The sequence below is a fragment of the Ruegeria sp. BB6 genome (assembly GCF_056539385.1).
Genome location: NZ_JBQFUW010000008.1, coordinates 55766 through 165996 on the forward strand (window position 1 = coordinate 55766; position 110231 = coordinate 165996).

114 protein-coding genes, 1 other RNA gene and 1 riboswitch (2 of these 116 running past the window's edge) are annotated in these 110231 nt (G+C 59.1%); of the genes, 64 read left to right on the top strand and 51 right to left on the bottom strand.

Features of this window, described 5'->3' with window-relative positions; all coding sequences use genetic code 11:
• Positions 1–70, bottom strand: partial view of a cupin domain-containing protein gene (locus ACR0B7_RS17015; protein ID WP_170388823.1) — the beginning only. 266 nt of this gene lie to the left of the window's left edge; 70 of the gene's 336 nt are visible here — the first part of the coding sequence; the start codon lies at positions 68–70; its stop codon lies beyond the left edge, outside the window.
• Between the two features lie 97 nt (positions 71–167).
• Between ACR0B7_RS17015 and ACR0B7_RS17020 the strand changes: the two genes are divergently transcribed.
• Positions 168–512, top strand: coding sequence for a hypothetical protein (locus ACR0B7_RS17020; RefSeq protein WP_058272663.1), 345 nt, complete (start codon positions 168–170; stop codon positions 510–512).
• On the opposite strand, the gene ACR0B7_RS17025 is transcribed toward ACR0B7_RS17020, so the two are convergent.
• Positions 509–1567, bottom strand: coding sequence for a transporter substrate-binding domain-containing protein (locus ACR0B7_RS17025; protein WP_170485809.1), 1059 nt, complete (start codon positions 1565–1567; stop codon positions 509–511). The genes ACR0B7_RS17020 and ACR0B7_RS17025 overlap by 4 nt on opposite strands.
• 208 nt (positions 1568–1775) lie before the next feature.
• Between ACR0B7_RS17025 and dapE the strand changes: the two genes are divergently transcribed.
• The 4 genes from dapE to ACR0B7_RS17045 all read left to right on the top strand — a co-directional run bounded on the left by dapE (position 1776) and on the right by ACR0B7_RS17045 (position 7297).
• Positions 1776–2915, top strand: a complete 1140-nt coding sequence (gene dapE / locus ACR0B7_RS17030) for a succinyl-diaminopimelate desuccinylase (protein WP_170485808.1) — start codon at positions 1776–1778, stop codon at positions 2913–2915.
• Position 2916: 1 nt separating this feature from the next.
• Entirely contained in the window at positions 2917–3492 is a 576-nt protein-coding gene (locus tag ACR0B7_RS17035) for a TIGR04282 family arsenosugar biosynthesis glycosyltransferase (protein WP_170485807.1), read from the top strand.
• A gap of 50 nt (positions 3493–3542) precedes the next feature.
• On the top strand, positions 3543–5801 hold the full coding sequence (gene rnr / locus ACR0B7_RS17040) for a ribonuclease R (protein WP_170576920.1): 2259 nt from the start codon (positions 3543–3545) through the stop codon (positions 5799–5801).
• 197 nt (positions 5802–5998) lie between these two features.
• The gene (locus ACR0B7_RS17045; protein WP_170485805.1) at positions 5999–7297 is read left to right on the top strand and encodes a lytic murein transglycosylase; all 1299 of its coding nucleotides are present in this window, start codon (positions 5999–6001) and stop codon (positions 7295–7297) included.
• 57 nt (positions 7298–7354) lie between these two features.
• On the opposite strand, the gene ACR0B7_RS17050 is transcribed toward ACR0B7_RS17045, so the two are convergent.
• Positions 7355–8752: an aspartate aminotransferase family protein gene (locus ACR0B7_RS17050; RefSeq protein WP_170485804.1), complete on the bottom strand. Its 1398-nt coding sequence runs from the start codon at positions 8750–8752 to the stop codon at positions 7355–7357.
• Between the two features lie 75 nt (positions 8753–8827).
• A complete protein-coding gene (locus tag ACR0B7_RS17055; RefSeq protein WP_170576919.1) occupies positions 8828–9511 on the bottom strand; it encodes a GntR family transcriptional regulator in 684 nt (227 codons plus the stop codon).
• Positions 9512–9651: 140 nt separating this feature from the next.
• Between ACR0B7_RS17055 and ACR0B7_RS17060 the strand changes: the two genes are divergently transcribed.
• Genes ACR0B7_RS17060 through ACR0B7_RS17080 form a run of 5 tightly spaced genes read left to right on the top strand, consistent with a single transcriptional unit; the run spans position 9652 to position 14937 of the window.
• Entirely contained in the window at positions 9652–10737 is a 1086-nt protein-coding gene (locus ACR0B7_RS17060) for a polyamine ABC transporter substrate-binding protein (RefSeq protein WP_170415760.1), read from the top strand.
• 24 nt (positions 10738–10761) lie between these two features.
• Positions 10762–11934, top strand: a complete 1173-nt coding sequence (locus ACR0B7_RS17065; RefSeq protein ID WP_480682066.1) for an ABC transporter ATP-binding protein — start codon at positions 10762–10764, stop codon at positions 11932–11934.
• Positions 11934–12824, top strand: coding sequence for an ABC transporter permease subunit (locus ACR0B7_RS17070; RefSeq protein WP_170485857.1), 891 nt, complete (start codon positions 11934–11936; stop codon positions 12822–12824). Before ACR0B7_RS17065 ends, ACR0B7_RS17070 begins: the two co-directional genes overlap by 1 nt.
• A complete protein-coding gene (locus tag ACR0B7_RS17075; RefSeq protein ID WP_170576918.1) occupies positions 12821–13639 on the top strand; it encodes an ABC transporter permease in 819 nt (272 codons plus the stop codon). Before ACR0B7_RS17070 ends, ACR0B7_RS17075 begins: the two co-directional genes overlap by 4 nt.
• Entirely contained in the window at positions 13636–14937 is a 1302-nt protein-coding gene (locus tag ACR0B7_RS17080) for an NAD(P)/FAD-dependent oxidoreductase (protein ID WP_170485801.1), read from the top strand. Before ACR0B7_RS17075 ends, ACR0B7_RS17080 begins: the two co-directional genes overlap by 4 nt.
• A gap of 2 nt (positions 14938–14939) precedes the next feature.
• Here ACR0B7_RS17080 and ACR0B7_RS17085 read toward each other — a convergent pair whose 3' ends face one another.
• The 3 genes from ACR0B7_RS17085 to ACR0B7_RS17095 are packed head-to-tail and all read right to left on the bottom strand — an operon-like array spanning position 14940 to position 17726.
• A complete protein-coding gene (locus ACR0B7_RS17085) occupies positions 14940–15809 on the bottom strand; it encodes a phosphotransferase family protein (RefSeq protein ID WP_480682069.1) in 870 nt (289 codons plus the stop codon).
• A 53-nt stretch (positions 15810–15862) separates the two neighbouring features.
• Positions 15863–16525: a flagellar hook capping FlgD N-terminal domain-containing protein gene (locus ACR0B7_RS17090; RefSeq protein ID WP_170576917.1), complete on the bottom strand. Its 663-nt coding sequence runs from the start codon at positions 16523–16525 to the stop codon at positions 15863–15865.
• 1 nt (position 16526) lies between these two features.
• Positions 16527–17726, bottom strand: coding sequence for a flagellar hook-length control protein FliK (locus tag ACR0B7_RS17095; RefSeq protein WP_170576916.1), 1200 nt, complete (start codon positions 17724–17726; stop codon positions 16527–16529).
• 111 nt (positions 17727–17837) lie between these two features.
• Between ACR0B7_RS17095 and ACR0B7_RS17100 the strand changes: the two genes are divergently transcribed.
• The 6 genes from ACR0B7_RS17100 (at position 17838) to ACR0B7_RS17125 (ending at position 21525) form a co-directional block, all read left to right on the top strand.
• Positions 17838–18119: a rod-binding protein gene (locus ACR0B7_RS17100; protein ID WP_170415750.1), complete on the top strand. Its 282-nt coding sequence runs from the start codon at positions 17838–17840 to the stop codon at positions 18117–18119.
• Complete coding sequence (locus tag ACR0B7_RS17105; protein ID WP_170485798.1) at positions 18103–18462, top strand: flagellar biosynthesis protein FlgN; 360 nt, start codon at positions 18103–18105, stop codon at positions 18460–18462. The genes ACR0B7_RS17100 and ACR0B7_RS17105 overlap by 17 nt, the downstream gene beginning before the upstream one ends.
• Positions 18463–18672: 210 nt before the next feature.
• Positions 18673–19812, top strand: coding sequence for a flagellin N-terminal helical domain-containing protein (locus ACR0B7_RS17110; protein ID WP_480682072.1), 1140 nt, complete (start codon positions 18673–18675; stop codon positions 19810–19812).
• A gap of 149 nt (positions 19813–19961) precedes the next feature.
• On the top strand, positions 19962–20336 hold the full coding sequence (gene flaF, locus ACR0B7_RS17115) for a flagellar biosynthesis regulator FlaF (protein ID WP_170485797.1): 375 nt from the start codon (positions 19962–19964) through the stop codon (positions 20334–20336).
• Positions 20336–20737, top strand: a complete 402-nt coding sequence (gene flbT, locus ACR0B7_RS17120; RefSeq protein ID WP_170415745.1) for a flagellar biosynthesis repressor FlbT — start codon at positions 20336–20338, stop codon at positions 20735–20737. Before flaF ends, flbT begins: the two co-directional genes overlap by 1 nt.
• Positions 20734–21525, top strand: a complete 792-nt coding sequence (locus ACR0B7_RS17125; RefSeq protein ID WP_170485796.1) for a DUF1217 domain-containing protein — start codon at positions 20734–20736, stop codon at positions 21523–21525. The genes flbT and ACR0B7_RS17125 overlap by 4 nt, the downstream gene beginning before the upstream one ends.
• A 45-nt stretch (positions 21526–21570) precedes the next feature.
• Here ACR0B7_RS17125 and ACR0B7_RS17130 read toward each other — a convergent pair whose 3' ends face one another.
• The 3 genes from ACR0B7_RS17130 to ACR0B7_RS17140 form a co-directional block, all read right to left on the bottom strand.
• Positions 21571–23142, bottom strand: a complete 1572-nt coding sequence (locus ACR0B7_RS17130) for a DUF427 domain-containing protein (protein ID WP_170485795.1) — start codon at positions 23140–23142, stop codon at positions 21571–21573.
• 106 nt (positions 23143–23248) lie between these two features.
• A complete protein-coding gene (locus ACR0B7_RS17135) occupies positions 23249–23950 on the bottom strand; it encodes a helix-turn-helix domain-containing protein (RefSeq protein ID WP_170415739.1) in 702 nt (233 codons plus the stop codon).
• On the bottom strand, positions 23922–24209 hold the full coding sequence (locus tag ACR0B7_RS17140) for a hypothetical protein (RefSeq protein WP_170485794.1): 288 nt from the start codon (positions 24207–24209) through the stop codon (positions 23922–23924). The genes ACR0B7_RS17135 and ACR0B7_RS17140 overlap by 29 nt, the downstream gene beginning before the upstream one ends.
• A 177-nt stretch (positions 24210–24386) precedes the next feature.
• Between ACR0B7_RS17140 and ACR0B7_RS17145 the strand changes: the two genes are divergently transcribed.
• The 4 genes from ACR0B7_RS17145 to ACR0B7_RS17160 all read left to right on the top strand — a co-directional run bounded on the left by ACR0B7_RS17145 (position 24387) and on the right by ACR0B7_RS17160 (position 28320).
• Entirely contained in the window at positions 24387–24854 is a 468-nt protein-coding gene (locus ACR0B7_RS17145) for a hypothetical protein (RefSeq protein WP_170485793.1), read from the top strand.
• 109 nt (positions 24855–24963) lie between these two features.
• Positions 24964–25581 (top strand): ribonuclease HII, encoded by a 618-nt coding sequence (locus tag ACR0B7_RS17150; protein WP_170485792.1) that lies wholly within the window; start codon positions 24964–24966, stop codon positions 25579–25581.
• A 107-nt stretch (positions 25582–25688) separates the two neighbouring features.
• Positions 25689–26792: a site-specific DNA-methyltransferase gene (locus ACR0B7_RS17155; protein ID WP_170485791.1), complete on the top strand. Its 1104-nt coding sequence runs from the start codon at positions 25689–25691 to the stop codon at positions 26790–26792.
• Between the two features lie 145 nt (positions 26793–26937).
• Positions 26938–28320, top strand: coding sequence for an adenylate/guanylate cyclase domain-containing protein (locus tag ACR0B7_RS17160; protein WP_170485790.1), 1383 nt, complete (start codon positions 26938–26940; stop codon positions 28318–28320).
• An 82-nt stretch (positions 28321–28402) separates the two neighbouring features.
• On the opposite strand, the gene ACR0B7_RS17165 is transcribed toward ACR0B7_RS17160, so the two are convergent.
• Positions 28403–29539 carry an alkane 1-monooxygenase gene (locus tag ACR0B7_RS17165; protein ID WP_480682076.1) on the bottom strand — a complete coding sequence of 379 codons (1137 nt, stop codon included), beginning with the start codon at positions 29537–29539 and terminating at the stop codon, positions 28403–28405.
• A 59-nt stretch (positions 29540–29598) separates the two neighbouring features.
• A complete protein-coding gene (gene mutY / locus ACR0B7_RS17170; protein WP_170485788.1) occupies positions 29599–30654 on the bottom strand; it encodes an A/G-specific adenine glycosylase in 1056 nt (351 codons plus the stop codon).
• An 81-nt stretch (positions 30655–30735) separates the two neighbouring features.
• On the opposite strand from mutY, the gene ACR0B7_RS17175 reads away from it, so the two are divergent.
• Together ACR0B7_RS17175 and ACR0B7_RS17180 are read left to right on the top strand one after the other, a co-directional pair.
• Positions 30736–31242, top strand: a complete 507-nt coding sequence (locus tag ACR0B7_RS17175) for a DciA family protein (RefSeq protein WP_170388792.1) — start codon at positions 30736–30738, stop codon at positions 31240–31242.
• A gap of 14 nt (positions 31243–31256) precedes the next feature.
• A complete protein-coding gene (locus ACR0B7_RS17180; protein WP_170485787.1) occupies positions 31257–31919 on the top strand; it encodes a DsbA family protein in 663 nt (220 codons plus the stop codon).
• Between the two features lie 36 nt (positions 31920–31955).
• On the opposite strand, the gene lpxK is transcribed toward ACR0B7_RS17180, so the two are convergent.
• From lpxK to ACR0B7_RS17205, 5 genes are all read right to left on the bottom strand, one after another.
• Positions 31956–32954, bottom strand: coding sequence for a tetraacyldisaccharide 4'-kinase (gene lpxK / locus ACR0B7_RS17185; protein WP_170485786.1), 999 nt, complete (start codon positions 32952–32954; stop codon positions 31956–31958).
• A 4-nt stretch (positions 32955–32958) separates the two neighbouring features.
• The gene (locus ACR0B7_RS17190) at positions 32959–34176 is read right to left on the bottom strand and encodes a glycosyltransferase N-terminal domain-containing protein (RefSeq protein ID WP_170559984.1); all 1218 of its coding nucleotides are present in this window, start codon (positions 34174–34176) and stop codon (positions 32959–32961) included.
• Positions 34173–34973 (bottom strand): 3'(2'),5'-bisphosphate nucleotidase CysQ, encoded by an 801-nt coding sequence (locus tag ACR0B7_RS17195; protein WP_170485784.1) that lies wholly within the window; start codon positions 34971–34973, stop codon positions 34173–34175. The genes ACR0B7_RS17190 and ACR0B7_RS17195 overlap by 4 nt, the downstream gene beginning before the upstream one ends.
• Positions 34960–36306 (bottom strand): TldD/PmbA family protein, encoded by a 1347-nt coding sequence (locus ACR0B7_RS17200; protein WP_170485783.1) that lies wholly within the window; start codon positions 36304–36306, stop codon positions 34960–34962. The genes ACR0B7_RS17195 and ACR0B7_RS17200 overlap by 14 nt, the downstream gene beginning before the upstream one ends.
• 270 nt (positions 36307–36576) lie before the next feature.
• Entirely contained in the window at positions 36577–38100 is a 1524-nt protein-coding gene (locus tag ACR0B7_RS17205; RefSeq protein WP_170570916.1) for a DUF2125 domain-containing protein, read from the bottom strand.
• A gap of 139 nt (positions 38101–38239) precedes the next feature.
• Here ACR0B7_RS17205 and ACR0B7_RS17210 point away from each other — a divergent pair, with 139 nt between their 5' ends.
• Genes ACR0B7_RS17210 through ACR0B7_RS17220 form a run of 3 tightly spaced genes read left to right on the top strand, consistent with a single transcriptional unit; the run spans position 38240 to position 40322 of the window.
• Complete coding sequence (locus ACR0B7_RS17210; protein WP_480682080.1) at positions 38240–38983, top strand: SDR family oxidoreductase; 744 nt, start codon at positions 38240–38242, stop codon at positions 38981–38983.
• Positions 38980–39588 carry an enoyl-CoA hydratase/isomerase family protein gene (locus tag ACR0B7_RS17215; RefSeq protein ID WP_170415715.1) on the top strand — a complete coding sequence of 203 codons (609 nt, stop codon included), beginning with the start codon at positions 38980–38982 and terminating at the stop codon, positions 39586–39588. Before ACR0B7_RS17210 ends, ACR0B7_RS17215 begins: the two co-directional genes overlap by 4 nt.
• Positions 39585–40322 (top strand): VOC family protein, encoded by a 738-nt coding sequence (locus ACR0B7_RS17220; RefSeq protein WP_170485780.1) that lies wholly within the window; start codon positions 39585–39587, stop codon positions 40320–40322. The genes ACR0B7_RS17215 and ACR0B7_RS17220 overlap by 4 nt, the downstream gene beginning before the upstream one ends.
• Here the strand turns inward: ACR0B7_RS17220 and ACR0B7_RS17225 are convergent, their stop codons facing one another.
• Complete coding sequence (locus ACR0B7_RS17225; RefSeq protein ID WP_170485779.1) at positions 40323–40619, bottom strand: HNH endonuclease; 297 nt, start codon at positions 40617–40619, stop codon at positions 40323–40325. It abuts the gene before it with no gap.
• 48 nt (positions 40620–40667) lie between these two features.
• Between ACR0B7_RS17225 and ACR0B7_RS17230 the strand changes: the two genes are divergently transcribed.
• Positions 40668–41852, top strand: a complete 1185-nt coding sequence (locus ACR0B7_RS17230) for a TIGR03862 family flavoprotein (RefSeq protein WP_170485778.1) — start codon at positions 40668–40670, stop codon at positions 41850–41852.
• On the opposite strand, the gene holA is transcribed toward ACR0B7_RS17230, so the two are convergent.
• The 4 genes from holA to ACR0B7_RS17250 form a co-directional block, all read right to left on the bottom strand.
• Positions 41849–42877: a DNA polymerase III subunit delta gene (holA, locus tag ACR0B7_RS17235; protein WP_170485777.1), complete on the bottom strand. Its 1029-nt coding sequence runs from the start codon at positions 42875–42877 to the stop codon at positions 41849–41851. The two genes, ACR0B7_RS17230 and holA, sit on opposite strands and share 4 nt — an antisense overlap.
• Positions 42874–43365, bottom strand: coding sequence for an LPS assembly lipoprotein LptE (lptE, locus tag ACR0B7_RS17240; protein ID WP_170576915.1), 492 nt, complete (start codon positions 43363–43365; stop codon positions 42874–42876). The genes holA and lptE overlap by 4 nt, the downstream gene beginning before the upstream one ends.
• Complete coding sequence (gene leuS, locus ACR0B7_RS17245) at positions 43352–45886, bottom strand: leucine--tRNA ligase (protein WP_480682084.1); 2535 nt, start codon at positions 45884–45886, stop codon at positions 43352–43354. Before leuS ends, lptE begins: the two co-directional genes overlap by 14 nt.
• Before the next feature lie 72 nt (positions 45887–45958).
• On the bottom strand, positions 45959–46447 hold the full coding sequence (locus tag ACR0B7_RS17250) for a DUF3576 domain-containing protein (RefSeq protein WP_170485774.1): 489 nt from the start codon (positions 46445–46447) through the stop codon (positions 45959–45961).
• Between the two features lie 282 nt (positions 46448–46729).
• Between ACR0B7_RS17250 and ACR0B7_RS17255 the strand changes: the two genes are divergently transcribed.
• Together ACR0B7_RS17255 and ACR0B7_RS17260 are read left to right on the top strand one after the other, a co-directional pair.
• Positions 46730–47791, top strand: coding sequence for a porin (locus ACR0B7_RS17255; protein ID WP_170485773.1), 1062 nt, complete (start codon positions 46730–46732; stop codon positions 47789–47791).
• A gap of 100 nt (positions 47792–47891) precedes the next feature.
• The gene (locus tag ACR0B7_RS17260; RefSeq protein WP_170485772.1) at positions 47892–48551 is read left to right on the top strand and encodes a YggS family pyridoxal phosphate-dependent enzyme; all 660 of its coding nucleotides are present in this window, start codon (positions 47892–47894) and stop codon (positions 48549–48551) included.
• Here ACR0B7_RS17260 and ACR0B7_RS17265 read toward each other — a convergent pair.
• Positions 48535–49035, bottom strand: a complete 501-nt coding sequence (locus ACR0B7_RS17265; protein WP_170485771.1) for a L,D-transpeptidase family protein — start codon at positions 49033–49035, stop codon at positions 48535–48537. The two genes, ACR0B7_RS17260 and ACR0B7_RS17265, sit on opposite strands and share 17 nt — an antisense overlap.
• Positions 49032–50126 carry a GTP cyclohydrolase II gene (gene ribA / locus ACR0B7_RS17270; RefSeq protein ID WP_170485770.1) on the bottom strand — a complete coding sequence of 365 codons (1095 nt, stop codon included), beginning with the start codon at positions 50124–50126 and terminating at the stop codon, positions 49032–49034. Before ribA ends, ACR0B7_RS17265 begins: the two co-directional genes overlap by 4 nt.
• A gap of 161 nt (positions 50127–50287) precedes the next feature.
• On the opposite strand from ribA, the gene ACR0B7_RS17275 reads away from it, so the two are divergent.
• The 7 genes from ACR0B7_RS17275 (at position 50288) to ACR0B7_RS17305 (ending at position 54962) form a co-directional block, all read left to right on the top strand.
• Positions 50288–50974 carry a response regulator transcription factor gene (locus tag ACR0B7_RS17275; protein WP_170415695.1) on the top strand — a complete coding sequence of 229 codons (687 nt, stop codon included), beginning with the start codon at positions 50288–50290 and terminating at the stop codon, positions 50972–50974.
• A gap of 359 nt (positions 50975–51333) precedes the next feature.
• The gene (locus ACR0B7_RS17280; RefSeq protein WP_170485769.1) at positions 51334–51669 is read left to right on the top strand and encodes a hypothetical protein; all 336 of its coding nucleotides are present in this window, start codon (positions 51334–51336) and stop codon (positions 51667–51669) included.
• A complete protein-coding gene (locus ACR0B7_RS17285; protein ID WP_170485768.1) occupies positions 51669–52130 on the top strand; it encodes a hypothetical protein in 462 nt (153 codons plus the stop codon). Before ACR0B7_RS17280 ends, ACR0B7_RS17285 begins: the two co-directional genes overlap by 1 nt.
• 198 nt (positions 52131–52328) lie before the next feature.
• Positions 52329–53117 (top strand): exodeoxyribonuclease III, encoded by a 789-nt coding sequence (locus tag ACR0B7_RS17290; protein WP_170485767.1) that lies wholly within the window; start codon positions 52329–52331, stop codon positions 53115–53117.
• Between the two features lie 76 nt (positions 53118–53193).
• Complete coding sequence (locus ACR0B7_RS17295) at positions 53194–54111, top strand: thioredoxin family protein (protein WP_170485766.1); 918 nt, start codon at positions 53194–53196, stop codon at positions 54109–54111.
• 27 nt (positions 54112–54138) lie between these two features.
• Positions 54139–54780 carry an LON peptidase substrate-binding domain-containing protein gene (locus ACR0B7_RS17300; protein ID WP_170388769.1) on the top strand — a complete coding sequence of 214 codons (642 nt, stop codon included), beginning with the start codon at positions 54139–54141 and terminating at the stop codon, positions 54778–54780.
• Positions 54777–54962: a Trm112 family protein gene (locus ACR0B7_RS17305; protein ID WP_170388768.1), complete on the top strand. Its 186-nt coding sequence runs from the start codon at positions 54777–54779 to the stop codon at positions 54960–54962. Before ACR0B7_RS17300 ends, ACR0B7_RS17305 begins: the two co-directional genes overlap by 4 nt.
• Here ACR0B7_RS17305 and ACR0B7_RS17310 read toward each other — a convergent pair.
• Positions 54959–56221, bottom strand: coding sequence for an FAD-dependent monooxygenase (locus ACR0B7_RS17310; RefSeq protein ID WP_480682089.1), 1263 nt, complete (start codon positions 56219–56221; stop codon positions 54959–54961). The two genes, ACR0B7_RS17305 and ACR0B7_RS17310, sit on opposite strands and share 4 nt — an antisense overlap.
• A gap of 53 nt (positions 56222–56274) precedes the next feature.
• On the opposite strand from ACR0B7_RS17310, the gene ACR0B7_RS17315 reads away from it, so the two are divergent.
• The 4 genes from ACR0B7_RS17315 (at position 56275) to ACR0B7_RS17330 (ending at position 62538) form a co-directional block, all read left to right on the top strand.
• Positions 56275–57603: an amidase family protein gene (locus ACR0B7_RS17315; RefSeq protein ID WP_170485765.1), complete on the top strand. Its 1329-nt coding sequence runs from the start codon at positions 56275–56277 to the stop codon at positions 57601–57603.
• Between the two features lie 108 nt (positions 57604–57711).
• Positions 57712–58893 carry an aminotransferase class I/II-fold pyridoxal phosphate-dependent enzyme gene (locus ACR0B7_RS17320; RefSeq protein ID WP_170485764.1) on the top strand — a complete coding sequence of 394 codons (1182 nt, stop codon included), beginning with the start codon at positions 57712–57714 and terminating at the stop codon, positions 58891–58893.
• Positions 58894–58907: 14 nt separating this feature from the next.
• Entirely contained in the window at positions 58908–61802 is a 2895-nt protein-coding gene (locus ACR0B7_RS17325; protein ID WP_170485763.1) for a DNA translocase FtsK, read from the top strand.
• A gap of 139 nt (positions 61803–61941) precedes the next feature.
• Positions 61942–62538 (top strand): outer membrane lipoprotein carrier protein LolA, encoded by a 597-nt coding sequence (locus ACR0B7_RS17330; RefSeq protein ID WP_170485762.1) that lies wholly within the window; start codon positions 61942–61944, stop codon positions 62536–62538.
• A gap of 12 nt (positions 62539–62550) precedes the next feature.
• Here ACR0B7_RS17330 and ACR0B7_RS17335 read toward each other — a convergent pair whose 3' ends face one another.
• Entirely contained in the window at positions 62551–63132 is a 582-nt protein-coding gene (locus ACR0B7_RS17335) for a transglycosylase SLT domain-containing protein (protein WP_170388763.1), read from the bottom strand.
• 60 nt (positions 63133–63192) lie between these two features.
• Entirely contained in the window at positions 63193–64074 is an 882-nt protein-coding gene (locus tag ACR0B7_RS17340; RefSeq protein ID WP_170388762.1) for an AEC family transporter, read from the bottom strand.
• 80 nt (positions 64075–64154) lie between these two features.
• On the opposite strand from ACR0B7_RS17340, the gene hspQ reads away from it, so the two are divergent.
• A complete protein-coding gene (gene hspQ, locus ACR0B7_RS17345) occupies positions 64155–64481 on the top strand; it encodes a heat shock protein HspQ (protein WP_170388761.1) in 327 nt (108 codons plus the stop codon).
• A 24-nt stretch (positions 64482–64505) separates the two neighbouring features.
• On the opposite strand, the gene ggt is transcribed toward hspQ, so the two are convergent.
• From ggt to ACR0B7_RS17360, 3 genes are all read right to left on the bottom strand, one after another.
• Positions 64506–66083, bottom strand: coding sequence for a gamma-glutamyltransferase (gene ggt / locus ACR0B7_RS17350; RefSeq protein ID WP_170485760.1), 1578 nt, complete (start codon positions 66081–66083; stop codon positions 64506–64508).
• A gap of 198 nt (positions 66084–66281) precedes the next feature.
• Positions 66282–66722 (bottom strand): ATP-binding protein, encoded by a 441-nt coding sequence (locus tag ACR0B7_RS17355; protein WP_170485759.1) that lies wholly within the window; start codon positions 66720–66722, stop codon positions 66282–66284.
• Between the two features lie 30 nt (positions 66723–66752).
• On the bottom strand, positions 66753–67091 hold the full coding sequence (locus tag ACR0B7_RS17360; RefSeq protein WP_170388758.1) for an STAS domain-containing protein: 339 nt from the start codon (positions 67089–67091) through the stop codon (positions 66753–66755).
• Positions 67092–67193: 102 nt separating this feature from the next.
• Here ACR0B7_RS17360 and ACR0B7_RS17365 point away from each other — a divergent pair, with 102 nt between their 5' ends.
• Together ACR0B7_RS17365 and ACR0B7_RS17370 are read left to right on the top strand one after the other, a co-directional pair.
• A complete protein-coding gene (locus tag ACR0B7_RS17365; RefSeq protein WP_170485758.1) occupies positions 67194–68366 on the top strand; it encodes an acetyl-CoA C-acyltransferase in 1173 nt (390 codons plus the stop codon).
• A gap of 59 nt (positions 68367–68425) precedes the next feature.
• Positions 68426–68878 carry a GAF domain-containing protein gene (locus tag ACR0B7_RS17370; RefSeq protein WP_170571011.1) on the top strand — a complete coding sequence of 151 codons (453 nt, stop codon included), beginning with the start codon at positions 68426–68428 and terminating at the stop codon, positions 68876–68878.
• Positions 68879–68913: 35 nt separating this feature from the next.
• Here the strand turns inward: ACR0B7_RS17370 and ACR0B7_RS17375 are convergent, their stop codons facing one another.
• The gene (locus tag ACR0B7_RS17375; RefSeq protein WP_170485757.1) at positions 68914–69303 is read right to left on the bottom strand and encodes an SHOCT domain-containing protein; all 390 of its coding nucleotides are present in this window, start codon (positions 69301–69303) and stop codon (positions 68914–68916) included.
• A 117-nt stretch (positions 69304–69420) separates the two neighbouring features.
• Entirely contained in the window at positions 69421–69693 is a 273-nt protein-coding gene (locus ACR0B7_RS17380) for a DUF1294 domain-containing protein (RefSeq protein WP_170485756.1), read from the bottom strand.
• 116 nt (positions 69694–69809) lie between these two features.
• Between ACR0B7_RS17380 and ACR0B7_RS17385 the strand changes: the two genes are divergently transcribed.
• The 9 genes from ACR0B7_RS17385 to rarD all read left to right on the top strand — a co-directional run bounded on the left by ACR0B7_RS17385 (position 69810) and on the right by rarD (position 80489).
• Entirely contained in the window at positions 69810–70379 is a 570-nt protein-coding gene (locus ACR0B7_RS17385; protein WP_170388754.1) for an XRE family transcriptional regulator, read from the top strand.
• Positions 70380–71003: a LysE family transporter gene (locus tag ACR0B7_RS17390; protein ID WP_170485755.1), complete on the top strand. Its 624-nt coding sequence runs from the start codon at positions 70380–70382 to the stop codon at positions 71001–71003.
• A gap of 4 nt (positions 71004–71007) precedes the next feature.
• Positions 71008–71388 (top strand): GFA family protein, encoded by a 381-nt coding sequence (locus ACR0B7_RS17395; RefSeq protein WP_170485754.1) that lies wholly within the window; start codon positions 71008–71010, stop codon positions 71386–71388.
• Positions 71389–71403: 15 nt separating this feature from the next.
• Positions 71404–73857: a GcvT family protein gene (locus tag ACR0B7_RS17400; protein WP_170485753.1), complete on the top strand. Its 2454-nt coding sequence runs from the start codon at positions 71404–71406 to the stop codon at positions 73855–73857.
• Positions 73858–73860: 3 nt separating this feature from the next.
• A complete protein-coding gene (locus ACR0B7_RS17405) occupies positions 73861–74913 on the top strand; it encodes a zinc-binding dehydrogenase (protein ID WP_170485752.1) in 1053 nt (350 codons plus the stop codon).
• A 14-nt stretch (positions 74914–74927) separates the two neighbouring features.
• On the top strand, positions 74928–75821 hold the full coding sequence (locus tag ACR0B7_RS17410; protein ID WP_170485751.1) for a homocysteine S-methyltransferase family protein: 894 nt from the start codon (positions 74928–74930) through the stop codon (positions 75819–75821).
• A gap of 4 nt (positions 75822–75825) precedes the next feature.
• Positions 75826–76773, top strand: coding sequence for a helix-turn-helix domain-containing protein (locus ACR0B7_RS17415; RefSeq protein ID WP_170485750.1), 948 nt, complete (start codon positions 75826–75828; stop codon positions 76771–76773).
• Positions 76774–76862: 89 nt separating this feature from the next.
• Positions 76863–79316, top strand: coding sequence for a GcvT family protein (locus tag ACR0B7_RS17420; protein ID WP_170485749.1), 2454 nt, complete (start codon positions 76863–76865; stop codon positions 79314–79316).
• 267 nt (positions 79317–79583) lie between these two features.
• Positions 79584–80489 (top strand): EamA family transporter RarD, encoded by a 906-nt coding sequence (gene rarD, locus ACR0B7_RS17425; protein WP_170485748.1) that lies wholly within the window; start codon positions 79584–79586, stop codon positions 80487–80489.
• Here the strand turns inward: rarD and ACR0B7_RS17430 are convergent.
• Both ACR0B7_RS17430 and ACR0B7_RS17435 read right to left on the bottom strand, forming a co-directional pair.
• The gene (locus tag ACR0B7_RS17430; RefSeq protein WP_170485747.1) at positions 80480–81184 is read right to left on the bottom strand and encodes an SGNH/GDSL hydrolase family protein; all 705 of its coding nucleotides are present in this window, start codon (positions 81182–81184) and stop codon (positions 80480–80482) included. The two genes, rarD and ACR0B7_RS17430, sit on opposite strands and share 10 nt — an antisense overlap.
• Positions 81185–81186: 2 nt before the next feature.
• Entirely contained in the window at positions 81187–81597 is a 411-nt protein-coding gene (locus ACR0B7_RS17435) for a nuclear transport factor 2 family protein (RefSeq protein WP_170485746.1), read from the bottom strand.
• 96 nt (positions 81598–81693) lie between these two features.
• Between ACR0B7_RS17435 and ACR0B7_RS17440 the strand changes: the two genes are divergently transcribed.
• The 4 genes from ACR0B7_RS17440 (at position 81694) to ACR0B7_RS17455 (ending at position 84722) form a co-directional block, all read left to right on the top strand.
• Positions 81694–82341, top strand: coding sequence for an RluA family pseudouridine synthase (locus ACR0B7_RS17440; RefSeq protein ID WP_170485745.1), 648 nt, complete (start codon positions 81694–81696; stop codon positions 82339–82341).
• A gap of 197 nt (positions 82342–82538) precedes the next feature.
• A complete protein-coding gene (locus ACR0B7_RS17445) occupies positions 82539–83210 on the top strand; it encodes a YiaD family glycine zipper/OmpA-like lipoprotein (protein WP_170567174.1) in 672 nt (223 codons plus the stop codon).
• A 119-nt stretch (positions 83211–83329) separates the two neighbouring features.
• The gene (locus tag ACR0B7_RS17450; protein WP_170576914.1) at positions 83330–83872 is read left to right on the top strand and encodes an NAD(P)H-dependent oxidoreductase; all 543 of its coding nucleotides are present in this window, start codon (positions 83330–83332) and stop codon (positions 83870–83872) included.
• Positions 83873–83921: 49 nt separating this feature from the next.
• Positions 83922–84722, top strand: a complete 801-nt coding sequence (locus ACR0B7_RS17455; RefSeq protein ID WP_170485742.1) for an FAS1-like dehydratase domain-containing protein — start codon at positions 83922–83924, stop codon at positions 84720–84722.
• Here ACR0B7_RS17455 and ACR0B7_RS17460 read toward each other — a convergent pair.
• On the bottom strand, positions 84714–85748 hold the full coding sequence (locus ACR0B7_RS17460) for an NAD(P)/FAD-dependent oxidoreductase (protein ID WP_170576913.1): 1035 nt from the start codon (positions 85746–85748) through the stop codon (positions 84714–84716). The two genes, ACR0B7_RS17455 and ACR0B7_RS17460, sit on opposite strands and share 9 nt — an antisense overlap.
• A 55-nt stretch (positions 85749–85803) precedes the next feature.
• On the opposite strand from ACR0B7_RS17460, the gene mnmC2 reads away from it, so the two are divergent.
• On the top strand, positions 85804–86469 hold the full coding sequence (gene mnmC2, locus ACR0B7_RS17465; protein ID WP_170485740.1) for a tRNA (5-methylaminomethyl-2-thiouridine)(34)-methyltransferase MnmC2: 666 nt from the start codon (positions 85804–85806) through the stop codon (positions 86467–86469).
• Positions 86466–87335: a DMT family transporter gene (locus ACR0B7_RS17470; RefSeq protein WP_170485739.1), complete on the top strand. Its 870-nt coding sequence runs from the start codon at positions 86466–86468 to the stop codon at positions 87333–87335. The genes mnmC2 and ACR0B7_RS17470 overlap by 4 nt, the downstream gene beginning before the upstream one ends.
• Here the strand turns inward: ACR0B7_RS17470 and ACR0B7_RS17475 are convergent.
• Positions 87309–89273, bottom strand: a complete 1965-nt coding sequence (locus ACR0B7_RS17475) for a lytic transglycosylase domain-containing protein (protein ID WP_170485738.1) — start codon at positions 89271–89273, stop codon at positions 87309–87311. The genes ACR0B7_RS17470 and ACR0B7_RS17475 overlap by 27 nt on opposite strands.
• A 132-nt stretch (positions 89274–89405) precedes the next feature.
• Here ACR0B7_RS17475 and dapA point away from each other — a divergent pair, with 132 nt between their 5' ends.
• Positions 89406–90278, top strand: a complete 873-nt coding sequence (gene dapA / locus ACR0B7_RS17480) for a 4-hydroxy-tetrahydrodipicolinate synthase (RefSeq protein WP_170485737.1) — start codon at positions 89406–89408, stop codon at positions 90276–90278.
• A 98-nt stretch (positions 90279–90376) separates the two neighbouring features.
• Here dapA and ACR0B7_RS17485 read toward each other — a convergent pair whose 3' ends face one another.
• The 6 genes from ACR0B7_RS17485 to pdxR all read right to left on the bottom strand — a co-directional run bounded on the left by ACR0B7_RS17485 (position 90377) and on the right by pdxR (position 99374).
• Complete coding sequence (locus ACR0B7_RS17485; RefSeq protein WP_170485736.1) at positions 90377–91249, bottom strand: DmsC/YnfH family molybdoenzyme membrane anchor subunit; 873 nt, start codon at positions 91247–91249, stop codon at positions 90377–90379.
• Positions 91249–91998, bottom strand: coding sequence for a 4Fe-4S dicluster domain-containing protein (locus ACR0B7_RS17490; RefSeq protein ID WP_170485735.1), 750 nt, complete (start codon positions 91996–91998; stop codon positions 91249–91251). Before ACR0B7_RS17490 ends, ACR0B7_RS17485 begins: the two co-directional genes overlap by 1 nt.
• 91 nt (positions 91999–92089) lie before the next feature.
• Entirely contained in the window at positions 92090–94903 is a 2814-nt protein-coding gene (locus ACR0B7_RS17495; RefSeq protein ID WP_170485734.1) for a molybdopterin oxidoreductase family protein, read from the bottom strand.
• A gap of 87 nt (positions 94904–94990) precedes the next feature.
• Positions 94991–96004 (bottom strand): phosphate acetyltransferase, encoded by a 1014-nt coding sequence (gene pta / locus ACR0B7_RS17500; protein WP_170485733.1) that lies wholly within the window; start codon positions 96002–96004, stop codon positions 94991–94993.
• Positions 96005–96009: 5 nt separating this feature from the next.
• Positions 96010–97788 (bottom strand): sulfoacetaldehyde acetyltransferase, encoded by a 1779-nt coding sequence (gene xsc / locus ACR0B7_RS17505; protein WP_170485732.1) that lies wholly within the window; start codon positions 97786–97788, stop codon positions 96010–96012.
• A gap of 125 nt (positions 97789–97913) precedes the next feature.
• Entirely contained in the window at positions 97914–99374 is a 1461-nt protein-coding gene (gene pdxR / locus ACR0B7_RS17510; RefSeq protein ID WP_170485731.1) for a MocR-like pyridoxine biosynthesis transcription factor PdxR, read from the bottom strand.
• Positions 99375–99498: 124 nt separating this feature from the next.
• On the opposite strand from pdxR, the gene ACR0B7_RS17515 reads away from it, so the two are divergent.
• Both ACR0B7_RS17515 and ACR0B7_RS17520 read left to right on the top strand, forming a co-directional pair.
• Positions 99499–99807 carry a metalloregulator ArsR/SmtB family transcription factor gene (locus ACR0B7_RS17515; protein WP_170485730.1) on the top strand — a complete coding sequence of 103 codons (309 nt, stop codon included), beginning with the start codon at positions 99499–99501 and terminating at the stop codon, positions 99805–99807.
• Positions 99800–100831 (top strand): permease, encoded by a 1032-nt coding sequence (locus tag ACR0B7_RS17520; protein WP_170485729.1) that lies wholly within the window; start codon positions 99800–99802, stop codon positions 100829–100831. Before ACR0B7_RS17515 ends, ACR0B7_RS17520 begins: the two co-directional genes overlap by 8 nt.
• Positions 100832–100911: 80 nt before the next feature.
• Here the strand turns inward: ACR0B7_RS17520 and ACR0B7_RS17525 are convergent, their stop codons facing one another.
• Together ACR0B7_RS17525 and ACR0B7_RS17530 are read right to left on the bottom strand one after the other, a co-directional pair.
• Positions 100912–101301, bottom strand: a complete 390-nt coding sequence (locus ACR0B7_RS17525; protein WP_170485728.1) for a hypothetical protein — start codon at positions 101299–101301, stop codon at positions 100912–100914.
• A gap of 52 nt (positions 101302–101353) precedes the next feature.
• Positions 101354–102115: a DUF1013 domain-containing protein gene (locus ACR0B7_RS17530; protein ID WP_170485727.1), complete on the bottom strand. Its 762-nt coding sequence runs from the start codon at positions 102113–102115 to the stop codon at positions 101354–101356.
• Between the two features lie 130 nt (positions 102116–102245).
• Here ACR0B7_RS17530 and ACR0B7_RS17535 point away from each other — a divergent pair, with 130 nt between their 5' ends.
• Positions 102246–102887, top strand: coding sequence for a ribonuclease T2 (locus ACR0B7_RS17535; RefSeq protein WP_170485726.1), 642 nt, complete (start codon positions 102246–102248; stop codon positions 102885–102887).
• On the opposite strand, the gene ACR0B7_RS17540 is transcribed toward ACR0B7_RS17535, so the two are convergent.
• A complete protein-coding gene (locus ACR0B7_RS17540) occupies positions 102884–103372 on the bottom strand; it encodes a hypothetical protein (RefSeq protein ID WP_170485725.1) in 489 nt (162 codons plus the stop codon). The two genes, ACR0B7_RS17535 and ACR0B7_RS17540, sit on opposite strands and share 4 nt — an antisense overlap.
• A gap of 436 nt (positions 103373–103808) precedes the next feature.
• Here ACR0B7_RS17540 and ACR0B7_RS17545 point away from each other — a divergent pair, with 436 nt between their 5' ends.
• Positions 103809–104237, top strand: a complete 429-nt coding sequence (locus ACR0B7_RS17545) for a hypothetical protein (protein WP_480682105.1) — start codon at positions 103809–103811, stop codon at positions 104235–104237.
• Positions 104238–104258: 21 nt separating this feature from the next.
• On the opposite strand, the gene recR is transcribed toward ACR0B7_RS17545, so the two are convergent.
• The 3 genes from recR to ACR0B7_RS17560 all read right to left on the bottom strand — a co-directional run bounded on the left by recR (position 104259) and on the right by ACR0B7_RS17560 (position 107257).
• A complete protein-coding gene (gene recR, locus ACR0B7_RS17550) occupies positions 104259–104852 on the bottom strand; it encodes a recombination mediator RecR (protein ID WP_170485723.1) in 594 nt (197 codons plus the stop codon).
• A 64-nt stretch (positions 104853–104916) separates the two neighbouring features.
• Complete coding sequence (locus ACR0B7_RS17555; RefSeq protein WP_170386032.1) at positions 104917–105261, bottom strand: YbaB/EbfC family nucleoid-associated protein; 345 nt, start codon at positions 105259–105261, stop codon at positions 104917–104919.
• Positions 105262–105496: 235 nt separating this feature from the next.
• On the bottom strand, positions 105497–107257 hold the full coding sequence (locus tag ACR0B7_RS17560) for a DNA polymerase III subunit gamma/tau (RefSeq protein WP_170485722.1): 1761 nt from the start codon (positions 107255–107257) through the stop codon (positions 105497–105499).
• Between the two features lie 161 nt (positions 107258–107418).
• On the opposite strand from ACR0B7_RS17560, the gene ACR0B7_RS17565 reads away from it, so the two are divergent.
• Positions 107419–107925, top strand: coding sequence for a protein-tyrosine phosphatase family protein (locus ACR0B7_RS17565; RefSeq protein WP_480682107.1), 507 nt, complete (start codon positions 107419–107421; stop codon positions 107923–107925).
• A 2-nt stretch (positions 107926–107927) separates the two neighbouring features.
• Here the strand turns inward: ACR0B7_RS17565 and ACR0B7_RS17570 are convergent, their stop codons facing one another.
• Positions 107928–108335 (bottom strand): hypothetical protein, encoded by a 408-nt coding sequence (locus tag ACR0B7_RS17570; RefSeq protein WP_170485721.1) that lies wholly within the window; start codon positions 108333–108335, stop codon positions 107928–107930.
• Between the two features lie 82 nt (positions 108336–108417).
• A riboswitch (cobalamin riboswitch) is annotated at positions 108418–108640 on the bottom strand.
• A 136-nt stretch (positions 108641–108776) separates the two neighbouring features.
• On the opposite strand from ACR0B7_RS17570, the gene ACR0B7_RS17575 reads away from it, so the two are divergent.
• Positions 108777–109634, top strand: a complete 858-nt coding sequence (locus ACR0B7_RS17575; protein WP_170386022.1) for an alpha/beta fold hydrolase — start codon at positions 108777–108779, stop codon at positions 109632–109634.
• A gap of 26 nt (positions 109635–109660) precedes the next feature.
• Here ACR0B7_RS17575 and ffs read toward each other — a convergent pair.
• Both ffs and ACR0B7_RS17585 read right to left on the bottom strand, forming a co-directional pair.
• Positions 109661–109759: signal recognition particle sRNA small type (gene ffs / locus ACR0B7_RS17580), an RNA gene on the bottom strand.
• 39 nt (positions 109760–109798) lie between these two features.
• Positions 109799–110231, bottom strand: the 3' portion of a protein-coding gene (locus ACR0B7_RS17585; RefSeq protein ID WP_480682110.1) for a bifunctional 2',3'-cyclic-nucleotide 2'-phosphodiesterase/3'-nucleotidase. Its footprint extends 1433 nt past the window's final position; only the last 433 of its 1866 coding nucleotides appear in the window; the start codon falls outside the window, past its right edge; the stop codon is at positions 109799–109801.

Consider the following 110231-nt stretch of genomic DNA (forward strand, 5'->3'; position numbering starts at 1 on the left):
TCTGCACGACATCCTCGGGGAAGGGGACATCGAGGCTGGGAAAATCGGTGATGAAATCTGGATAGGTCATGAAGCACCTTTTTGGCTGACGGCAGGGCCACTATGACGAGGCGCCTACGCTAGCGCAATCGCTTGACCGGGACAGTGCACGGGGCTATGGCCCCCGCATGGAAAAGCAAAAGAAACCCTCTCGTCAGCAAGTTTACACTCTGCTTGTGCAGATCGGCCGCAAGGAAGGTGACGGTTTGCCCGAAGGCGCTACCGGTGCGGCGTTGATGTGCTTTGCCAGCGGCGTGGATGAGGCAGAGGCGGTGCGCGAGACTGTGGCGATCCTGAAACAGGCGGATACGGCGCCTCTGGATGTGACCGGCTATGGCACTCTGGCCGAGCGTGAGGCGCAGGGCCACGACATTGATCCCGATGAACGCGCCCTGATGCAGCGCGCGCTGGACGAGAACGCTGTTATCGTCGCGCAGATGACACCGTTTTTCGGGGATGAGGAACCGGCTTAGTTCCGAACCCCGAACCACTTGCGGTAAATCTCGTCATAGGTGCCGTCTTCACGCAAGGACAGCAATGCTTGGTTGACCTCCTCGACCAGTGGAGAACCCGTCGGGAAGGCAATTCCATAGTTTTCGCGCAGAAAAACACCACCTGTTACTGACGCGATCCGCCGCCCTTCGTGCGAGGCATAATAGGACAGGATCGGGGCATCAAACACAACGGCGTCCAAGTCTTCGTTTCTGAACGCCTCCAGCATTGGTTCCAGACCCTCATAGCCAACAAACTCGATCTCGCGCCGGTTCAGGAAATTGGCCGCGGTCGAACCGGTGATCGTGCCAACCTGCTTTCCGTAAAGGTCGTTGACCGAGTTCACGTTGCCGCTGATGGCGTCTACGGTCATCACAGACGTAATCCGCGCTGTGAAGACGGATACGATAAACAGCGAAGAGACGACCAGAACAACGCCCAATAGCCGACCAAATGGGGTGCGCGGCATCCGTTCCTCGAACCCGCCATTGACTACCAGGTTCAGCGCCCACCAGAACGAAGGGAACCACGCTTCGTCCAGCTTGCGGTCGAAATAAGGCTGCGAGCGGCGTTCAAACACCCACATAAGCATCCCGCCGCCCAGAAGGATGGCAAAAGCAAGCCCGATGGCGATGAACAGCTCGGGTGACAACAGCGCCTGCAACAGCGAGGGGCGGCGCACCGCGTCGGAAGGGACCATGATCTGCAAACCCGCCTCGAATATCGGCTGGCTGAAGTCCATCTGCGTTTCACGCAAGGCCGTGATCGAAATATTGGCGATCGCCAGATCCGCAGACCCGTCCTGAACCGATCCCAGCATGTCACTAAAGGCTTCGGTTCGGCTGATCTCGTAGTCCCAGTTCAGGGATTCAGACAGCGCTGCGAGCAAGTCCATTGAAAAACCGGTCTGCGCCCCATCCTCGACAAAGGAAAACGGGGTGCGGGTCACGGTGGCGACCGACAGAGTCTGGGCCTGGCTTTGCTGTGCAAGAACGGCGAAAGTCAGGCAGATCAAAGCGAAAAGGGCACGTTTCATCGTCAATTTACCTGTTTCGCCGCCCTGTAACGCAGTTTTGAACGGTGCGGCAAGATGGTCTTTGGGTAAACAGTCATGATTTATTGGAACGCCAATCTGGTGGATTGGCAAAAAAGCCTCTGAAATCGTGTCTGCAGGGGTTGGCAATTTGCTCAATTCGTTGAATCTGTGCGCGATCCCGCGAAAATACAGTCAGAAAGAGACGAAAATGACAGATCCGGTACAATTGACAGCGGACCTGATCCGTTGCCCTTCGGTCACACCAGAAGAAGGTGGCGCCCTTGTACTGCTTGAGAAAATCCTGTCCGACGCTGGATTTGACTGCACTCGGGTAGACCGTGGCGGCATTAGCAACCTATTTGCCCGATGGGGCGCAAAAGGGCATTCGCGCAGCTTTGGGTTCAATGGTCACACGGATGTTGTTCCGGTCGGGGATGAGGCCGCATGGACCATGCCGCCCTTTGGGGCCGAGATCAAAGATGGGGTCATGTACGGTCGCGGAACGACGGACATGAAGTCCGGTGTTGCGGCCTTTGCTGCGGCTGCGGTTGATTTCGTGCGCGAAACGCCTCCGGACGGGGCGGTGATCCTGACCATTACGGGCGACGAAGAAGGTGATGCCGTGGACGGGACGACCGCGTTGCTGGACTATATGGACAGCGCGGATGAGAAGATGTCGGTCTGTCTGGTGGGGGAGCCGACCTGCCCCAATACGATGGGCGAGATGATGAAGATCGGCCGCCGCGGTTCGATGAATATCTGGTTCACCGTGACCGGGGTGCAGGGGCACGCAGCCTACCCGCATCGGGCCAAGAATCCGATGCCTGCAATGGCGCGGTTGATGGATCGACTGGCCAGCCACGAGCTGGATCAGGGCACGGACCATTTTGATGCTTCGACACTGGCTGTGGTGACAATCGACACCGGAAACCCGGCGACCAACGTGATCCCTGCGCAATGTACCGGCGCGGTGAATATCCGCTTCAACGATCTGCATTCCGGGGCCAGCCTCAGCGATTGGCTTCGGGCCGAGGCCGCTGCGGTGGCGGACGCGTTCGGGGTTGAGATCGACGTGCGGATCAAGATTTCGGGCGAAAGTTTCCTCACGCCCCCCGGTCCTTTGTCTGATCTGGTTGCCAAGTCGGTTGAGGCGGAAACGGGCATGAGACCAGAGATGTCGACCACGGGTGGCACCTCGGACGCGCGGTTTGTCAAAAATCACTGCCCGGTGGTGGAATTCGGTCTGGTCGGGCGCACGATGCACCAGGTGGATGAATGCGTCGAGGTGACCCAGATCGAGCAGCTCAAGGCGATCTATTCACGCATTTTGCGGGACTATTTCGCCTGACATGCAGCGCACCCTTGTGATCATGGTGAAAGAACCGAGGCCGGGGCGGGTGAAGACCCGATTAGGCCGCGATATCAGCATGGTCGGGGCTGCATGGTGGTTCCGGCACCAGACTCGTTCGCTGATCCGGCGCTTGCGCGATCCACGCTGGCAGATCGTGCTGGCGGTCTCGCCAGATCGCGAGGGGCTGACCAGCCGCGTCTGGCCTGCGGACCTGCCGCGCTCCGCGCAGGGGCGTGGTGATCTGGGTGACCGGATGGGGCGGATGCTGCGTGGGATGCCACTTGGCCCCGTCTGCCTGATCGGTGCGGATATTCCGGGGATCACCCGCGCTCATATTGCGCGGGCGTTCAGGGCGCTGGGGTCTTCTCAGATGGCCTTTGGGCCTGCGCCGGACGGCGGCTATTGGCTGGTAGGCGCTCAGCGATTTGGTGCGCTGCCGAGTGGTCTGTTCAAAGATGTGCGCTGGTCCACCGAACATGCGCTGGCGGACACGCTGACCTCAGTCCCCGGCGCGCGTGTTGCTCTGCTGGATCAACTAAGCGATGTGGACACGGTGGCTGATCTGAAACGCTGATCCGCTTTTTTAGTCATGACGCCGTCGCACGCCCGTGTTACGCCGAATGTATGAGTCGCATACCCACCAAGCAGGAGGTCCTTGATTGGATCTCGGCGAACCCCACCCTGACCTCGAAACGCGATATCGCCAAAGCCTTTGGGATCAAGGGCGCGGCGCGGATCGATCTGAAACGCATCCTGCGCGAGCTTGAGGCCGAGGGCCATCTGGAAAAGCGCAAGCGCAGCTATGGTGACCCGGATCGTCTGCCGCCGGTCAGCGTGTTGCAAGTAAAGGCGCCGAACGCGGATGGCGACCTGTTCGCGCGACCGTTGGAATGGCACGGTGAGGGGGTCGAACCCATCGTCTTGCTGATCACCCGCGCCAGCGACCCGGCATTGGGCGAGGGCGACCGGATTCTGGCCCGCCTGACCGTGGTGCATGAGGAAGACCACAATTACGAGGCCCGCCTGATCCGCCGCATTGGAACAAACCCGCGCAAGATCGTGGGTATCTTCCGCAAAGGGGCCGAGGGCGGGCGGATCGTGCCCATCGACAAGGCCGGCCAAAACGAGTGGCTGGTGCCCGATGGCGCGGTACATGGGGCCAAGGATGGCGAACTGGTCGAAGCGGAACAGGCCGGCCCCAAGAACCGCATGGGCCTGCCCCGCGCGCGCATTGTGGAACGGCTGGGCGATCCCACCGCGCCCAAGGCGGTATCGCTGATTGCGATCCACCAGCATGGCATCCCGGATGACTTCCCCGACAAAGTGATTGATGAGGCTGACAAGGCCAAACCGGTCGGCCTGAAAGGGCGCGAAGACCTGCGGGATATGCCGCTTTTGACCATCGACCCTTCGGATGCGCGGGATCATGATGATGCGTGCTATGCCCACGTGGATGATGACCCCAAGAACCCCGGCGGTCACGTGATCTGGGTCGCCATCGCCGATGTTGCCGCCTATGTGCAGCCCGGCACCGCGCTGGACCGTGAGGCGCGAAAGCGGGGCAATTCCAGCTATTTCCCCGACCGCGTGGTGCCGATGCTGCCGGACCGTCTGTCGGGCGATTTGTGTTCGCTGCACGAAGGCGTCCCGCGCGCCTGTATCGCCGCGCGGATGCAGATCGACGCCGAGGGCAATAAGATCGGCCACCGGTTCGTGCGCGGCCTGATGCGCTCGGCCGCGTCGCTGCACTATGCCGAAGTGCAGGAGGCCATCGACGGCAATCCGAACGATCGCACCGGGCCGCTGCTGGAGGCGGTCTTGAAACCGCTCTATGCTGCCTATGCCGCGCTGAAAACCGCGCGCGGGGTGCGACAACCGCTGGAGCTGGACCTACCCGAACGCAAGATTGTCCTCAGCGACACCGGTGAAGTGACCAGCGTGGCGTTCCGTGACCGGCTGGACGCGCATAAGCTGATCGAAGAGTTCATGATCCTCGCCAATGTCGCGGCGGCTGAAACGCTGATTGCCAAGCGCCGACCGCTTCTGTTCCGGGTCCATGAAGAACCCGCGCCGGAAAAGCTGGAGAGCCTGCGGGAAACCGCGCAGGCCGCCGGGCTGAATCTGGCCAAGGGCCAAGTGCTGCAGACCCGTCACCTGAATGCGTTGCTGAATGCGGCTGCGGGGACCGAGGATGCCGAGCTGATCAATCTGACGACCCTGCGGTCTATGGCGCAGGCATACTATAACCCTGAGAATTTCGGCCATTTCGGACTGGCGCTGCGGAACTATGCCCATTTCACCTCGCCCATTCGTCGCTATGCCGACCTGATCGTGCATCGTGCGCTGATCGCGGCGCATGGCTGGGGGCAGGACGGGCTGACCGAGGATGAAATCGCGCGGCTTAATGAGACCGCCACCCATATCTCGGATACCGAGCGGCGATCCATGATGGCTGAACGCGACACCACCGACCGCTATCTGGCGGCCTATCTGAGCGAGCGTGTGGGCAATGAGTTCACCGGCCGTATCAGCGGCATTGCCCGGTTTGGCGCTTTCGTAAAGATGGACGAAACCGGCGCGGATGGGCTGGTGCCGGTGCGGTCTCTGGGGCGCGAATTTTTTCATTTCGACCGCGAGGCCGGGACGTTGATGGGGTCGGATACCGGCCTGATCATCGCCATCGGCCAACGCGTTACCGTGCGATTGACCGAGGCGACCCCGGTGACAGGCGGGTTGGAATTGGAATTGTTGTCCATCGACGATCAGGCTTTGCCCCGGGGCCGTGGCCCTGCCAAACGCGGCGCACGGCGCAAGGTTGTCAGCAGCAAACGCAAGAAAGACAAAATCAAGCGAAAGATCGAACGCAAGCGCCGTCAGAGATGATAGGTCTCGACCTTGTGTTTTTAAGCCAACGGTGACGGGTTCCTCCGATCTGAACGGCAAGGTCGTGCGGCTCGGTCCAGTTAACGTCTGGCCGGATTGGGGCTGAAGGCGAAAGATTGCGACGTGTTTACATGATCGCTTTGTCGAAATGCGGTTTTGCGCTATCCTGAGGCTGAGCAGTAATCAGGAAAATCGGAATGCGTAAATGCATAGGCGGCGTCATGACCGCTGCATTATGGGCATCCATAGTGCAGGCGGAATCGCAGGACAATACAGATAATTTGCAGGTCTTGCAGTTGGCTTCGGCCGATGTAACGGTCTCAATCCGACCGGTCATTCGACCTACAGCCAAGGAGTATCGGGTGTCTACCGAAGGAAACGCGCGGTTTCAGGCGTGGCTGGGTGCCTTTCGTGAGCGCGCCCTTGAGCAGGGGATTTCCGGTCTGACCCTGGACCGTTCGCTGGAAGGCCTGACATATGACAAGGATGTCATCAAACGGGATCGCAATCAGGCCGAGTTTTCAAAACCAATTTGGGAATATCTGGATACCGCTGTCTCGGACCGACGTATTGCCGATGGCCGCGCAGGATTGCAGCGCCACGGCGACACACTGATCCGGATCGAGGCGCAGTACGGCGTTGAAAAAGAGGTTGTGGCCGCGATCTGGGGGTTAGAGACATCCTTCGGGTCCTTTCGGGGAAGCGACCACACCATTCGATCTCTGGCGACGCTTGCGTTTGATGCGCGTCGGGCGCGGTTCTTTGAAACTCAGTTGATTGCCGCGTTGCAGATCATTGAGGCCGGGGACGTCCGCCCTGACGACATGGTTGGAAGCTGGGCTGGGGCGATGGGGCATACGCAGTTCATGCCGACCTCATACCTGGATCACGCCGTGGATTTTGACAGAGATGGCCGCCGCGATATCTGGTCGGATGACCCGACCGACGCGTTGGCCTCTGCCGCGTCTTATCTGGCGCGCCATGGTTGGACGAAGGGGCAGCCGTGGGGCGTTGAAGTGCGTCTGCCGGACGCGTTCGATTTTTCCACCGCCAAGCGAGACTACACGTTGTTGCCATCTGAATGGGCCGCGCGGGGTGTGACTGCAATGGATGGCAGCCCGGTGGCAGATCATGGACAGGCTGCGATTCTGTTGCCTGCGGGCGGGCAGGGCGTTGCGCTTATGATTTTTGATAATTTCAGCGTGATAGAGGCCTATAACGGCGCAGATGCTTACGTGATTGGTATCGGCCATCTTTCAGATCGCCTGTCCGGTCGCGCCCCGTTTCAGGCCGGTTGGCCGCGCGGGGATCGCGTGCTGAGTTTCACCGAGAAAAAGGAACTGCAGACGCGGCTGACCCAAGCTGGTTTCGACACGCAGGGCATTGACGGGCGGACTGGTCCCAACACGGTCAATGCCGTTCGCGCGTATCAACTGGCGCAGGGGCTTTTACCCGATGGGTATCCCAGCCTGAAACTGCTGGAACGTATGCGCTAAAAAAGGGCGGCCCCAAAGAGCCGCCCGTTTCAGTTTCCAAACAAGGTCAAATGCCGCTTATGACGCGGCTTTCATCAACCCCTGTTCGATGATGTCAGCCTGCGCTTCGTCCAGCGATTTGTGGATACGCACAAACATTTCGTCGATATCTGACGGGGTCAGGACCAGCGGTGGCGAAATGATCATCCGGTCACCGACGTGGCGCATGATCAGGTTGTTGGCAAAACAACGGTCGCGGCAAACATAGCCCACAGTGCCGGGGGCCGAGGCGAACTTGGCGCGGCTGGCCTTGTCCGGGGTCAGCGCGATCGAGGCCATCATGCCGACGATTTTCGCCTCACCCACCAGCGGGTGATCAACCAGCGCCTCCCACTTTTCCTTGAGGTAAGGCGCGGCGACGTCGCGGACATGTTCGACGATCTTTTCTTCTTCGAGGATGCGTAGGTTCTCTAGCGCGACTGCGGCCGCGACCGGGTGGCCGGAATAGGTGTAGCCGTGGTTGAACTCGGTCCCGCCGATGACTTCGGCAATCTCGTCATTGACGATTGACCCGCCAATGGGCGCATAGCCCGAGCTGAGGCCCTTGGCGACCGTCATGATATGGGGGCGGATGCCCACGGTTTGAGAGCCGAACCAGTTGCCGGTGCGACCGAAGCCGCAGATCACCTCATCCGCGATCAGCAGAATATCGTATTTGTCGCAGATGCGCTGGATTTCGGGCCAGTACGTGTCAGGTGCCACGATCACGCCACCAGCGCCCTGCACGGGCTCCGCGATGAAGGCCGCGACGCGGTTTTCACCCAGTTCCAGGATCGCTTCTTCCAGCTCGCGCGCGCGGGCCAGACCGAAGTCCTCGGGCGACATGTCACCGCCTTCGGCCCACCAGTTCGGCTGGTTGATGTGATGGATGTTCGGGATCGGAATGCCGCCTTGTGCGTGCATCCCAGCCATGCCGCCCAACGAGGCCGAACCGACGGACGAACCGTGATAGGCGTTGTGGCGGCTGATGATGATGTTCTTGTCGGGCTGGCCTTTTTCGGCCCAGTAGGTGCGCACCAGACGGATATTGGTGTCGTTGGCCTCGGACCCGCCAGCGGCAAAGAAGACATGGTTCAGATCGCCGGGCGCAAGTTCGGCCAGTTTCTTGGCCAGCGCGATGGCGGGCACGTGGGTCGTTTTGAAGAAGGTGTTATAATAGGGCAGCTCGCGCATTTGACGCGCAGCGGCCTCGGCCAGTTCGTCGCGACCATAGCCGATGTTGACGCACCACAGGCCCGCCATGGCGTCCAGAATTTCTTCGCCGTCACTATCGGTCAGATAGACGCCCTTGGCGCGGGTGATGACGCGTGCGCCCTCTTTCCCAAGCGCGCCGTTGGCTGAAAACGGGTGCATGTGATGAGCGGCGTCCAGCGCCTGCAACTCGGCGGTCGGCATGTGATTGGTGATGGTCGACATCAGTGAATCTCCTGCAAGAGCGGTTGGGCATCACAATATGATCAAATTTTTTCCTGTCAATCGAATCACGATAATCTAGGAGTTCGCCAGCGCATCTGCCATCAGTTCCATGCCCTGTTCGATGTCTTGTGCGGTTGCTTTCATAACAAGATCAGCGTCCTGATTGCGAAGGGCTGCGATGATGTCCTTGTGACGGTCTGGCAGGCTCTGAGTTCCGAATCGACCGCATACGACCCGCAGCGACGGCCCGAATCTGAGCCATAGACGTTCTGCCAGATCGTTGAGAATCGGTGCATCGGCATGAGCGTACAGGGTTTCGTGAAACTGGTGGTTCAGTCGCAGATACCCGCTGACATCGCCGTCGGCGATTGTCTGGTCCAACTGCTGGTCAAGATGTTCCAGATAGTCGACATCGGCAGGTAAAATGTTTGTGGTCGCTCGTCTGGAAAGCTCTGATTCTATTGATATTCTTGCATAAATCATCTGTTCCACGTCGCGCTGTGTCAGCAGCGGCACGCTGACCCTGCGGTTGCCTTGAAACACCAATGCGCCGTCCGATATCAGCCGTCGGATCGCCTCTCGCACGGGGGTCATGCCAACGGCGAGCGAATCAGTCAGCCCTTGAATTGTGACGGGCTGTCCGGGGACCAGTTCGCCATACATGATCTGGGATCTGAGTATCTGGTAGACCTGTTCATGAGCGGGTCGTTTCTGATCGGATGCGGACGACCCGAGCGCCTTATTTTTGATCAAATCCAAGTGGTTTGCCCTGTTTCCAATGATGTTGACTTGCCAGGTGCCTGACCTCGTGAAACCATACTTGGGATCGGGGGAAAACGCAAAACTTGATCAAATCCAAAAAAACGGGAAAATACCCGTACACTTGCAGGGAGAAAAAAATGTCAATCAAAACGCTGACCATGACAGCGGTCCTCGCGCTGGGGACTTCGGCAGCCTTCGCCGAAGAGGTGCGAGTTTACAACTGGTCCGACTACATCGACGAAGACCTTCTATCGAAGTTCGAGGAAGAAACCGGTCTGACCCTCATCTACGACGTCTTCGACAGCAACGAGGTTCTAGAGACCAAGATGCTGGCGGGTGGCTCGGGCTACGATGTTGTCGTGCCGTCGGGCACGTTCCTTCAGCGTCAGATCCAGGCCGGAGCGTTTCAGGAACTGGATGCCGCACAACTGTCCAATTCGGGCAATTTGTGGGACGTGATTCAGGAACGCACTGCGGGATACGATCCGAACAACGCATACTCGATCAACTACATGTGGGGCACCACCGGGATCGGCTTGAACGTTGGCAAGGTAAAGGAAGTGCTTGGCGAGGATGTTTCCCTGAACAGCATGGACTTGGTGCTGAAGCCTGAGAACATGGAAAAGCTGGCGACATGCGGCGTACATTTCCTGGACGCTCCGTCCGAGATCATTCCAATGGTTCTGCAATATATCGGCGAGGACCCGGACAGCCATGACACGGACGTGATTGGTAAGACCGAAGAAATTCTGACCAGCGTGCGCCCGCATATTCAGAAGTTCCACAGCTCGGAATACATTAACGCGCTGGCGAATGGCGATATCTGCGTGGCCGTGGGTTGGTCGGGAGACATCCTTCAAGCCCGCGACCGTGCGGCCGAGGCCGATAACGGGGTCGAGATTGAATACCACCCGTTCGCCGAAGGCTCGCTGATGTGGTTCGACCAGATGGCGATTCCGGCAGATGCGCCGAACCCCGAAGGTGCGCATAAGTTCCTGAACTTCATTCTGGACGCCAACAACATGGCGGCAGCGTCGAACTACGTCTATTACGCCAACGGTAACAAGGCCTCGCAAGAGTTCCTTGAGGAAGACGTGATCGGTGATCCGGCGATCTACCCGGATGATGCGACGATGCAGAACCTCTACATCACCACGCCCTACCCGGCGAAAACGCAGCGGGTCGTGACTCGTCTGTGGACCAAGATCAAATCGGGCACCTGATCCGATTTTCCAAGGCAGGGCGGCATGTCCGCCTTGCCCCATTTTCCAGATTGTCGAACGGGGGCCGTTTTGAACTCTGAAGTCTTTGCGCCGTGGGAGGACCCGCAGGCGAAACCCTTGATCCAGTTCCAGAATGTCACCAAGCGGTTTGGTGAGTTCACGGCGATCGACAATCTGTCTCTGGATATTTTCGAGAAAGAATTCTTCGCTCTGCTGGGCCCGTCGGGCTGCGGTAAGACCACGATGATGCGGATGCTGGCAGGGTTTGAGACGCCCACCGAAGGCCACATCATGCTGGGTGGTCAGGACATCGACCCGATCCCGCCGAACAAGCGGGCGGTGAACATGATGTTCCAGTCCTACGCGCTGTTTCCACATCTGAGTATCTGGGAAAACATCGCCTTTGGATTGCGCCGGGACAACATGCCCAAGCATGACCTCGAGGAACGGGTCGAGGAAATGCTGCGCCTGACTCGGCTGGAACAATTCGCCCGGCGCAAACCGCACCAGATTTCGGGCGGGCAACGCCAACGGGTTGCGCTGGCCCGGTCGCTGGCCAAGGCTCCTAAGCTGTTGTTGTTGGACGAGCCTTTGGGCGCGCTGGACAAGAAACTGCGGCAGGACACGCAGTTTGAGTTGATGGACATTCAGGAAAAGACCGGCACGACGTTTGTCATCGTGACTCATGATCAAGAGGAAGCGATGACCGTCGCCAGCCGTGTGGCGGTCATGGACCAGGGCAAGCTGATGCAGGTGGCAACACCTGACAAGATCTATGAAAACCCGAACTCGGTCTACGTGGCGGATTTCATCGGCGATGTGAATATCATCGAAGGGCGTGCAACGCCGAACGGCGAAGACACCTATCAGATCGACTGGGCCGAGGGGCAGGCCCCGCTGACAGCGACTTCGGCCAATGGTCTGGCGCAAGGACAAGCCTGTCATTTGGCGATCCGGCCCGAAAAAGTTACGATTTCCGCCGACCGTCCGGCGGATGCGATCAACGCGGTGCAAGGCAAGGTCCATGACATCGCCTATCTGGGCAATCTCTCCACCTATTATGTCGAGCTGCCGAACGGCACGATCATTAAGGCGCAGACGGCCAATACCCGCCGCATCTCGCGCCGTTCATTCACTTGGGAAGACCCGGTTTGGCTGTCCTGGACAGCGACGGCCGCGGTTCTGCTGGCCGACTGATGCGCCGCGCGTTCCTGATCGCCATTCCCTATGTCTGGCTGCTGGCGCTGTTTCTGGTGCCGTTCTTCATCGTCCTGAAAATCTCGCTGTCCGACATTGCGCTGGCGATCCCGCCCTACACGCCGACGCTGGATTTTTCGCAGGGCTGGGCGGGCATCAAAGAGTTCTTTAGCCAGCTTGACCTGGAAAATTATGTCTGGCTGACCGAGGATGACCTCTACTGGAAGGCTTACCTGTCCAGCGTCAAGATAGCACTGATTTCGACGTTTCTGACCCTGCTGGTGGGCTATCCGATCGCCTATGGCATGGCCCGCGCGCCTGCCGAATGGCGACCGACGCTGATGATGCTGGTAATCCTGCCGTTCTGGACCTCGTTCCTGATCCGGGTCTATGCGTGGATGGGTATCCTCTCGAACGAGGGGTATCTGAACCAGCTACTGCTGTGGACGGGCATAATCTCGACCCCGCTGACCATTTTGAACACTAATACGGCGGTCTATATCGGGATCGTTTATACCTATCTGCCCTTCATGATCCTGCCGATCTATTCGGCGCTGGAACGGATGGACGAATCCCTGATCGAGGCGGCTGAAGACCTTGGCTGTTCCCGAATTCAGGCGTTCTGGCTGGTGACGATTCCACTGTCGCGCCCCGGCATTATCGCGGGCTGTTTCCTTGTCATGATCCCGGTGATTGGCGAATTCGTGATCCCCTCGCTTCTGGGCGGATCGGGCACACTGATGATCGGGAAAGTGTTGTGGGAGGAGTTCTTCTCGAACCGTGACTGGCCGGTCGCCAGCGCCGTGGCCGTGGTGCTGCTGCTGATCCTGGTGATCCCGATTGTGCTGTTCCAGCGCAACCAGCAGAAACAGACGGAGGCCGAGCAATGAACAGGCTAAGCTGGTTCAACGCGGTCTCGCTGACGCTGGGATTTGCGTTTCTCTACATCCCGATGATCATCCTGATCATCTTTTCCTTCAACGAAAGCAAACTGGTCACCGTCTGGGCTGGGTTCTCGACCAAATGGTATGGCGAACTGGTTCAGAACCAGGCGTTTCTGGATGCGGCATGGGTGACGATCCGGGTGGCCGTGTTCTCATCAACGCTGGCGACCATTCTGGGCACCGCCGCCGCCTATATGCTGGTGCGCGGCGGGCGGTTCTTTGGCCGCACGCTGTTTTCCGGCATGATCTACGCCCCGCTGGTGATGCCCGAGGTGATCACCGGCCTTTCGTTGCTGCTGCTGTTCATCGGGATCGGGCTGGATCGCGGTATCCTGACTATCGTTCTGGCGCATACGACCTTTTCGATGTGCTTTGTCTCGGTCGTTGTGTCCTCGCGCCTTGTAACCTTCGATCAGTCGCTGGAGGAGGCCGCGCTGGACCTTGGTTGTTCACCTGCGCAAGCGTTCCGTCTGGTGACGCTGCCGATCATCGCGCCCGCCGTGATCTCGGGCTGGTTGCTGGCCTTTACCCTGTCGCTAGACGATCTGGTGATCGCGTCCTTTACCTCGGGGCCGTCGGCCACAACCCTGCCGATCAAGATATTCTCGGCCGTGCGTCTTGGCGTCAGCCCCGAGATCAACGCTCTGTCCACGATCATGATTGCGGTTGTCACGGTCGGCGTCATAACCGCATCTCTGGTGACCAAGCGTGCGATGGTCCGGCAAAAGCAGGATGAGATGGCAGCGGCCCGTACCGAATGAAACGGCTGTTCCCGGATTACACCTACGGCCCCGGCCCGCGTGAGGGTTGTTGGTGGGACGAGACAATCGCCGCCCCAGATTGGCCGGAACTGCAGGGCGATCTGAGTGTTGACGTCGCCATTGTCGGTGCTGGGTTCACGGGCTTATCTGCGGCTCTGCATTTGGCTGAGGCGGGCGTTTCCGTTGCCGTGCTCGAGGCTGAAACGCCCGGTTGGGGCGCGTCGGGTCGGAATGGCGGGTTCTGCTGTCTCGGCGGCTCGAAACTCAGCCACAAAGCGATGGCTCGGATATACGGCGCCCCGGCTGCCGAAAGCTATGGCGCGGCAGAAGCTGAGGCGGTTCAGCTTGTTGCCGAGTTGTTGGATGCCCACGGGATCAACGCGGACACCCATTCAAAAGGGGAAACCCAACTGGCCCACACCGCGCGTGCGATGGAAAACCTTCGCAGAAACGCAGACACATCCGGAGTATTGCACGAGGCGCACGACCTTTCGGGGCTCGGCTTCGGAGGGGCGTTTCACGGCGGGTATACCAACCCGGTCGGTTTCGGCCTGAACCCCAGAAAATACCTGTTCGGACTTGCAAATGCGGCAAGCAACGCCGGTGCGCAACTGTTTCAGAAAAGTGGTGTGCAAGCCGTAAAGAAATCCGCGAAGGGCTTTGACATTTGTACAGCGGCAGGTCGTGTGCGCGCTGAAAATGTTCTGATCTGCACCAATGGATATTCAAGCGAAGATATCCCGGACTGGATGGCTGGCCGCTACATGCCTGCCCAGTCAACGGTTCTGGTGACGCGCCCAATGTCCGAGGCTGAGCTGCAGGCGCAGGGCTGGACCACGGATCAGATGTCTTACGATACGCGCAATCTGTTGCATTACTTTCGTCTCATGCCTGACCGGAGGTTCCTGTTCGGTATGCGTGGCGGTTTGCAGTCTTCGGCCAAGGCCGAAGCTGCCATTCGCCAGAAGGTTCAATCGGACTTTCGCAAGATGTTCCCCGCATGGGCGCAAGTCGACATCACCCATATGTGGTCCGGCATGGTGTGCCTGTCGCGCAGCCTGACGCCGTTTGCCGGGGCGGTGCCGGGGCAATCCGGGCTGTTTGCCGGGTTTGCGTATCACGGAAATGGGGTTGCGATGGGCACCTATTGTGGACGTGCACTGTCGCGTATGGTGCTAGGGCAGGACGCGGCACTGCCAGAGCCGATTGGTCAGAATCCCGGCCGCTTTCCGCTTGGTTTCTGGCGGCGTGCTTTGTTGCCACCGGCTTATGCGATGATGGCGTTAGCCGACCTCTGACCCTATCCGAGAGCTGCGATTTCCAAATCCAAAGCGGCGGCATAATCCGTCGCGCCATTTTCTACGCGCCACAGACAATACGCCGCCATCCGCCACCCATACCACTTTTGCAATTCGCGGTACCTGTTCGTAACGTCCGGCTGATCATAGGCAGATAGGAACTGGGCTTTTTCCGCAGGACTTAAAGGTGCCCCACGATAAAGCTGTTGCATCGCCGGTGAAAGAAACAGTGCGATATCCTCGCACGGGTCGCCTTGGGCAGGGCACTGCCAGTCGATCAGCGTTAAGCCCGAATCTGCCACGAGAATATTTCCAGCGACAGGATCGCCGTGAATCAGGCAAGTGCTGCGGCTGGGGGGCACTTCGCAGTTGGGGCGCAAATGCTCAAGGTGGGCTTTCTGGTCGGTTACGCATAGCGCCAAAATGCGCTCGGCGTGACGTTTCAGGTCATCGCTGCCGTTGCAGCCCTTGGGTACTTGAATGGCGATGTCCAGCGCGTGCAGCTTGCGCAACAGTTTCGCGACGCGCGCAGGCTCTGATTGCCAGGGCGATCCCGGAGCGTGATCGTAAAAAACCCAGCTGCCGTTTTCATGCGCGCCCGTTGCACGCAGGCGGGGTGCGAACCCCATCGGTTCAAGCGCGCTCAGGCAGCGTGCTTCCAATTTTGCGTCATTGCGAAACAGCGGATTGGACAACCTAGTCCTGTACACCTTCAGAACCTTATCGCCGTCACCGCCGAGAACTTTCCAAACCTGATTGGTGCGCCCGCCGTATAACGTGTGAAACCGGGCGCCGGGCTCTATCAGGCCCGTGCTGCAAAGGTGGTCAACAAGACCAGAGGGCGGGGCAGTCGTGTCAGGCAGGGGGGTCACCGGTTCAGTCTGAGTCGAAGGTGGCAAAGCTTTGGCCTGCCTTGCCCCTCAGATCAAGCTCCAGCGCGAATGGCACTCACCTTATCTGCCGGTACAAGCTGGCCGGTTTCCAAAATTAGAAGCACTTCGCCGTCGGCAACATGTGCTTCGACCACCCGGTTATAGACCGAGGCCGTTTGCTCGGACAGCACCTCATCTCCGTCATAGCTTTCGAGGGTGGCTGAGTAGATGCCCGCTGGAATTGGATTGCCAGCACTGTCCTGTCCAGCCCAAATGAACTCTGCCTGATTGGTTGGAACTGCAATTCTGTCGATCGCTGCACCGTTTGAGTCGCGAATGACAAGGGTCGCGCCGTCGGCTGCTGGGTCGGCTTGGGCGAACAGGGCGACGGGTTGGCTGTCAAATTGGAAGGCCGACGCTGATCGCACGTTCATCCCAACCCAGCCCGCAAGGGCTTCCAAACCTACCCGACCGGTCGCCAGTTCAAGATTCGAGAGCAGTTCGTTGGTTTGCACCTGTTGCTCGACCATCGAGAATTGCGCCAGTTGCGACGCATATTCGGACGAGTCCAATGGTTCCAGAGGGTCCTGATTTTTTGCCTGCGCAGTCAGCATCAACAGGAATGTTTCAAAATCCGAGGCAAGCCCTGCGGACTGGGTTCGAGTTGGCTGCGTCTGCGCGCCGGGTTGCGTGGCGGTATAGGTCGGATTGATCATGTCAAAGCCTCATATCAACGCGACCAGTCGCGCCCATTCGTGAAGGAACCGGGATGCTTTCCCGTTGGCTGTCGTTCTGTTCCGTTTCCAAATACGAGTCGTGTTCCGCATCCGAGGCGTTTTCTTGCGCGTCAGATGGCGTTCCAAGATCGAAAGACAAATCCCCCAACCCGAGGCTTTTGAATTCCGCCTCTAGGATCGAGATATGCCGACGCATCATTTCCAGCGTTTCCGGGCGTTCGGTGGCGATTGTCAGGTGCAAACCGTCGTCACGGCCGTTCAGAACGATAGAGACGCGCCCCAACTCCTCGGGGTTCAACGCGACTTCGATGGTTCCGGTCTGTGGCCGGGAGTTTATTGCCGCGGCCATCTGTTCTGCAATGGCGCGGGCCGTTTCCGCCCGTGCGTTTGTTGCGAAGGTCTGCGCAGCAATTGTTGAGTCCCGCGAATTTGACAGAGGGCTGGTCTCTCCAAAAGGGGCAATCCTTTCATTTTCCGAAGTCACCGCGACCTCAGTTTGAACACGTGCCTCGGTTTTGGTCGACAAACGCATTTGTTCGATGAGGGCCGTGCCTTCCGGTCGGGCTGAAACCCGTCGCGTCGATGATGTGTCTTTAGGAAGGTGTTGTGCCGCGACGTTCGTCTCAGGTGGGATCGGCAGCTCGGACGTTTTACGCTCGGGCGAGGACAATACCGCCTGTGCGGTTGCAGCCCCTTGTTTGACCTCCACCAGATTTTTTGCAGAACGATCTACCTCGCTTGAGGTGACGGATCGAAAGGTCGCTGGCGTTTCGTGATGTGCCAGAGTTTGAGTATCGGGGGTTCTAACCGGCGCACCATCTGGGCGCGCTGTCATTTCCGGGCGAGTCGCAGCGTTGGAAGGAAATGGGCTGGAAAGATCGGTTGGGCCAAGGCCCTGCGCCGGTTTTGCAGCCTGACGTATTTCGTCTGGTAGTGACGGCGCCATAGCTACAGAAGGATCAACGAGATCGGGTTCTTCGGTGGCGTCGGTCGGATTGCTGTCTGGTACGCGCTCTGCCGCAACTGGCACGTTTACATCTTTAGTTTGCAAATTGACGTGATCTTCCAGAACCAACTCAAACGACTCTACCGCAGTGTGTTGCGGCGGGGTCTTGGACTCCGAATTGGGTTTCGCAGGTGCGTTTGAGGCTGGCAGCACAGTCAAAAGAGGGTTGGGCATTTTGCTCCGTCTCCGGTTGTGTGTGCCGAAATCTGCCTGCAGGAGGTTACGTTTATATTAACCGCTTTCGCCTTTGATCGAGAAAGTTCGGAGTAAATTTCGGAGAATTCAATGGAAACAACAGCACCCGCTCTTCATACGACCCCTCATTCGGTATCCACTAAGTTACGCTCCGCCTCGGTCGAGCTTGAGGCGACGTTTCTCGCCGAAATGCTGAAGTCCGCTGGGTTGGGAGAGGTTCGCGAATCCTTCGGTGGTGGTGCCGGCGAAGATCAGTTTTCTTCATTTCTGGTCCAGCATCAGGCGCGCCAACTGGCAGAATCCGGTGGCGTTGGCCTTTCAGAAATTCTGTTCAAGTCGATGATGGAGAGAACCGATGCCGACCAAATCTGAACCGGATCTGCTTCGGTCTCTTGAGGAAGTTCTGGACCTGGAAAGAAATGCGCTTGTACAGGGCGACCTGGATCAATTGGGCCACATGATGCCGGAAAAGGAAAAGCTGATCGGCGCGATTGCGGACCTTGAGGTTCGGGAAAGTGACGAATTGATTCGACTCCAGAAGAAAGTCGAAAGGAACCAGGCGCTTCTCAATAGTGCAGCAAGTGGGATTCGGGCTGTCGCGGACCGCATGGCCGAGATGCGGCGCGTGCGAAGTGAGTTCAGCACCTACGGGGCGGACGGGCGGCGCAGCGGGTTTGCAGTGCGTGGCCACGCGAAGCTGGAGAAGCGGGCCTAGCGACCGATTTGATTCAAATCCGAATTTTCCGAAGGTTGGGCTTTAGGATTCCATTAGGGGATCAACTGCAAAGGTGGCCGGGCACCTGAAACAACAGGTGGCGCGAACGGCCGGAGGGCGGATCGCACCGATCAGAACGACGTCAAAGCCCGCAGGTGGTGCGGGGTCAGCATGGGCACAAAGGGCCCGAACGGAAAAAGGAAGAAAGCTATGTCCAGCATTCTGACCAACAATGGCGCAATGGTTGCGCTGCAAACCCTGAAATCGGTCAACAAGAACCTGGCGCAGACCCAGAACGCGATCTCGACCGGCAAGGACGTTGCGACCGCCAAGGATAATTCGGCGGTTTGGGCGATCTCCAAAGTCATGGAGTCGGATGTCAAAGGCTTCAACGCAATCAAGGACAGTCTGGCGCTGGGTGAATCGACCGTTGCCGTCGCCCGGAACGCGTCGGAAACCGTGACCGATCTTCTGACCCAGATGAAAGGCAAGATTGTCGCTGCCCAAGAAGACAACGTCGATCGCGGCAAAATCAATGACGACGTCACTGCGTTGAAGGATCAAATCGCCTCTGTTGTCAGCGCGGCTCAGTTCAATGGGCTGAACCTGGTGGATGGGTCGACGGGTTCTGCTTCGATCCTGGCGTCGCTGGATCGAGACAGCACCGGGGCCGTCACCCCGTCGTCGATCAGCGTGTCGGGTCAGAACCTGTCCACAGGTGGTTACGCCGCGGTGCAGGGGTTTGACGGCTCGACCGGCGCGTCGGCCGGCAATGACAGGGTTGGTGCCACTATCGACAATGGCACAACCTCGGCGACAGCTCTGGTGACCGATGAATCCAGCGGCACGTTCGCGGCGGGTGACAAGGTTATCGTAGCTATCGACGATCAGGTCGTCTCTTACACTGTGTCTACCGCTGACGCTGCTGCTACCACTACAGGTGATCTTGTGGCTGTGGGCCTGAAGGCAAAAATCGAAGAGTTGGGAATTACCGGTCTGACTGTTGATTACGACTCTGGTACAGCCGGAACGCTGTCGGTGACAAATGGCACCGGTGAGGACCTCTCGTTTTCAGCTCAGTTTGTGAACGCTGGCTCGGGCGGACTGGGTGCGCTGACGGGTATCGACGTTTCGACCGGCGCAGGAGCGACGGCTGCGCTGGCTTCGGTCGAGGCACTGATTGATACATCGATTGACGCATCGGCAGCTTTCGGGTCGTCGCAGGGCCGGATCGAAACCCAGAAAGAGTTTATCTCGAACCTGGCGGACTCGTTTAAATCCGGTATCGGTTCTTTGGTGGATGCTGACATGGAAGAGACGTCGGCGCGCCTTCAGGCTCTGCAGGTTTAGCAGCAGCTTGCCACGCAGTCGTTGTCGATTGCGAACCAGGCTCCGCAGTCGATCCTGTCGTTGTTCCGCTAATCTCAGGAACCTGGTCGGGGCGTGGAAGCGCGCCCCGGCTCTGATTGCCAAAAGCCGGATTATTGGAAGGACTTCAAGTGACACCGCAAACCTTGGCGCACCGCGCCTATGCTCAGATGGCCGCACCAACGCGTACACCGCGTGATACCGAGTATGAGGCCATCTCGAAAATCACGCGTCGCCTCAAGGCCGCGGCTGCCCGACAGAAATCCGACTTTGGCGGGTTTGTGCATGCGCTGCATGAAAATCGGCGACTGTGGTCTGTTCTGGCAAATGGCGTCACGGATTCCGACAATGCTTTGCCCAACGACTTGCGCGCTCGGATATTTTATCTGGCCGAGTTTACGGAACAGCACAGCAGCCAGGTTCTGGGCAACAAAGCGACCGTCGAACCCTTGTTGGAGATCAATATGGCCGTCCTTCGCGGACTGCGGCAAATGGGGGCAACCTGATGGGTGGTTTGGTTTTGAAACTTGCCCCAAAAGAGCGGGTGTTGATCAATGGCGTTGTTCTGGAAAACGGGGACCGGCGCAGCCGCTTTTCGATCATGACGCCCCAAGCGAATGTTTTGCGTCTTCGCGACGCCATACATCCGGACGAAGTGAACACGCCCGTCCGCCGCGTCTGCTATGCAGCTCAACTCGTGCTATCCGGAGATATGGAGCCCGATCAGGCGCGGCAGCAATTGCTGCGCCGGGTCGAGGAGTTGAGTCAGGTCTTCACGGACACAGATAGCCGGAAGGTGCTTGCTGAAGCTACAGACGCACTTCTGGCCGAGCAGTATTACAAGTGCCTCAAATCCCTTCGTGCTCTTTTGCCGAGAGAGGAGCGGCTGATGGCCTTTCAGCAATGACATTCCAGCCCGTTGTACCGTCAGGCGGCCTTGTCGGGTGGAGGTTTCTTCAGCGCACCTATGACGCGCAGTTGGATAGCTTTTCTTCCGCCACCGTGAACGAAAGGGAAACCAGATATTTTCTGGACAACATCCAGAAAGTGCAGACCGCTGAAGATTTGGTTTCTGATCGCCGCTTGCTGCAGGTGGCGCTGGGTGCTTTCGGCTTGGAAGGCGACATCAACAATCGCTACTTCATTCAAAAGGTGCTGTCTGACGGCACATCCGCCGAGGATGCGTTGTCAAACCGCTTGTCCGACAAAAGATACCGCGAATTGTCCGAGGCATTTGGCTTGGAGCCAGGTGAAATTCGCAAAACGGGTTTACTCACCTTTATGGAAGATATCGCAAAGGACAATGTGGTCTCGCGGTTTGAAGTCGCCGTGGGACAAAGCGACGAGACAATGCGAATCGCGCTTTACGCTCAGCACGCGTTGGCGGATCTGGCGGTTCAGGATAGTGGCGCTGACACCAAGTGGTTCGATTTGATGAGCCTTCCACCCTTGCGGAACATGATGGAAACGGCACTTGGCCTTCCTTCGAGTTTTGCCCAGTTGGACATTGATAAGCAGCTTGAGGTGTTCAAGGATAGGTTGGCAGGGCTAACAGGCACGGACGACTTATCGCAGTTTTCAGAGGAAACGGCAGTCAATCGATTGACCGATCAATACCTTGCACGCAGTCAGATCGCGCAGCTTCAAAGCACGATTTCGCCCGCCCAGACTGCATTGATCCTGCTAGGGGCGTAGAATCCCGAACCCCAGCCAAGGAAAGCGGCGTCAAAGCACGGCGCGTCAGGAATTCAGTGCACCATCCGCAGAAGTTTGCAGAGCAAAGGACGCGACAGGCTGAGAAACATTATGAAGTCTTATGTCCCCTAGCGGTACTGCGTCAACGCAGGCCGGAACGATGTCGGATGATACGACAATCCTGTGGTTGACTGTCTTTCCGTATTCCCCCAGCCGCGCCGCGATATTTGCAGCACGTCCAATTACGGTGAAATCCAGCCGCTCACGCGAGCCGACGTTGCCGTATGTTACGCGCCCATAGGCGACTCCGATAGAGCAATCACAGTGCTCGTCGGAACCTGACCGACGCAGCTCGCCCAGCTTTTCCACGATTTCGACGGCTGTGCGCTGCGCGTTAATGCGGGCCGTAATTGAATCGTCGCCTTCCGGGAAAACAGCCAGTACCGCATCGCCGATGAACTTGAGAACTTCGCCACCGTTTTCGTGAACGATGCCCGACACGGTTTCAAAGAACTCGTTCAACAGTCCAATATACTCTGCCCGGCCCAGCCTTTCTTCCAGGTTGGTCGAGTTGCGCAAGTCGCAGAACATGATCGCCGCGTCGATCTCATCCCCGTCACCGCGTCGAATTTCACCGCCCAGCACGCGTGCGCCCGAACGCTTTCCAACGTAGGTTTCAAGCAAGACCTGCGCGTTCTCACGCTGCATGAAAACTTCATAAAATCGGGCAATCACCGATGAACACTCGAACACTAATCCAAGATTTTCGGTGGTGAAGCCGTCGGGATGATCGCAGGTCAAAGTCAGCACATTGGTGCGGCCATCGGAAAACGGCAAAGGCATTGCGACATAGTCCGTTGCGCCCTTGGCTCGCAAATCTTCCATGATGGGAAAGCTGTTCTGAGGGTTGTCGTCGTTCAGGCGCTGGCGAACGCCGCCCAGCCCGTTCGACACATGCCGGAGGGGGCTGTTGATATAGGCCGGGTGGTCGTGAATCTCATAGGTGGGCACGTTGGTCGAGATTTCGTCCACGCCCTTTTCCCAGATATAGTGTTTACCCGCGATCAGAGGGTGCAGCGACCAGACCAGAATGCTGAGGCGCTGGATCGCGATTCCATGTTCCAGCATTTTCTCGGCCAGCGCCTTGGTGAAGTCTTCGGAGGTCGCGATCTCGGACGCGCCACGCATTAGCCAATCAATCAAAGGCCCACTGATGTTACCGTCTTCGGGTGCCCTGAGTCGGTTTTGCCCCAGGTCAATTCGGTCATAAGCAGCGGGCATGAACCCTATGTGGCCTTGAATTGATTTGCTTTCGGGCAACGCCTCTTCATAGGCCCAGACACTGTTTGCCAGACGCTCACCGTTCAGGACGACATCATGATAGGTCGCGGTCCCTTTGAAGGGGCAAAAGGTCTGCAAGTCGGTTTCGTCACCCAGATCCACGCATACGTCTTCGCGGGGGATGTAAATTGTTGGCGGCAGCCGGGTCTCGTACATAACCTTGGCGTTGGAGCTTTTGGCCAGCAGAATATCGCCCCGGTATATTGCGATCGGGCCGTCTAACTGTTCTGTCGAGATTCGATAACCTGCTGATTGAGGTGTGGCGTGGACGTTCATGATCAACCTCCCTGGCGCGGGTTCCTTAAGGATGGGCTTTCAATCCCGAATTTCCAAGGGGCTGGGTCAACAGATTTCCAAACAACTGGTGTGCGTCCGGGCGTGCTCAGACCATCTGAATCACGTCCTTCTCGATGGAAAGCATATACCCTTTTTTGGCGATGTTCTTGACCAGCAACTCACTGACCATCTGGTTGCCCAGAGCATCGCGCAGCCTTTTGATCCGCGTGGCACCGGCGGCTTCTTCGCAATCAGAGGCGTCTTTGCCGGAAATAACGGCCTCGATCTGCGCGCCGGACAGCATTTCATCGTCCAATCTGGACTCGGCCAGAACGGCCAACGTCTCCATCGCGGCGGGTGTCAGCTTGAAGTCCATGTTGTTCAGATAGACCGTGTTTTCTTCGCGGCTGATCAGCAAAGACGTGACCTGAATGCCGGTCCTTTCAATCTGGGCCATCCGACGGTTCAGCAGGACGAGCATAACCAGAAATACCAGGGCGGTGACCAGCATGGCAGTGGCAAACACCAGCAGCACAAAAATGACCATTCTGTAACTGGACAGCGTATCTGCAAAGGCCGTCCCGGATTGCGCGAGGATTTCCAGCAGGCGAATCTCGGCCTGCGAGGTCAGGTCGCTTTCGATAAACAGACGTTCCACGCGCGCGTTAAATGCGTTGGCATCGGGGAGTGTCCAGAACAGGAAAACTGCCGCCGTTATCAGAATCAGAACGATGGCCGCGATACCTGCGCCAACCAGTCTTGCACCTGATCGCCGGGCCTCAGTAACGGAGATAGAATTTTCCGGCATTGGCCTTCCTTTTGTCCAACCCATCCGGCCCAAACACCGATATCACGTTCAGCAAGGTCCAGCCTGACCCGCGCAGGCGCTGCGAGACCTCTTTCTTTGCCTTGCCTTTATCACAGGCCGAAACCTGCATGACGCCGTAATGCAGGCGCAGTGGATTGTCCTGCTTGGCTTTGTAGTCGGCATAGCAATCAGCCGCAGATGCAGCAGTGCCGACCGATAACAGGGCCAAGACAGCCAGAGAAGGGAGGATCTGTTTCATAGGCTGCATCCTGCGCATGGGTCGCCCAGATATTCAATAACGCAAGGGCGTCTCGGGCATTGATATTCGATATCATCCGCCCGTTATTGCGTGTCTTCCAGGGGTGCCCCCAAGTTTGATGCAAGGAATTCGACCGCTGCGTCGGATCGTCGTTGTACTCGAAAAAGGACAAGCATTATGCACCGGAAATTCATCGCGCTTATCGTTGCCACTGCTATTGCCATCACCGGCGTCTCGGTCTCTCAGGCTCGGGCCGCGGACGCGAGGGACATCCTCGGAGGTCTGGCCGCCATCGCGCTGATCGGCGCAGGTGTTCACTATTACAACAAAGAGAAAAGCCAAGCGCGGGTCAGCCGCACCCAACCGCCGGTTTACCATGCCAACCCAAACAAACCGCACTACCCGGTGCGTCCCCTGCCGCGCCGGGTTGCGAAGTATGACCTGCCGCAAAAATGCCTGCGGACCTACGAGAAATATTCAACGAAGCGGCCCCTGCTTGGTCCGAACTGTCTGAGCAAGCACTACAAACACGCCAATAGCCTGCCGCAAGAGTGCAAGGTCGGTTTCTGGAACGGCAAAAAGGTCAAACGTGCCTATGAGCCTGCCTGCCTGCGCCAAAAAGGATACCGCGTGGTTTACCGGTAATCGGTTTCGAGCAGGAGCGGCGTCACAGAAGCGCCGTGGGGAGGGGGCAGCGCAGTCTGCCCCTTCCTTTTTACTTGCGGTTGGGCTTGAAACGCGGTCTTTCCAAGGCATGACGAAACCTGATTACGAACTGGAAAAGGCCGCCGTTGCGCAGGGCTACACGCGGATCGCGGGCGTGGACGAGGTTGGCCGTGGACCATTGGCAGGCCCTGTCGTAGCGGCTGCCGTGATACTGAGCGCCGATGACATCCCCGACGGGCTGAACGATTCAAAGAAACTGACCGCGAAACGTCGTGCCGGTCTGGATGCTGAAATACGTGCGCGGACAGAGTTCGCATTAGCCGAGGCAACGGTCGCAGAGATCGACGAGCACAACATCTTGCGTGCCTCGCATCTTGCGATGGAGCGGGCGGTGGCCGCGCTGGACCCGCCGCCGGACTATCTTTTGATTGACGGAAACTTGATTCCGCGTGGGCTGACGATCCCCTCTCAGGCCGTTGTCAAAGGCGACGCGCACTCGGTGTCGATTGCAGCCGCATCTATCATTGCGAAAAACTGGCGTGATCAGGTGATGGTGGATTTGGCGCAACAGCATCCCGGCTATGGGTGGGAGACAAACGCTGGTTATCCGTCAAAACAACACAGGGACGCGCTGCAAAATCTTGGTGTGACCCCACACCATAGACGTTCGTTCAAACCCGTACACAATATCTTGTATCAAGGGTAAATTGTAAGCTGCTGATTCAAAAAAGAAATTGACGGCGAATCGACTTTGACTCATCCTGGTCTCAACCAAATGAGCGCAAAAGCGCCGTGGATACTTGAGGCAGTAAAATGACAATAATCACCAAAAAGGGCGCAAAAGCGCTCCCTTTAAACACGATTCTATCCGGGGGCTGCATCGATGTGATGAACAGTCTGCCCGAGGCGTCGGTTGACCTGATCTTTGCGGATCCGCCCTATAATTTGCAGCTGAAAGGTCAGTTGCATCGCCCTGACAACTCTCAGGTGGATGCGGTTGATGACCACTGGGATCAGTTTTCCAGCTTTGCGGCCTATGACCAGTTCACCCGCGACTGGCTGAAGGCGGCGCATCGTTTGTTGAAACCCAATGGCGCGATCTGGGTGATTGGGTCGTATCACAATATCTTCCGTGTGGGCTCGGCCCTGCAGGACGCGGGATACTGGATTTTGAACGACGTGGTGTGGCGCAAGTCGAACCCGATGCCGAATTTCCGCGGCAAGCGGTTCACCAATGCGCATGAGACGATGATCTGGGCCAGTAAACGCGAAGGCGCGAAATACACGTTCAATTATGAGGCGCTGAAGGCGCTGAACGAAGGTGTGCAGATGCGCAGCGATTGGGTGCTGCCGATCTGCACCGGGCATGAGCGTCTGAAGGACGAGAACGGCGACAAGGCGCATCCGACGCAGAAGCCGGAATCGCTGTTGCATCGGGTTCTGATCGGCTCGACCAACCCTGGTGATGTGGTGTTGGATCCGTTCTTTGGTACCGGCACGACCGGGGCCGTCGCCAAGATGCTGGGACGTGAGTTTATCGGGATCGAGCGCGAGGAAAGCTATCGCAAGGTGGCCGAGAAACGCATTGCCAAGGTTCGTAAATTCGACCGTGAGGCGCTGGAAGTCAGCGCCAGCAAACGCGCCGAGCCGCGCGTGCCGTTTGGCCAGCTGGTTGAACGCGGCATGCTGCGCCCGGGTGAGGAGCTGTATTCCATGAACCAGCGTCACAAGGCCAAGGTTCGCGCCGATGGCACGCTGGTGGGCAACAACGTTAAGGGCTCGATCCATCAGGTCGGGGCGCAGCTTGAGAATGCGCCGTCTTGCAACGGCTGGACCTATTGGTGCTTCAAGCGCGACGGCAAGACCGTACCGATCGACGTGCTGCGTCAGCAGATTCGGTCGGAGATGCATAACTGATTTCACGAATACCGCCGGTGCCTGTGGCCTGACACAAGGCACTAAGCCTTGCCCCGCCGATCCCGGCGGGGTCTTTTGTTTTCTTCCCTTTCCAGTTCCGATATGAGCCTTTAACAGCTTGCAGCGCACCGAAGGAGTCTCAGCAATGTCGGACACCACAGCCAGTGAATCGCGCTTTGGACGGTTTTTCGTAACGCGCCCTGACAGCTACGATATGGACAATAAATACACCGAAGCCGCGCTTGAGAAGCACAAGCGCGAGGGGCTTGTTCTGGCTGTCAGAGCCCGCTGGATCGCGATGGGTCTGACGGGCATTTTGTTGATCTTCCTGAACCCGCAATGGGAAGTGCTGTGGTATCACTTCATTCTGCTTTTGATCTGCGCAAATGGGTGGCTGATCCGCAAGGCCGGTCAGGTTGGGCAATCGCGCACCGAACTTCTGCTGATCTTTGTGGACCTTCTGATCATGACGCTGGGCATGATCGTGCCCAACCCCTTTAGCGATGATGTGCGGCCGTTGGCCATGCAGTACCGATTCGACAACTTTCAGTATTTCTTCATCATTCTGGCTGCGGGAACGTTGGCCTATTCATGGCGCACGGTCGTCGCGATCGGATCGTGGACAGCATTGGTGTGGACGGCGGGCTGGCTGATTGCGTGGTGGGTCTCGACCCCGATTCCGGGCATAAGCGAGCGTGTCGCGCAGGCTTTGTCAGGCTACCCAGACGTTGCTGAGCTGCTTGATCCCAACAGCTTTATGCCATCGCAGCGGATTCAGCAGGTGGTCGTGTTTGTGATGGTCGCCGTGACGCTTGGGGTTTCGATGCGGCGGCTCAATCAACTGCTGTTGACCAATGCCGGGCTGGAGCGTGAGCGCGCAAACCTGTCCCGGTATTTCTCGCCGAATGTGGTCGATCAGCTAAGCCAGAATGACGAACCTCTCAAACAGGTGCGCAAGGAAAACATTGCGGTTCTGTTCATCGATATTGTCGGATTTACCAAATACGCCGCCGGGCGCGACCCCTATGAGGTGATCGAGGTTCTGCGCGGTTTTCACGCCCGTATGGAGACCGAGGTTTTTCGGCATCATGGGACGTTGGACAAGTATCTGGGCGACGGGTTGATGGCCACGTTCGGTACTCCGGTTCCAACCCCGTTGGACGCCACAAACGCCGTGGCCTGCGCTCGGGACATGGTGCATGTGGTCGACCGTTGGAACGTGGAACGGAAACGTCAGGGCGAGCCCGAGATTCAAGTGGGCATCGGTGTTCATTATGGATCGGTCGTTCTGGGCGACATCGGCGCAAACAGGCTGGAGTTCGCCGTCATCGGCGATGCAGTCAACGTAGCGGCCAAGCTGGAGGCATTGACCCGCGAGTACAGTGCGCGCGCCGTGCTGAGCGACGAGGTGCGCGCGAAGCTGACCGAAGAAGGCCAAAACCTGCCGGACCTGATGCGAGGTTTTGCCAAACGCGAGAACCAGGTTGTGCGCGGCGTCGAGAAGCCCATGGATGTTTGGGTGCTTTAGGGTCGGTCTCCCGCCGAATTTACGTGCATCCAAGATGCAATTAAATTCGTTGGGCCGGGCAGCGCGCTGATGCGCGCTGCGGTCAGGTTCTTGGCAAAGGGTTGCGCGACGCGTTGTAGGGCGCCCAATCGGTGATTTCGGGATAGTATTGCCGTCGCCAGGCCCGAACGCGCGGGTTCATGACTCGGCGCCAAAGTGGGGGCACCATCGCGGCGACCGTCATCACCGGATAGCCAAATGGAAGTTGCGGCGCGGTGTCTTCCGAGTGGTGCTGCAACAGCGGGAACCGGCGGTTGGGTTTGTAGTGGTGGTCCGAGTGCCTTTGCAGGTTGATCAGCAGCCAGTTTGACGCCTTATGTGATGCGTTCCACGAATGGCGCGGCAGAACGTGTTCGTATTTCCCATCGCCCAGATGTTTGCGGGTCAGCCCATAGTGTTCAACATAGTTGACCAGCTCGAGCTGCCAGATGGCGACACCTGCCTGAATCAGGAATAGGGCCAAGCCGGACCAGCCGCCAATCAGAAATGCCAACAACAGCATGCCGCCCTGCAAGGTCCAATACCGCCAGAAGGGATTGGCGAGGTCGGTCCAGCGGCGGTCCTTACGAGCCAGCTTGTCCTTTTCGGCGCGAAACGCCGACACTAGGCATTGGCGCAGAACGCGGGGGTAGAACCGGTGAAATCCTTCGTTATAGCGCGCGGTCACGGGGTCTCGGGGGGTGCCGACAAACCGGTGATGGACCAGCAGGTGTTCGGACCGGAAATGCGAATACAGCACCATCGCCAAGAGGATATCGCCCAGCCAGCGTTCCAGTCGCCCTTTCTGGTGCATCAATTCGTGGCTGTAGTTGATACCGATCGTGCCTGAAAGGACCCCCATGCCAAATAACAGGCCTATTTTTGCCAGTGATGACAGGTGATCTGTGTGTGTTGCGTACCAAATAAGGCCATAGAGCGTCAGGAACTGCGCCGGAACCCACGCCTTGGTCAACAGGATGTACCACTGCAATGTAGTGTCAGGGGTGTCAGGATCCGCGTTGCTCAACTCCAGACCTGTCAGCCGGTCCAGTAGTGCAAAGGTCCACCAGGTCGACAGCGGCACCAGCAAAACCCACCACCCGCCCGCAAATGCGGTGATCCAGATCAGCGGGATCAGCAGGAAAGACACCCAGAACGGGAGGGCGGATTGCCAGTGGCTGGGGGTTTCTGCTGCGGTCATCGAGTGGCTCCGAACGATTGCGCCAAGATTAGTCCTAGTCCGATATTCCGCACAATGGGTTACCGTTCGCGCCAGAGGTCGTACGCCTTGCGCATGACGGTCGGCAGATCGCTGGGTTGAAACCTGTGTTTTCCCACGACAAGCAGGTCATTCGGAAGCAATCCTTGGGGAAGGGGGGCGGTCCAGACCCGCAGGATCAGATGGAAATGAGTGAACGTGTGTCGCACCTCGCCCGATAGCTGCTGCCATTCCGCTGGAAACGGAGGGGAACTCTCAGGCGCGTCGGTCCATTCCGAGCCCGGCCAGCCTAGCATGCCACCCAACAGGCCTTTGTCCGGTCGCCGTTCCATCAGCAGATCGCCATTCGCTGCCTGTGCAATATAGATATGCCCGTATCGCGTTGGCTTTGGTTTCTTTGCTGTCTTGCGAGGCAGATCAGCCTGAGTTCCGGCCATGCGTGCAAGGCAGGGATCGCGCAAAGGGCAAATACCGCAGGCCGGGGACTTTGGCGTGCAGATGGTTGCCCCCAGATCCATCACCGCCTGCGCATAGTCGCCGGGCCTGCTGTTGGGAGTCAGCAAGGCGGCATGTTCTTTCAATACCGGTTTTGAGCCCGGCAGGGGATCGTGAATATCGTAAAGGCGGGACATGACGCGCTCGACATTCCCGTCAAGCACAGTTTCGGGTCGGTCAAATGCAATCGCTGAGATCGCAGCAGCGGTATAGGGGCCAATACCGTGCAGTTTCAGCAGGGCGTCATAGGTGTTCGGGAATGTTCCATCGTATTCATCTGTCACCACGCGCGCGCATTTAAGCAGGTTGCGGGCGCGCGCATAGTAGCCCAGCCCGGCCCACTCACCCATGACTTGATCGTCGGGCGCTGATGCCAGCGCCTGTACCGATGGCCAGCGGGTGGTGAAGCGCAGGAAATAGTCGCGCACGGCGGCAACCGTGGTTTGCTGCAACATCACTTCGGACAGCCAGACGCGATAGGGATCGGGCAGCACCCCGGCGGCCCGGTCCGCCGGTCCAACCCGCCACGGCATTTCCCGCGCATGGCGGTCATACCAGGCCAGCAATTCCTCGCTTACGTTCAAATCGGCAGAGTCACGCAAGTTTTATGTATCTCCGTGTCGGGTTTCGCTGGCGCCCAGTGTCCTGCCCTTTACAATAGCGGCGCAGGAGTTGGAAACCAGATGCAACGCAGACGTTCTTCGACCCGCGGGTTCAAACGCACCGCGACATTGCTGAACGACCAGATCAGGCACGCCGGTGAAAGCCGGGGTTTCGCCGTAACGCGCCTTTTGACTCATTGGGCTGAAATTGTGGGGCAGGACATGGCTGCCATCGCGCGGCCCGTGAATGTGGGCTACGGAAAGGGCGGGATGGGGGCTACGCTGACCGTGCTGACCACCGGACCGCAGGCTCCGATGCTGGAAATGCAGAAGGAACAGTTGCGCGGTAAGGTGAACGCCGTCTACGGCTATAACGCAATCAGCCGGGTGCGCATCACGCAAACCGCTCCGATAGGATTTGCCGAGGGGCAGGCCAGTTTCGACCACAAGCCGAAAGCGCCGAAACCCAAGATCGAACCAGAGATTGCGGCCGAGGCGGACCGGGCAGCGCAGGACGTGCATGATGGCGATCTGCGTGCAGCCCTTGAACGTCTGGGCCGTAACGTATTAACCAAGCAAAAACGTTGAGAAAGGGCTGTTGAATGAGCCGTATTGCAACCGGAATCTGCGCGGCTGTCGCCATAGCCGCTGGCGGCTATTGGCTGTCGCTGTCGAATTCCCAATCCGCCAACCCTCTGATCAGCGGCGCCGAAGCGCAAGAGGCTGATCTGGACACCTCGACCATCGTTGAGATGGTGCAAGGGGCGAACGACGCACCGGTCGAGGTTATCGAATATGCGTCCTATACCTGCCCGCATTGCGCAAGCTTCCACAAAGGGCCGTATAAGCAGCTCAAGAAGGACTTTATCGACACCGGCAAGGTCAAGTTCATCTACCGCGAGGTGTATTTCGACCGCTACGGCCTGTGGGCATCGATGGTGGCGCGCTGCGGTGGGCCCGAGAAGTTCTTTGCCATTTCTGACCTGATCTATGACGGCCAGTCCGAATGGACTCGCGCCGGTGGCCCGACCGAAATTGTGGACGAGCTGCGCAAGATCGGCCGTCTGGCCGGTATCGGGAAAAACCAGCTTGAGGCTTGCCTTCAGGACGGCACCCGCGCTCAGACGCTGGTCGCATGGTATCAAGAAAACGCCGAGCGCGACGGGATTCAGGCCACTCCGTCTTTCCTTGTGAACGGCAAGAAGATCGACAACATGTCTTACGATGATTTCAAAAAGATCATCGAAGACGAGCTGGGCAGCTAACGCAAGCGCGACCGGTCCGCGAGGGCCGGTCGCTGTTCAGGGCGTCGGCGCGACTTCAAGCAGCATCTGTTTGACCTTGTCGCCTTCGTTGATTGCCAGCCGGACGGGAAGGGTAATCACCTTGCTGCGAAATGCGGCAGGCAAGCGCACTGCGTCTTTCTCGGTTGTCACCATCTGAGCGCCAAGAGCGCGTGCTTCATTCTCAAGCCGTGTCATCAGCGCAGGGGTCAATGGCTGGTGGTCGTCCAGTGCCTCGGCACGCAAAAGCGTAGCCCCCTGCTGGCGAAGTGTTGCGAAAAACTTCTCGGGGTGGCCGATGCCAGCAAAGGCCAGAACGGGCGTGTCACTCCAATCCATCCCGGTTTGCAATGGCTCGACTGCGCCGGTCGCGTGCGGGACGGTCAAGTGGTCGCCCCATTGATCGCGGAATTGCTTCTGCGCGACAGCACCGCCAAGAGACAGCACAAGATCGGCGCGCTTCAGGCCAACGTCGACGGGTTCGCGCAAGGGGCCAGCCGGAAGGCATAGCCCGTTTCCAAACCCTTTTTCCGCGTCCACGACAACGACCGAGAAATCCTTGGCCACGGAAGGGTTTTGAAACCCGTCGTCAAGGACGATAACGGTGGCACCATCGGCTGCCGCGGCGCGCGCACCCGCTGCGCGGTCCTTGGCGACCCAGACATCTGCGAAAGCTGCAAGCAGCAGCGGTTCGTCACCAACCTCTGCGGCCGTGTGTTTGCCGGGTTCAACGCGGACCGGGCCGTCTAGTGATCCGCCATGTCCTCGGGTCACGACATGTGCCTTGTGCCACGCGTCGCGCAACTGTTCGATCACCCAGATCACTGTTGGCGTTTTCCCTGTTCCGCCAGCATTCAGGTTGCCGACGCAAATGACCGGCACCCCCGGTGTCAGCCCAGAGTCCGAGGCCACCCGGCGCGCGGTTGCCGCCGCGTATATGCGCCCCAGCGGGGACAGCACGCGGGCCTGCAGGGAAAGTTCATTGGGTGCGGTGTTCCAGAAATCGGGTGCTCGCATGATCTCAACTCCGCTGATCCAGACAGTCCTGCACGATGTCGATTAGGTGGTCTGCCTGCGGTGCTCCCTCGGTTACGATTTGCCAACCCGCCAGAGCCATATCCGCCGCACGGTCAGGAGCCAGCAGCGCGACGACAGCGTCACCAAGTTCGGTGGCGCTTCTGACGGTGCGAGCCGCGCTCGCTCGGTCTAGTTGATCGTACAGTTGCTGGTGGCGATGCACAAACGGGCCGTGAATGATGGCAGACCCAAGCGCCGTGGCGGTCAGCGGGTCTTGGCCGCCAGCGCCCCGTTCCAGAGAGCTGCCCATGAAAGTCACAGCCGAAACGCGCTGCCAAAGGCCCAGGTCTTCGGGCTCTGATGACAGAATGACCTGGGTCGTATCCTCGATTGTTCCCCCGTCATCCCAGTTGACGCAACGCAGGTCCATGGATTCCAGGCGCTGACGCAATGGATCAGCTTCTGAAATGTCAGCCACATGCAGCACAAGCGCCAGTCGCGGCAGCATCCGCATTGCCTGACGATGGGCGCTGAGGACCGAGATGAACTCTTTGTCCTGAATCCAGGCTGCCAGCCAGACGGGGCGACCGGACAAAGCGTGCGTCATTTCGATCAGCTCGTCTTCTGGCCACGGGCGTGGATTGGGGCTGACATGCAAAGGCGGTGACACTTCGACCTTCGAGGAAGAAACTCCCAGGCGGCGTATGTGCCGTATCACGTCCGGAGTAGTCGCCAGGATGGTGTCGAAACAGTCCAGCGTATATCGGGTAATGTCAGGCAGCCACCGCCCGCCGCGTGCGACCTTGATATCGACCTCTGCCTCGATCAGGATCAGGGGAATTTCTCGCTCTGAGGCGCGGGTGATCAGGTTCGGCATGACGCCGCCGCCGACCCAAAGTCCGATATCGGGGTGCCAATGATCCAGAAACGTACGCGCAGCCCCTGTCTGCTCGCTTGGCAGGGTGATCAGTGGATACATACAGGCATCCCATCGGGTCAGGTCGGCCTCTGGCGGGGCAGTCAGCACGACCGAAAGGTTCGGACGGGCTTGCTGCAATCTCTGGCAAAAATCCACAACAGCCCGCTGCCTTTCCTGCGTTCCGATGTGAATCCAGATCACCTCGCCCGTCGGACGAGGGACATAGGGTTGGCCGGTCGCGTTGGGTACACCCCACGACAGGATGCGATAGGCGGCCAGGCTAATCGAGCGCGGCTTGCTCATGAAGCGATGCCCGAGCTGTTCGGTTCAAGCTGCCCGAACAGTTTTTCATGAATGGGCGCGCCTGCTGCAATCACTCCGCTCAGGCGCGGGTGCGCATTGTTGAACCGCAAAGGTTGCCCCGATCTGTCCGAGCAAACCCCGCCCGCTTCGCGTATGATCAGATCTCCGGCGGCGATGTCCCATTCCCAACTTGGACGAAGGGTCAGCATACCGTCGAACCGTCCTTGCGCGACAAGGGCCATCCGGTAGGCCAGCGAAGGCCGATAGTTGCGCAGGAACTCGGGGGGCTGGCCCTGTAGCCAATGGCGCGCGTCCAGATTGGGTTTTGCAGCCAGTATTTCGGCGGACTTCAAATCGGTGATGCCCGATACCCGGATTGGTGTTCCGTTCAGCGTCGCGCCTTGTCCCTTGGCGGCTGCGTACAGCAAGTCGCGAACAGGCAAGTATATTACGGCCGCCGTCACCTCGCCTTCGTCTGCGATGGCCAGCGAATGTGCCCAGGTACGTGATCCTTCGGCAAAACTGCGCGTGCCGTCGATAGGGTCGATGATGAACACCCGAGACTTGCTCAACCGGTCCTGCGAATCTTCGGTTTCCTCGCTCAACCAGCCATAGTCAGGTCGAGCCGCGGGCAAGGTGTGTTCAAGCATCGCGTTAACGGCCAGATCGGCCTCGGTCACTGGGCCAGCGCCGTCAGGCTTGTCCCACCGGCGCGCCGATCCTCCTGTATACCGGGTGGCGATCTTTCCCGCCTCCAGCGCGGCGTCGATGAGCAGGGGCAGGTCAGTTGCCGGCAAGTGTCATCCCTTCGATCAACAGGGACGGGACAACGCGGGACAGGTATGTTCGCGCGTCGTTTGCCGGAATGATCCGTTTGAGCATATCGCGCAGGTTGCCTGCGATTGTGCATTCATTGACCGGATAGGCGATCTCGCCGTTTTCGACCCAGAAACCGGACGCACCTCGTGAGTAGTCGCCCGTGTTCGGGTTGATCGTTGATCCGATCATCGAGGTCACCAGCAGCCCTGTGCCCATGTCGCGCAGCAACTCTGCCCGGCTTTGATCACCTTGTGTCAGGCTCAGGTTCCAGTTGCTGGGGGACGGTGGGCCGGATACGCCGCGCGCCGCGTTCCCGGTTGACGCCATATCGAGCTTGCGCGCACTGGACAGGTCAAGCGTCCAACCGGTCAGAATACCGTTTTCAACGATAGCCCTGCGGCGGGTTGGCAGACCTTCGGCATCGAAAGGGCGCGATCCTGAAATGCGCGGGCGATGCGGGTCTTCGATCAGGGACAGGTGATCGGGCAGAACCTGCTCACCCAGGCAATCTGACAACCAGGATGCACCGCGTGCGATCGCCGAGCCGTTGCTGGCCCCCAGAAGATGACCAATCAGCGACGACGAAATACGCTCGTCAAACAGAACCGGAAATGTCCCCGTTGCGGGTTGGCGCGCCCCGACCTGTTGCACGGCGCGTTCTCCGGCGCTCTGGCCGATATCTGCCGGACTGCGCAGGTCTGACTGGAAGGTGCGGCTGTCGCCATCGTAGTCACGTTCCATCCCTGTGCCTTCGCCCGAGATCGCAACGCAGGATGTGGATCGACTGCTGCGTACATAACCGCCGGAAAAGCCGTTCGTGGCAGCCAGATGGACGCGATGCGTCCCGTATGAGGCGGCCGCGTCAGACACTTGCGTAACGCCCTGAACGGAAAGCGCGGCTGCCTCGGCCGCCAGCGCGTCCTGCATCAGGTCTTCGGCTGAAGGTTCAGGTGCAGGGTCAAAAAGTTCCAGCGTCTCAGTGTCCCAATTGGCCGCAAGCTGGTCAGATTGCGCCAAGCCAGCATAGGGATCATCGGGCGCTTCACGCGCCATCGCAACGGCGCGTTCGGCCATGGCCGTCAGGGTTTCCGGGCGACTGTCCGAGCTTGAAACGATCGCTTGTCGCTGGCCGAGAAAAACGCGCAGCCCCAAATCGGTACCTTCCGACCGTTCCGCATGCTCCAGCGCCCCGCCACGTACCTCGACCGAGACAGAGGATCCGTCAAGCACGATGGTATCGGCTGCTTCGGCCCCTGCTTTACGAGCGGCTTCCAGCAAGACGTGGCTGATGTCTTCAGGTGTTCGGGTCATGGGGTCTCCGGTCTGTATATATTGGACCTAGCGTTGCGCTGCGCTGCTCGCAAGACCTGAAGCCGGGTATCAGTGGATCAGGAAATCAAAGAGTGGTGCAAATTCTTCCGAACAAGGTTTTGCTGAACTGGGCGGTCCGCCGAACGTTGCCCATTTCCAGAGATATCGGAAGAAGGTGTTCGGCTCGACCTGTGTCGCAGCCCGCCACCCTGATCTGGCAACCTTACTTTAGGTTCGAGAGAAGGCCGGTTGGCCCTCTCTCGTGCAAGGTCACTTGATCCGTTGACCATTGGCCAGAATCTGGCCGTCTTCCGTGAACTCGATTTTCGAGTTCAGCGTATCGGGTTCTTCGCCGGGTACAGCCATCAGACCCATCATCATCCGCGCGCCCATCGCGTCGCTGTCCGACAGCAGACCCATGCCGATCAGCGTATCGATCAGCGCATTCGCCCCGGTCAGCGTCAGGTTTGCGACGCCCGACGGTGAGGGCAGGCCATCAAACTCTTCGGTGTTGCTGTTGTCGAAGGAAAAATCCCCCTCGCCCGTCAGTTTTGCGCCAACCAGCGACACCAGCAGTTCGTTGATCTTTAGAGAGTGCAGCTCGCCCGGTGCTTCTTCAGCGAATTCCAGCGATTCAACGGCTTCGGGGTCGAAAAAGTTGGTCAGGATCTTGGCTGTGCCTGAGGTATCAATCGAAATTGTGGCCGGATCACGCGGCAGGGCGCCTGCCGGATCGAACATGCTCCACAAGACATCTGACATGGTGAAGTCGGTCATGTTGATGGCAAATCCAAAGGGCTGGATTTCCTCGGACTGCTGAACGGGGAACTCGAATTTCAGCCCGGCATTGGCCATCGCAATTTCGATCGGGAAAGGAAGGTCTGCGGTTGTCACCGCCAGTTTTGCGCTGTTTTGCTCAACGTCATAGGCCAGCCGTTGTGCGTCAAAACTTGCGGCAAAGCGGCCCCCCTCGGACTCGCTGCCCATCGAGAACGCCTCGCCATCGCTGGTGCCCTCCATCGCGGTTGTGCCAGAGCCGTAGGTGAACAGCCCGGAAAACTCGAACCCGGCATCGTAAAAGGCTTGCGGATCCGCGACGTCAAAATCCGACGGGATCACGCTGGTGCCTTCAAAATCAAGCTGGCGTAGGTTGCCGTCGATCTTTGCCGTTTCGTCGCTTTCGGGATCGTCGAACGCCAGGCTATAGGACAGCCCACCCGCCTTGAACGTCTGATCGACATCGCGATTTTCACCAACCTTCATCCGTGAACTGCCGGTCAGGTCCGTCATTTCCATGTCTGCGCCCAAGATAGCGCTGGGCATCTCCTCACCGTTGACGTTCACTCCATCCAGTTTGATGCCCAGAGAGGCCGCCGAATAGTCATAGGTCATATCCTCGGACGAGCCTGAGACGACCATCTCAAGACCGTTATGGGTGTAAAGAATATCGGCCGAGAAAGTTTCACCTTCGCCTTCGCCCGATACGGTCATCGGGAAGCTTTCGGGGAAATCGATGCTGACTGTTCCGTCGCCGTTTTCGGTCAGGATCATCTCTGGCACACGCATCTGAAAGGCTGCGTCTTCTTCCGGCAGCGACATCGACACGGTCATGTCAGTGACGCTGGTCACGCTGCCGTTGACGGATTGCTCACCCGAAACAGTATAGCCCATCTGGGTCAGGTAGGACTGCCAGTCGTCCCAGACATCCTGCGCGGTTAGATCGGCCAGCGCCCCCTGAGTCACGATGGCATAGGCAAATACTGCGCCGCAGCTGCGGCGAAGAAAAACGGACATTATAGAACCCTTCTTGATAAATCTTGCGGGCATGGTCGTGTCTGCGGCGTCGGGCGTCAAGGGGCAAGGGGTGGACCCTTTCCCCGTTCACGCGGTAGAGGTTCACACATTCTCAAGACAACGGAGGTACAGGGTTCACATGCAAGGGAAAACCGTACTGATTACAGGGGCCAGCCGCGGCATCGGGGCCGAGGCAGGGCGTGTTTTTGCCGCAGCCGGGGCAAACGTCGCTCTGGTCGCGCGCAGCCGCGATCAAATTGCAACCTTGGCCGAGGCGCTGGGCGAAAACGCAATGGCGCTGCAATGCGACGTAAGCGATTTTGCGCAGGTGGAACAAGCCGTTGCCGATTGCGTGGACCGGTTCGGCGGATTGGACGTTTTGATCGGGAATGCGGGTGTCATTGACCCTATCTTTCACATGTCCAGCGCCGATGTCGCGGCGTGGAGCACGGCGATTGACATCAACCTGAAGGGCGTCTTTTACGGCATGCGCGCAGCGCTGCCCGTGATGCGGGCAGCCGGTGGCGGTACGGTGCTGACCGTATCCTCGGGCGCGGCGTCAAACCCTATCGAGGCGTGGAGCCATTATTGCGCCTCGAAAGCAGGCGCGAAGATGCTGACCGAGTGTCTGCATCTTGAAGAAGCCATTCACGGCATCCGCGCGATGGGATTGTCGCCGGGAACCGTCGCCACCGACATGCAGCGTGTCATCAAGGCAAGCGGCATCAACGCCGTAAGCCAGCTTGATTGGAGCAATCATATCCCGGCTGACTGGCCCGCTCGCGCGTTGCTTTGGATGTGCTCAGAGGATGCGGATGAATTTTTGGGAACTGAAATTTCGCTAAGGCGCGAAGACATTCGGCAAAGGGTAGGGCTGACGTGATCCAACTGACCAAGACGGACGGATTGTGGACCGTCACTCTCAACAACCCGGACAAGGCCAATGCGTTGACCGGGGCCATGCTGACCGAACTGTGCGAAATAGCCGAAAACGCAACCGACGCGCGTGCCCTGATCCTGACTGGTGCGGGCAAGGTATTCAGTGCCGGTGCCGATCTGGACGAAGCGCGCGCCGGCCTTGCGACATCGGACCTGTGGGAGCGTTTGTCCGGCGCCATCGCTGCTTTGCCGTGTCTGACGGTTGCTGCGCTGAATGGCACTCTGGCTGGCGGTGCCAACGGCATGGTTCTGGCCTGCGATCTGCGCATCGCTGTGCCATCGGCCAAGTTCTTTTACCCGGTGATGAAACTGGGTTTTCTGCCGCAGCCCTCAGACCCAAAGCGTATGGCGGCATTGATAGGCCCGGCGCGCACCAAGATGATTCTGATGGCAGGGCAAAAGATCACTGCGGACGAGGCGTATTCCTTTGGGCTGGTTGATCGCGTTGTTGAGCCCGACCTGCTGATGCAAACGGCGCTTGAATTGGTTTCCGACAGTGTGCAGGCCGATCCCGGGATTGCGCAGGGTATCGCAAGGCTGTGCGAATGAGGTTGTCCGGGCTTCGGTTGCGCGTTTCCGATCCGGAGCGCTTGTCGACATTTTACCGCGATGTTCTTGGCATGACGGCCCAAGCTCAGGGCGTCTGCCAGCGTGTGGGCTATGGTGGCCCTGATGCCGACGTGGTCATGATGCCGGGCGGCGGCAAATACAGCCACGATCAGGGGCAACGATATTGGAAGATCGGAATAACCGTACCGGATGTGGATCTGGCTGTGGCCTTCCTGCGCCAAAAGCGGGTGGAGGTTTCGGATCCGAAGCAATTTCTGGATATCGGTTACATGTGCCATCTCAAAGACCCCGAGGGGTTCGTGATTGAACTGTTGCAGTGGGATTTTGAAGGCAACCGCCCGGACAATGCGGCCAATCCGTCAAACCCGTTTGCAAAAGCACGCCTTGGTCAGATCACATTGCGCACGGGCGATATCGCCGCCGAGGATGCGTTTTGCCGTGGGCAGGGGATGCGTCTGTTGTCGATGCAGGATGTCGCGCAATACGGGTTTGACCTGCATTTCTATGCCTTTACGGATGAAACGCCCCCGAATGGGGATTTGTGGGCTGCCGACAACCGGGAATGGCTTTGGAAAAGGCCATATACCACGCTGGAGTTTCAGCGCGTTGCCGGTGGAACTTTCGCCCCCTCTCCGGACTATCGCGGGCTGGAGGTCAGCGGGCTTTCGTCCCCGGTACATGACGCGTTCGGGGACAGAGTTTGGCCCGGTTGACTATCGCGCCCGCCTGCGACCCGGAACTTTCGAGCGAAACCCCGGCGGGCGCTTGCGAACCCATTTCAGGAATTTTTCTAGCCTTGGATGAGCGCGCAAAGCCTCTACGGTATTGAACTCGCGCGCCAACTGGCTCTCGGTCAGGGTTGCGTGGATTTCTTTGTGGCAAATTACATGCAGTAAAACGGTCGGCCCGCCCTTGCCCCCTTTGAGTTTTGGGATCAGATGGTGCAGGCTGCCGTCCCCGTCTGGGATCGGGCGGTCGCAAAGCGGGCAGATAGGGTCACTGTTCGACATGGCGCGGTCAGGGTTGCGCTGGACGTTGCAGAAGGCAAGGGGACAGAAATGGCACAGGCAGTTGTGATCGGGGCCGGACCCGCTGGCCTGATGGCGGCCGAAGAACTGGCCGTCGCGGGCCATGATGTTCTGGTGGCTGAGGCCAAGCCCTCGGTCGCGCGCAAGTTTCTTATGGCTGGCAAGTCGGGCTTGAACCTGACAAAGGACGAGCCCTTGGACACTCTTGTGTCGTTCTACGGCCCGGCTGCGAACTGGTTGCGCCCGATAATAGCAGAGTTCAACGCGGCCGATGTTCAGGCTTGGGCGCGTGATCTGGGGCAAGAGCTGTTCACCGGGTCCACGGGGCGGGTCTTTCCAACGGCGATGAAGGCATCACCGCTGTTGCGGGCTTGGCTTGGTCGACTCGATAGCGCAGGCGTTCAGATCAAAACGCGCTGGCAATGGGTTGGATGGGACGGTGAGGCTCTTGTGTTTGAGACTGCGCAAGGCCGTCAAAATACCTCAGCGGATGTCACGGTATTGGCGCTGGGCGGCGCAAGCTGGTCGCGTCTGGGATCAGACGGTCTTTGGACACAGGTGTTGGCGTCAAAAGGGGTTGAGCTTGCGCCTTTTCAACCTGCGAACTCGGCCGTGTCCGTGAATTGGAGCCATCATATGCAGCCACATTTTGGGGCCGCGCTAAAGTCGGTGCGCTGGATGGCCGGACACATGACGAGCCGTGGCGAGGCCACGATCTCGGCAAAGGGGATTGAAGGTGGTGGGCTGTATTCGCTGACCCCGGCATTGCGCGAAGGGGCGCATTTGTTCGTTGATCTGGTTCCCGATCTGGACGAAGCCGTCTTGAAAACCCGGCTGTCGGCGAAAAAGCCCAAGACCACCCTGTCGCAGTGGTTCCGGAAAACGCTCCGCCTGTCACCGCAAAAGGTCGCTTTGTTTCATGAGATGGCGACGAGCGGCGACCGTTCGACCGATCAATTGGCACGCGCAATCAAGTGTCTGCCCATTGACCACGCCGGTTTGCGCCCGATGGATGAGGCGATTTCGACGGCCGGAGGTATCATGCTCGGGGCGCTGGACGACAGGCTCATGCTGCGGTCAGTGCCAGGCGTTTTTTGCGCCGGGGAAATGCTGGACTGGGAAGCGCCGACAGGGGGGTATCTGTTGACGGCTTGTCTGGCGACAGGGCGCTGGGCAGGTCGCGGAGCCGCTAATTGGCTGGAGCGCGCGCGCTAACGAGGCTGCGCGAGCATGGCAAGCCGGATCAGCGCCCGCTCAACAAGGGCCATCGCCGGGGCCTTTTGCCCTGCGGACCGAAGCGTCAGGTCAGTATCGGTCAGAACCGTCAAGGCGGTCTGCAGTTTGTGCGCGCCCCAACCTTGCGCTTGCCGAACGATTCGGTCCCGGCGCTTGCCGTAAATCGGGGGACGCATCTTGTTGATACCCTGCGCCGCCCCCCCCGGGTCCGACGCGCAAGCGTATAGCGTGCGAAAATGCCGGGTCGCTCCAATACACAAGGCCACGGCCTCGGTGCCTTGCGATTGCAGCCTGCGGATCAGTGGGCCGATCTCTCCGGCACGACCTTCGGCGACAACATTCAGGACGTCATCCAGAGCGGCCTCGGTCGAGCGTGGTGCGCAGGCCTCAACATCTTCAATGGTCAGTTCCGTGTTGTCGCCAATCTTGTAAAGCGACAGTTTATCAACGGTTTGAGCAAAATCGCCAGGGCTGATTGCAAGGGCCAGATCAGTTAGCGCCGCCATCGATTCGCGTGGGATGTTCTTCAATCCGGCCTGAGTTAGAATGCGCTCGACCTCTCCCCGCGAAGGTGGGTCGTCATAAATGCCGGTTGCATAGGCGGCCGGGTGTGCCTCGAACGCCTTGCGGAGCTTTGAGCTGGCTTTGAGCGCTCCGGCGGTGACAATGATCTGCGCATCTTCAGAGCGCCAATCCTCTAACGCGGAAAGGATTGTCGGCGCGACGGTTTCCCTGGCGTCTTCGACCAGAACCGCACGCGGTCCCGGAAAGAACCCCACCGCTTTTACCGCGTCCAACAACATAGCGGGATCTTCGCGCAGATCCGCGCCTGCCATACGTGTCAGACGCATTTCTTCTTCGGCATTGGCCCCCAGCAAAGCGGCCAGAACCTGCTGGCGCTTCAGTGCCACTCGCATCGTATCCGAGCCATAAATCAACAAGCCTGTTTTGCCTGCGTCTGGCTTGGCGAAATACCCCTCAGCCTCGCGTGGGCTTAGCTTCATTGGGTCAGACCCGGCGTGGCATAGAGGCGGTTCACGATCTGATCGGACAGAATCACCATCAACCTGTCGGTGGCGTCACGCTCATCCGCCAGCGTCGAAACTGTCGAACCCGCAGCCGAATACCCGACAAAGTCCGAAACATTTCCCGATGTCACAACCTGACCTGTTTCGTTCGACTTAAGGGCAAATCTGGCCTGGCCTTCAATCGTATATCTGTCGGTTTGGTTGGTCGTCCGGACCGCCGCGCGCCGCGTCACGGTGACCACGTTTACGTTCAGTTCGTAATTCTTGACCGAACCCGCACTGCGACCAAGGCGTTGTTCCAGATTTTGGACTAGCAAATAGCTTTCTACGGTATTGGGTGCGGAAACCTGAACCTTGCCGTGCAGCGCCGACCCGGAACCGCCAGGGGCGTAAACCGGTTCAAAGCCGCAGGCGGCAAGCGCCAGTGGCAGCATCAACAGGGTTCTGCGATCAAACAACGACATTCACGATCCGGCCCGGCACAACAATCACCTTTTTCGGCGCATTGCCATCCAGCGCCTTTTGGACAGCTTCGGTGCTGAGCGCGATTTTTTCAACCTCTGCCTTATCCATATCCTTCGCCACGCTGATTTCCGCGCGGCGCTTGCCGTTGATCTGGATGGGCAGAGTGACGGTGTCATCAACCAGCATCGCCTCATCCGCGACGGGCCAAGGGGCCGTGGCCACCAAGCCCTCGCCGCCCAGCAACTGCCAGAGTTCCTCGGACAGGTGCGGGGTCATCGGTGACATCAACTGAGCCAGCGTCTTGGCGGCCTGGCGTTTTGCATCCGCGCCTGCCTTGGATTTGGCCAGCGTGTTGGTGAAGGCATAGAGCTTGGCGATGGACGCGTTGAAGCCAAAGGACTCAACGCCACCCGATACATCATGGATGGCTTTGTGCATCTCACGCAGCAGAGCCTTGTCTTCGCCATTGGCCGGAACGTCCGATTCCGCGATTTCCGACGCGATCCGATGCACGCGGCTCAGGTGCTTGAACGCGGCCTCTGCCCCTGATGCGGTCCATTCCACGTCACGCTCGGGCGGCGAATCGGACAGGACGAACCAGCGCGCGGTGTCAGCACCAAAGGCCGAGATGATGCTGACCGGGTCCACCACGTTTTTCTTGGATTTCGACATTTTGGCCGATGGGATGATCTCGACCTCAGTACCATCAGCCAGTTTACCGTCGGTCACATCCTCGGGCAGGTGATAGACCGGGCGGCCGTTGGCATCGCGAGTCTGATAGATTTCATGCGTGACCATGCCTTGGGTGAACAGCGCATCAAACGGCTCGATAGCCTTTTTCGGCAGATGGCCGGTGATGTTCATCGCCCGCGCGAAGAACCGGGAATAGAGCAGGTGCAGAATCGCGTGCTCGATCCCGCCGATATACTGGTCGACATTCATCCAGTACTCGGCCTCGGCCAGATCGGTGGGCGTTTCGGCGCGTGGAGCGGTGAAGCGGGCGAAATACCAGGACGAATCGACGAACGTGTCCATCGTGTCGGTTTCACGCTTTGCGGGGGCTCCGCAGGACGGGCAGGTGCAGTCGCGCCATGTCGGGTGACGGTCCAGCGGATTGCCCGGTTTGTCGAATGTCACATCGTTGGGCAGGCGAACCGGCAGGTTCTCTTTCTTCTCGGGCACCACGCCGCAAGAATCGCAATGCACAACGGGAATCGGGCACCCCCAATAGCGTTGCCGCGAAAGACCCCAATCGCGCAGACGGTATTTGGTGACGCCTTCGCCCCAACCGGCCTTTTCTGCGAAATCAACGGTAGCATTGATGGCTTCGTCGCCCGTCGCCTCGGTCAGACCGGCGAAGTGATTCACCCAGCGAACTTTCTCGGTTTTCGGAGGGACAAAGGCGATCTTGTCGACCGGAGTGTCGTCATCCAGCGCAAAGAATGTATCGACCACGGGCAAACCGTACTTACGGCAGAAATCCAGATCGCGCTGATCGTGCGCAGGGCAGGCAAAGATCGCGCCGGTGCCGTAATCCATCAGGATGAAGTTTGCGATCCAGACCGGCAGCTCCCAATTCGGGTCCAGCGGGTGTTTGACGGTGATGCCGGTGTCATAGCCCAGCTTCTCAGCGGTTTCGATCGCTTCTTCCGTGGTGCCACCCTTGCGGCATTCCGCAACAAATTCAGCGACTTCTGGGTTTTCAGCCTCAAGCTGCTTGGCAATCGGGTGGTCGGGCGAGATACCGACAAAAGAAGCGCCCAGCAGCGTATCGGGGCGAGTCGTGTAAACGGTGATCGGCTCGCCGCCATCGGTGCGTTCAAAGCCGAACTGCAGGCCGCGCGAATTGCCGATCCAGTTCTCCTGCATCAACCGCACCTTGGCGGGCCAGTTGTCCAGAGTGTCCAGCGCGTCCAGCAATTCCTCGGAATAGTCGGAAATCTTGAAGAACCACTGCGTCAGCTCGCGCCGTTCGACCAGAGCGCCCGAGCGCCAGCCGCGCCCGTTTTCCACCTGTTCATTGGCCAGAACGGTCATGTCGACCGGGTCCCAGTTCACCACGGCGTTCTTGCGGTAAACCAATCCGGCCTCAAGCATATCCAGGAACAAAGCCTGCTGCTGGCCGTAATATTCCGGGTCGCAGGTGGCAAACTCACGCGACCAGTCGATCGACAGGCCCAGCGGCTTCATTTGCCCGCGCATGTCGGCGATATTGCCGTAAGTCCAGTCCTTGGGGTGGCCGCCAATCGCCATCGCGGCGTTTTCCGCAGGCATCCCGAAGGCGTCCCAACCCATCGGGTGCAGCACATTGTGGCCGGTTGCCAGCTTGTGCCGCGCGATCACGTCGCCCATCGTGTAATTGCGTACATGGCCCATATGGATTCGGCCCGAGGGGTAGGGGAACATCTCAAGCACATAGTATTTGGGCTTGTCCGCCTTGTGGTCGGCGGTGAAAATCCCGGCCTTGTCCCAGGCTTCCTGCCATTTTGCTTCGATTTCGTTGGCCGAGTAGCGCGACATCGTGCGGTCCTTCGTGAATGAAAACGCCGGGTCAGAGCCCGGCGTGGTAATATTGTGATTTTCGGCGGGTTGCTAGAGCTTGTTGTCCGCAATGCGCAACTGACGGGCGCGGGACAGGATGGCATCCTCGACCGCGCGGGTGGTCGCGGCACTGACCGGAGCGCCGCCGCTGGACTGCAATGCCACCGACAACGAGCGCGCCGCCAGCGCAGGATCGCTTATGTGAACCGTGGCCCTATAGGACCGTCCACCACCCGGAGGTGTCCCGTAACCCGTTACAATCACACCCGTAAATGGATCGATTTCCTGAACCGGCAGGAAATTCAGCACATCAAGGGATGCTGCCCACAGATACCTGTTCACATTTGTAACTTGCTCTGCGTTTCTGGTGTCGAACACATCCCAGATGGTCGAACGGTTGGGGTCGTTCAGTTCGCGTTCGCTTGAACGGCCGCTGTCTGTACTAAGCAGATCAGGGTTCGGCGCGGCCCCTCGATTCTGTCCGCAGGCCGACACTGCGGCAGTCACTATGATCAAACCGATAATCGTCTGCAGGCGCATCGTCGACTGGTCCTGTTTCCACTTGGTCTCGTTCGTTCAGTGATACTCCTAGACAAGGTCCAGTTCGGCAACAACCCTCTTATTGTCACATTTCGACGGTATTGCAGACGCTTTGGGGCTGAAAACTGACTGTGGCATCCTTGCACCAATCTGTTGCCAATGCAGCCTGCCTAATTATGCCGACCTTGCGCGAAGGGGGCAAAAAGAGCGAAACGGTTCCCGTGCTGAGACATGTGCTGAGGCATATGTCGAGTAGAAAACTTTGAAACCGAGGGAAACAAGATGAAAAAAGTTCTCTTCGCATCGACCGCTCTGATCGCAACCGCAAGTGTTGCAGCGGCCGACGTACGCTTTAGCGGTTACGGCCGCTTTGGTATTGGATACCAAGAAGACCGCACCGGTTCGGTGCCGAACTTCACCACCACCACCACCACCACCACCAGTGGTGCGATCAGCATCAACCCCAATGTTAACACTGGCTCTACTACTGTTGACACCGACAACACCATCCTGATCTCGCGCTTCCGTCTGAACATCGACGGCGTCGTCGAAACTGATGGCGGCGTTGAGTTCTCGGCTCGTGTTCGTCTGCAGGCTGACGAAAACGCCGGCAACGGCGAAGCAAACGCAGCCGATCTGAATGGCGCACGTTTCTCGGTCATCTACGGTGGTCTGCGTGTTGACGCGGGCAACGTTGCAGGTGCCTTCGACAACTTGGCAAACTACTACGGTAACGAGCCGGGCCTGGAAAACTTCGTTGGTCAGTACTCGGGTGTTGACTATAGCTTCCTGGGTTACTCGTCGACCGGTCCGGGTTCCAACGCTGTGTTCTTCCAGTACGCAGTTGGCGACTTCGCATTCGGCGCATCGTATGACCAAGCAACCGTTGCATTCGGTGGCGTTCCTGAAGATGCAGACCGCTGGGACATCAGCGCAACCTACACCTTCAACAACATCACCGCTGCTCTGGCCTACGGTCAGACCGATGGTGGCTCGTTCGGCATCGACCCCGAACTGCTGGTCTTCACCCTGGGTGGTGAATGGGGCGACTTCTCGGGCACCCTGTTTGTTGGTGACGAAAGCGACACCGCGCCTCGCGCAAATGGTGACGCAACCGACGACACCTTCTACGGTCTGTCGGCAGCTTACAACGTTGGCGCAGCGACCACTCTGACCTTCGCTTACGGTGACGGTTCGGCTGACGGTGACACCCGTCAGTATGGTATCGGCGCAATCTACGACCTGGGTGGCGGTGCATCGCTGCGCGGTGGTATCGGCGACACCAAAGTCGGCAGCGCAGACAGCACCATCCGTGCTGACTTCGGTGCTCAGTTCAACTTCTAAGTTGATCTGAACCGCAAGGTTTAAGGGCAGGTCTTCGGACCTGCCCTTTTCTTTTGGGCTGACATGGTGTTTTCCTGCCCCAAACTGATTGAGGACCCCCATGTCGCTGCATGATATCGCCGCCCGTATCCAAAAAGCTGAATCTGCCGCAGGGCGACCGGAGGGGTCCGTCAAGCTGATAGCGGTGTCAAAGGTTCAGCCGAATGAGCGTGTTCGCAGTGTTCTGGACGAAGGGCACCGTTGTTTCGGCGAAAACCGGGTCCAGGAAGCCGCCGGAAAGTGGCCGGACTTTATGCAGGACTATTCCGACATTGATCTGCACCTGATCGGACCTTTGCAGACAAACAAGGCCCGCCATGCGATAGAGTTGTTCAGCACCATCCATTCGGTGGATCGACCCAAGCTGGCCAAGACCCTTGCACGGCTGGCGCAGGAGGTTGGCACTTGCCCTGATCTGTTCATACAAGTGAATACCGGAGAGGAGGAGCAGAAGGCCGGTATCCTGCCAGCTGAGGCAGATGCGTTTATCGCCGAGTGTCGCGCTCTGGACTTGCCGATCATGGGCTTGATGTGCATCCCGCCCGTCGAAGAGGAACCTGCGCTGCATTTCGCGCTGCTTGCCAAGATTGCGGAGCGCAACGGGCTGGCAGGGCTGTCCATGGGCATGAGCAGCGATTTTGAGAAGGCGATCGCACTGGGCGCGACTCATGTGCGTGTGGGGTCCGCGATCTTTGGCGAACGGGTTAAACCGCAGGAATAATCAGGCGCGTGTTCGGCGAAATCCTTCGGGCGATCCAGTGTAGATGGTCGCGACGAAACGCGACGCAGCCTTCGGTCGGATAGCCCGGTCGTCTCCACTGATGAATAAAAATTGCAGAGCCACCCTCTGGTACGGCGTTAGGCCAGTTCCAGTCGGTCAGCAGGACCAGATCGTATAACGGGTCCGCGCGGCGCAGTTTTTCATGGCTGAACGGGTAAGGTGCGCTGACCAGTTGGTTGTAGCGATCATCGCTGCTGTCATCTGACCACAGATCGCGGGGTCCAATCGGAATGGCCCAGGGCGTTGGTGCCGTGATCCGGTCGGGTCGGTAAAGCATCCCGACGATACGGTGCACACCGGTTGGTGTCGCACCATCGCCTTCGCGCTTGGTGTTGCTCAGCCCGCCCTTGCCGATCGAACACGGCAAGATGCGCCCTGCAAACCGAACGCCGCGAGGTGTAAGCACAAGGTCAAAGGGGGTCACAGCAAGTGGCCCGACTTTGCCGCCTTGGTCGCCAGATACTCGCGGTTATGGGCAGTTTCACCAACCTTGAGCGGAACGCGCTCGGTTACCGCGATCCCCGTCTTCTCCATCATCGCGATCTTGGCCGGATTGTTGGTCAAAAGACGGACAGAACTGAAGCCCAGCGATTTAAGGACATCCGAGCCCAAACGAAAGTCGCGCTCGTCATCCTCGAATCCCAGCCGGTGATTGGCCTCGACTGTGTCAAAGCCCTGATCCTGCAGGAAATACGCGCGCATCTTGTTGGCCAGGCCAATGCCGCGCCCTTCCTGATTCAGATACAACAGCACCCCGGCCCCTTCTGTTCCCATCTGGGCAAGGGCACCGCGAAGCTGAGGGCCGCAATCGCACTTGAGGCTGCCCATGAGGTCACCCGTGAAACAGGCCGAGTGCAAACGGGCCAATACGGGCTTATTGCGGTCAGGACGTCCGATTTCGATAGCGTAGTGTTCTTCACCGCCATCGTCCGGGCGAAAGACATGAAGACGTCCGGCCTCGGACACTTCCATCGGCAAGCGCGCTGCCACCACTTCGTTCAGGATGCTGCGGTCCGCCAGATGCGGAGCTGCCCGTGTATGGTCAATGCAGGTTAGGCCATGTGCGCCCGCAAAGGCGCGTCCGTCCTCAATGGGAACTACGACGGCTGCAGGAAGCAGCCGCGCGGATTTGGTCAGTGCAATGGCGATGCGGTGTAGGTTGGCGCCGCCCTGACGTTGCGTCATAAGTGGGCCTTTCATCGGCGCGTTCAGATCATCGGACGGGTCGGCGACGGCTTGTACCCAGCCAATGTCGGCGTCCGCAGGTATGACGACGCGCGCAAGGTCGCCGTCATACGCCCGTGCCTTGAGTGTTTCCGCACGTCGCACGGTTATGGCAACGACCGGTTCGCCTCCCAGCCCTCGCAAGTCCGCAAGGCGTTGAGGGCTCAGTGTTTCTGACGCGATTGCAAGAACGCTAAAGCCACTGTCATCCGTCAACACGACAGGCACGCCCATTCGCAGGTCTGCGCGGGCGCGTGCAAGCAGTTCCGAGATATCCGGGATAAGACTCATTCATGTTACCCTGTAACGATCAGCCCTTCCTGTAGCCTGATCGAGCACAAATGTGAAACATTTCCTCATCCTCGGACACGAGGGCGTGAGACGATTGCAGCAAACCTTGTTGATTGCATCTTTCGCGCGCAAGTGGTGGAAAAGGCTTAGGAGGACCAGATATGGCACAGCTTAAGAAAATCCTGCTGGTGGATGACGACGAAGACCTTCGCGAAGCTCTGAGTGAGCAGCTTGTGATGACCGAAGACTTCGACGTGTTCGAGGCGTCCGACGGGCAGTCCGCCATGGAGCGCGCCCGCGAAGCGATCTACGACCTGGTCATTCTGGATGTGGGCTTGCCGGATACCGACGGGCGCGAGCTGTGCCGCCTGATGCGCAAGCAGGGTGTCAAAAGCCCGATCCTGATGCTGACGGGGCACGATAGTGACGCCGACACCATTCTGGGCCTTGATGCCGGTGCCAATGATTACGTTCCCAAGCCTTTCAAATTCCCGGTCCTTCTAGCCCGCATCCGTGCCCAGCTGCGCCAGCATGAGCAATCCGAAGACGCGGTCTTTGTTTTGGGGCCGTATACCTTCAAGCCTGCGATGAAGATGCTGATCACCGAAGATGACCGAAAGATCAGGCTGACCGAGAAAGAGACGAACATCCTCAAGTTCCTCTACCGCTCGGCGGATGGCGTGGTCGCCCGCGATGTGCTGCTGCACGAGGTCTGGGGATACAACGCCGGTGTGACCACGCATACACTGGAAACCCACATCTACCGCCTGCGCCAGAAGATCGAGCCTGATCCTTCAAACGCGCGCCTTTTGGTCACAGAGTCGGGCGGATATCGCTTGGTCTCTTAACCTTTGGTGGATTGACTCGGATCAAAGTGATACTCTGAGGGTAAATCAAGTTACTCCCAACCCGTGCATGTCCGGGTTATGACATGCACCTCCCTGTTGGACTGCCGGGCCAGATGGCCCGGCTTTTTTTGGGGGAGGGGGCGGGTTTGAGCTTAATTTGACAGGTGCTGCGGATTGCATGAATGTCCGCTCATCAATCAAGGGCAAAAAACGGGGCAAAACAAAAGGGAGTTTTGTCAAAGGCTTGTGGCACAAGATTTTTCAATGGTTTTGTTGGATCGTCGATGTGAAATCACAGATCGCTATAGACACACCTCCTAAGACGCGTTATTTAAGAAGGGTCTTGTGTGGGGGAGAAAATGATAAACTACAACGCTGGACGCTACAGTACAACGTTTGCCAACGAGGGCGGCAAAGAGATTTGGGAGTTCTTGGTCAATCCTGAGAACCTTATCCGTATGGAAACAGCAACATATCTTTCCCGTCCCGCGATTGAGCCGCTATCGCCCTTTCTTCTTGAGCGATTTGGCGACCTCGCGAAACAGGATCGAATGAAGCAGATGATGGGTCATATGGTTAGGCAAATAATGGAGAGTAGAGGATACGTTCTTCAGCAGGGCAATGTGAAGATAAGCAGCGCGAACAGCATCTTTTCCAGAGCATCTCGCTACGCCTTGAGTAACGGGACTTCATGATGTCAAAAAGTCAGAAACTCCTCAATATCATTGCAATTTGCGACGATGAAAAAAAGCTACGGAATTGGATTTCCAATGCGAACAGGGAAAAGGTCAAAGAAGTCGAAGATGCGGCTCGAAGACGTCTTATCGAAGTTCGAGCTTTAAAAGACATTGACGATCCTAATGATCCAATTGTCCTGGACTTCTGGAAAAGTATCACCGCATTGGAAAACGAGCTTAGTGAAGAGCGGGGTAAGACAACTAGACTGAGCCGGACCCGGCAAAAGATCGCCAGAGTTGGTGTGGAGAAGACTCTGGCCGACTTGGCTCTTCAGGGTCAGCCGTCCGACGGCTACCACCTTCTCAAAGCGAGAGGTATGCTCGATCTGAGCGCCGAAGCGGTTGTGCTGCGTTATCCCAAGAGGTTTGCTCGAGAAGTTTTGGATGCCGCACGGCTGCGATTGACTTTCGAAACATAAACCACGGAAAATGCGCTTTGATTGGGTGCTATTGCGTTTCAAAACTACCGATTTTGGCGGTGGATCGAAAGCGTTTCGGTCGCGCAGTCTTAAGGAAACTACACTTCGTCCGCATAACTGCCGTTCAGTCTCTTTCCCCATGGCACCCCATCCCAACCCACGCTAACCTCTGCCCAACCCGCGACAGAGGATTCCCCAATGCCCTTCACTCTTGCCACCTGGAACATCAACTCGGTCCGCCTGCGCGAGCCTATCGTGCTGAAATTGCTGCAGGAAGAAGCCCCCGATGTGCTGTGCCTGCAAGAGTGTAAATCTCCGGTCGAGAAAATCCCCACAGAAGGTTTCGCGGAACTGGGCTATACCCACATGGTTGCGCGCGGGCAGAAGGGGTATAACGGCGTCGCGATCCTGTCGCGCATCCCGATGGAGGAGGTGGGCGACAAGGACTTCGCCGGTCTCGGCCACGCCCGTCACATCGCCGCGCGGTTGGAGAATGGCGTGACCATCCAAAACTTTTACGTCCCCGCAGGCGGAGATGTGCCCGACCGTGAGGTGAATGAGAAGTTTGGGCAGAAACTCGACTACCTCACCGACATGCGCGACTGGTTCCATGCCGAAAAGCCCGAAAAATCCATTCTGGTGGGCGACCTGAACATCGCCCCGCGCGAGGATGATGTCTGGTCGCATAAACAACTGCTCAAGGTTGTTTCGCACACGCCGATCGAGGTCGAGGCGCTGGCCGAGACGCAAGATGCAGGTGGCTGGGTCGATATCACCCGGCAGGATATCCCCGAAGGACAGCTTTATAGCTGGTGGTCCTATCGTGCGCGCGATTGGGATGCGGCAGACAAGGGGCGGCGGCTGGATCACGTCTGGGCCACGCCCGATATCTCGAACGCGGGACATTCCAGCCGCGTCCTGCGCGATGCACGCGGGTGGGAAAAGCCAAGCGACCACGCTCCGGTCTTTGCAAGTTTCGACCTCTAATTTGGAAATTCAGCCCTTGGTTTCTGCCTTATGCGGTTGCATATAGGGCGCAAGTTTGAACGAAAGAGTGAGTGTCATGGACCTTTTGAACAGTGCAGCCAGCCCCGATACCGCGGATCTGATCAAGGACGGGTCCGAGGCCACGTTCATGGCCGACGTCGTCGAGGCATCACAGGAAACCCCGATTATCGTGGATTTCTGGGCGCCGTGGTGCGGGCCGTGTAAGACTCTGGGCCCTCTGCTGGAAGATGCTGTGACCGCCGCCAAGGGCGCGGTGAAAATGGTCAAGATCAACGTGGACGAGGCGCAGATGATCGCCTCGCAAATGCGTGTCCAGTCTATTCCGACTGTCTATGCCTTCTTCAAAGGTCAGCCGGTTGACGGGTTTCAAGGCGCGTTGCCCGGGTCCGAGATCAAGGCATTTGTTGACCGCGTGATCGAGGCGGCAGGCGGCGAAAGCCCGGGCGGGCAACTGGATGACGCCGTTCAAGCGGCCGAAGAAATGCTGTCCGAAGGCGCGGCTGCGGACGCGGCGCAAACCTTTGCTGCCATTCTGGGCGAGGATCCGAACCATGCGGCCGCCTATGGAGGTCTGGTGCGCGCCCATATCGCAGCCGGTGATCTGGAACAGGCCGAGGCCATTCTGAACGGTGCCCCTGCGGAAATTTCCACCTCTGCCGAAGTAGAGGCTGCGCATGCGCAACTGGAGCTTGCCAAGCAAGCCGCAGATGCGGGTCCTGTGGCCGAACTGACTGCGGCGGTTCAGGCCGACGCGGACAACCATCAGGCCCGGTTCGATCTGGCGCAGGCGTTGCACGCCAATGGTGACGTGGAAGAGGCCGTCAGCCAGTTGCTTGAACTGTTCCGCCGCGATCGCGAATGGAACGACGGTGCAGCCAAGGCGCAGTTGTTCACGATCTTCGATGCGCTCAAGCCAAATGACCCGATTGTTCTGAACGGGCGGCGCAAACTCAGCTCGATGATATTTGCCTAATCTCTGATCAGAGCTACACTCGGGTACATGATGCATCCCGCTGACCTGCCGGAAACGGTATCCGTCTTTCCTTTGCCCGGGGCGCTGCTGTTGCCCCGCTCGCGCCTGCCGCTGCACATTTTCGAGCCGCGCTATCTGCAGATGTTGGACGACGCCTTGAAAACGCCCGAGCGTTTGATCGGGATGGTGCAGCCGAACCCCTGCCAAAGCGACGATGACAAGCTGCACCAGATCGGTTGCGCGGGGCGGGTGACGCAGTTTTCGGAAACCGAAGATGGCCGTTACCTGATTACGCTGACCGGGATTTCGCGGTTCCGCGTCAAATCCGAGCTGGACGCCTTTACCCCTTACCGCCGCTGTCAGGTGTCTTGGGATGGGTTTGACCGCGATTTGGGCCGGGCTGAACATGATGACGGGTTCAACCGCACAAACTTTCTGTCGCTGCTAGAGCGGTTTTTCTCGTCCCGGCAGCTATCGACCGACTGGGACTCGTTGAAAGACGCGGATGATGAGCTGCTGGTCAACTCTCTTTCCATGCTGCTGGACTTTGACCCCGAAGAAAAACAAGCCTTGCTAGAAGCGCCTTGTCTGCGTACGCGTCGCGAAACTCTGGTAACACTGATCGAATTCGCCATGCGCGGCGGATCGAGCGAGGAAAAGCTGCAATGACCACACCTGAACACGCCTTTGACCGCCGAATGCTTGAGGCGTTGATTTGCCCGCAGACGCAGACAACTCTGCACTATGATGCAGAAAAGCAGGAACTGGTCTCAAAGGCTGCGGGGTTGGCTTTTCCGATCCGCAACGGCATTCCGGTTATGCTGGTCGATGAGGCGCGGGAACTGGATTAAATCGCGCGCCCTTGAAGCAGTTTTGGCAGGTCCCCGGTCAGTCCGGCGGCCTCGCGCACGAAACCCCGCCGCAGGCCCGGAAGTGACCCGACGATCCCCATCCCGATGTCGCGCCCAACGCGCAAGAGGGGATTGTCATTTGAAAACAGCTTGTTGAACACATCCGTCGCCATGGCCAGCGCAGCCGTGTCAAAACGGCGCCATTCCTGATAGCGCTCCAGCACCAGAACCGATCCGATATCCTCGCCGCGCCGTCCGGCCAGCGTCAGGACCTCGGCCAGCGCGCCGACGTCACGCAACCCGGCATTAAGCCCCTGCCCGGCAATCGGGTGCATGCCGTGCGCGGCATCTCCGACAAGGGCCATTCGTTCGCCAATGAAAGCGTTCGCGATGGTCAGGTTCAACGGATAGGTGAACCGATCTCCGGCCAGCTTTATGTCGCCGAGGAAGTCGCCAAAGCGGAGGCGCAGGACTTGCAGATATTCCCCTTCGGGCAGGGCGTTGATGCGTTTTGCGGCGTCGGTCCGTTCGCTCCAGACAATCGAGCTGCGGTTGCCGGTCAATGGCAAGATCGCAAGCGGACCGGGCGGCATGAAGAACTGATGCGCGATACCGTGATGGGGCAGGTCATGTTCGATGGCGCAGACAAGTGCAGTCTGGCCGTAGTCCCATCCGCTGCGCTTGATGCCTGCACGCGCAGCCGTACCACTGCGGCGGCCATCGCACCCCACAAGCAGGCTGCCTGTCAGGGTCGAGCCATCATCCAGAGTAAGGGTAACGCCCGTTGCGTCTTGATCCTGCGCAATGACTGTTCGACCACTGATCTGAGTGATGTTGCTGTCTGCGTCCATCGCATCCAAAAAGGCGCGGCGCAGATGACGGTCCTCGACCATGTATCCCATCGGGCCTTCTTCGATCTCGGCGTGATCGAAATGCATGAAGAAGGGTGATGGCCCGGTCCCTGCGTGCCCATCGGTGACCTTGATCTCAAGCATCGGCTGGGCGTGTTCGGCGACACGGTCCCACACGCCAATCGTTTGCAGCAAGCGCTGAGAGGCCAGCGCAAGCGCATAGGCACGCCCGTCGAACGCGGCGTTTTTCCGAACTTTCTGGGCCAAGGCGTCGACGATCGTGACGGTATGCCCCGTCTGAGCCAATGCCAGTGCCAAGGCGGGGCCGTTCAGACCGCCACCAACGATCAGGATATCGGACGTGTGTTCCATGCGGTGCAATATGCGTGCCCTTTCGGGATTGTCCATGTGCGGTCCTGTCGCTACCGTCCCTCAAAGCGAAATTTTCCAAGGGGGTAGGGATGCAGGATTGGTTGACCATGACCGCGTGTGATCTGGGCCGAGGCATTGGCATGGGCCAGATCGACCCTGTTGAATTGACCGAAACCTACCTGTCTGCGATCGCCGCGCACCCTCACCGGGACCGCATTTATGCCCGCGTTACCGAAACACGCGCTCGGGCCGAGGCTGAGGCCGCGCGTGCGCGGGCCAAACTGGGCCTGCGCCGATCCCTGCTGGATGGGGTGCCGATCAGTTGGAAAGACCTGTTCGATACAGCCGGCACGAAGACCGAAGCCGGATCAGCCCTTTTAAAAGGGCGAGTCCCCGAAACGGATGCCGTTGTTGTCAGAAACGCGACGGCGATGGGGGCGGTTTGTCTGGGCAAGACCCATATGAGCGAACTGGCCTTTTCAGGACTGGGTCTGAACCCGATCACCGGGACGCCGCCTTGTATCGACGATGTGGACGCGGTGCCGGGCGGGTCTTCCTCTGGCACTGCGGCCTCGGTCGCGTGGGGGCTGGCTGCGGGCGGTATTGGGTCGGACACGGGTGGGTCGGTCCGCATCCCTTCTGCCTGGAACAACCTCGTTGGGCTGAAAACCACGGCTGGACGCGTGACGCTTGAGGGGACGGTGCCCCTGTGTTTGCGGTTTGATACGATTGGCCCACTGGCGCGCTCGGTCGAAGATGCCGCCCATTTGCTGGCTCTGCTAGAAGGCGGCACGCCTGCTGACTTGCGCGGTGCTACGCTGCAAGGCCGCCGTTTCGCCGATTTGTACAACGTGGCCAAGGATGATCTGCGGGATGGTCCGGGCGCGGCTTACGAATCTGCCCTTGCCCGTTTGCGAGAGGCCGGGGCCGAGATTGTCCCGCTGGAGGTGCCCGAACTGAACGCCGCCATGAGCCTGTCCGGTATCCTCTATACGACCGAAGCCTACGGCCTGTGGCGCGATGTGATCGAGGCCAACCCGGACGCAATGTACCCAGAGATTCTAGAGCGGTTCCGCGCGGGCAAGAACGTCTCGGGGCCGGACTACATTGCGGCCTGGTCCCGGTTGAAAGCCTGTCGGACTGCGTGGGACGCAGCAACGGCCGGTTTTGATGCTGTTCTGGCCCCAACCGCGCCGATCCTGCCCCCGAATCTTGAGAGGCTGATGACGGATCATGACTATTACGTCACCGAGAACCTGCTGGCATTGCGCAACACCCGGATCGGCAATCTGATGGGATTGGCGGCGCTGACCGTTCCGACGGGAACGGCTGGGTGCGGGTTGATGATGATGGGGTATCCGGGATCGGAAGAAGCGCTTTTGAGGGTGGGCGCGGCGGTCGAAACGGCTCTGGCGTGAATGCCACAATCCCCTGATTCGCCGTCGCTTTGTCTGGACGAAGCGGAATCCGGCCTGTAATCTGCCAAAAAACGGGGCGAAAACGATCCCGGCATTGAGGCAGTAGTTATGAATTTTCCCGAGCGGTTCTCGAACCTACCGGAATATGCTTTCCCGCGTCTGCGCACCCTGTTGGATCATCACCAGCCGGGCGGAGATGTCATTCACATGACCATCGGCGCGCCCATGCACGATTTTCCCGCATGGGTGACGGATGTGATCATGGAAAACGCGGCCGGATTTCAGGGTTACCCCCCGAATGAGGGCTCCGCCGCGCTGCGTGGCGCAATCACCGACTGGATCAAGCGCCGCTATGGTGTGGCGATGGACCCAGACGCCAACGTCATGGCCCTGAACGGCACGCGCGAGGGGCTGTACAACGCGGCAATGGCGCTGTGTCCCGAGGAAAAGAATGGGCAGAAACCGGTCATCCTTTGCCCCAACCCCTTTTATCAGGTCTACATGGTCGCCTCGATTTCGATCGGGGCCGAGCCTGTATTTGTGCCCGCCACCGCTGCAACCGGTCATCTGCCAGACTATGCGGGTCTGCCCGAAGATGTTCTGAACCGCACCGTTGCGGCCTATATCTGTTCCCCGGCCAATCCGCAGGGTGCGGTGGCGTCGCGCGATTACTGGGCCGAACTGATCCGTCTGGCCGAAAAGTACGATTTCCGTATCTTCGCCGATGAATGCTATTCCGAGATCTACCGCGATGAGGCGCCGACCGGCGTTCTGACCGTCGCGCAGGAACTGGGTGCAGATCCTGAGCAGATTACCCTGTTCAATTCGCTGTCCAAACGGTCCAACGTCGCCGGCTTGCGTTCCGGTCTGATCGCAGGTGGCTCCGAGACGATCAAACGGGTCAAACAACTGCGCAACTATGCAGGCGCGCCCCTGCCGCTGCCTTTGCAAGCGGCCGCCGCAAAACTATGGGCGGATGAGGCGCATGTGGCCGAGAACCGGGCGCTCTATCAGGAAAAATACGCCATTGCGGATCAGGTGTTCGCGGGTCTGCAGGGCTATATGCCACCCGAGGCCGGGTTTTTCCTTTGGCTACCAGTCGATAACGGCGAAGAAACCGCATTGAAGCTGTGGCAGGAAACCGGGGTTCGGGTACTGCCGGGCGCATATCTTTCTCAAGGCGATCCGGGGCAAAACCCGGGCGAGCAATTTATCCGGGTTGCGTTGGTGGCCCCAAAAACAGAGTTGCAGCAAGGGCTGATCAAGCTACGCGACTGCATCTATTCGTGAGGTACGAGGGCAAAATGGCATCATATAACGCGCGCAATCGCGATCCCTTGCTGGACAGCACGACGCAAGCCGCCATTGAACGGCGCAGCAAAGAGCTGATCGGCATCGCCTTGATCCTGCTGGGGCTGGCCGCAGCCGCGATGATCTGGTCCTACACGCCGGACGATCCGAACTGGATGGTGTCGACCGATGCGCCGGTGCAGAACTGGATGGGCCGGATCGGAGCGTCGATTGCCGCGCCCCTGTTCATGATCGTCGGCTGGGGCAGTTGGAGCATCGCGCTGGTCCTGATTGGCTGGGGTGTGCGCTTTGCTGGTCACTTTGGCGAAGAACGTGCGATTGCCCGCCTGATCTTTGCCCCGATCTGGATCGCGATTGTGTCCGTGTATGCGGCAACACTAGTCCCGGGCGAGGCGTGGCGTGCGACGCACAGCTTTGGGCTGGGTGGTCTTTTTGGCGATACGGTCATGGGTGCTTTGCTGACGCTGTTGCCGATCTCGTCGCATTTCATGGTCAAGGTGATGTCTTTGGCTATGGCGGTCGGAATGGTGACGCTTGGAGTGTTTGTTCTGGGGTTCACCAAGGATGATGTGCGCAAAGGGTTCCGTGCATTCCTGCTGGGTCTGGTCATATCCTACGATGGGTTGATGAACCTGCTGGGCCGGGGCGCCGCTGCGACAGCGCAGGCCGCCCGTGATCGCCGCGCGCAATGGGACGAGCGTAAAACGGCAAGGGCGGAAGCCGCCGAAGCCGTTTTTGACGATGAACTGGCCTACGCTGACCCCGTTTTCGACGAACGCCCGCTCGAGTCGCCGGAGCCTGTGAAAACGGGTCTACTTGCGCGGATGCCGTCCTTGATCCGCCGGCCAGAGCCGATGCCCGAGCCCGAATTGCTGGAACGTGAGCCTGTTGCCGGGTTTGACGAGATGCCGGGTGAAGATCGCATTCGCTCAAAGATTTCCGCAGCCGTGCGCAACCGCAAGGTCGCAGCCGGTGAGATGACGCCTGAACCTGATCCGAACCTGCCGCTGACCAAAGGGCGCGGCAGGGGCCCCGATCCGCTTATCCTGAATGCAGGCGGGGCTGGCGACTTGCCGCCTGAACCTCCGATGACGTCGGCGGGTCTGCCGGTGGAGCCGATGATGTCAGCACCTCAGGCGACCGACTGGCAAGAGCCTTTGGAGCAGGCGGATGATTTCGCCGCGGATTACGAGGATGAGGCCGTGTTTGAAGATGTGGCCGAACCCGCGCCGCAACAGCGCCCGGCCGTGAAAATTCCGGTTGCCGAGCCGCGCAAGCCGGTCGTCGCGCAGCCCGTGCGCCGTGCTCCGCAGCCGTCGCGCCGTGCGCAGGCCGAGGCACAGCCGGCGCTGTCCTTCGAGGAAAAGCATTCCGATTTCGAGCTGCCGCCCTTGGGGCTGTTGTCGAACCCCTCCAGTATTCAGCGCCACCACCTCAGCGATGAGGCGCTGGAGGAAAACGCGCGGATGCTGGAAAACGTTCTGGACGACTACGGCGTCAAGGGTGAGATCGTCAGCGTCCGCCCCGGCCCCGTTGTCACCATGTACGAGCTGGAGCCTGCTCCGGGCCTGAAAGCCAGCCGGGTGATCGGTCTGGCGGATGATATCGCGCGGTCCATGTCGGCGCTGTCGGCGCGGGTGTCGACCCTGCCGGGGCGCTCGGTCATCGGGATTGAGCTGCCCAACGAAAACCGCGAGATGGTGGTGCTGCGCGAAATCCTCGCCAGCCGTGATTTTGGCGATGGCAACCACGCGCTGCCGCTGGCCTTGGGTAAGGACATCGGCGGTGAATCCGTTGTGGCGAACCTGGCCAAGATGCCTCACCTGCTGATCGCGGGGACCACGGGTTCGGGTAAATCGGTGGCGATCAACACGATGATCCTGTCGCTGCTGTACAAGCTGACGCCGGATGAATGCCGCCTGATCATGATCGACCCCAAGATGCTGGAACTGTCGGTTTATGACGGCATTCCGCACCTGCTCTCGCCCGTTGTTACCGACCCGAAAAAGGCGGTTGTAGCCCTGAAATGGGTGGTGGGCGAGATGGAGGATCGCTATCGCAAGATGTCCAAGATGGGCGTGCGCAATATCGCTGGCTACAACGGCCGCGTGAAAGACGCATTGGCCAAGGGCGAGTTGTTCAGCCGCACGGTCCAGACCGGGTTCGACGATGAAACGGGCGAACCGGTGTTTGAAACCGAGGAATTCGCGCCCGAAGCGATGCCCTATATCGTGGTTATCGTTGACGAGATGGCCGACCTGATGATGGTTGCCGGTAAAGAGATCGAAGCCTGCATTCAGCGTCTGGCTCAGATGGCGCGGGCCTCGGGTATCCACCTGATCATGGCCACGCAGCGCCCCTCGGTCGACGTGATCACCGGCACGATCAAGGCGAACTTCCCGACCCGGATTTCGTTCCAGGTGACCTCGAAAGTCGACAGCCGCACCATTCTGGGCGAGATGGGCGCCGAGCAACTGCTGGGGCAGGGCGACATGCTCTATATGGCGGGCGGTGCCAAGATCACCCGGTGTCACGGTCCGTTTGTCTCGGATGAGGAGGTCGAAGAGATCGTGACCCACCTGAAACAGTTCGGTCAGCCGGACTATGTGGGCGGCGTGGTCGATGGCCCGGCCGAGGAAAAGGCAGACAATATCGACGCCGTTCTGGGCCTGAACACGGGTGGAAACACAAATGGCGAGGACGCCTTGTACGACCAGGCCGTGGCGATTGTGATCAAGGATCGCAAATGCTCGACCTCGTATATCCAGCGGAAACTCGCCATCGGCTATAACAAGGCCGCGCGACTGGTCGAGCAGATGGAGGATGAAGGCGTTGTATCCTCGGCAAACCATGTCGGAAAACGCGAAATCCTTGTGCCCGAGCAATAATCCCCTTTGCGGAATACCGCCGTAGAAAAATCAAGTGACGCGCTGAAATTATGGGTTTCGGCGCGTCTTTTATTTCAAGCGCTCCCGAAATCGGATTTGGATATTTAATAACATGGGCGGAACGCATATCTGGTAGGTCATGAAACAGATTGCTTTTGCCCTGGCCCTGACGCTGGCTGCGCCCGCTGCGTGGGCCGCTGAAAAACTGCCTTTGTCGCAGATCTCCAACTACCTGAACGGTTTGAAAACCGTTGAGACCACGTTCACTCAGGTCAATGATGATGGCTCATTGAGCACCGGTAAGCTTTGGATGGAGCGGCCGGGCAAGATGCGGTTTGAATATGATCCCCCAAACAGCGCGGTTGTTTTGGCGCGTGCGGGATCGGTTCAGATATTCGACCCGAAATCCAACCAGCCACCCGAGCAATATCCGCTGAAGCGCACGCCGCTATCGCTGGTTCTGGCGCGCAACGTCAATCTGGGGCAGGCCAATATGGTCGTCGGGCATGAGTTTGATGGAACGGCCACGGTGGTAACCGCTCAGGACCCAAAAAACCCCGAGTCGGGCCGGATCGAGCTGATGTTTACCGGCGATCCGATCGAGCTGCGCAAATGGGTCATCCACGACAACGCCGGTAGCCAGACAACTGTGCTGCTGGGGCAACTGGATACGGATAACAGGTTGGATCAAAGCCTGTTTTCCAACCGTGCAAGAAGCGGGTCAAGTAATCGCTGACCCACTGAAGTCTTAGTACCGGCAGCCGGCCAACTGAGCCTGATACAGTTTCGCACGCGCATCCACGTCATTTGCGACGTTCAGTAGCCATGTTTTGCTGTAGTGGCTGCCGCGCGCATATCCGCTGTGACCTTCGTGATAGGCCAGATACTGATTTCGCGTGTCGCTGGGGTGAATCCCGTTCCGCTCATAGCTTTTGTTCATGTACCAGCCGATGAAATCCGAAGCATCCCGGATGCGGTCACGCTTGGCGCGGCGTTTGCCGGTCTCTTTCTGGTATTCATCCCAGGTTCCGTCCAGCGCCTGACTGAACCCATAGGCGCTGCTTTGACGGCCCATCGGGATGACCCCCAACACGTATTGGTGCGGTGTCCGGGCGTCATGGCGATAGCGGCTTTCTTGATAGATCGTCGCCATCTGGACGTGTACCGGCACACCCCATTTGCGCTCGGTGCTCTTGAACGCCTTGATATAGTCAGGCCGTTCGCGCGCAATGCTGCACGCGTCATTTAGCTTGCTGGGCGGTTGCTTTGACCCGCCCCCACAGGATGCCAGAAACAGCACCCCGAAGAGTACGATAAGAATTCTGCTCATGTGCCTCGTGCCTTTTTTCTTTATTCTAGCGCAGATTGAGCTCTGAGGAAATCACAATCGCTACAGAACGATAGCTAGAATTATAGGCAAAGCACCGACAGACAGAACGGTCGAGACCAAGACCATGCCAGCCACGGCATCTGCATCCGCATCAAACCGTTCCGCCAGAAGATAAGAGGTTACGGCCACCGGGGTGCACATTTGCAAGACCAGCACGCCAAACGCGATTGGATCAAGGTCAAAAGCGCCCGCAATCGCCCAGCCCAAACCAGCGCAGACAGCCAGTTTCAAAACCGATAGCCAGATCGCCTGGCTCAGCTTGCCCGTCGTCAGGCGGGCAATCGCCACGCCAAGAGTGATCAGCATCATCGGAATCGCCATTTGTCCCAGCAGTTCCAGAGTGTTGGTCAGAAAGACCGGGGTCTCCCACCCGCGCCAAAGAAACAGCGCGCCCAGCAGCGTGGCCCAGACCATTGGCTCGCGGGCGACCTTGCCAAACGCGCCTTTTCCCGCAACCAGATAGATCCCGTAGGTAAAGGAAAACAGCGCGGTAACGGCAAGAAACACAACCGCGAACCCCAACCCTGCCTGACCGAAAGCGAACAGGCACAGCGGCAGTCCAAGGTTTCCCGTATTCCCGAAAATCAGCGGGGCCAGATAGGTTCGACGATCAAGATTTCCAAACCGCACGAAAACTCCGAACGTAACGGCAAGCACGACGTGACCTGCGATGGCAGCCAAAGTGAACCGTGTAAGTTCTCCGGGTGGAATCTCGGTTTGCATGAGGGCAACGAAGATCAGGCTTGGCACAGCCAGCGTCACCGCAAGACGTGTTACAAATTGCAACCTGTATTCAAATCCCAGCTTGACCCAGACAAAGCCAATGCCGGCCAACAGAAAGACTGGGGCCACGATTTCAAAGACTGTCAGTAAGAGGTTCACAGACTGTTTCCCTTAATTGCGGATCAATGATTGGCATTCTTCGTCGGAAAGGAGTAGTAAGACTTTTGGGGGCTGAGAAAATGCTAAAAACAAGCGCCAAGTACCGTTTGGGCCAGGTGGTCCGCCACAAAAAACATCCCTTCCGGGGGGTGATTTTCGACGTGGATCCTGAGTTTTCAAATACGGAAGAATGGTATCAGGCGATCCCTGAAGACAGCCGTCCGATCAAGGATCAGCCGTTCTATCATCTGCTGGCAGAGAATGATCAATCCTTCTATGTCGCTTATGTTTCAGAACAAAATCTGGTTGCGGATCAGTCGGGTGAGCCTGTGGAACACCCTGATATCCCGGACATGTTTGGCCCGTTCGAGAACGGCGCCTATCCGCTGCACTTCCACTTGAACTAGTGCCTGACCCGGCAGACGTCGGGGTCAGTACCCAAGTGCACATCCGTCTTTTCTGGGGTCGCTGCCACCCTCCAGAACGCCGTCCTCGCGGATTCGTATTGCCTGCGCTCCGCCAAGCGGTGTTTCCGGTATCTGAACGTTGTGTCCCATATCGGACAATTGTTGAGCGACATTGCGCGGAATTCCGCGTTCCAACTTTAAAACGCCCGCGTCCGCAAAGGCGCGAGGGGCGTCGATACTTGCCTGAAGTCCAAGACCATGATCCGTCAGGTTGGACAACAGCCGCGCGTGCCCTGTCGGTTGAAACGCACCGCCCATGACGCCGAAGGGCATGCTTATACGCCCTTGCTGCGTGATCATCCCGGGGATGATGGTGTGCATCGGCCGTTTGCCTGGACCCATCTCATTCGGGTGCCCGGCCTGAAGTGTAAATCCAGCCCCTCGGTTCTGCAGCAGAATTCCGTATTTCTCGGACGCAATGCCGGAACCAAAGCTGTGAAAGATGGAATAGATCAAAGAGACAGCCATCCTGTCCCGGTCAACGACGGTAATATAGACGGTGTCTTTGTGTATCGCCTCAGTCAGGGGTGCCGCTGCGGGCATTGCGCGTGTGACGTCGATCAAAGCCGCCAGACTATTCGCAACGTCCTGATCGAAGAATATATCAGCACGAGAGGTACAGTCAGGGTCGGCAATAAACCGGTTCCGCGCGTCGTAGGCCAGTTTCGAGGCTTCGGCCTCGATATGGAGTCTTTCAACTCCGAACGGATCCATGCTGTCCAGATCAAAGTTCTTCAGGATGTTCAGTAGCAGGATCGCTGTCGCGCCTTGGCCGTTTGGCGGATGCTCGACAAGGTCAAAACCTTTGTAGTGGCCGCTAACAGGCTGGGTTTCCGTATATTGCGTGTTCTGAAAGTCAGCCAGCGTATGTTCGCCCCCCATTTGGGTCAGCGCGTCCACCATGTCTTGAGCGATGTCGCCGGAATAGAACGCATCGCGCCCTTTTCGGGCTATCTGGCGTAAAACTTCGGCTTGACCGGGCGCTCGAAAGATTTGCCCAATCTCGGGGGGCTTGCCGTCCATCAGATAGTGGGTGCGCGCCGCGCCTTGGAGTGTTTCAGCGCCCGGCTTCCAGTCGAACGCAACCCTCGCCGCCACAGGTACACCGGAGTCGGCATAATGGATTGCGGGTTGCAGAATGGCGTCCAGCCCAAGCCTGCCCTCTGTTTCGGCTAGGTGACACATCGCATCCACGGCACCCGGTACAGTTACCGCGTCCGGAGTATTCAGCGGCACCGCGGTCAGTCCCTTTTCACGCAGTTTCCGGGCATCGGCCGCTGCTGGCGCTCGGCCCGAACCGTTCAGGGCGCGTATCCGATCCTCACCCGCGCGATTGAACAGAACAAAGCAGTCTCCGCCCAAACCAGTCATCTGCGGTTCGCAAACGTTCAAAACGACGGCCCCGGCAATGGCGGCATCCATTGCGTTGCCCCCGTCCCGGAGAATGTTCAACGCGACTTGCGCCGCCAAGGGGTGCGACGTGGCGCACATACCTTCGGTTGCCAAAACTTCGGATCTGCCCGGTGTGTGAAAATCCCGCATAGCGTTGCTTCCCTGATTGAACGCGCCGAAAGTATAGCGCGATCAGGTATTGTCCAGTCAAATCAATGGGAAGTTCCTCGGCGCCGATCACTGGGTGGGGGCTGTGATACTAGACGCCGAGGGAAGCTATCTGAGCTACAGAATCTCTTATGCCCCGCGTTTGCGGCGCTACAATGGTGCGATTGTGGCTATTTTGGGTCAGACGGCATCGGGCAAATCAAATCGCAGGGACAGCCTGTTGCACCCCTCGATGCGTTCATAGCGGATGTCGCTGGTCAGTTGGTGGATCAGAAACCAGCCGAATCCGCCTTCGGGCAATTCTTCGATTGTCGTGCCCAGCGGAGCCGGTATTCCGTCCGGGACACTGAGACCGGGCATGGGTTTGCCGGTGTCGGAAATCAGGATGTCCAGCCAGTTCTGATTCAGGCGGCAGCGTATTTGCACCTTGGCGGGGGTGATCCCGGCATATGCGTGTTCGACCACGTTGTTGATCGCTTCGGCCAGTGCGATTTTTACGTCACCTGCCTTGTTTCGAGGCAACCCATTTGCTTCCAAACAGGTGCTTAGTTTGGCAATTCCGGTACTCGCCTCAGCTTCTGTCGCTACAAAGCTCAAATCCAGGCAGTTGCCGTTATACATGTTCGAGCGCCCAATCACGTGTATGGAGAGTTAGTCTTTGAGGGTCGACAGCGCGTCGTCCAGCGACGCAAACAGTTTGAAGACAGTATCCATGCGCGTCAGCCGGAACACTTTTTCAACGAAAGGGTGGAGGCCAGCCAAGTCCAGCCTGCAATCACTCCCAAGCTGTTTCATAGAGGCAACGATGGCACCCAAGCCACTTGAGTCGATGAATTCCACTTTTGTCAGGTCCAGAATGATCCGCGTACTGCCATCTTCGGCTTCTTTGCGCATGTCTTCCTTGAACTGGATGGCCATGGCCGCATCGATCCGGTCAGAATGAACCGTGATGATCTGTGTCGTGCCGGTCGTTTTGCTGGTCAGGCTCATACGCGGTGATCCTTTAAACTGAAATTCACTCGTAGAAATACGCTAGACGGCAATTCTTACCATTCGGTATCCATCAATCCGGAAAACAGGAGGAGCACCCGGATGAAACATGTTGTTATTGCAGGCGCGGCCCGAACACCCATGGGCGGATTTCAAGGCGTGTTCGATGGTGTGGCCGCGGCCGATTTGGGTGGCAGTGCCATTCGCGCAGCGTTGCAAGGTGCCGGGACCGAAACGGTAGACGAGGTTCTTATGGGCTGTGTCCTGCCGGCTGGTCAGGGTCAGGCACCGGCGCGGCAAGCCGGGTTTGCGGCGGGTCTGGGTGAAGACGTCCCCGCCACAACGCTGAACAAGATGTGCGGCTCGGGCATGAAGGCCGCGATGATGGCGTTTGACCAGATCGCGCTGGGTCACGCGGACACAATGGTCGCGGGCGGAATGGAGAGTATGACTAACGCCCCCTATCTGCTGCCGAAAATGCGCGGTGGCGCCCGGATCGGGCACGGGCAGGTTGTGGATCACATGTTCCTTGATGGTCTCGAGGACGCCTACGACAAGGGTCGGCTGATGGGCACGTTTGCCGAGGATTGCGCCGAAGCCTACCAGTTCACCCGCGAGGCGCAGGATGAATATGCGCTGCAATCGCTATCCAATGCTCTGGCCGCGCAGGAAAGCGGGGCGTTCTCGGACGAGATCACTCCGGTTGTGGTCGCGACTCGCAAGGGCGAGGTGCAGCACGCCGCGGACGAACAGCCGCAATCCGCCCGACCCGAGAAGATACCCACGCTGAAGCCTGCATTCCGCAAGGATGGGACTGTGACGGCGGCCAATTCATCCTCAATCTCGGATGGAGCGGCGGCGCTTGTGCTGGCGTCCGAGGACGCGGCCAAAGATCAGGGGCTGACAGTACGTGCGCGAATTCTGGGGCATGCCAGCCACGCCCAGGCTCCGGGCTTGTTCACAACCGCACCTGTCCCTGCCGCACAGAAATTGCTGTCCAGGATCGGATGGTCCAAGGATGACGTCGATCTGTGGGAGGTGAACGAAGCCTTCGCCGTTGTGCCGATGGCCTTCATGCACGAGATGGGCTTACCGCGTGACAAGGTCAACGTAAACGGCGGTGCTTGCGCGTTGGGGCATCCGATTGGCGCATCGGGCGCACGCATAATGGTGACGCTTTTGAACGCGTTGGAAAAGCGCAACCTGAAACGGGGAGTCGCGGCGATCTGCATCGGTGGCGGAGAAGGCACCGCGATTGCAATCGAACGTGTTTGACCCATGGGTGGTTTCGGCATAGGTGGCTTTGCACGACGACTTATGCCGGACATTCCATGATGACCGTTGATTATGACCTGCTTGCGAAAACCATCTCATCCCTGACCGAAGGGGAAACTGACGCGGTCGCACTTATGGCAACCGTCGCCTGCGAGGTACATCATTCCGACGACCGGTTCGACTGGACCGGGTTTTATCGCGTGACCGAACCGGGCGTGTTAAAGATCGGCCCGTATCAGGGCGGTCACGGATGTTTGGTTATCCCGTTTGAACGCGGCGTGTGTGGCGCTGCTGCGCGAACGGGCGAGGTTCAGCTTGTGCCCGACGTGGATGCTTTTCCCGGCCATATCGCCTGTGCTTCGAGCACGCGATCAGAACTGGTCTTGCCGGTGCGAAACGCGTCGGGCGAGGTCATTGCCGTGTTCGATATCGACAGCGATCAACCGGACGCATTCACGCAGCAGGATGCGGACGCGCTTGGCGCAATTCTGAATGCCGTTTTCGGGGCTTAACTCAGGCAAGAGCGACTCTGGCCGGAGTTAAGTCCTCACGCGCTGAGGATCTTGGCTTTTTGGGCTGCGAATTCTTCGTCTGTCAGAACGCCCTTGTCTTTTAAGGCGGCCAAACGCTCCAACTCGTCTGCGGTCGATACTGTCGCGACGGATCGGATGTAGTCCTTCTGCGCTTCCTCGATCTTGTTCATGGCCGCTACATTGTGTTCATGCATCTTTTCGCCCCGCGCGATCAGATAGGACAGCACTCCGAGCCAGGGAATGAGGATGACAAACGCGATCCATGCGGCCTTGCCGAAACCGCTCAGGTCTTTTGAGCGGAACACGTCGGCTACCACCGAAATCATTACCCAGAACCAGGCCACCATCAGGAACAGCCAGAAGATCGACCAAACTATGTCGAAAAACCCGATGCCATTTTCCATGTCTCTTCCAACCCTTTGCCAAAATAAGATTATTTCAGGAATTCAGTATTCACATCAATGTAACAGACAGTTTCCTCTTTGGCTGCCGATTATTTTTTGATTGAAAACCCGTGGGGTTCAGAGCGGGAGTTGCGTGGTCAGAACGTACAAAAAGGCGACCTGTAAGCCGAGCACCAGATAGAGGTATATCGAAAACCGCCGCTTGCGCGCCTTGTGGCGAAAAATCCAGCGCCCCAAAACAGCGCCCGGCCCCCCGCCGACCACGGCAAGCCATAGTAGTTTGGCCTCGGGTACGCGGCGTTTGCGACGTTTAGCGCGCAGTTTGTCCCATCCAAATGCCAGCAGGGTCAGCAGGTTAATGGCCCAAAGATACGCGACAGCAATCCACATGCGCGACGAATAGACAATCTCGGCCAGTCACCCAAGTGAAAAAATGCTTGGAAATTTCACCGACTCAGGTCATCGTGAAAAAGTAGGTTAAAATTTCACGACTTCTGGAGAGCCCGGTGAACAGCCAAGCCCCAAACAGTGCGACCCTTGGTGCCGACATCCGCGCCCTGCGAAAGGCGCGCGGCCTGACCTTGACCGAGATCGCCGCACGGCTGGATCGGTCGGTTGGGTGGCTCAGTCAGGTCGAACGAGACATGTCCGACCCGTCGATCTCGGATTTGCGCCAAATCGCCGAGTGCCTTGGTGTTCCAATGTCGATGCTGTTTTCCCATTCCGCGGCCCCTGCGGATGAGCTGGGATTTATCGTGCGCGCAGGGTCACGGCGGCCCATGGGGTCAGGCGAAGAAGGGCTGATCGAGGAGTTGCTCTCTCCTGATCTGACCGATGATTTTGAGATGGTACATTCCACTTTCGAGCCGCGCTCTGAAATGCAGACCCCCGCAAGTCGCCCGACACAAGAGGTTGGCTACATGGTTTCCGGTCGGTTGGACCTGACGATTGGCGGGCGGCAATTCTCAGTCGGGCCGGGCGATAGCTTTCGCATCAAGCACGTGCCTTACAAGTGGGCGAACCCCTATGATGAGCCCGCCGTGGCCATCTGGGTCATCGCTCCACCGGTGTATTGAATGAGTTTTGAAGCCTGGACCATATTCGCGTTGTTCTGGCTGGTATTTGTCACCACGCCGGGGCCAAACGCAGTCAACTGCATCTCGAACGGGATGAGCCTGCCATTTCCCAAGGCGATGCTGGGGGTGTTGGCGATCCTGACACAGGCCACTGCCTTTCTGATATTCTCGGCGCTGGGCATAACGGCGCTGATTGCGGCCTCTCCCACCGGGTTTTTCATTGCCAAGCTGATCGGTGCTGGGTTCCTGATCTGGATGGGCATCCGTGGCTGGATAAATGCCAGCAAACCCACGCCCGCGTTCGAGCGGCCCGCGCGCCATGTCTATCTGCACGCGCTGGCCGTTGCGACGATCAACCCCAAAAGCGTGGCCGGGTATCTGGCGGCCTTCTCGCAGTTTGTGCAGCCCGGCATACCGGTCTGGCAGCAGATGGGGGTGATCATGCCCACCGTGCTGGTCATCACAACGCTCAGCTATACCGGGTTTACCCTGCTGGGCGCACTGATGGGAAAGGCTGCGCTGGGGGCCGTGTTCAACGTCTGGGTCCGTCGCGTGATGGCGACCTGTTTCATCATCTATGGCGTGTTGCTGGGCACCAGCACGACGCCTGCAGCAAGGGGGTAGCGATATGCACACCGGTTCCTGTCTGTGCGGCAAGGTCGCGTTCAAAATTGACGGAGACCTCACGCCGCCAAATGCCTGTCACTGCGGTCAGTGCCGCAGGCAGTCGGGGCATCTTTGGGCCTCAACCGTCACGCATCAGGACAACCTCAGCTTTACCGCCAGTGATACACTGGGCTGGTATTGCGCTTCGGACATCGCCAAGCGTGGCTTTTGCAGCGCCTGTGGCTCTTTCCTGTTCTGGCAGCACAATGACGAGGACACGATTGCGATTTCGGTAGGGTCTCTGAACGAGCCCACCGGTTTGAAACTCGCCCAGCATATCTTTGTCGCGGACAAGGGCGATTACTATGACATCCAGGACGATCTGCCCCAGCGGGCACATTAACAGGGGATCAAGACCATGAGTGATTTTCCAACCAAGGCCCGAGTGGTCATCATCGGCGGCGGCGTTGTCGGCTGTTCGTCACTGTATCATCTGGCCAAGAAGGGCTGGACCGATTGCGTTCTGCTGGAAAAGAACGAGCTGACGGCTGGCTCGACCTGGCACGCGGCTGGCAACGTGCCGACCTTTTCGACCTCGTGGGCGATCATGAACATGCAGCGCTATTCGACCGAGCTGTATTCGCGGCTGGCCGATGAGGTTGACTATCCGATGAACTACCACGTCTCGGGTTCGATCCGTCTGGCGCACAGCAAAGAGCGGATGCAGGAGTTCGAGCGCGCCCTGTCCATGGGCCGCTATCAGGGCATCCCGATGGAGATGTGGACGCCGGACGAGGCCAAAGAGCGCTATCCGTTCCTTGAAACCCATGATCTTGAGGGCGTTCTGTACGACCCGACCGATGGCGATATCGACCCAGCGCAGTTGACACAGGCACTAGCCAAGGGTGCGCGCGATCTGGGTCAAAAGATCATCCGCTTCTGCCCGGCAACCGGCGTGACTCAGCACGACGACGGCACGTGGACGGTTCACACCGACAAGGGCGATATCGTCTGTGATTACGTGGTCAACACCGCCGGATACTATGCGCAGCGCGTGGGTGAGATGTTCAAACCCTATGGTGGCCGCACCGTGCCTGCGATGGTCATGAGTCACCAGTATCTGCTGACCGACGAAGTGCCTGAGATTGAGGCATGGTCGAAGGAAAACGGCGGCAAGCTGCCGCTGCTGCGCGACGTGGATATCTCGTACTATCTGCGGCAAGAGAAGAACGGCTTCAACCTTGGCCCGTACGAGCCCAACTGCAAGGGCCATTGGATGACCGAAGACGATCCGATGCCCGAGGATTTCAGTTTCCAACTGTGGAACGACGATCTGGACCGGATCGAGGACATCGTCACCGACGCGATGGAGCGGGTGCCGCTGATGGCGACCTCGGGTGTGGGTCGGGTGATCAATGGCCCGATCCCATATGCGCCTGATGGCCTGCCTCTGATCGGGCCGATGCCGGGCGTGACAAACGCGTTCGAGGCGCACAGCTTTACCTTCGGCATCGCACAGGGCGGCGGGGCTGGCAAAGTGCTGGCCGAATGGATCGTCGATGGCGCGACTGAATGGGACATGTGGGCCGTCGATCCGCGTCGTTACACCGACTACACCGATCAGGACTATTGCAACCAGAAGGGGATGGAGGTCTACGGCAACGAATACGCCATGCACTTCCCGCATCACGAATGGCCTGCGGCGCGGGATAAGAAGCTGTCTCCGGTCCACGCCAAGGTCAAGGAACTGGGCGGCGTGATGGGCGCCTATAATGGCTGGGAACGGGCCAACTGGTTCGCCAAGCCGGGCGACGATACCTCGCTTGAGGCCACCCACACCTGGGGTCGGTCCGGCCCGTGGGAGCAGCGGATCAAGGAAGAATGCGAGGCTGTGCGCGATCATTGCGGTGTGCTGGACCTGCCGGGGTTCTCGCGGTTCAAGGTGCAAGGGCCGGGGGCTGACGAATGGCTGCGGGGGCTAGTGGCCGGGTCGCTGCCAAAGATCGGTCGCGTCGGGCTGGTCTATTTCTCGGATGATCGCGGCCGCATTCTGACCGAAATGTCCGTAACCCGTGAGGCTGAAGACCTATTTGTGCTGGTCACTGCCGCAACCGCGCAATGGCATGATCGGGAATGGTTGGAACGCCACATGCCCGTAAACGCAGCCTTTACGCTGGAAGACTGGACCACGCGCATGGACACGCTGATCGTGACTGGTCCCAAATCGCGCGAGGTACTGAGCAAGGTTTGCGAAGGCGACCTGACGCTGCCGTGGCTCAGCTTTCAGGAAAGTGAGATCAAAGGGGGCTGGGTTGCCCTTCTGCGTGTGTCTTTCGCCGGAGAACTGGGGTGGGAGGTCCACGCCGAGAACGCGGATATGCCCGCGATCTATGACGCCATCCTCGAAGCTGGGGCCAAGCCATTCGGCATGTATGCCCTGAACTCTCTGCGGATCGAGAAAGGCTACCGCGCGTGGAAGGGCGATCTGTCCACCGATTACTCGCTGCTGGAAGGTGGGCTGGGGCGCTTCGTTAAACTGGACAAGCCGCAGGATTTCCCCGGCAAGGCCGCAATCCTGAACGAAAAGCAGCAGGGCGTGAAAAAATCCTTTGTGACCCTGACGGTCGAGGCCGGTGATTGCGATGCGCCCTACATGTCCTGCATCTGGCAGGGAGATCAGATCGTTGGTGAGACGACCTCGGGCGCGTGGGGCTATCGTGTTGGCAAGTCCATTGCGCTGGGCATGATCAAGTCGGAACTGGCCAACCCCGGCACGGCGCTAGAGGTCGAAATCTACGGCCAGAAATACCCCGCCGTAGTGCAAGAGGATCAGCCCCTCTGGGATCCGGCCAACGAACGGCTGCGGGCCTGATCCATGGCTGTTCCGCGCGTCATGCAGGGCGTTTACCTGACCCGCCACGGCGGGCCAGAGGCGCTGGAATGGCGCGCGGATATCCCCGTGCCACAGCCCGGACCCGGTCAGGTTCTGGTCCGGGTTGCTGCCGCGGGGGTGAACAACACCGATATTAACACGCGCGTTGGCTGGTATTCGTCAGACGTGACCGGCGCGACAGATGCTGTGGATCAGGATGTCGATGCAGGCGGCTGGGGCGGGGCGCTGCACTTCCCGCGCATTCAGGGCGGCGATCTGTGCGGCATCGTTGAAAAGGCCGGACCGGAGGTGGGTTTCACCCAAGGCCAGCGCGTCACCTGTCCGATCAACCTGCCACGTCCACGCCCCGGCAATCCCACCGGTTTCATTGCGCTGGGGTCCGAGATTGACGGAGCCTTTGCGCAGTACTGTCTGGTTGAGGCGTCTGATCTGTACGATGTATCGGCCTCCCCCCTGTCAGATGCCGAGATCGCGGCCATCCCCTGCGCCTTTGGCACGGCGGAAAACCTGTTGACCCGGGCGGGCGTGACCACCGGGCACAAGGTTCTGATCACTGGCGCGTCCGGCGGTGTCGGCCTTGCCGCTGTGCAATTGGCCCGGCTGCGCGGGGCGACCGTGTGGGGTGTTACGAGCCCCGCCAAGGCCGATGTGGTCAAGGGGCAGGGTGCCACGGATACGTTCGACCGAAACGCGCCTTTGCCGAAAGATATGTTCGACGTGGTGATCGACGTGGTCGGCGGCCCCGCATGGCCCGGCCTGATTCTGTCGCTGAAACCCGGTGGGCACTACGCCGTCTCGGGTGCCATCGCCGGGCCCATCGTTCAGGCCGATCTGCGCGACATTTACTTGCGCGACATCACCATCCACGGCTGCACCCATCAGGCGTTCGAGGTCTTTGGCCGACTGGTCGAACTGATGAACGCAGGCCGGATCAGACCTTTGATCTCAAAAACCTACCCGCTAAGAGATATCGCCAAAGCGCAAGAGGACTTTCAGTCCAAGGCGTTTGCGGGAAAACTGGTTCTCATTCCCTGAGGAAAGGTAAGGCAATGGCGGATATCACCTTGTTGGACGGCTCGATCGGGCAGGAATTGGTCAAACGCGGCGGCGAAAAGCCCACGCCTCTGTGGTCTACGCGGGTGATGATGGATCAGCCCGAACTGGTGGGGCAGGTCCATGCGGATTACTTCCGACGTGGCGCGACGGTTGCCACGACGAATACCTATGCTGTCCACCGCTCACGTCTGGTGCGCGAAGGGATCGAGGACCAATTGCCTGCCCTGATCGACACGGCGCTGAGTCAAGCGAAGGGCGCGCGGCCCGCTTCGGGCGGACGGATTGCCGGGGCGCTGGGGCCGCTGTTGGCCTCGTACCGGCCCGACCTGAAACCCGATGTCGAGGAAGCCGCGCTGAAATACGCCGAGCTTGTCAGTCTGATGAACGACCGGGTGGACCTGTTCCTGCATGAGACGGTCTCGTCCCTGCAAGAGGCTGAAGGCGCGCTGCGCGGGACGGAAAGCGCAACCAAACCCGTCTGGCTGGCGCTGTCAGTGATGGACAATGACGGCACCCGTTTACGCTCGGGCGAGCAACTGGCGCAGGTTGCCCCGCTAGTGGACAGGTTCGCGCCGCAAGCGGTTCTGATCAACTGCACCCGTCCGGAATCGGTGATGCCCGCGCTGACGATCCTTAAGACGATGGGCCGCCCCTATGGGGCTTATGCCAACGGCTTCACCGGCATCACACAGGATTTTCTGGAAGACGCGCCCACGGTTGATGCGCTGGAACAGCGCCATGACCTGACCCCCAAAGCCTATGCCGATTTCGCCATGTCCTGGGTAGAACAAGGGGCCACCATCGTCGGCGGCTGCTGCGAGGTTGGACCGGACCATATCGAGGCGCTGGCCCATGCTTTGCGTGTGGCCGGGCATAGGATCGGCTGACGCCATGACACGGGCACAGCAGCATTTCGACATCGTCGTCGCCCCCGGCTTTGTGCTGCTTGAACTGGCGTCTCTGGTCGAGGTGCTGCGGCTGGCCAACCGCGTGTGCCCTCACCCGCCGTTTACCTATACCTATCGGTCGCTCAGAGGTGGGGCGATTCTCAGCAGCAGTGATGCACTGATCCAGACCGAGGCTGTCAGCGCCCAGCCAAAGGCGGATTACCTTTTTGTCATCGGCAATTCCGACCCCGACCATCCCGATCTGTCGCTGGGCCGTGTGGTGTCTGACTATACCTATCGCGGCGCGCAGGTGTTTCTGCTGGCCGAGGCCGCCAGCCGCTATATCGATGAAAGAGGTACAGCGGATATGGCCACCCATTGGGAAAACGCGTCGTTCCTGCGGGAAAGGGGTGCGCGGTTCGAGGCCAAGCTGTCGATTGCGACCGAACAGGGCGCGGTTGTGACCTGCGCGGGGATGGAAGCGACCACGGATGTCGCTTTGGCCGTAATCGGGCGGCATATCTCTGGCCCAGCCAAGATGACCGTCGCCGATATCATGCTGCACGAAAACATCCGCGATTTTTCCTCGATGCAGCCGTTTTCAGGCGCGCGCATGACCGCAACCGGGGATGCCAAGCTGGACCAGTGTATCAAGCTGATGCAGGCGAATATTGAAGACCCCCTGCCGATCCACGAAATCGTCGAGGAACTGCACCTGTCCAACCGCTCGCTCGAGCGTAAGTTCAAGACGTTCTTCGGCACCACGCCCAACGGCTTCTATCGCGAGATGCGGCTGGCCAAGGCCAACAACCTGCTTTTGAACACGACGATGAGCGTACGCGAGATCGGCCTGGCCTGTGGTTTCCCGAACGGGTTTTCCTCGGTCTACAAGAGCTTTTTCGGCGTTACCCCGTTTGTTCTGCGGCGGGAAAAGCGCGCGGCACATAGGTGAAAATTACCCATTTTGTGACGCTTTTGATGCATTTATTGCCGATCTTCCGTGGCAGGTTGACCCAAACCTGACATAGCGGAGATTTCAGGATGGTTGATCTTCCCAGCAAGGCCCGAGTGGTCATCATCGGCGGCGGCGTAATCGGTTGTTCGGTCGCGTATCACCTGACCAAGAAGGGCTGGAACGATGTTGTCCTGCTTGAGCGTAAACAGCTGACCAGCGGCACTACGTGGCACGCCGCCGGTCTGATCGCCCAGCTGCGGGCGACGGCGAACATGACCAAACTGGCGAAATACAGTCAGGAGCTTTACGGCTCGCTCGAAGAAGAAACAGGCGTCGCCACCGGATTCAAGCGTTGTGGTTCGATCACTGTTGCGCTGACCGAGGAGCGCAAGGAAGAGATTTATCGTCAGGCAGCGATGGCCCGCGCTTTTGGCGTCGAGATCGAAGAGATATCGAACGAGCGGGTCAAGGAGATGTATCCCCATCTGAATACCCAAGACGTCAAGGGCGCAGTCTATCTGCCGCTGGACGGGCAGGGCGACCCGGCCAATATCGCGCTGGCCTTGGCCAAGGGCGCACGGCAACGCGGCGGCATCGTCAAGGAACGTGTGAAAGTCACCGATATCACCAAACAGGGGCGCAAAGTCACAGGCGTCGATTGGGTCGCCGATGACGGCAGCGCCTCGGGCCATATCGAATGTGACATGGTGGTGAACTGCGCGGGCATGTGGGGGCACGAGGTTGGCCGGATGGCAGGCGTAAACGTCCCTCTGCACGCGTGCGAGCATTTCTATATCGTCACCGAAGGCATCGACGGACTGACCCAGTTGCCGGTGCTGCGCGTGCCGGACGAATGCGCTTATTACAAGGAAGACGCAGGCAAAATCCTGCTGGGTGCGTTCGAGCCGAACGCCAAGCCCTGGGCCATGAACGGCATTCCCGACAGTTTCGAGTTTGACCAACTGCCAGAGGATTTCGACCACTTTGAACCGATCCTCGAGGCGGCCGTGAACCGGATGCCGATGCTGGCCGAGGCGGGGATTCACACCTTCTTCAACGGGCCGGAATCCTTCACGCCCGACGATGCCTATCATCTGGGTCTTGCGCCAGAGATGGACAACTACTGGGTCGCCGCTGGGTTTAACTCAATCGGGATTCAGTCGGGCGGTGGCGCTGGCATGGCGCTGGCCGAATGGATGGACTCGGGCGAAAAGCCCTTTGATCTGGGCGACGTGGATATCAGCCGGATGCAGCCGTTTCAGGGGAACAAGAAATACCTGTTTGAACGGTCCAAGGAAACACTGGGCCTGCTCTATGCCGACCACTACCCCTACCGCCAAAAAGCCACCGCGCGCGGAGTGCGGCGCACGCCGTTCCACCACCACCTCAAGGATCAGGGTGCGGTTTTCGGAGAGCTTGCTGGCTGGGAACGCGCCAACTGGTTCGCCAATCCGGGGCAAGAGCGCGAATACCAGTATAGCTGGAAACGTCAAAACTGGTTTGAAAACTCAGCCGCTGAACACCGTGCCGTGCGCGAGAATGTGGGCATGTATGATATGTCCTCGTTCGGCAAGATCCGGGTCGAAGGCCCGGATGCCGAAGCATTCATGAACTACATTGGCGGCGGAGACTATTCGGTGCCAAACGGCAAGATCGTCTATACCCAGTTCCTGAACCGTCAGGGCGGGATCGAGGCTGACGTGACCGTCACCCGCCTGACCGAGACCGCCTATCTGGTCGTCACCCCCGCGGCCACTCGTCTGGCGGATCAAACGTGGATGCAGCGACATGCGGACGGGTTCAACGTGGTCATCACCGACGTCACCGCGGGCGAGGGCGTTCTGGCCGTCATGGGTCCCAACGCGCGCACGTTGCTTCAAAAGGTCTCGCCCGCTGATTTCTCTAACGCAGCAAACCCGTTCGGCACCGCGCAGGAAATAGAGATCGGTATGGGCCTCGCCCGCGCGCACCGTGTCACCTATGTGGGTGAGCTAGGGTGGGAAATCTATGTCTCCTCCGATATGGCGGGTCATGTGTTCGAGACATTGCACGAAGCCGGGCAGGACATGGGCCTGAAACTGTGCGGGATGCACATGATGGATTCGTGCCGGATCGAGAAAGGGTTCCGCCATTTCGGACATGACATCACTTGTGAGGATAACGTCGTCGACGCCGGGCTTGGCTTTGCAGTCAAAACTGACAAAGGCAGCGACTTTATCGGTCGTTCGGCGGTTATTGAGCGCAAGGAAAGCGGGCCGAAAAGCCGATTGGTTCAATTTCGCCTAACCGATTCCGAACTGCTGCTGTTTCACAATGAACCGATCGTGCGGGATGGTGAATATGTTGGATATTTGAGTTCGGGTAATTACGGTCATACGCTGGGAAGCGCCATCGGTATGGGATACGTGCCATGCGAGGGAGAGAAGGCGGCAGATGTGCTGGCTTCGTCCTACGAGATAGACGTATGCGGTGTGAAGGTCAAAGCCGAGGCGTCGCTGAAGCCAATGTACGACCCTAAATCCGAGCGCGTTAAGGTCTGAACCGTTTGAAAATGGGGCTCTGCCCCCGCCGCGGCAAGCCGCGTCTCCCCCGGGATATTTTCAGCCAGATGAAGTGCGGATCCCCTGCTTCATCTGGCCCCAAATATCCCGGAGCGCGAGGCAGAGCCTCGCATGATAACATTGCAGCTCGCGGAATGACTGCGTGTTCAACCCATAACGATTTGTTATGTGAACCTTCACGATTTTCGCAGTTTTCCTGATGGCAGAGTTTGCCTAAAGACAACCAGTGTCGATTGGAGACCCGCTATGGTGAACGCTGCTGCCCCTTTACAGAATACAGATACACCGAGGGGATTGGTGTTGGCTGTTACGGCCTACGTTCTGTGGGGATTCCTGCCCCTGTATATGAAGGCGATGGCGCATATCGGTCCGGTGGAGATCGTTGCCCACCGTATCATCTGGTCAGTACCAGTGGCAGGAGCACTTCTGATTGCGTTGGGGCGAACGCGGGATCTGAAGGCTGCTTTGAGGAACCCGAAAATGCTGGGTATGGCTGGCTTGACGGCTGGGCTGATCTCGGTGAATTGGGCCATTTATGTCTGGGCGATCGCCAGCGGAAACGCCCTTGATGCCGCATTGGGATATTACATTAACCCTTTGTTCAGTATTGCGCTTGGTGCGGTATTGCTTCGTGAGCCATTAAACCGGACGCAACTGATTGCGGTCGGGTTGGCCGCTGCAGGTGTGGCGGTTCTGGTCCTTCAAGCCGGCAGCATCCCTTGGGCAGCATTGGGACTCATGGTGAGCTGGGGGTTCTATGCATTCTTCAAGCGGTCTCTGCCAATCGGTCCCAATCAGGGTTTCCTGCTTGAGGTTCTGATCCTGCTGATCCCGGCCTTGGCCTACGTAACCTGGCTGGGCGTTCAGGGAAACGGCCACTTCGGAATAGCCGCCTCCGATACGATGCTGCTTGCTGGTGCGGGGGTGGTTACGGCTGTTCCTCTGTTGGTCTATGCCAATGGTGCCAAGCTTGTTCTCCTGTCGACGATGGGAATTCTCCAGTATATTGCACCGACCATGATATTCATCACAGCGATCACGGTCTTCGGCGAGCAGATCGACCAAGGGCGCATGATTGCCTTCCCGCTGATCTGGGCTGCGCTTGTGGTGTATTCAATCCCAATGATCCGGCAGATGCGGGCTCAACCCTGACGGAGTAGGTGCGCGGCCTTTGCCGCCCAGATCGCGTAGGTTTTGGGGCTGGGGTGATACCCGTCCGGTGCGGCCAGAGCTGGATCGTCCGGCAAGTCCAATGAAAGATGGAACGCCTGACGATGCTGGGCAACGACCTGTTGCAGCCCCTGATCAAGTCGGGCCGCCTGCTGCCCGAGAACCCAGGCCAGAGGCTGCGGGAGCGCTGGAAAACGGCTCATTTCGGGTACGGCTGTCATCGCCACGCGCTTCACCCCCAGCTGCCCGACAAGCAAGTCTACCAATTGACTTTGCCGGTCAATGAAAGACTTTCGGGTAACGCCCCGGGTCACGTCATTGACGCCCAAGGCTGTAACCGCCGCATCAAATTGATTGTCCAAAGCTTGAAGTCTGTCGATCGTATCCTGCGTCGTGTGGCCTGTTGTGGCCTCGAGCCTCCATTCGACGGTGTAATGACGCGACAGTTCGCGAACCAGATACCCCGAAAGCGCCTGCGCCTGAGTGCCTGCGCCAACACCGGCTGCTGAACTGTCTCCGGCGATCAAAAGCCGCAACCGAGGTCCTCGCCCGTCGCGTCCTTCTCGGGGACCAATGGGCTCGGGCAGCAATCGGGCGTTGCGGCGAACAGACAGACCTTGCGCCGCGAGTATCGGCAGCAAGGGTAGGCGCAGCAGTTGGTCCGCAGCGACGGGCATGATCAGCTCAGCGCGTTCTTGAATTCCAGAAAACGCGGATCCGTCATGACGCGGGCCATCATCGCTTCGCGTAGGGCGCCGATGGTCTTGTAGGGGCGCATGACCACTTCAAACTCCTGAATCAGCCCGTCGTCATTAAGAGTGATCAGGTCAACGCCGACCGCGTCCAGATCGCCAACCTTGCATTGGAATTCCAGCGCCCAGTCTTTGCCTTCGCCCATGATACGGCGGTAACGGAAGTCCGAGAAGACCTGCGCCACATGGCCCAGAACCGCAGCCGCCGGAGCACGCCCCGTCCAGGTGCTGTAATAGGTGGGCGGAGAAAACCGAACGTCCTCGGCCAGCAACTCGTGAATTAGGTTTTCGTCGCCCTTGGCAACGACTTCTTGCATGCGCTCGATCGTGGGGTGCATGGTCTCTCCTCCGGTTTTTGCGCAGAGTTGCGGAACCTCTGGGTTCAGGCAAGGACGACGTTGCGGGACTTTGCGTGGTACGTTAGGCAAGCGCGCATGAGCGAAGCATATGATCCCCCGAAAACGCCACTGGATGTCCTGCATGAGGATGCGCAGTTGATCGTGGTGAACAAGCCATCGGGCCTGCTGTCGGTTCCGGGACGCGGAGAGCATTTGGCGGATTGTCTTTTGGCGCGAGTGCAGGCGGCTTTTCCGCAGGCATTGCTGGTGCACCGGCTGGATCGGGATACATCGGGGGTGATGGTGTTCGCGCAGACGCCCCATGCGCAGCGGCATCTGAGCATGCAATTTGAGAAGCGCCAGACTCGAAAAACCTATATCGCGCGTGTATTTGGCCGGGTTGAGCCCAAAACCGGAACCATTGATCTGCCGCTGATCGTGGACTGGCCCAACCGCCCGCGCCAGATGGTGTGTCATGAGACCGGAAAAGCCGCGGTAACCGATTGGCGTGTCGTTAAACACGAGGGAGACACGACCCGAGTGCGCCTGTTTCCGAAAACCGGGCGGTCACATCAGTTGCGCGTCCACATGCAGGCGTTGGGTCACCCGATTTTGGGCGACCCCTTTTACGCGGAAGGAGCGGCGCGCGAGTATCCGCGTCTTATGCTGCATTCCGAAGAACTCCGTCTGAAGAACCCAGAGGGCGGGGTGTCGGTGAAGTTTCGGGCCGCCGCAGATTTCTGACATTGAATCGCGCGAATCCGTGGCAATTTGCGGTTGCAGAGGAAAAATCTGCCAGAGTGTCGCGACAGGAAATCATTGAGCGGCGGGTAACTGCCGATATCACCGGATTGTTGCTTGAGCCTGCGACCGCAGGGCGCGATATACCGGACCGAACAATATGGACCCGATGAACGGGTGTCAGAGCAGAAGGTGATTTCATGGCGATTTCAAAGTTTGTCGTTTCCGCTGGGCTGTGCTCGGCTATGTTTTTGGGCGCGTGCACCGACCCCGGTACACTGAGCTTGCCTGGCGATCCGAACCAGAACGCAAAACAGGGTGCGATTCTGGGTGGTTTGGTCGGTGCGGGTGTCGGGGCGATCGCGAACGGCTCTGATCCGCTTCTTGGCGCGTTGGCCGGTGGTGCGATTGGTGCGGCTGGCGGTGGCCTGATCGGTAATCAACTGGACCAGCAGGCCGCAGAACTGCGCCAGCAATTGGCCAATCAGGGGATCACCGTGACCAATGCCGGGGACCGGCTGATTGTTACCGTGCCGAACGACATCACCTTTGACACCGACAGCTCGACCGTGCGCCCGGCGCTGCGGGCTGATCTAGTGCGGGTGGGGCAGAACCTGGTGAATTACCCCAATTCAACCGTGCAGGTCATCGGCCATACGGACAGCGACGGCGAGGCGTCGTACAATCAAGCACTTTCGGAACGTCGGGCGCGCTCTGTCGCCGATATTCTGCAGGCCAATGGTGTCAACAGCGCCCGGATCAGCACGATCGGACTGGGTGAGAACCGTCCGGCGGCCTCGAACCTGACGGCTGAAGGCAAAGCCCGTAACCGTCGGGTTGATATCGAGATCATTCCAAACGGGCGCACCTGAACCTGACGGGGCACCGTCAGGTGCCTTGGCTTTTTTGCACATTGACTGCGCGTCATGGGGGCTTTGGCGCGCAGATGTGTCGCGCTAACTAGTGAATGACACCATCACGGAGCCCTCTCATGTCTGAACCGATCCTGCTTGGCCTGTCCGGGTCGCTGCGCCAGAGCGCAACCAACCGTAAGCTGCTGCGCGAAGCTGCGCGGCTGTTTGACCCGGGGACATATGTCGAGGCGGACCTGAACCTGCCGCTTTATGATGGTGATCTGGAGGACGGCGAAGGTATCCCCGAGCCGGTGCAACTGCTGGCGGATCAGATTGCGCAGGCGCATGCCGTGATCATCTCGACGCCGGAATACAACAAGGGTCCATCCGGTGTGTTGAAGAACGCGCTGGATTGGGTGAGCCGAACCAAGGGCAAGCCGTGGGCGGATAAACCCGTTGCCGTGATGTCCGCCGCTGCGGGTCGCGCAGGCGGTGAGCGGGCCCAGATGGTCCTGCGCAGCTATATGGTGCCGTTCCAACCCCGTATTCTGCAGGGGCCGGAAATTCATATGGCCAGCAGTTCCAAAGAGTTTGATGAGCAAGGGAAGCTGACCAGCGAGCGATATGAAAGCGCTCTGCAAACCCTGATGCAAAAGCTGCGCGCCGAAGCTGGTTTCTGATCGTCGCGGGCCGCTTGTCGGTGAACCTTCGTCTGTCTAGTCTTCTGCCATGACGGAGGAAACACAGACAGATGTTCTGGACCCGGCCCGCGCCGCCGCGCTTCTGATCGCACTGGGGCAGGGCGGGGCCATCGGGGCAGGTACACCCTTGCCTGCCTTTTTCCACCAGCTTTATTTCTGGACGCCGCAGCCACCGGACCGTCTTGGTCGGGATGGCCATCCAAAGGTTGGGGGTGGCCTGATCCCCGATATGGGATTGCCACGCCGGATGTGGGCGGGTGGACGGTTAGAGTTTCATGCGCCCCTTGTTGCGGGTCGGGCAGCCGAACGGCGCTCGGTTCGGGAAAGTCTTGTGTCCAAAACAGGACGAACCGGGCCGCTGGCCTTTGTCACGCTGCGCCATGAGATATGGCAGGATGCAACGCATTGTCTGACCGAGTGGCAGGATCTCGTTTACCGCAACGATCCATCTGACAAAGAACCAAGCCCCGTGCCGCCGGTCGCACGGACCGATGAGACCGATCGGCGCGAGGAATCATTCGACTCGACTTTGTTGTTTCGATATTCGGCGCTGACATTCAACGGTCACCGTATCCACTATGATCTGGACTATGCGCGTCAGGTCGAAGGGTATGACGGTCTGGTCGTGCATGGGCCGCTGCTGGCCCAGTTGTTGATGTTGTTTGCCGAGGATGTGATGGGCCCGCTTGCGCGGTTTTCGTTCCGCGCGACATCGCCGTTGATGCATACTGAAACCGCGACCTTGTGCCGGGACGGTCAGAGCATGTGGGTCCGCGGCCCCGACGGGCGGCAATGCATGATTGCCGATGCCACCGCGCGATCACAGTGATGCTTCGGGCTGGAAATCTTCGGGGATCGTATCGCGGTCGTCCAGTATCAGATCGGCCATGACTGCAGCCACCTTCGGAGCCATTCCAAAGCCGATCTTGAAACCGCCATTGGCGATGAACTGCCTCTTGTGCAAGGGATGCAGGCCCAGCATGGGGGCACGGCTTTTGCTGCGGGGGCGAACCCCGGCCCAGCGTTCGATCACCTCGGCCCCGTGCAGAACAGGGACCGCGCGCGTGGCACGTTCCGACACATCCTCAAGCGCGGCATCTGTGCTGGTCGGATCGTCATACTCCCGCTCGGAGGTTGAGCCGATGGCCAGCGTGCCATCCGCATGCGGCACGATATGGACCGTATCGGCAAAGAGCTGCGGAACCTCTCCGGCGTCGAACCGCAACAAAGCGGCTTGTCCTTTGACACCATTGCCGACGACCTTCCCGAATGCGTCGTTGAGTTCCAGCAGCCCGGCCAACCCAGTGGCGTGAACGATCTGCCCCTTGTCCGGTGCGTCGGTCACCACATCGACGCCCATAACGGCCAGCGCCGATACCAGCGCGGCACAGGCGCGCCGTGGGTGTATCCGCGCACTGAGCGTGTCGTGAATCACATACCCGGTTGGGCTGGGCGGGCACCACGATCCCAGTTCTGTGGTTTCAACGACACGCCATTCGGCCTTGCCCTGCCACAGTTCAGACGCCGTACTCGCACGAGCGTGAGCCAGGTCCAGGGTTCTGGCGTCGGGAATGGGTTGCAGCCGTCCTAGCCTTGCGTAACCCGCTGAAACGCCGCCGGTTTCCTCGACCTGTTTCCAGAATGGTTCGGCCATGATCAGGCTCTCGAACTGAAAGGCTTTCTTCGCGTTCCAGTTCTCGGGGACATGAGGGGCAAGGGCACCGACCAGCCCACCGCTTGATCCCGCGCCTGCGCCAAAAGGATCAACGACCTGAACTTTTGCGCCGCGCCGGGCACAGGTCCAGGCGATGGACAGGCCAAAGATACCCGCGCCGCGTACCGTCACATCGACCATTGCCAAACCCCTTTTCCTTGTTCAGTGTCGCGCCGCTTAGCTACAGGATTCCCCGATGGCAGACCAGCGCGCCGAACTGACTTGGACCGACGATCACATACCCGTTTCAGACCGGTTCGACGATCCGTATTACTCGTTACAGAACGGGCTGGCTGAAACTCGCCATGTCTTTCTTGACGGCAACGACCTGCCTGCGCGCTTCGCGCCAGAGTTTCATATTGCCGAACTTGGGTTTGGCACCGGTCTGAATATGCTGACCGTGTGGTCAGAGTGGGAAAAGTCCGGGCAAACAACTCCTCTGAGTTTTACCAGTTTCGAAGCCTACCCAATGGACCCTGCGGATATGTCCCGCGCACTGGAGGCTTTTCCCGAAATCGCCCCTTGGGGCACGCGTTTTCTGCAGTACTGGCGCGGAGGGTCGTGCGATCTGGGTACGCTGCAGCTTGAGGTTATCGAAGGGGACGCGCGCGAGACGTTGCCCAAATGGACAAAATCTGCCGATGCGTGGTTTCTGGATGGGTTCTCTCCGGCCAAGAACCCGGAGCTGTGGGGGGCTGAGTTGTTGCAGCATGTGGCCAACCACACGGCCCCCGGCGGCACTGCTGCAACCTACACGGCTGCTGGTTTCGTTCGCCGCGGATTAGAGGAGGCAGGGTTTTCTGTCACCCGCGCACCGGGATATGGTCGCAAACGCCACATGACGCGGGCGGTCAGATCATGACGCAACAGAACAATACGCGCGCAGGGATCGCCCTGATGATTGCCGCAACCGTTGTGTTTGCGTTGCAGGACGGCATGTCCCGTCACCTTGCCGGAACCTACAACACCTACATGGTCGTCATGATCCGGTACTGGTTCTTTGCCGCGTTCGTGGTGGCACTGGCCCTGCGTGCTCCGGGTGGTATCGGGGTGACGGCGCGGACCAGCCAACTGGGATGGCAGATATTGCGCGGTGTCTTGTTGGCCGGTGAGATTTGCGTGGCGGTTTATGCCTTTACCGTTCTGGGCCTGATCGAAAGTCAGGCCGTGTTCATCTGTTATCCGCTTCTGATAGCTGCGCTCAGCGGTCCGGTATTGGGCGAAAAGGTGGGCTGGCGGCGGTGGATGGCGATTGGCGTCGGCTGCATGGGTGTGCTGATTATCCTCCAACCCGGCATGGGCGTATTCAATCCATTGGCCGTCATACCTCTGATCTCGGCCCTGATGTTTGCCGTCTACGGGTTGCTGACCCGGTATGTCGCCCGGCAGGACAGCACGGCAACCAGCTTTTTCTGGACCGGCATCGCCGGAGCGGTCGCCATGACTGCGGTTGGAATGTGGTTCTGGGAGCCGATGGAAAGCCGCGATTGGTTCTGGATGGGGCTGCTGTGCCTCAGCGGGGTTCTGGGGCATTGGCTGCTGATCAAGTGCTATGAAATGGCCGAAGCCAGCGCCGTGCAGCCCTTTGCCTATTTCCACCTGATGTGGAGCGCGATTCTGGGTATCTCGGTTTTTGGCGAAACCCTACGGCCCGCCGTCGTCATCGGCGCCGGGCTGGTCATCGCTGCTGGTCTGTTCACCCTATGGCGCGAACGCCGCCAAGGTTGAGCCTATCAACTCCTGCGAAAACGGGATCGGCAGGGCCGGTTGGCCCAGACGGGCGCGGTAAACCGGCAGGCTTTCAGCCACGCGCATCACGTAATTGCGAGTCTCGCTGAACGGGATCGTCTCGATCCAGTCGACAACGTCAATCTCACCCGCGCGCGGATCACCATATCGGCCCATCCACGAGATCGGTCTGCGCGGTCCGGCGTTATATCCGGCGGCCATCATTACGACGTTGCCGTTGAAATCGGCCGCCAGCCCAGACAGGTAATTCGCCCCCAACTTGGCATTATATTGCCAGTCCGACGTCAGCTTGCCCGTTTTGTGACCGCTGAGAATGCCCATGTTCTTGGCAACCAGTTGAGCGGTCGCAGGCATGACCTGCATCAAACCTCGGGCACCTGCGCCGCTAACGACAACCGGGTCAAACTCACTTTCGCGTCGGGCAATGGCCAGAGTCATCTCTTTCGCCATAGGCAGACCCAGATCGGCCACCGGATGCACCGGGTAATAGGCGGCAGGAAGGACAACACCGGTTTTGGCCGCACGCTTGGCAATCATCACCGCCAGATGAGGCTCTTTCAGTTCGATCACCAGATCGCCCAACTGGGTTGCCTCGACCGAGTCCAGGTCTTCCACCAGATGTGTCAGGAACCGTTCTGACAGGTTCGCTTCGCCGGCCTGTAGCAGCAGCAACCCCGCCTCCAGCACGCTGGACTCGGCGAATTCGGCCTGTTTCCAATGCGGCGCGCGTCTGGGATTTGCCAACTCACCGTCGAAGGGGCGGCCAATCTGCTCAGCCGCCAGCAAACCGTAGAACGAGGTCTGATGGTCCGCTCCCATCGCATAGGCTTCGTAGGCCTTGTCCGCATTGCCCTGTGCCGCGTAAGCCCGCCCAAGCCAATATCCGGCCCGCCCTTTCGAGATCGGCGACTGAACGGCGTCCGAGAAGTTCTGGAAATGTCTCACGGCAGTCGCCGGGTCGTTCAGTTTGCGCAGGGCAAGGAACCCTGACAGCCATTCAAGGTCCGCATACCCATAGCCCATTTCAGGCGTCATGTGGTGGTTGGCGGCGATTTTGTAGGCACGGTTGGCATTGCCCCCGCGCATCTCCAGCCGCGCCAGCCGACGGCGGCCTTCTGCCCATTTGTCCGGTTCGCCCAAAGCCTCGGGGCCAGTGGACCGCACCAGCATCAGGTCAATGGCGCTGTCATCCAGTTCCTTCTTGTCCCGCCAGACAAACCGGTCAAACGCCAGCCCCGGAGACTCTGCCAGCGACTTGGGAACGGCGGCCACCTTACCATCCACACCTGGCTGACGCTTTTGCAGGGCGATCCGGGCTTCGGCCAGTTTGCGATGATCAGACGCGACCAAAGGCAACATCTGCCCCGCGCTGACAAGGTGGTTGTCCCACAGCATCCGATCCAGCCGGGCTTCGTGGTGCGGCTTGAGGAGCTTTCCGAAGTTTTCAAGATAATCCTTTTGCAGACCTTTACCCATCGGCATGGTCCGCCATGCGGCAACAATATCGGCCTCGGCATCCCCCTGACGCCCCTTGGCCTTGAGTGCCACCGCATAGTTCAAGGCGCCTTCCGCTGTTTGCGGCGGCACATCGGAATAGAATTTCAAAACACGGTCAGGATCCGCACCGGTAAACGCCGGTTCGCTTTTCCGGCGCAGCCATGTCAGACCGGGCCAGTCCGGGCGACGGTCCAGAAAGACCAGCACATCACCGGAACTGCCAAAACCTTCGCGCAGCCAATGCCAGACGATTATGTCACGCGACACGGACCCCCGGGCACCGGCTTCGCGCAAAGCGGCGTTCCAGTCGCCTTTGCGCATTTCATACAGTCCGGCGCGCAGATCGCCCGCTGCGTCGGCATGCGCCTGCCCGAATGATCCCAGAATCATTGCCATCAATAGCGTCAGAACGCGTGTCATGCCTTGCATTTCCCAACCAACCAAGGATAGAGCCATTCAGGATAAACCTTGCGCCGCCGGGATCAACTCACATCGCTCAGATTGTGATCGCTGGTGGCCCAAAATTGCCAACTGCACTCTGAGGAGCGTGTCATGTTCAAAGGCTCGATGCCAGCCCTGGTCACCCCGTTCACAAACGGCGAGTTGGACTTGGATATGCTCAAACGGTTGGTGGAATGGCAAATTCAGGAAGGGTCGACCGGTCTAGTGCCCGTAGGCACCACCGGAGAAAGCCCCACCCTCAGCCATGAAGAACACGAAACCGTCGTCGCAGAGGTCGTCAAAGCCTCGGCCGGGCGAGTGCCCGTGATCGCGGGTGCGGGATCCAACAACACAGTTGAAGCCATCCGTTTCGTGCGATTCGCACAGAAGGTCGGTGCCGACGCCGCGCTGGTCGTGACCCCCTACTACAACAAGCCGACGCAAAAAGGTCTGATCACGCATTTCCGCGCTCTGCATGACTGCGCGGATCTCCCGATTATCATCTACAACATTCCCGGTCGTTCGGTCGTCGACATGACCCCTGAGACGATGGGAGAGCTGGCGGAGCTGCCGCGCATCGTCGGCGTCAAGGACGCCACCGGTGATCTGGCGCGCGTAAGCCAGCAGCGCGCCACCTGCGGGCCAGATTTCTGTCAATTATCGGGCGAGGACGCAACCGCGTTGGGCTTCAATGCGCATGGGGGCGTAGGCTGCATCTCGGTAACAGCAAACGTAGCGCCGAAACTCTGCGCCGAATTCCAGCAGGCGACACTTGCGGGTGACTACGCCAAGGCGTTGGAATACCAGGATCGGCTGATGCCATTGCACGAGGCGATCTTTATTGAACCCGGGTTGGTGGGCGCAAAATACGCCCTGAGCAAACTCGGCCTCTGCAGTACCGAGGTCCGTTCGCCCTTGACAGAACTGGAAGACGGAACCAAATCCGCGATTGACGCGGCAATGGCCCACGCCGGTCTGCTTTAATCCGGCTGAACCTTGGCGGGATCCGCCCTTCATCTGGCTAAAAATATCCCGGGGGATGAATTGGTCTGAAAGACCAAGAAGGGGGCTGGCCCCCTTCCTTACCGTTTGCCGTAATACAATCCGACCACGTGCTCGGCCTGCGCGAAAAACAACCAGCGCGACACGGCAACACCCGTCAGATGCGAGAGCACCGCAAGCAGGGCAAAAAAGTGGTTGAACGGCAGAAACAGCAGAACAACTGGGGCGAAGAAAGCCAGCAGAAACGAAATGATCCTCAGTTTCTCGGCGTGTCTGCGCCCCACGACATGCACGAATTCCCGCAGCAGATAGTTTGTCCCTGTGTGAGGTGGCTCAAACGCCCGAACCGCTCCGCGTGACCCCAGACCCGTTGCTGTGCCCAGGTTGGTTTCTGATTGGGCAAGCGCTTTGTCGCCCTGCCACCAATACAGCGCTTGAACAGTCGCGGCGACCAGCAACAAAGGAACCGCCAGCCCGGTTTGACCTGCAAGCAGCGCGCCTCCAGCCAGACTAAAACTCAGAAACAGCGCCGGTGTCAGTTTCATGTTCCAGCGCGGGATGGTTTTGAGTTGGGTATAGATCATGGACGTCGTAAAAACAGTCGCCAGCGAAAACGCAGACCCGATAAGCCCGAGCACGCTCCACCGTTGTCCCAGAAAGACGGCTCCGATCGCGTAAAGGCCCATAACGATCAGTGCGATGACTGCACACCAGCCTTCGCGGCTAAGCCAACTGGACCTCCATTGAGTGAACGCTTTCCAAGCGCGTTCAGGGTGCCCAAGGTGGAAGGTCGAGGCCATAAGCCCGCCAACAGACAGACCATAGGCGATAACAAAGAAAACGAACGCAACCCAGCCGGTGACGTCTGGCAACCCAAGGCCCAAAAAGAAGAGGAGACCGAAACCCAGGCCGGACAGGGTGGTGAAAATGATGACGGAAGGGGCTGGATGCATCAGAGCTTCTCCAGAGCTTTGTCGAGCCAGCCGATAAAACCCTTGGGTTCTTCGGCGACCGGGGCCAGCAGCGGTGCCAGAATATCAATCTGGTCTTCCACCTGGTCTTTGGGGCGTGGTGGCAGGTATTTGTTCACGGGCTTGGTGCCCATTTCGGGCATCAGGTCCATTCCCTCCCGTTCGGCAACCAATTTGCTGACATCGCTTTCGGGGTCTCCAAGATCGCCGAAATGCCGTGCCCCTGCGGGGCAAGTGCGAACGCAGGAGGGGACTCGGTCCACCTCGGGAAGGTTTTCATTGTAGATACGATCAACGCAGAGCGTGCATTTCTTCATCACCCCTTCCGCCATATCCATCTCACGCGCTCCGTAGGGGCAGGACCACGCGCAGAGGCCACAACCTATGCAGTCGTTTTCGTTGACCAGCACAATGCCATCCTCGACCCGCTTATAGCTGGCCCCGGTGGGGCAGACGGTGACGCAGGGCGCGTCTTCGCAGTGTAGGCAGGATTTTGGAAAGTGGATTAGTTGGGCGTGGCCTTCGGTGGGCTGAACCTCGTACGAGTGGACGCGATTCAGGAACGTGCCCGACGGGTCGGCACCATAGGCGTCCTGATCGGACAAAGGTGCCCCGTAGTTTTCGGTGTTCCATCCTTTGCACGAGATCACGCAGGCATGACAGCCGACGCAGGTATCAAGGTCGATGACGAGGCCCATTTTGCGCTCGGTCGATTGCGGGAGCTGGGTCATGACGGGCTTGCCTTTGTGCGTGTGGTGAGGATCGGCTGGGGCTCTGCCCCAGACCCCGGGATATTTTTAGCCAGATGAAGCGCGGACCCGGTCATTTGCCAACCTTCCATGCAATATCCTTTGGGCCGGTGCCGACGGGTGAGTTGATCGGGCCGAATTCCGGCTGGCTTTGCGCGTCGGTTGGGGCGGCGGCCTTTTCGATTTTGACCTTGAGGTCGAACCATGCCGCCTGACCTGTAACTGGGTCCGAGTTTGCCCATCGCATTCCATCGCCTTTGGGGGGGAGTAATTCGTGGATCAGGTGGTTGAGGAGGAACCCTTTGGTGGCTTCGGGCGCGTCTTCCTGCAAGGCCCATGCGCCTTTGCGTTTGCCGATGGCGTTCCATGTCCAGACGGTGTTGTCGTTCAGCGCGGCCATTTCCACAACCGGGACTGTGATTTCACCGTGAGGCGAGGTGACTTTGGCCCAATCGCCGTCTTGTAGGTTGTGTTCGCGCATCAATTTGGTGGGGACGTAGAGTGGGTTACGGCCGTGGAGCTGGCGCAACCATGCGTTCTGGGTGCCCCAGCTGTGGTACATCGCCATGGGGCGTTGGGTCAGGGCGTTAACGGTAAAGCCCTCGTTGCCCTGCTGGTCGGTTTCGTACCAGATCGGCAGCGGGTCCATTGTGTCTTTGATCCGCTGGCGCAGATGCTCGGGGGGCTGGCGGTCGCCATGCCCTTCGGCGGCCAGCTGGAATTTGCGCATCGGCTCGGAATAGAGTTGGAAAAGGTAGGGTTGCGGGCTGTCATAGAGGCCCATGCCCACCGCCCAGTCCTGATAGGCCGCGTTCCACGGTTTGTAGTAGTCCGCGCCTTCGGGGATATGCGCCACGTAGAAGCCACCGTTTTCGATGTAGCGGTTTAACTGGTCAGGATTGACCTCTCCGCGTCCTTCCTTGTCGCCATCCTCGCCCCGGAACCCGGCCAGAGGGCCAATGCCGGGTTTGCGCTGGTGGTTGACGATATAGTCGGCGTAGTCTTTCCATTTGGGCGTGCCGTCTTCGTTGGTGAAACCCGGCAGGCTCATGCGGTTTGCCAGTTCGATCAGCACCGATTGGAAGCCGCGCACGTCCCGGTCGGGCTCCACCACGGGCCAGCGGATCGCATCGGCGGCGGCGTCGGCCTCGCAGATCGGGCGGTCGAGCAGCGAGATGCAGTCGTGCCGCTCCAGATAGGTGGTGTCGGGGAGGATCAGATCGGCATAGGCCACCATTTCCGAGGAATATGCGTCGGAATAGATGATCTTGGGGATGACATACTTGCCGTCTTCGGTCTTGGCCGACAGCATCTCCATCACACCCTTGGTGTTCATGGACGAGTTCCACGACATGTTCGCCATATACATGAACAGCGTGTCGATCTTGTACGGGTCACCCGCAGCGGCGTTCGAGATCACCATATGCATCAGGCCATGGGCCGACATCGGGTTTTCCCATGTGAATGCTTTGTCGATGCGTTGCGCGTTGCCGTTTTCGTCCAGCAGCAGGTCTTCGGGACCGCGTGGGAAGCCCAGGTGCGGGCCTTCCAATGGACGACCGGGGCGGCGGTCGCCGTGTGGGGTAGGATGCGCCTCGACCGGTTTGGGGTAGGGCGGTTTGAAGCGGAAGCCGCCGGGGACCTCGACCGTGCCCAACAGGATTTGCAGCACGTGCAGGGCACGGCAGGTTTGGAAGCCGTTGGCATGGGCGGAAATTCCGCGCATGGCGTGAAAGCTGACTGGGCGGCCCGTCATTTTGCTGTGCTTTTCGCCCCGGAAGTCGGTCCATTCGTGATCCAGCTCGATCGCCTCGTCAAAGGCGACGCGGGCGATTTCGGCGGCAATGGCGCGGATGCGTTTGGCGGGGATGCCGCAGCGGTCGGCGACGGCTTCGGGGGCGTGATCGTCCGACAGGTATTTCTCGGCCATCAGGTGAAAGACTGGGCGGTGCGTAACGCCATCTTTGTCGTAGGTGGCCGACAGATCCGGGCGCACGCCGGGTTTGTCGAAGGCGGTGGGTTCGCCGGTCACGCGGTCGATTACCAGAGGTTTGCCGTCGGCGTCGCGTAGGAACAGTCCCTTCTCCGGACCCTCTGCGGCGTTCACCAGAACCGGCGCATTTGTGTAGCGGCTGAGATAGTCGAGGTCGATCTTACCCGCCTTCATCAGTACATGGATCAGTGACAGGATAAAAAGACCGTCGGTGCCGGGCGTGATCCCGACCCAGTCATCGGCAACTGCGTTATAGCCCGAGCGGATCGGGTTCACCCCGATGACACGCGCGCCGCGTGCCTTGATCTTGCCGATCCCCATCTTGATCGGGTTGCTGTCGTGGTCCTCGGCCACGCCGAACAGCATGAACAGTTTGGTGTGGTCCCAGTCGGGCTGGCCGAACTCCCAGAAGGCACCGCCCATCGTGTAGATGCCACCTGCGGCCATGTTGACCGAGCAGAACCCGCCATGGGCCGCGTAGTTGGGTGTGCCGAAATGCTGCGCCCAGAAGCTGGTAAAGCTTTGGCTTTGGTCGCGGCCGGTAAAGAAGGCCAGTTTCTGCGGGGCGGTCTCGTGCAGCTCGTTCAGCCAGCCGACGGCGGTGCTGATCGCTTCGTCCCATTCGATCTCGCGGAATTCGCCCGAGCCGCGTGGTCCGACCCTGCGCAGCGGTTTGCGCAGGCGCGACGGCGCGTTGACCTGCATGATCCCGGCGCTGCCCTTGGCGCACAGAACGCCCTTGTTGACAGGATGGTCGCGGTTGCCCTCGATATAGGCGACCTTTCCGTCTTTCATATGAACGTTGATGCCGCAGCGACAGGCGCACATGTAGCAGGTGGTCTTGCGAACCTCATCCGAGACCTTGGGCGAGGTATCTATGACTGGCTGGTTCAAATCGGCCCCCTGTAGTTAACGATCTGATCATTCTCACACTTTGCCGAGAACCGGAATAACTTTTGCATTTTAGCGGCTATCGGCGGCTCATTTCCCAATCTGGCCATGTTGCGCCTGAACGCTGGTAACGGCGATCATGTGCAGTATGTCTTCGGCCGTACAGCCACGGGACAGATCATTCGCGGGTTTGGCCAGCCCTTGCAGAACTGGTCCGATGGCTTCGACCCCGCCTATTCTTTGTGCAATTTTATACCCCAGGTTGCCTGCGTTCAGGCTGGGAAACACGAATACGTTCGCTTCGCCTTTCAGGGGCGATTCGGTCGCTTTTTGCGCTGCGACCTCGGGCACGAAGGCGGCGTCGAACTGCAGCTCTCCGTCAATCAACAAGTCCGGATCCTTGGCACGCGCGATATGGGTGGCTTCGACAACTTTTGAGACCTTCGGGTGCTCGGCGCTGCCGGATGTCGAGAAGGATAGCATCGCCACGCGCGCCGTATCTCCTGTCAGCGTGGTGTAGGACGCAGCCGAAGCGCGGGCGATTTCCGCCATTTCCTGCGCGTCGGGGTCCACGACCAGACCGCAATCGGCGAATATGCGCGCTCCCTTTACCTCGTGGTGGTCCTGGCAGAACAGCATCAGGAAAAAACTTGAAACCATGGCGGCGTCCGGGGCCGTGCCGATGATCTGCAATGCGGTGCGCACAGTGTCCGAGGTGGTCTCGACCGCGCCGCCTACTGTGCCGTCGGCAATGCCCTGTTGCACAAGCATGGCTGCGTAGGTCAGGCGGTTGGTGATCCGCTGGCGCGCGTCATCCAGCGTCATGCCCTTGTGCTTGCGTCGCTCGTACAAGGCTTCTGCCAGTTTGGGTGTCAGCGCAGATGTTGCCGGATCGTGGATTTCGATGTGTTCGCGGTTGAACTCGCCCTGCGCCTCCAACAGAGGTGTAACCTTGGCTGTGTCGCCAACCAGAATGATCCGCGCGACATTCTCTTTCACCGCCATGACCGCGCCCTCGACGACACGGGGATCATCGCCCTCGGAAAGGGCGATGATTTTGTCCGACGCGCTGGCCGTCCCGAGAATGGCGCGCAGAGGCTTCACGCGGGTTAAGCCCCGGCCTGCGGGGTCATGTCATCCGCGCTGATGCCCGCAACCGCCACCGGTTTCTTCATCGCGTCGCGGCGGAAGGGCTCACCCAGTTCCTGGTTGATCATCGCTTCGATCAGGGTGGTGATGCCGTTTTTCTGGTCTTCGATCGCCTGGTTCAGCGCCGCTGTCAGCTCGTCCATCGTATGAGCCACGACACCTTTCAGGCCACATGCCTGCGCGATCCCGGCATACGAGACTTTGGTGCCCAGCTCGGTGCCCACGAAATTGTCGTCAAACCAAAGGGTCGAGTTCCGTTTCTCGGCCCCCCACTGGTAGTTGCGGAAGACGATCTGCGTGATCGCCGGCCATTCCTCGCGCCCGATTGCGGTCAGTTCGTTTACCGCGATGCCAAAAGCGCCGTCCCCAGAGAAGCCGACAACCGGAGTATCCGGGTTGCCGATTTTTGCGCCGACGACGGACGGCAGCCCGTAGCCACACGGCCCGAACAGTCCCGGTGCCAGGTATTTGCGGCCCGCCTCAAAAGACGGATAGGCGTTGCCGATGGCGCAGTTGTTGCCGATGTCCGAGGAAATGATTGCTTCGTTTGGCAGCGCCGCCTGTATCGCACGCCACGCCATGCGAGGGCTCATCCAGTCTGGCTTGGCGGCACGAGCGCGCTGGTTCCATGTGGTGCCAGGATCGTCATCCTCGTGATCCATGCTCGAGAGTTGCTGTGCCCAAGCCGATTTCTTTTGCGAAATTCGAGACTTGCGCTCGATCCGGCCTGCGTCCCCGGCTGTATCGCTGAGCTGCTCAAGGATGCCCTTGGCGACTTTGGCGGCGTCCCCGATCACGCCAACCGAGACTTTCTTGGTCAGGCCGATGCGGTCGGGGTTGATGTCGACCTGAATGATCTTGGCGTCAGCGGGCCAGTATTCCATGCCATAGCCCGGCAGGGTCGAGAACGGGTTCAGACGGGTGCCGAGGCACAAAACCACATCGGCCTCACTGATCAGCTCCATCCCCGCTTTTGAGCCGTTGTAACCCAAAGGACCGGCGAACAGAGGGTGGCTGCCGGGGAAGGCGTCATTGTGCTGGTAGCCGACGCAGACCGGCGCATCCAGACGTTCGGCCAAAGCGATCGAGGCGTCGATCCCACCTTCGGACAAAACCACACCCGCGCCGTTCAGGATCACCGGGTTCTTGGCGTTCGACAGCAGGTCTGCCGCCTGCGCCACGGCGCTCTCACCACCTGAGGGGCGCTCGAATTCCACAATCGCGGGCAGGTCTACGTCGATCACCTGAGTCCACATGTCACGTGGGATGTTCAACTGAGCCGGCGCGCTGGCGCGTTTCGCCTGCATGATCACGCGGTTCAGAACCTCGCACACGCGGGACGGGTCGCGGACTTCTTCCTGATAGGCGACCATGTCCTCGAACAGTTTCATCTGTTCGACTTCCTGAAAGCCGCCCTGACCGATGGTCTTGTTCGCCGCCTGCGGTGTGACCAACAGCAGCGGAGTGTGGTTCCAATAGGCGGTTTTGACGGCGGTGACAAAGTTGGTGATGCCGGGGCCGTTCTGCGCGATCATCATCGACATCTTGCCGGTGGCGCGGGTATAGCCGTCGGCCATCATGCCCGCGCTGCCCTCATGCGCACAGTCCCAGAACATGATGCCCGCCTTGGGAAACAGGTCCGAGATCGGCATCATGGCCGAACCGATGATCCCGAACGCATGTTCGATCCCGTGCATTTGCAGAACCTTAACAAAGGCTTCTTCCGTGGTCATTTTCATCTGACTGATCTCCGCGCATGTGTGGAATGGCCGGGCGATTTACCCTGCCTTTGAATACGGTTTTGGCCCAAGGGAACGGGTGGCGTTAGGGCCAGAACGAACGGCGGAATAGGTCCAGAGCTGACTTAGTATGCACCGATGGCGTCGGCGATGAGTTTCGCACCGGGTGCAATGCGATCAAGGGCGATCGAAGAATAGCCGAGGCGATAGAAATTCCGCGGCCGTTCAGGGCCGGAAAAGAACGGTGCGCCCGGCTCGATATGAACGCTCTGACCGCGCAGCCTTTGCGCGAGTTCCGTCGTGTCCACATGGGGCGGCGCAGACATCCACAGGGATGACCCACCAAGAATCCCGCGTCCGGCAACGGTCAGGCCATGCTGATCCACGGCCTTGTCCAGCGCGTCGCGCCGTTGGGCCAGCGCCTTTGACATCCTTCGGATTTGCGCATCGTAGTGGCCAAGCGACAGGAAGTATGCGGCTGTGCGCTGGATATGTCCGGGGGGATGGCGCAGCGCCAGCGAGCGCAGGGCGCGGGCCTCGCGAATGAACGGTTCCGAGCCCACCATGTAGCCAAGGCGCAGCCCCGGAAAGAGCGATTTGGAAAAGCTGCCCACATAGATCACCCGCCCGTCCCGGTCCATCGACTTGAGCGCGGGAGAGGGCGCGCCCAGAAAGGCCATCTCGAATTCGTAATCATCCTCGACCACCATCGCGTCAAGTTCGCGCGCGCGAGTCAGCAAGTCTGTTCGGCGGTCCACGGGCATGGTCGCGGTGGTCGGGCTTTGGTGGCTGGGTGTCGTGAAGATCACGTCTGTCTCATTCGGCAGCGCGTGGGCGGGCAGACCATCACGGTCAACCGGGACAGGGGCCACTTTACACTCGGAATGGTTCAAGAGATCGCGCAGCGCATAATAGCAGGGATCCTCGATCACAGCCGTGCGATTGCGATTCAGCAATATGCGCGAGGCTAGCCAAAGGGCGTTCTGCGCACCCATGGTGATCAGGATTTCTTCTGGTCGCGCAGCAATGCCTCGACGGGGCAGGGTGTGTCGGGCGATGAACTCGACCAGCAATGGATCGTCCTGATCGACGTAATCTCCGGTCAGAGAGTCAAAGTCCTTGTGACCCAAGGCACGCACTGCGCAGAGACGCCAGTTGGCGTGGTCGAAAAGCGTTCGATCTGCCTGTCCGTAGATAAAGGGATAGCGATAATCGCGCCAGTCGCTGGGTTTGGACAAAACTTCCCCGTCCGAGAAGCGCCGCGCCAGCGCCGTATTCCAGTCAACGGTTTCGTCCCCGCGCTGAACCGGCGAGTACTTTGGTGGCACTGGGGCATTTTGCGAGACATAGTACCCCGATCGGCCCTTTGCTGTCAGGTAGTCATTGGCCAGCAGTTCCGTATAAGCCAGCGTCACCGTAATCCGGCTTACGCCCAGATGCGCGGCCAGTTTGCGGGATGAGGGCAGCTTTTCGCCCACGTGAAAACGGCCCGACAGAATGCCCTCGGCAATCATCTGCTGGATCTGTGCCTGCAGCGTGCCTTGTCCGTTGAGTTCAAGAAAGAAGGTGTCGACCGAAATGCCCATAGGGTCTTATAGGGTGGACTTATGGGGTGGGCAATCTGGACTTACAAGGATTTGTCCATTTGCGTTGACAACGGAATTCGACTCACCTAAATAACTAGAAATCTAGTTTAATGGAGAATGCGATATGTGGAAAACCGCCGCAGCAGGATTTTCGGCCATGGGATCCGAGGCCCGGTTGAAAGTTCTGAAAACTCTGGTCCGGGCAGGTGAGGCCGGGTTGACCGTTGGCGAAATACAGGAACGCACGGGTATCGCGCCGTCGACACTGGCGCATCACCTGCGGTTTCTGGCGGCCGGTGGTGTCGTTGAGCAAGAGAAAATAGGGCGCACAACGATCAACCGCGCCAGCTATGACGAGCTTAGAAATCTGGCGCAGTTCATCTTGTCCGAGTGCTGCGCGGACGAAGTGGGAAAGGCCGCGAACGATGGCTGAACTGACACAGAACCAGAAGATTTCGGGAAAAGCTGCGCTGGACGTGATCAAAACGCCATGGGCGGTGATCGTCGCGATTTTGATCGCCGTGGCGGTTCTGGACCCCGGAAACTGGGCAGAGGTTGTCACTTTCGCAGGCAAGGCACTTGCGCATACCGGGCAATATATCCTGTTTGCTGTCCTGCTTCTGTCTTACCTCAAGGCGACAGGGGCCGAGGTCATGGTCGCCCGCGCCTTTGAAGGGCGCGAGACACGGATGATTTTCCTCGCCGCTCTGTTTGGCGGGTTGGCACCGTTTTGTTCCTGCGAGGTGATCCCCTTCATCGCGGGACTGCTGGCGCTGGGTGCGCCCTTGTCGGCGGTGATGGCGTTCTGGCTCAGCTCCCCTCTGATCGACCCGCCCACCTTGCTGATCACTGCGGGGGCATTGGGCTGGCCGTTCGCGATCGGGAAAGCCGTGGCTGCTGTCGCTCTGGGGCTATTCGGCGGTTTCGTCGTGCGTGGTCTGATGCGCAGCGGTGCATTCGCGCAGCCGCTACGGGAATACAAACCAGCCGGTTGCTGCGGGTGTGGCCCCAAGCAGGATGACAAACCCGTCTGGCGGTTCTGGCAAGAGCCCGAGCGTCGCCAGCGCTTTCGGTCCGAATTCGTTCACAACGGCCTGTTCCTGCTGAAATGGCTGGCTCTGGCCTATGTGCTCGAGGCGCTGCTGGTCAGCTATGTTCCGGCCGATCTGATCGCTCGGGTGGTTGGTGGTGAGGGTGTCTTGCCGATCGTCATCGCGGCTCTGGTCGGGATGCCTGCTTACCTGAACTCATACGTTGCACCGCCGCTGCTGGCCGGTCTGACCGAACAAGGGATGAGTGTCGGGGCCGCCATGTCTTTCATGGTCGCAGGTGCGGTCAGTTCGATCCCGGCAATGGCCGCCGTCTGGTCGCTGGTCAAACCGAAGGTGTTTGCGACCTATCTGGGGCTGGGCATAACCGGGGCCATTATCGCAGGGATCATATTTCAGATGATCTAGTGCGATTGGGGTCTCAAGCTGAACCCGAAACGCCTAAAAGGAAAAACCGCCCGGTGGTGTCACCGGGCGGTTTTGCGTGATCAGCTTGCTTCGCAATATCGCGGCAGCTTGAAGCGGTATCGCGGTTCGCCACTTTCGACGTAAACGCGTTTTTCTATGCAGGCTTTGTCGCCAACGGTCTGGGAAATCGGCGCTTCGGTGGATGAGATCGACGTCGCGGATCCGTCCGGCAACCGTACCGAGGCGATGACCCCGTTCTTGAGATCCCCGTTGATCGGCGTGGCAGACAGGACCGGGACCGTCATGAACGCTTCGTGCTCGTGCCGCCCGTCATCGTTGAGCAGCAAGAGCGCCGCTGCAACGGCAACAACTCCGACGCCTCCCAGCACAGCCAGACCCTTGGTCTTTATAAAGGCATAGATCGACACGGCTCGGTGCGGACCAAATACGGCAGACAATACGTTCAGCATGTGGTTCCCGTTAAAAAAGCCCCGGCCCGTTCAGGCAGGGGCTGTCTGTGCATTAGGGGCGCAGATCGTCTTCGTCTTCATCCTCGGCCCCGCCTTTGGGCAGGTTGAAGAAGCTGTCCGCGTCGATGACCGGCTCGTCGTCTTTTTCTTCGACCGGTTCGTCGGACAGCGAGAATGTTTCCAGACCTTCGATCGCGGTCGGGATTTTTGGCGCGGCGTCCATTTCCAGCGACTGCTCGGTCGAGACCAGCTTGCGGCGCTCATCATCGCTCATGACGCCACCTTCGGCGGCTTTCTTGGCCGCGGCCTTCTGAACGATCGCATCCAGTTCGGACTGTTTGCACAGACCCAGGGCGACCGGGTCGATCGGCTGCATGTTGGCGATGTTCCAGTGCGTGCGCTCGCGGATCGACTGGATAGTGGGCTTGGTGGTGCCGACCAGCTTGGCGATCTGACCATCGCTGAGTTCAGGGTGGAACTTGACCAGCCACAGGATCGAGTTCGGACGGTCCTGACGTTTGGACAGCGGCGTATAACGCGGGCCACGGCGCTTTTCTTCGCCTGCGGCAGCGGCGTTGAACTTGAGCTTGAGCTTGTGCAGTGGGTTGTTCTGCGCAGCGTCGATCTCGTCCTGGGTCAGCTGGTTGTTGGCGATGGGGTCGAACCCCTTGACGCCAGCGGCCACGTCGCCGTCGGCGATGCCTTGCACTTCAAGCTCGTGCATGCCTACGAAATCCGCGATCTGCTTGAAGCTGATCGTGGTGTTGTCCACCAGCCATACGGCTGTTGCCTTGGCCATAAGCGGTTTTGCCATCAGCCCGTCTCCTTTAAATACATCTGTCCCGTCGCCGGAATTCGGCGGCCCCGTGGTCTTGGGGCAGGTTTCCGTTGTCGGGGAACTTGGCCCGTGTATAGTCGCGCAAGGTCAAGAAGGGAAGAGGCGAATGCGCCAAGCGATTCTGGGGCTGACTGTATGGGCGATAAGCGCGATGTCAGCCGTGGCGGATGGCAAAGCGGCAGGTGCGTTCGACTACTATGTTCTGTCGCTCAGCTGGTCGCCCAACTGGTGCGCGCGCGAAGGGGATGCGCGTGGATCAGATCAGTGCGACGCGCGCCACGATCACGGCTGGATCCTGCATGGGTTGTGGCCACAGTTTCATCGGGGCTGGCCGTCCTATTGCCAAACCGCCGAGGCTCCACCCTCGCGCCGTATGACGCGGGAAATGGCGGATATTCAGGGCACGTCCGGTTTGGCGTGGCATCAGTGGAAGAAACACGGAACCTGCTCGGGCCTCTCCGCGCCGGATTTTTTCGCCCTGTCGCGCCATGCTTACGAGCAAGTCGTGCGGCCCGAGGTCTTTCGCAAGCTGGATGAGACCGTCAAACTTCCGGCCTCGGTGGTTGAAGAGGCGTTTCTGAAAGCCAATCCGGGGCTACAGCCGGACATGATCACCATCACGTGCAAGCAAGGCTATATCCAAGAGGTCCGCCTGTGCCTGTCGCGCGATCTTGAACCGGTGCCCTGTGGCCGGGATGTGATCCGGGACTGCACGGCGACAGACGCCCTGTTTGATCCGATTCGCTAGAGCTTTTTGTTCTGGCAGTCGCGCGCGTATTCCAGCGCCTTGGCCGTGCCGTTCAGGTCTATGGCCATGACGGTTTCTCCTGCCGGATTGTAAACGGTCATTGTGCGGTTCTGAGCAATGGCATTCACAAAGTTCCGGTCGGTGAAAAACACGGTCGCACCCGGCACGCGGTTCTGTTTGAACCCAATGGCGGTGGCGTCAAAGCTATTGCCGTCCAGCTCGAACCGGATGGGGTAGCTTTGGCCCTGTTCAATATCCCCCCACGCCTTGTTGAAAACCGTAAAATACCCGCGGTCGCCCAAAGCGTCATAGCCTAGACGAACGACCGACAGATCCTCGTACACCGTCTGGATCAGGCACCCGTTGCCAAGCGCGGGGTCCATCATGATGTTCCAACCCTCGGCAAAGCCTTTGTCGATGAGTTCCTGCGACCAAGCGGCGGTTGCGGTGAAGGCGGCGAGGGTGAGGGCGAGAAGGCGGGTCATGATCTCTTTTCATAGACTGTGAATTAACTTCTCGAACTCTAAATGACATGCAAATCGGAACAAAGGGTTTATCGGTGCCACAAAGTTGAATTTTTCCTTTTGACTTTGAAACGCCAGTTGTGCGTTTGTTGATTAAACCACATTTTCATCTTTCGGAGGCGGCGGCTACTTGATTCCGGGTCCTATTACTCTTCGAGTCTATGTTTTTAGGATACTCACTGCAATTTGCTGTGTAGTCGGACCAGTCGTTTGGGCAGAAGGCGAGCTACCTGAAAAACCCAGTGGTTTCCGATTTGACCCAAACGCCTATTGTGCGACCCACGGATGTCGCAAAGGTCCATCAATCCTTGATCCGCCAATTCAGGAGGAAGAATGGCAACCCTTTGAAAGTACAGATCCGGTGGTTTGGGGGGCCGACGCGTGCCTGGGATATTTCTTGACCAAAGATGAGAGTGCGTGGAATGGCGGCACGACTGAAGATAAGGCCGTCGACAAACACAGCATTTATGTAGTCCTAGGCAATTTCTTGGCGCGGTTTCACGTCTTTGACTGGCCGCCCATTGATGCAGCCAAACCCTATGCGAACTATGGGGTTTTTCAGTGCAAAAATACGCGCTGGCCTGAACACAAGCTGGACGCTGAGCGCAGCACGGAACTGAAAAAGTGGACGGAGTTCAGGCTGTCCAGTGCGAATGGTTGGGTCGGAAGTATCGAAAGCTTTGCCGGGTACTTGAAAGGATTATTTAGGAATGATGCCGTCGGTCTAACGGTTCATTTCGAGAACTACAGTGGCGCGCGCGTCCGGTTTGAAGCGGACTATTTGGGGCCACCGGTGCTGATTGACGAAACCGATGGGCTCTATTGACGCGCTACAGCCCGCAACGGCTCACAACTCCTTCCGCGCCCTCAAAGCCGCCGTAATCGTCCCATCATCCAGATAATCCAGCTCCCCCCCAATCGGCACGCCTTGCGCTAGCGAGGTCAGGCGGACCTGCCCCTCTAGCTGATCGGCGATATAGTGCGCTGTGGTCTGGCCATCGACGGTGGCATTCAGGGCGAGGATGACCTCGGTAACTCCTTCGGCCACCACCCGGTCCTTAAGGCGGGGGATGCGCAACTCGTCCGGGCCGACGCCGTCCAGTGCCGATAGCGTGCCGCCCAGAACATGATAGCGGCCTTTGAACACGCCCGCGCGCTCCATCGCCCAAAGGTCAGCGACGTCCTCGACCACGCACAGCTCACCAGTCGCGCGGACCTCGCTGTTGCAGATATCGCAGATATCGGTCGTCCCCACGTTACCACAGTTCAGACATTCGCGGGCGGTGATGGCGACCTGCTGCATGGCATCGGATAGGGGGGTCAGCAGCAGGGCGCGCTTGCGGATTAGGTGCAGCACAGCGCGGCGGGCCGAGCGCGGACCCAACCCTGGCAGCTTGGCCAACAGGTCGATCAGGTTGTCGATGTCGCTGTTCGAGCTCACTGCGCGTGCTCCTGCAAATGAGCCGGGCAGTGGCGCCCGGCCTGTGTTTCGTCAGGAGTGTCTATCAGAACGGCAGCTTGATGTCTGCGGGCAGGCCCATGCTTTCGGTAAGCTTTGCCATTTCTTCCTGCGACCGCTCTGCCGCTTTGGTCTGCGCGTCCTTGATGGCGGCAAGGATCAGGTCTTCGACCACTTCCTTGTCGTCGCCGTTGAAGATCGACGGGTCAATGTCCAGACCTTTCAGCTCGCCTTTTGCAGTGGCGGTGGCCTTGACCAGCCCGGCACCGGATTCGCCAACAACCATAATGGTGTTCAGTTCTTCCTGCATGTCGGTCATCTTTGTCTGCAAATCCTGTGCGGATTTCATCATCTTGGCCATGTCGCCCAGACCGCCGAGTCCTTTGAGCATCGTGTTTCTCCTGTAAGTCAGTTTGAAGTCTAAATACGGGCGGCACCCGCGCGGCACAAGGGCCGTAGGGCTCCCGCCCGTCGTCAAGGTCTTTGGCAAGACCTTTCCTCCCGTTGGGCCCGGCAGCGCGGGCTTTGCCCGCGCTGCCGGGCCCAAGTCCGCTCAGGGGTATCGGCGTCAGCCGATGGCCCGTGGCGGGCGCGGGAGTATCACGGGTATTGATTTCGCGAAGGGTTCAATCCTCCTCGAACGGGTCCCATTCGTCTTCGACTTCGGGCAAGGCTTCTGTTTCGACCTTGGCGGCGCGTTCCTCGGGCGTTTCGATCCTTTTGATCCAAGCTTTTGGGAACTGTTCCAGCACCGCCTGAACCAGCGGATGCTGCTCGGCCTGCGCACGCAGCGCGAGGTCTGCGGCGTCCCTGACCTCGGCGATTGTCGCCGTGTCACCGTCCGATACGACTGATACCGCCCAGCGATTTCCGGTCCAGCGTTGCAACGCCGATCCCAGCCTTTGCGCCAAATCCGTCGGAGCATTGTCGGCCGGAGTAAACTCGATCCGTCCCGGCTGGTACGAAACCAGACGCACGCCGTTTTCAACCTCGACCAGCAGTTTCACGTCCCGGTTAGTGCGGATCAGTTCGACCACATGTTCAAAGGTCGGATACCGGGCCAAGGCGGTCTGAGTGTCCCGCGCCAAAGCTGCGCTGGGTGCGCCCGCGCCGCCACCTGCTGGCGCCGCGTAAGACTGTACTGACGGCGCATGAGCCTGAACGGTGCCGTGCGACGGCGCTGGCATTCCGCCGCCGGGTCCGCCGTTGGGGGCAGGGGGTGGCGCGTCCTGAAGACGTCTGATCAGATCTTCCGGGGTGGGCAGGTCGGCGACATGGGTCAGCCGGATAATGGCCATTTCCGCCGACATCATCGCATTTGGCGCGGCCGAAACCTCTTCGAGCGCTTTCAACAGCATCTGCCACATCCGGGTCAGGATGCGCATCGGAAGGGCTTCGGCCATCTGAACGCCCCGCGCGCGTTCGTCAGGCGAGACAGTCGGGTCTTCTGCAGCGTCCGGCGTTATCTTGACCACCGAGACCCAATGCGTGATCTCGGCCAGATCGCGCAGCACGGCCAGTGGGTCGGCACCTTCGGCATATTGGCCGCCCAGCTCCGTCAAAGCTCCGGCGGTATCGCCGCGCAGGATCATGTCCATCAGGTCCAGCACACGCCCGCGATCGGCCAATCCCAGCATGGCCCGCACCTGATCGGCACTGGTTTCCCCGGCACCGTGCGAAATAGCCTGATCCAGCAACGAGGTCGCATCCCGGGCCGATCCTTCCGCTGCGCGGGTGATCAGCGCCAGAGCATCCTCGGCGATCTGAGCGTTCTCGGCAGTTGCGATCTTTTTCAGCAGGCCGATCATGTCCTCGGGTTCGATCCGGCGCAGGTCAAAGCGCTGACACCGGGACAGGACCGTCACCGGAACCTTGCGGATCTCGGTGGTGGCGAAGATGAACTTCACGTGCTCGGGCGGTTCCTCAAGGGTCTTGAGCAGAGCGTTGAACGCACTGTTCGACAACATGTGAACTTCGTCGATGATGTATATCTTGTAGCGTGCACTGGCGGCGCGATAGCGGACACTTTCGATGATCTCGCGAATGTCGTTCACACCGGTGCGGCTTGCGGCGTCCATCTCCATCACGTCAACATGGCGGCCTTCCATGATGGCCACGCAGTGTTCGCACTGGCCGCAGGGTTCGATCGTCGCTTTGCCCTCGCCGTCTGGTCCGATGCAGTTCATGCCCTTGGCAATGATCCGCGCCGTCGTGGTTTTGCCGGTGCCGCGAATGCCGGTCATGATGAATGCCTGCGCGATCCGATCGGCCTCGAATGCGTTTTTCAGCGTGCGCACCATCGCGTCCTGGCCCACGAGGTCGGCAAAAGTTTCAGGACGGTATTTACGCGCGAGCACCTGATAGGCGGGGCTTGGAGATTCGGTCATGTCTGCTCTGTCGGATTCGTATCAGCTTTGCAGCGTAGTGACCCCCGCCGTCTACGTCCACAGCAGGGTGCGATGAATTTCGATTTGGCATGACAGATCGCAGGAGGTACAGCTTTTGGTAAGTATGTTTGCCCCGTTCGCGGGCCTTCTATGCGGGCTGCGTGGTTATTTTGGACAAGTTTGAAATCTATCCCGTACCGATTGGTTCCGGCTTGGTGGCCTTGGCTCCGATACCGGGTCGGCATGGGGACTACGCTGGGGATCTGGGAACACTCCTTGAATGGCGGCCAGACCTGGTGATCTCAATGACGACGGACATCGAAATGGCAGATGCCAGGGTGAGCGGGCTGGGACACGATTTGCAGTGCAATTCGGTCAAATGGGTTCACCTGCCGATCGAAGACTTTGGTGCCCCGTCGTCAGGGTCGCAAACAGAATGGTCCGAAGTCAGCGCTGCGGCACGGCGGATACTTTCAGGCGGTGGCAAGGTTCTGGTGCACTGCCGGGGCGGGTGCGGGCGTTCCGGTATGACGGTATTGCGCCTCATGGTGGAAAGCGGCGAAAACCCTGAGCAGGCTCTGCGCAGATTGCGGGCCGCAAGGCCATGCGCCGTGGAAACCGCCGCGCAGCTTGCTTGGGCGACGGCACCGGTTCCGCGAGGCGTTTGACGTCACACCCCAAGCTGATGCTGCGCGGCGGACGCCGGTTGCGCCGCAAATGTCGTCACCTGGAGCATTGCGCACGGCAATTCAGAAACAACTCCGGCTGGCATGAAGGTTGTGTCCTGGCCGAACATCAGGTCGGCGTATTCATTCAGGATTGCGGAAGGCGTGTCAGAGCCAATGCCGCAAAACACCCTGATCTGAGCGTGATCCGCGCGAAAACGTGCGGTGCACCCGTCGGCGCAATGGTCCAGCTCGCCGCTGCCCTCCACCTCAAATTCACGGTTGGTCGCAGGCTGCGCGGTCGCCATCGCATCCGCCAATGCGCGCGCCATCTGAGCCAGCGCCGGGCAGGGTTTGCCGGTCTTCTGGCATACCGTTGCCGAAAATTCGTGAGTTTTTGTCTTCCAGATCATACTGCGCCCTCCGCGCGTTGGCCGGGGCATTGGTCAGGAAGGTTCAGCGAACTGAAGACCTGCCCGGACGCCCCGCCCGAGTTTCGGTTTTGGTTCGATGGCAGGTCTCCTGACTTGCGGGTCTTCGCGTTGCCGACCTTCCCAGCCATTTGGCCAGTGGTGTCTCGGCATTGCTCACCGCTTACAGTTGCGGGGGCAGTCGCGGCCTTGGTCCGTTCCGGTTTCTCCGGTTGGGACCGCACCGTGTTCCCTTTTCATCCCGCTCCCAGAGATCGGGAACGAGAACCATCACGCCATCGCTAGCGGGTGAAATCCTTCCGAGTCAAGCGTGCAGTAGAATTCAAACGGACGCATGGTCACTCTTGCGCGCTCTTGACTCTGTGGGCGCAAATGGCCCGATAGGAGAGTGAACCGAACAGTTCAGTAGCTTCGAGAGGGCCCATGTTGGATAACTTGCAGTCGGTGCTGACCGAGGATTTCTTGATTCCCTCTGGCCAGGCAAAATTGTCGGCGCGATTGTATTTGCCGATGACAAAGCCAGAGATTGCCGTCGTCGTGCACGGCGCGACGGGTGTTCCGCGAGACTATTACCAGCACTTCGCTCACTGGCTGGCGGCCGAACAGGGTATCGCCTGTCTGACCTACGACTACAGCGATTTCGGCCATTCCCTGACAGGGCGGAGGCAGGACGCGCAGGCGACAATGGCGGGTTGGGCCTTGAATGACATGCCTGCGGCGCGCGCCGAAATGCGTAGACGGTTCCCTAACGCGCAACAGTGGAGCATCGGTCATTCCCTTGGTGGCATGCTCGGCCCGGTTTCGCCCGATTGTGAACAGATCGACCGTATGATCTGTATCTGTTCGGGTCTGGCGACTTTGTCAGATCACCCGTGGCCCTACCGCGCCTTGGCTTCGATGTTCTGGTACGGCCACGTGCCTCTGGTTGTAAAATCTTTGGGCTACCTGCCGGGCAAGGCCACCGGGTTTGGCGCTGATCTGCCGTCAGGCGTGTATTGGCAGTGGCGCGATTGGTGCACTGCGCCCCAGAATTACCTGCCCGAAATCGGAAAAAGCCTACCGGCTGCGGACTGGTCCAAGCACGGAAAGCCCGTGGAATTGTTTGCGCTTGAAGACGACCAACTGGCGCCGCCAAAGGCCGTGTGGCGTCTGGCCAACCTTTATGGTCCAAGTGCACGTCGGAACTTGTTGTCAGCGCAAGATTTCGGACTGAAACAGATTGGGCATATCGGAATCTTTGCACGCCGAAGCGCTGCCATTTGGCCCCGTCTGATCGCCTGACGCGGCAACACATTTTCGGTTTGGAGAAGTGAGAGGTTGGACATCGACCCAAGCGGGGCTCGTTGTGGCTGCTTCCTTCCGGACCTGACCAGGTTGGCGAGGCGCTCGCCCGCGCCAACCTCTCAGGGGTGGATATAGGCATCTGCCGCGCAAATGACAACCCGTCAGAGTGTCAATCGAATTTGCGTAAACCCACTCTCGTCCTGCCCGATTGCCATTGGGTCGAATTCGTCCAGTTCGGCCAAGTGTTGCAGGGCTTTGGCCCCAGTTCTTAGGATGGCAAAAGCGCCGGGCACTGGCGCAAGCGTGAACGGAGGTTTGGCGTTGTCCAGCGGATCAGGGGCGGTCACGCCAGACAGGTAATCCCGCAGGGCGCGTTGAATTGGCAAGACCGGCAGGGGATTTTGCGGTGCGCTATCAACAAACGGAAAATGCCCGCCGCCATTTGCCCTGTAGTTGTTCAGGGCAACTACGAATGACTGCGACTTGCAAATGGGGTGGCCGTCGAACCGCAGGTCGCGAATCCGGCTGTTCAACGGGTTGGTCATGTCGCCGCCCATATCGAAACGGGCAGGGTGGCTGAGATCGATCTGGTAG

Bases quoted from the DNA above. Each gene is read 5' to 3' on its own strand.
- ACR0B7_RS17020 (WP_058272663.1), top strand. From the start codon at position 168: ATGGAAAAGCAAAAGAAACCCTCTCGTCAGCAAGTTTACACTCTGCTT.
- ACR0B7_RS17025 (WP_170485809.1), bottom strand. From the start codon at position 1,567: ATGAAACGTGCCCTTTTCGCTTTGATCTGCCTGACTTTCGCCGTTCTT.
- dapE (WP_170485808.1), top strand. From the start codon at position 1,776: ATGACAGATCCGGTACAATTGACAGCGGACCTGATCCGTTGCCCTTCG.
- ACR0B7_RS17035 (WP_170485807.1), top strand. From the start codon at position 2,917: ATGCAGCGCACCCTTGTGATCATGGTGAAAGAACCGAGGCCGGGGCGG.
- rnr (WP_170576920.1), top strand. From the start codon at position 3,543: ATGAGTCGCATACCCACCAAGCAGGAGGTCCTTGATTGGATCTCGGCG.
- ACR0B7_RS17045 (WP_170485805.1), top strand. From the start codon at position 5,999: ATGCGTAAATGCATAGGCGGCGTCATGACCGCTGCATTATGGGCATCC.
- ACR0B7_RS17050 (WP_170485804.1), bottom strand. From the start codon at position 8,752: ATGTCGACCATCACCAATCACATGCCGACCGCCGAGTTGCAGGCGCTG.
- ACR0B7_RS17060 (WP_170415760.1), top strand. From the start codon at position 9,652: ATGTCAATCAAAACGCTGACCATGACAGCGGTCCTCGCGCTGGGGACT.
- ACR0B7_RS17065 (WP_480682066.1), top strand. From the start codon at position 10,762: ATGTCCGCCTTGCCCCATTTTCCAGATTGTCGAACGGGGGCCGTTTTG.
- ACR0B7_RS17070 (WP_170485857.1), top strand. From the start codon at position 11,934: ATGCGCCGCGCGTTCCTGATCGCCATTCCCTATGTCTGGCTGCTGGCG.
- ACR0B7_RS17075 (WP_170576918.1), top strand. From the start codon at position 12,821: ATGAACAGGCTAAGCTGGTTCAACGCGGTCTCGCTGACGCTGGGATTT.
- ACR0B7_RS17080 (WP_170485801.1), top strand. From the start codon at position 13,636: ATGAAACGGCTGTTCCCGGATTACACCTACGGCCCCGGCCCGCGTGAG.
- ACR0B7_RS17090 (WP_170576917.1), bottom strand. From the start codon at position 16,525: ATGATCAATCCGACCTATACCGCCACGCAACCCGGCGCGCAGACGCAG.
- ACR0B7_RS17095 (WP_170576916.1), bottom strand. From the start codon at position 17,726: ATGCCCAACCCTCTTTTGACTGTGCTGCCAGCCTCAAACGCACCTGCG.
- ACR0B7_RS17100 (WP_170415750.1), top strand. From the start codon at position 17,838: ATGGAAACAACAGCACCCGCTCTTCATACGACCCCTCATTCGGTATCC.
- ACR0B7_RS17105 (WP_170485798.1), top strand. From the start codon at position 18,103: ATGCCGACCAAATCTGAACCGGATCTGCTTCGGTCTCTTGAGGAAGTT.
- ACR0B7_RS17110 (WP_480682072.1), top strand. From the start codon at position 18,673: ATGTCCAGCATTCTGACCAACAATGGCGCAATGGTTGCGCTGCAAACC.
- flbT (WP_170415745.1), top strand. From the start codon at position 20,336: ATGGGTGGTTTGGTTTTGAAACTTGCCCCAAAAGAGCGGGTGTTGATC.
- ACR0B7_RS17125 (WP_170485796.1), top strand. From the start codon at position 20,734: ATGACATTCCAGCCCGTTGTACCGTCAGGCGGCCTTGTCGGGTGGAGG.
- ACR0B7_RS17130 (WP_170485795.1), bottom strand. From the start codon at position 23,142: ATGAACGTCCACGCCACACCTCAATCAGCAGGTTATCGAATCTCGACA.
- ACR0B7_RS17135 (WP_170415739.1), bottom strand. From the start codon at position 23,950: ATGCCGGAAAATTCTATCTCCGTTACTGAGGCCCGGCGATCAGGTGCA.
- ACR0B7_RS17140 (WP_170485794.1), bottom strand. From the start codon at position 24,209: ATGAAACAGATCCTCCCTTCTCTGGCTGTCTTGGCCCTGTTATCGGTC.
- ACR0B7_RS17145 (WP_170485793.1), top strand. From the start codon at position 24,387: ATGCACCGGAAATTCATCGCGCTTATCGTTGCCACTGCTATTGCCATC.
- ACR0B7_RS17150 (WP_170485792.1), top strand. From the start codon at position 24,964: ATGACGAAACCTGATTACGAACTGGAAAAGGCCGCCGTTGCGCAGGGC.
- ACR0B7_RS17155 (WP_170485791.1), top strand. From the start codon at position 25,689: ATGACAATAATCACCAAAAAGGGCGCAAAAGCGCTCCCTTTAAACACG.
- ACR0B7_RS17160 (WP_170485790.1), top strand. From the start codon at position 26,938: ATGTCGGACACCACAGCCAGTGAATCGCGCTTTGGACGGTTTTTCGTA.
- ACR0B7_RS17165 (WP_480682076.1), bottom strand. From the start codon at position 29,539: ATGACCGCAGCAGAAACCCCCAGCCACTGGCAATCCGCCCTCCCGTTC.
- ACR0B7_RS17175 (WP_170388792.1), top strand. From the start codon at position 30,736: ATGCAACGCAGACGTTCTTCGACCCGCGGGTTCAAACGCACCGCGACA.
- ACR0B7_RS17180 (WP_170485787.1), top strand. From the start codon at position 31,257: ATGAGCCGTATTGCAACCGGAATCTGCGCGGCTGTCGCCATAGCCGCT.
- lpxK (WP_170485786.1), bottom strand. From the start codon at position 32,954: ATGCGAGCACCCGATTTCTGGAACACCGCACCCAATGAACTTTCCCTG.
- ACR0B7_RS17190 (WP_170559984.1), bottom strand. From the start codon at position 34,176: ATGAGCAAGCCGCGCTCGATTAGCCTGGCCGCCTATCGCATCCTGTCG.
- ACR0B7_RS17200 (WP_170485783.1), bottom strand. From the start codon at position 36,306: ATGACCCGAACACCTGAAGACATCAGCCACGTCTTGCTGGAAGCCGCT.
- ACR0B7_RS17205 (WP_170570916.1), bottom strand. From the start codon at position 38,100: ATGTCCGTTTTTCTTCGCCGCAGCTGCGGCGCAGTATTTGCCTATGCC.
- ACR0B7_RS17210 (WP_480682080.1), top strand. From the start codon at position 38,240: ATGCAAGGGAAAACCGTACTGATTACAGGGGCCAGCCGCGGCATCGGG.
- ACR0B7_RS17220 (WP_170485780.1), top strand. From the start codon at position 39,585: ATGAGGTTGTCCGGGCTTCGGTTGCGCGTTTCCGATCCGGAGCGCTTG.
- ACR0B7_RS17225 (WP_170485779.1), bottom strand. From the start codon at position 40,619: ATGTCGAACAGTGACCCTATCTGCCCGCTTTGCGACCGCCCGATCCCA.
- ACR0B7_RS17230 (WP_170485778.1), top strand. From the start codon at position 40,668: ATGGCACAGGCAGTTGTGATCGGGGCCGGACCCGCTGGCCTGATGGCG.
- holA (WP_170485777.1), bottom strand. From the start codon at position 42,877: ATGAAGCTAAGCCCACGCGAGGCTGAGGGGTATTTCGCCAAGCCAGAC.
- lptE (WP_170576915.1), bottom strand. From the start codon at position 43,365: ATGTCGTTGTTTGATCGCAGAACCCTGTTGATGCTGCCACTGGCGCTT.
- leuS (WP_480682084.1), bottom strand. From the start codon at position 45,886: ATGTCGCGCTACTCGGCCAACGAAATCGAAGCAAAATGGCAGGAAGCC.
- ACR0B7_RS17250 (WP_170485774.1), bottom strand. From the start codon at position 46,447: ATGCGCCTGCAGACGATTATCGGTTTGATCATAGTGACTGCCGCAGTG.
- ACR0B7_RS17255 (WP_170485773.1), top strand. From the start codon at position 46,730: ATGAAAAAAGTTCTCTTCGCATCGACCGCTCTGATCGCAACCGCAAGT.
- ACR0B7_RS17260 (WP_170485772.1), top strand. From the start codon at position 47,892: ATGTCGCTGCATGATATCGCCGCCCGTATCCAAAAAGCTGAATCTGCC.
- ribA (WP_170485770.1), bottom strand. From the start codon at position 50,126: ATGAGTCTTATCCCGGATATCTCGGAACTGCTTGCACGCGCCCGCGCA.
- ACR0B7_RS17275 (WP_170415695.1), top strand. From the start codon at position 50,288: ATGGCACAGCTTAAGAAAATCCTGCTGGTGGATGACGACGAAGACCTT.
- ACR0B7_RS17280 (WP_170485769.1), top strand. From the start codon at position 51,334: ATGATAAACTACAACGCTGGACGCTACAGTACAACGTTTGCCAACGAG.
- ACR0B7_RS17285 (WP_170485768.1), top strand. From the start codon at position 51,669: ATGTCAAAAAGTCAGAAACTCCTCAATATCATTGCAATTTGCGACGAT.
- ACR0B7_RS17290 (WP_170485767.1), top strand. From the start codon at position 52,329: ATGCCCTTCACTCTTGCCACCTGGAACATCAACTCGGTCCGCCTGCGC.
- ACR0B7_RS17295 (WP_170485766.1), top strand. From the start codon at position 53,194: ATGGACCTTTTGAACAGTGCAGCCAGCCCCGATACCGCGGATCTGATC.
- ACR0B7_RS17300 (WP_170388769.1), top strand. From the start codon at position 54,139: ATGATGCATCCCGCTGACCTGCCGGAAACGGTATCCGTCTTTCCTTTG.
- ACR0B7_RS17305 (WP_170388768.1), top strand. From the start codon at position 54,777: ATGACCACACCTGAACACGCCTTTGACCGCCGAATGCTTGAGGCGTTG.
- ACR0B7_RS17310 (WP_480682089.1), bottom strand. From the start codon at position 56,221: ATGGACAATCCCGAAAGGGCACGCATATTGCACCGCATGGAACACACG.
- ACR0B7_RS17315 (WP_170485765.1), top strand. From the start codon at position 56,275: ATGCAGGATTGGTTGACCATGACCGCGTGTGATCTGGGCCGAGGCATT.
- ACR0B7_RS17320 (WP_170485764.1), top strand. From the start codon at position 57,712: ATGAATTTTCCCGAGCGGTTCTCGAACCTACCGGAATATGCTTTCCCG.
- ACR0B7_RS17325 (WP_170485763.1), top strand. From the start codon at position 58,908: ATGGCATCATATAACGCGCGCAATCGCGATCCCTTGCTGGACAGCACG.
- ACR0B7_RS17330 (WP_170485762.1), top strand. From the start codon at position 61,942: ATGAAACAGATTGCTTTTGCCCTGGCCCTGACGCTGGCTGCGCCCGCT.
- ACR0B7_RS17335 (WP_170388763.1), bottom strand. From the start codon at position 63,132: ATGAGCAGAATTCTTATCGTACTCTTCGGGGTGCTGTTTCTGGCATCC.
- hspQ (WP_170388761.1), top strand. From the start codon at position 64,155: ATGCTAAAAACAAGCGCCAAGTACCGTTTGGGCCAGGTGGTCCGCCAC.
- ggt (WP_170485760.1), bottom strand. From the start codon at position 66,083: ATGCGGGATTTTCACACACCGGGCAGATCCGAAGTTTTGGCAACCGAA.
- ACR0B7_RS17355 (WP_170485759.1), bottom strand. From the start codon at position 66,722: ATGTATAACGGCAACTGCCTGGATTTGAGCTTTGTAGCGACAGAAGCT.
- ACR0B7_RS17360 (WP_170388758.1), bottom strand. From the start codon at position 67,091: ATGAGCCTGACCAGCAAAACGACCGGCACGACACAGATCATCACGGTT.
- ACR0B7_RS17365 (WP_170485758.1), top strand. From the start codon at position 67,194: ATGAAACATGTTGTTATTGCAGGCGCGGCCCGAACACCCATGGGCGGA.
- ACR0B7_RS17370 (WP_170571011.1), top strand. From the start codon at position 68,426: ATGACCGTTGATTATGACCTGCTTGCGAAAACCATCTCATCCCTGACC.
- ACR0B7_RS17375 (WP_170485757.1), bottom strand. From the start codon at position 69,303: ATGGAAAATGGCATCGGGTTTTTCGACATAGTTTGGTCGATCTTCTGG.
- ACR0B7_RS17380 (WP_170485756.1), bottom strand. From the start codon at position 69,693: ATGTGGATTGCTGTCGCGTATCTTTGGGCCATTAACCTGCTGACCCTG.
- ACR0B7_RS17390 (WP_170485755.1), top strand. From the start codon at position 70,380: ATGAGTTTTGAAGCCTGGACCATATTCGCGTTGTTCTGGCTGGTATTT.
- ACR0B7_RS17395 (WP_170485754.1), top strand. From the start codon at position 71,008: ATGCACACCGGTTCCTGTCTGTGCGGCAAGGTCGCGTTCAAAATTGAC.
- ACR0B7_RS17400 (WP_170485753.1), top strand. From the start codon at position 71,404: ATGAGTGATTTTCCAACCAAGGCCCGAGTGGTCATCATCGGCGGCGGC.
- ACR0B7_RS17405 (WP_170485752.1), top strand. From the start codon at position 73,861: ATGGCTGTTCCGCGCGTCATGCAGGGCGTTTACCTGACCCGCCACGGC.
- ACR0B7_RS17410 (WP_170485751.1), top strand. From the start codon at position 74,928: ATGGCGGATATCACCTTGTTGGACGGCTCGATCGGGCAGGAATTGGTC.
- ACR0B7_RS17415 (WP_170485750.1), top strand. From the start codon at position 75,826: ATGACACGGGCACAGCAGCATTTCGACATCGTCGTCGCCCCCGGCTTT.
- ACR0B7_RS17420 (WP_170485749.1), top strand. From the start codon at position 76,863: ATGGTTGATCTTCCCAGCAAGGCCCGAGTGGTCATCATCGGCGGCGGC.
- rarD (WP_170485748.1), top strand. From the start codon at position 79,584: ATGGTGAACGCTGCTGCCCCTTTACAGAATACAGATACACCGAGGGGA.
- ACR0B7_RS17430 (WP_170485747.1), bottom strand. From the start codon at position 81,184: ATGCCCGTCGCTGCGGACCAACTGCTGCGCCTACCCTTGCTGCCGATA.
- ACR0B7_RS17435 (WP_170485746.1), bottom strand. From the start codon at position 81,597: ATGCACCCCACGATCGAGCGCATGCAAGAAGTCGTTGCCAAGGGCGAC.
- ACR0B7_RS17440 (WP_170485745.1), top strand. From the start codon at position 81,694: ATGAGCGAAGCATATGATCCCCCGAAAACGCCACTGGATGTCCTGCAT.
- ACR0B7_RS17445 (WP_170567174.1), top strand. From the start codon at position 82,539: ATGGCGATTTCAAAGTTTGTCGTTTCCGCTGGGCTGTGCTCGGCTATG.
- ACR0B7_RS17450 (WP_170576914.1), top strand. From the start codon at position 83,330: ATGTCTGAACCGATCCTGCTTGGCCTGTCCGGGTCGCTGCGCCAGAGC.
- ACR0B7_RS17455 (WP_170485742.1), top strand. From the start codon at position 83,922: ATGACGGAGGAAACACAGACAGATGTTCTGGACCCGGCCCGCGCCGCC.
- ACR0B7_RS17460 (WP_170576913.1), bottom strand. From the start codon at position 85,748: ATGGTCGATGTGACGGTACGCGGCGCGGGTATCTTTGGCCTGTCCATC.
- mnmC2 (WP_170485740.1), top strand. From the start codon at position 85,804: ATGGCAGACCAGCGCGCCGAACTGACTTGGACCGACGATCACATACCC.
- ACR0B7_RS17470 (WP_170485739.1), top strand. From the start codon at position 86,466: ATGACGCAACAGAACAATACGCGCGCAGGGATCGCCCTGATGATTGCC.
- ACR0B7_RS17475 (WP_170485738.1), bottom strand. From the start codon at position 89,273: ATGACACGCGTTCTGACGCTATTGATGGCAATGATTCTGGGATCATTC.
- dapA (WP_170485737.1), top strand. From the start codon at position 89,406: ATGTTCAAAGGCTCGATGCCAGCCCTGGTCACCCCGTTCACAAACGGC.
- ACR0B7_RS17485 (WP_170485736.1), bottom strand. From the start codon at position 91,249: ATGCATCCAGCCCCTTCCGTCATCATTTTCACCACCCTGTCCGGCCTG.
- ACR0B7_RS17490 (WP_170485735.1), bottom strand. From the start codon at position 91,998: ATGACCCAGCTCCCGCAATCGACCGAGCGCAAAATGGGCCTCGTCATC.
- xsc (WP_170485732.1), bottom strand. From the start codon at position 97,788: ATGAAAATGACCACGGAAGAAGCCTTTGTTAAGGTTCTGCAAATGCAC.
- pdxR (WP_170485731.1), bottom strand. From the start codon at position 99,374: ATGGGCATTTCGGTCGACACCTTCTTTCTTGAACTCAACGGACAAGGC.
- ACR0B7_RS17515 (WP_170485730.1), top strand. From the start codon at position 99,499: ATGTGGAAAACCGCCGCAGCAGGATTTTCGGCCATGGGATCCGAGGCC.
- ACR0B7_RS17520 (WP_170485729.1), top strand. From the start codon at position 99,800: ATGGCTGAACTGACACAGAACCAGAAGATTTCGGGAAAAGCTGCGCTG.
- ACR0B7_RS17525 (WP_170485728.1), bottom strand. From the start codon at position 101,301: ATGCTGAACGTATTGTCTGCCGTATTTGGTCCGCACCGAGCCGTGTCG.
- ACR0B7_RS17530 (WP_170485727.1), bottom strand. From the start codon at position 102,115: ATGGCAAAACCGCTTATGGCCAAGGCAACAGCCGTATGGCTGGTGGAC.
- ACR0B7_RS17535 (WP_170485726.1), top strand. From the start codon at position 102,246: ATGCGCCAAGCGATTCTGGGGCTGACTGTATGGGCGATAAGCGCGATG.
- ACR0B7_RS17540 (WP_170485725.1), bottom strand. From the start codon at position 103,372: ATGACCCGCCTTCTCGCCCTCACCCTCGCCGCCTTCACCGCAACCGCC.
- ACR0B7_RS17555 (WP_170386032.1), bottom strand. From the start codon at position 105,261: ATGCTCAAAGGACTCGGCGGTCTGGGCGACATGGCCAAGATGATGAAA.
- ACR0B7_RS17560 (WP_170485722.1), bottom strand. From the start codon at position 107,257: ATGACCGAATCTCCAAGCCCCGCCTATCAGGTGCTCGCGCGTAAATAC.
- ACR0B7_RS17570 (WP_170485721.1), bottom strand. From the start codon at position 108,335: ATGATCTGGAAGACAAAAACTCACGAATTTTCGGCAACGGTATGCCAG.
- ACR0B7_RS17575 (WP_170386022.1), top strand. From the start codon at position 108,777: ATGTTGGATAACTTGCAGTCGGTGCTGACCGAGGATTTCTTGATTCCC.